This window comes from Parabacteroides sp. PF5-6, assembly GCF_029504695.1.
GTDB lineage: Bacteria > Bacteroidota > Bacteroidia > Bacteroidales > Tannerellaceae > QVMG01.
Genome location: NZ_JAQFIN010000001.1, coordinates 230,685 through 346,027, shown reverse-complemented (window position 1 = coordinate 346,027; position 115,343 = coordinate 230,685). Strand labels below are relative to the sequence as shown.

The following is a 115,343-nucleotide window of genomic DNA, read 5'->3' as shown; positions in this document are numbered from 1 at the left end:
GGTTCATACTTGATATCATCTAATTTAGCAGGATCCAACACGACGGGAATCGGTCCGTACATATCATAGAAGCAGAACATCAACCAGGCTCTAAGACACTTTGTCTCCGCCATCAAATTATTTTTTGTATCCTCATCAATATCGGTGATTTTACTGAGAACATCCAATATATAGGTGGCGCGGGTTATATTACGGCTAACGGTATAGGTGAGATAGGTATCGTAAGCACTACCCCAGTTGAATTTGATCTCTTGCCGTTCAATATTAAAAATCTCGTCGGTTGTCATTTCGCAAAGACCGAGCCAACCTCCTGCACCTGTAGTGAAAAGAGGCCAGCACCAGGTACCATTACTATTATCATTTACTGCACCCGAGTTACATTTGAAATAAGCATACAGTCCGGTCAGCATAGCGCGTGCGTCTTCCTCTGTTTTCGGGAAGTTGGTCTCTGCAAACGAGGAGTACACTTTTGAATCGAGGTCACATGCATTGAAAGTTACAATCATGGACAATACCAGTAATGTATATTTTATTTTTGTCTTCATAATATATTCCTGTTTAGTTTAAAAAGTTATGTCTACACCCAGTACTACTGTGAAGGGGATAGGGAAAGGAGCGGCATTTTGTTCCATTTCCGGATCCAGACCTTGATAGTTTGTTAACAGTAATGTGTTTTGCAAATCTACATAGACGGCGGCATTCGAGGCGATCTTATTATCTTTCAGCCAGTTTTGAGGTAGCAGATAGGTTACTTTGATGTCTTTGAACCGCCAGTAGTTTGTATTCTGCAAGGAGAAGTCATCATTTCCCGCTTTGTTGTTATTTGCTGTAGGATTAGGAGCAATGCCGGGCCACCATCCGGATGTATTGAAAGAAGTCCAGACATCTTTGTAGCGATAGCTCGTATTAATCTTGCTGTCTGCCAATCCGCGATATTGCCATTGATCGTAGGTCTTTCTTCCTAAAACACCATAGGTATCAATATCGATCATCACATTCTTAATACGGAAGTTGGTTCCCAAACCAAAATAGAGATTCGGTTCGGCATTACCCAGTTTTACAATATCCTCATCATCGAGAACACCATCTCCATTGATGTCAACATACTTCTTGTTACCGGCATAGGAGTCGGGTTGGAGCACCTTTCCGTTGGAGGTGTATTGTTGTACTTCTTCGGGCGATTGGAAAATGCCATTGGTCTTCCAGCCATAGATGGGAGCCAGATCATCATTTTCTTTGACCCATTCAGGCAAGTCCACTTCCGGATTCCGTTCCACCCAATAAGAGCGGTTGTGGCTGATATTCAGATAGGCGTTCCAATCAAAGTTTTTTTTCTCCATAATAACACCTTTCAAACCGAGCTCAAAACCTTTACTACGAGTAGATCCGACGTTTTTCGCCAGTGTAGCAACCATATCAGTAGCAGGCAAAGAGGTGAAGTCGAGCAGGTCTTTTGCCGTACGTACATAATAGTCGAAACTACCAGTTAACCTGTCATTGAAGAGAGAGAAATCAAGACCTGCATTGAGAGTTACGTCAGTTTCCCACTTCAGTTCCTTATTTCCTTTTTGCTTTTGAATAATTCCTTTGTGGAAGCTTCCATTATAATAATAGAAAGCACCGGTAGCCATACCGTAGGTAGTCAGACTGTAGTTACCACCGGTCAGAATACTTTCATTACCGGATGTACCTACACCAAATCGAACCTTCAAGAAGTTGAGAACGTCCTGCTTTTTCATGAAGTTCTCTTCCGAGATTGTCCAGGCAGCCGACACACCGGGAAACCATCCCCATTTGTGGTTGGCAGCAAACACAGAAGAGCCGTCATTACGTAATGTACCTCCTATCGTGTATCGATCTTTGAATGTGTAATTGAAACGTCCGAAGTAAGAGAGTTTATTTCGTTCCCATCTGCCTGAATTGTAAGTTGTTTCCTCCACATCGGAAGAGAGTTCAAGGTAGTTATTTTCCAATGCATCAGAGGGAAAGTTGAATACGGTGACCGAGTAGTTGTTACCGGATGTTACATAATAACCGGTACCAGCTACCACATTCAGACGGTGATCGTTGCCGAACAGCTTATCATAGGTCAGGTATTCTTCTATTCCGTAGTTATTGTTGTAAGCATTCGAATAACCCCCAAAGTTTTGCTGTGTTTGTTGCACCATTCTGGATTTGGTCGGTGAGAATACATCGCGATTCTCATCCGTTTTATCAATAGATAACTGTACATTGGCTTTCAAACCAGGCAGTATATTGAGTTCCAGATTAGGAGCAAACATAATACGTTTTGTCGTTGTCTTATCTTTCATATAACTCCAGGCCAACGGATTTGCAGTTTGCGCATTTTCGGCTAACGTGAGATTATTATATTCATCCTGTAAGGGAAGACGGGGAGAGAAATACAAGGCTGCATTGGTCTGATTCGCTTCATTAGCATTACCACGCCACATACCCGAAGAAGGGTTGTTAGCATTGAGTAACGTGTACATACTGGCAATATTCAATTTTAGTCGTTTGCTGAAAATAGCTTCCATATTAATACGTCCACTGAAACGTTCCATATCTGTGGTTTTCATGATCGATGCCTGGTTAAAGTAGTTGAAGGAGGCATAGATTTTGAAATTTTCACTACCCGCATTAAACGACACATTGTGGTTGTGAATCAAACCGGTACGGGTAATCTCGTCAAAGTGTTTATAGGATTCTGTCTGTTTCAATTGCTCCTCATCATATAAGATACTCCATCCCGATGAAGGTGCCGATGTCGGACCATAAGGGGCATACCGATTGATATACAGCCATTGCTCTTTCATTCCCAGATTGGCTAAGTTCATAAAATCCTGTGCATTCAGCATATCATAATATTTATTAATCCCCTGCACGGAGAAGGAACCGCTGTAAGTCACTTTGGGCTTTCCGCTTTGTCCCTTTTTGGTGGTGATAAGGATCACACCATTAGCTGCCGACGAACCGTAGATGGCTGTGGCACTGGCGTCTTTCAGAACATCGATAGAAGCAATATCGTTCGGGTTCAGCGTAGCCAGTGGGCTCCGGTCAGAACCATCTCTTAGACTATAACCCAACAAGCCGGAAGGTCCGACTTTTGCTGCCTTGTTAGCTTCGGAACTAATAATAACTCCATCAATTACATAAAGCGGACTGTTGGAACCATTCGGAGAAAGCGCTCCACGAATATTTACCGACATACCCGAGCCCGGCTGCGCCGAGTTTTGGGTTATATTTAATCCGGCTACTTTCCCTTGCAAAAGGTTATCAGCACTCACGGCATTTGGAGCTTCGATATCTTTCGACTTGACAGAAGAGATTGCACCAGTGACTGTCTTTTTAAGTTGCGAACCGTAACCTACTACTACAACTTCATCTAGTACTTCTGTATCTTCCCGAAGAGTTATGGATAGAGGACCTCGGTTATCCGCTCTAACTTCCACGATTTGGTAACCGATATAAGATATCTGTAATGTTGCTTTATCAGATACCGTCAACGAAAACTCCCCATCCAAATTCGTAATTACTCCATTGGTCGTTCCCTTCTCTACCACATTGGCACCAATAACCGGTTCACCGCGTTCATCCAGAACCGTTCCGGTGATTTTCCGTTTAGATTGGGATTGAGTTTGTGAATTGGGAGTTGCTGGGATATCCAGATTCGTTAATACCACCTGTTTATCTTCTTTTACCGTGTAGGTGATATCGGTGTCTTTTAATAAACTGTTTAAGACGCTCTCGATGGAGCTGTTGGATAGTTGGATAGATACTTTTTTGTCCAAGCCGGGCATGGCATTGTTGAAGAAAAAATTGTAATCGCTGCCTTTTTCGATCTTATGGATGATCTCCCGGATTGTTTTGTTTTTTTCCGATAGGTTGATTTGCGCCACTATGTTTTCGCTGATACAGCACACAAACAGGCACAAGACAGCCTTTATAATTATATTTTTTATAAGTCTCATTATTTTGATTGTTAGGTTATACAAAGTTTTTTATAACTTTACCCACTTAAAATAGAACCTTTTGCAATGCTTGATACCCGGCCCGGTATCGGCGATAGATTGCAAGGCGGAACTATTGTAAGCAATTTTGTGCGGGACAGGCCCCTGGGGTCTGTTCCGTTTTGTTTTTATCTGGTTTCTATCTCATGGGCTACTTCTTTTTATGGTTAGTATTCTTACTGATTATCACCGAACTATCGCTTATCGCATAGGTAATCGGAACGGTCAGGCTCATAATCTCGAATACATTCGAAAGGCTGTTGTTCTTTATCGTTCCCAGGAAAGTATAGTTCTTTATATCCTCCGTCTCAAAAATAATCCGGAGATTATAGATGCGTTCGAGCATCACGGCGGCTTCGCCCAGTGTTTCCCCATTAAATACAATACGTCCGTTTCGCCAGGCGGAGATCAGATCGGTATTGTAAAGCGTCGTTTTAACCGATTGATGGGTCGAACGATGATAGGATAGGTTTTCATTCGGACTTAAAAGGATACGGTCGTTGTCGGAGGTAACAGCGATACTCCCTTCCATCAAGGTGGCCGAAATATCTTCATCCGCCGAATAGGCTTTGACATTGAAGGCGGTACCTAATGCTTCGATCTCCATATCATTGACCTGTACGATAAACGGTTTATCGCGGTCTTTGGCGACTTCGAAATAGGCTTCCCCGTCCAGGCGGATGATCCGGTCTTTATGGTTGTACGCATTGTTGTATTTCATTTTGGTGTCCGAGTTCAACCATACCAATGTCCCGTCGGGCAGTTCCATACTGGCTTTCTGTCCGCGGTCGACTTTGACGATCAACTCCTCGGAGGAGACCGATCGACTTTCTTGCAGGAAATAGAGACCGAGTCCGCCAAACAACAGAATACAGGCAGCGGCAATCTGCGTCATCCGGTAACGCAAGGATAGTTTACGTATCTGCCGGGCCTGTTCCGCCTCTTTGATTTTTAAGCCGATATGGTTCAACATGCGTTGTTGCACGTCATGATCTAATTCATCGGAAGCATTATCCAGCCGCTCCTGATAGGAAGAGAAGAGTTCATCCTTCGCATCAGGTGTGCGAAACCATTCGAAGAGTTGTTTTTCTTCCTGACCGGAGACCTGCCCTTGCAGGAAGCGGTCAAGCGTTTTTATGTCGTTGTTTTTTTCCATGTTGTATAAGTTATATACATGAAGCATTGATTTTCCTTACAAGAGAATGTAAGAATATGTGTTTTTAACTTTTATTAAAGACTTGTCGCCAGATAAAGTAATGCCAACAGAACGAAATAATCCTTGAAGTGTTTTTTCAGGAATTGGATGGAACGATACACTTGTGTCTCTACGGTTTTCTCTGAGATCGATAGTTTTTCAGCGATTTCTTTATTAGTCAATCCTTGCAGGCGGCTCATGATAAATACTTCTTTCCGGGCAGGAGGCAGTTTTTCAATCAGTTCATTGATATGTTCCTCCAACAAACGGGCATCGATCGTTTCCTGTGTCGAATTATCCGTTCCTTGTTCTCTTTCCCGCAGAACGGTTAGAAACCGGTTTTTCAACAGCTCCCTTTCCGTTTCCCTATAGACCAGGTTCTTAGCGATCGTATGCAGATAAGACGAAAATCCTTTTTCTTCATCTATAGTCGCGCGGTTCTCCCATATTTTCAGGAAGCAGGTTTGGGTTATATCTTCAGCCAATGATTTGTCGAACAATACAGACAACACAAAGTTATACAACCGCCGGTTATATATCCAATACAGTTCTTCGAACGCGGCGTAATCGCCCTTCTTCAAACGAATCAGAACCTCTTTGTCTACTTGTTTACTCTTTTCCACAATAGTATTTCCTTTCGGAAGAAAAACTTCAAACCACGAATTAATACCTTTTTTTTGAATTATGGAAATAAAGAGTAGAGACTTTATTCTTATTAAAAGGAATAAACAGGTATAGACCTCAAACAAATGTTCACTTTTTTGTGAATAAAAGAAATAATCACTACCTTTGTTTGCATAACTGAAACGGTATGATTGTAGCTTTCGAAAAAAAGTACTTACGTGACTTGTATGAGGAAGGGAAAACCGATGATAAGAAACATCGCTATCAGCCGGAAATCATACGCAAATACAAACGTTGCATTGATATTCTTCTGGATGCAAACAATATAGAAGCGTTGTTTAGACTCAACTCTTTGAATTACGAAGTCCTGAAAGGTAACAAGCAAGGTATTTCATCAATCAGAGTAGATAAGCAATACCGAATAGAGTTTACTGTAACAAATGATGGTGCCGAGCCTGTTGTTACTTTATGTAATATTTTGGAATTATCAAATCATTATAAATAAGTCAATATGATTGAAATAAAGGGAATAGACCCACAAATGATTGCAAACAATCTCACGCCGTATGAACCCACCCACCCGGGAGAAGTTCTTAAGGAGGAAATTGAATATCGTGGCCTTTCACAGCGGAAATTGGCTGCACAAATGGGCATATCCTACACCCTCTTAAATGAGGTATTGAATAAAAAGCGCCAGGTAAATACGGAATTCTCCATGCTAATTGAAGCGGCTTTAGGTATAGATGCAGATATGCTTATGCGTATGCAAGCCCGCTATAACAGACAAATGGCCAGCAAAGATCAAACATTCGCGGCACGCCTTGAAAAAGTCCGCCAAGCAGTAGCTCTTTTATAACTGTCAATAAACATTTACAAAATATTTTCAACTCCGGAGAATTAGAACGAGAAGCAATTATCCGGAAAATCCGGATAGTTCTAAAAGAAGGAACCAGAGACGTTTCCCGTGAATTGGATTTTTGGTTTCACTTGGCGGTTTGAATCACGAAGCTTTCTATGTTAATTTCCAAGTAAAGAGAGCCTGCGGCACGCGCTACGCGCGCAGTTTACGAACAAAAACCCCAAAATACCCTCCGAACAGAGTTTTTCGTTTTTTTACTTACATCATACAGGATTTTCTTTCACACCTGTATATCAATCATATAGCCATTTCGAATAGCCGGAAAAACACTAAAATTCCTGTAAGTAACTTTCCGAAACCTGTTGGCGAGCCTCGGCAATGATCGGTTTAACATTGTTGCCTGTCCCGACTGTATGATGCAAGTAAAAAAATGAAAAACTATGTGCGGAATGATAGGTTTACCACTATTTGGTGTTTTGCATTTGTTAACATCCGACTTCGACTACAAAAAATAGCCTCTTCCACTGAAAAGGCCGGCAGGGTTTTCTAAAAGGCCGGCGGCCTTTTTCAAAGGGCTGCCGGCTTTTTTCACGATCTGAAAGAGATTCCCAAATCGTTCCAGCCCCCCCTTTTTCAAACTACCGGTACTTTGCGCGCAAACTACTAATATTTTGTCGCCAAACTACCGGTAGTTGGTGCACAAACTACCGGTAGTTTCTGAAGGAAAATATTAACGCTTCATTTTCAATGGTTTATAAATCCGTAAAGTCCATTTGCATCGAAGAGAACTTGAAGATTTCTGAACTCTGATTCTACTGATTAAATGATGAACTATGAGTCAGGATTTGTGTATGATCGTCCTGAAAGGACAATGAGCGCTGAAAGCGCGTAATACATCAGCCCGGGGTCAGAACCTTGAAGAGGTTCGCCACCCCGGGTTAAGGATACATATAAAAACGGAGCGCTGAAGGCGCGAAAGCAAATCTTTCGCGCTTTCAGCGCTCCGTTGTGTGTGGGTGTGTTCCCGACCCAGGGTTGCGCAGACCTAACGGCCTGCTGACCCTGGGCTGGGCTCTAACGCGCTTTCAGCGCTCACTGTCCTTATAGGACACAGGCCACAAACAAAATAAAAATCCGTGTGGTCCGCGGCTAAAAATCTTCACTTCTCACAAGATTTGAACCCCGCCAGTTCCTCCTTTCCAAAACATTGCACTTTGGTGAACAAAACATTGCGCTTTGGTCGGCCAAAGTGCGATGTTTATTTGGAGGGGGTAAAACGGAAAGAAGCTTTAGCGATAAGTATCAATGAAAAAGGCTATTTCTTTCGAAATAGCCTCTTTTGTTCTCAATGTCTGTTGTAGAGATTTTATCCTAAATACGATTTCAGGAGCTTGCTACGGGTACCTTGTCTTAATCTTCTGATTGCCTTTTCTTTGATCTGGCGGACGCGCTCTCTGGTGAGGCCAAATTTGTCGCCAATCTCTTCCAATGTCATTTCTTGACAGCCAATACCGAAAAACATTTTGATTATCTCGCATTCTCTTTCGGTCAGTGTAGCAAGCGCTCTATCAATTTCTTTTGCTAAAGATTCGTTCATCAACGATCGGTCGGCGATCGGAGCATCATCGTTCACAAGCACATCCAGAAGACTGTTGTCTTCGCCTTCTACGAACGGTGCATCCACTGAGATATGACGTCCGGATACCTTCAGGGTATCGGAGATCTTATCCACCGGGATATCCAGTTCTTCTGCCAGTTCTTCGGGAGAAGGACGCCGTTCGTTTTCCTGTTCGAACTTCGAGAAGGCTTTACTGATCTTATTCAGTGAGCCCACCTGGTTCAACGGAAGACGAACAATACGTGACTGCTCGGCCAAAGCTTGCAGAATGGATTGGCGAATCCACCATACGGCATAGGAAATAAACTTGAACCCTCGCGTTTCATCGAACTTCTCTGCTGCCTTGATTAAACCAAGGTTTCCTTCATTAATTAAGTCCGGCAGACTTAACCCCTGGTTTTGGTATTGCTTTGCAACAGAAACGACGAAACGTAAGTTGGCCCGAGTCAATTTCTCCAGCGCCTTACGGTCTCCTCTTTTAATAGCCTGTGCCAATTCTACTTCTTCTTCTACCGTGATAAGATCTTCACGACCAATCTCCTGGAGATACTTATCAAGAGAAGCGCTTTCGCGATTGGTAATGGACTTTGTAATTTTAAGTTGTCTCATCCAATTGTTTAATTGAGAATAACGGGGTGCAAAGATAACATTTTTATTGGAATAATCAGCCGAACGCACCCCCGCCTCCGGCTAATTAGAATCCTTTAACAATCAGTCGGCCAAATTGATCGCGTAGTAGACCGTCCTGAATCCGGTATTGTTCCGGTTCGGATAGATCCCTTTGATAAATAAAGCCTGATCGCTGCCGCTGGTTTTCAATACCCGTTCGACAATCTTCTCTACATCGTCCAACGAAGAAACGCGTTGATCGTTTATCGATTGAATGATATAGCCTTTCGAGATCCCCACTTCTTTCATCTTCCCGTCGGTCACGCCCGTCACTTCGATACCGTAGCTTATGCCCAGCTCTTTCTTCTGCTTGTCTGATAACTCACCGAAAGCAGCCCCCAGGACTTCGGCTACATCGCCTTTGCCTTTCACTATTTCTGTATTTCCCTGCGCATTACGCAGTTCGATCGAGAAGTTCATTTCTTTCCCGTAGCGATCGACCGTTACTTTCACCTTATCGCCCGGACGGTATTTGCTGATCTGTTCCTGCAGGGCACTACTGGAGCGCACCTTGGTTCCATTGACGGCTACGATAACGTCGCCTACCTCGAGTCCGGCTTCTTTGGCCGAGCTATAAGCGGCAAACTCGGCGATATAAGCGCCTTCGGTGACCTTGAGTTTCGCTTTTTCTTCCGCTTTGATATCTTCAAAAGAAGGACTCATCATCACACCTAAGACAGCCCGTTGCACAACGCCATACTGTTTGAGGTCGCTGGCCACTTTGCCGGCAATACTGATAGGCACAGCAAAGGAATAACCGGCGAAGTTGCCTGTTTCCGAGTAGATGGCCGTATTGATTCCCACCAGTTCGCCTTTGGTATTCACCAGTGCGCCACCGCTATTTCCCGGATTCACCGCGGCATCGGTCTGGATAAACGATTCGATGCCCGCATTGCTACGGGAGATGCCTCCGCGCCCTTTGGCACTGACGATACCCGCCGTAACGGTAGACGTCAGGTTAAACGGATTCCCAATTGCCAATACCCACTCTCCGACTTTCAATTGTTCGGAGTCACCAAAAGGAATGGTTGGCAGGTCTTGCGCATCGATTTTGATCAGAGCGACATCGGTCTGCACATCGGCTCCGATGACCTTCGCCGGGAATTTCCGGTTGTCGTTCAACGTCACTTCCAGTTCATCTGCTCCGGTGATCACATGATTATTGGTAATGATATAGCCATCGACGGAAATGATCACGCCCGAGCCGGCACCCACACGGGGTTGGGGTGTACCCTGTCCGCGTCCGCCGAAACCAAAGAAGTATTCGAACGGATCGAAATACTGCCGTCCGCCGCGTTGAGAAGCATTTGTTGTTGCTTTGATATGCACCACGGCATGCACGGAGTTCTCCGCGGCTACCGTGAAATCAATATTCTCCGCTGCTACCAGATTGTAATTCGCATAATGAAAAGGCTGTTGCCGAAAGCCATACTCGCTCTCCACAGCATGAACGGATAAGCCGGCGGATAGATTCTTGTTCGTCAAATAGAAACTTGTACCCACCGCTGCACCCACACTCACAGCTACAATAGCCATCACTCCCAGTACATTCTTCCACATTTTCTTCATAAGGATCATTCTTTTAATTAAACACTTAAATTTAACAGTTTCTTTTGTAACAAAGTAAACTCAAAAATCGTGCAGATCGTTTACTTATTCCCCATTTTTTATCACTTTTAACGCCCTTTGCCCGTTCCTTAACTGGGCTTAACAGTACTTTGCGATACAAAGTACCCAGATGGAGATCAATCGACTGTCAAATAGACATGTTTCCTATCTATATAACAGTAAATAAGTCCGAATGTTTAAACCGAAAGGACAGTTTAGCTGTTTTTATCGGGAAGAGAAGTCAAATTAGATTATCTTTGCGCCTTAGCAGTTTGCCGGTCTGTCGCTCGTCCTTCGGGATGAGAGGAAAGTCCGGGCAACACAGAGCACCATACTTCCTAACGGGAAGCTGTTCGCGAGGGCAGAGTAGTGTAACAGAAAAGAACCGCCCGGCTTCGGCCGGGTAAGGGTGAAAAGGTGAGGTAAGAGCTCACCGGGTCCCGCAGCAATGCGGGATGCCGTACGCCTTATGGGTTGTAAGGTCATGTATACCGGCGCATGTAGGGTTGCTCGCCCGATGCCGGGGGGTAGACCGCTCAAGCTTACCGGTGACGGTAAGCGTAGATAAATGACAGACGCTTTCCTTTCGGGGAGAGTACAGGACCCGGCTTACAGGCAAACTGCTTTTTAAAAGAAGATAGAAGTAAGAAGCATTTATGAAAAAGAGAAAGACAAAAAAGGCGTTGAAGAAAGAGGAGAGCCCACAGGAAGGGGTTTCTTTCGTTGAGCGTATTGTCAATTTCATCACATTCATTATCCGCTTCGTTACCTACGATATGTGGCGGATCACCGGCAATGAGGTGACCGGGTTCAAACACCTGGGCATCAACACGGTCAAAAGCCTTTCTTTAGCCATCCGAAGCTTCGTCAACGAGAACCTGCAGAGCCGTGCCTCTGCCCTCACCTACAGTACACTGCTTGCTATTGTTCCTTTCCTGGCTGTATTACTTGCCATTGCGAAAGGATTTGGTTTCCAGGATATCGTGCGCCAGACCTTAGTCGATTACTTTCCCGGGCACGAACAGCAATGGGATCAGGCGTTCGAGTTTGTGGAGAGCTACCTGGCGCAAGCACAGAGCGGCATCATCGTCGGTATCGGCGTGGTGATCTTATTATATACGGTGATCAGTTTGATTTCCAACATTGAAGGGACATTCAACGACATTTGGCAAATCAACAAATCCCGTCCGTTCGCCCGGAAGATCACCGACTACCTCGCACTCTTATTAATCCTTCCGATCCTGATGGTGGCTTCGAGTGGGATGTCGATCTTTATGTCGACGCTTCAGAATTCGATCCTCAACGAGTATGTGTTCCTTACGCCCGTGGTCGATCTGTTGTTCAATGTCATTCCGTTTGTGATTGCCGCGATTGTCTTTACCGGCATCTATATCTTCCTGCCGAATACGAAAGTAAACTTCCTGCCCGGACTGATTGCCGGCTGCGTGGCGGGTGTGGCTTTCCAGTGTTTCCAGTTGTTCTATATCAGCGGACAGATCTGGGTAGGGAAATACAATGCGATCTACGGGACATTCGCCGCTATCCCTCTTTTGCTTCTGTTCGTACAGCTCTCGTGGGTGATCTGCCTCTTTGGCGGTGCGTTGGCGTATGGTATTCAGAACGTCAAGCGGTTTAACTTCGAGAACGACAGCCATAACATCAGCCGCCGCTACCGCGACTTCGTGGTGGTGACGATTACGTCGCTGATCATCAAACGTTTTATCAAAGGGGAAAAGCCTTATACCGCCGATGAGTTGTCCGAGAAGTACCATATCCCCATCCGCCTGGCCACAGGCATACTCTATCAACTCACCGAACTGCATATCCTGACCGAAGTAAAAGACGCCGACGACGAATGGGTGATCTACTACCAACCCGCCATCGATATCAACCAGATTACCGTCTCCGAGCTCTTGAAACGCTTAGACGAACAAGGCTCCGAAAGCTTTAAGATCGACCACCGTCACCGCTTCAACAAAGAATGGGAAGCGATCCTCAAAACACGGAAAGAGATATTTGAGGCGAATGGGGAAGTCTTACTGAAAGATTTCTGAACTTTGATTCTACTGATTAAATGATTTACTATGAACCTGGATGTGTTATGTTTTCAAGTTCATAGTAAATCATTTAATCAGTAGAATCAAAGTTCAGAAAACTGCATCATCTTACTCAGGTACTTCCCGACGATATCAAATTCAAGATTGACAACGGTGCCTTTCTCGATCTGGTGGAAGTTCGTGAAGTCGTGTGTATAGGGGATGATGGCTACTTCGAAGGTGTTCTGTCCGGAGTTGCAGACGGTCAGGCTGACGCCGTTGACACAGACCGAGCCTTTCTCTACCGTCATATAGCCCTGGCGCGCCATCTCTTTGTTGAACGTATATTCAAAAGAGTAATACCAACTGCCATCGGCTTCGCGCACATCGGTACAGACAGCCGTCTGATCGACATGCCCCTGCACAATATGTCCGTCCAGGCGGCCGTTCATCAACATGCTGCGTTCGAGGTTTACCTTATCCCCCACTTTCAACAGGCCCAGGTTCGAACGTTCCAACGTTTCTTTGATCGCCGTGACGGTGTACGTCTCTTTCGTCATACTGACCACCGTCAGGCATACGCCATTGTGTGCCACGCTCTGATCGATCTTCAATTCATCGACAAACGAGCATTGCATAGTCAGATGCACATTGCCCTTATCCTGCCTTACGGCGACTACCGTAGCCGCTTCTTCGATTATTCCTGAAAACATATTCTTATCGTTTAGTATTGGCTTGCAAAGATAGTGATAAATAAAAGAGATTACCCCGGTTGGGATAATCTCTTTTCCTATTAATCAAATAAAGAAACGTTCTTATTTGGCTTGTTCCAGCTCCAGGGTTTTCGTCGGCGCGTCGCAGACTTCGGTCGGGCCGAAGTATTGGATCGGACCGGCGTAGACATAACTGGTCGACAAAGCCCAGGCATCGCGTTTTTGGGCAAACGTTTTGAACGGTGCGCCGTCGAGCTTCACCAGGGCTTTCTGGATCACCGGTTTCATTTCGCCGTGACGACGTTCCATGTTCATCATCATGGTCACCGGGATACCTCCTGCGATCCATTTATCGGCCGAAGCTGTCGTGTTGCGTACGGAAGACATATATCCGGTCTTTCCGGCGGCAATCAGACAAGAAGCGGTGTAACCCAAGGAATAACAATAGTCGGCATCGTAGTTCGACGGAGCAGCGCAACGCCCTTCATAACCGAAGAAGTGGTGCAATGCCGAGAACTTACCGGTGTATTTGCCAGCTGCCTTCCATTCGGCCAGTTTCTTACCGACCATTTCAGAGAGCAGCTTTTCGGTCTCGATCAGCGATACCTGAACATTTCCGTGCGGGTCGCGATCGAGTGTCAACTGACGGGCAACGCCTTCGGGAAGGCTGGCGTAGAGCTCAGCGTTTTCTTTCGTCAATTTGCTGATGATATAGGTACGCTGTTCGCTTTTCTTGATCATCTTGAACTCGGCATCGTGCTTGGCCAGATAGTCATTCAGTTCGGCGATCAGGCGTTTCATGGCCGGGATAAACTCAACCAGTCCTTCGGGGATCAGTACCGTTCCGAAGTTATCGCCTTGTTCGGCACGTTTGGCAACGATCGAAGCGATATAGGTTACGATATCATCCAATGAAAGGTCTTTGGCTTCCACCTCTTCGGAAATGATACATACGTTGGGTTGGGTCTGCAACGCACATTCCAGAGCGATATGCGAAGCCGAGCGGCCCATGAGTTTGATGAAGTGCCAGTATTTCTGCGCGGAGTTACAATCGCGTTCGATATTGCCGATCACTTCGGAATAGACCTTACAAGCGGTGTCGAAACCGAAAGAAGTCTCGATCTGCTCGTTCTTCAGGTCACCGTCGATGGTCTTGGGGCAACCGATCACCTGCACACCGGCTCCGATCGCTTTGTAGTATTCGGCCAACACACAGGCGTTGGTATTCGAATCGTCCCCACCGATAATCACCAGTGCTTTGATATCCAATTCTTTCAGAATCTCTAATCCTTTGTCGAACTGGGCTTTCTCTTCCAGTTTCGTACGGCCCGAACCAATCATGTCGAATCCGCCGGTATTGCGGTATTCGTCGATGATATCCACCGTCAGTTCTTTATATTTATGGTCGACCAGGCCACCGGGTCCCAGGATAAAGCCATACAGACGTGAGTCTTTGTTGATCGCTTTGATGCCATCAAACAATCCGGCGATCACATTGTGCCCGCCCGGAGCCTGTCCGCCGGAAAGGATCACCCCGACATTCACTGCCGGCTGTGCCTTGGCCGCGTTATCCTTTTCAAAGGTTACGATCGGCATCCCGTAGGTGTTGGGAAACAGTTTCTTGATTTCTTCCTGGTCGGCTACCGATTGGGTGTACTCACCGTCGACGGCTTTCACCGCACCTCTCAAAGCAGCCGGCACTTTCGGCTGATAGCTTGCCCTTGCAATTTGTAATGCACTTTTTGTCATGTTATTTGAATTTGTTAGTTATAAACTACCTTTTGTTCGTTAGAAAGCATTCGATCTATTAAAAACGATGCAAAGATCGGGATTTTTTTTCAATCTGAGAAGAAGAAGTGCTACATAATCAGAAGAAAAGATGTACACACCCGGCAAACAGAAGCACTTCGGTTGATCGTTGCCCAAATCACGGAGGGGAAACCGGAAAATAAACCTTTTTTTGCTTTACGACCGGGGTGGTAAAGGTTTACTACCCCGGTCGTAAAGGTTTACCACCCCGGTCGTAAAGCTTTACTACCCCGGTGGTAAAGAAAGATATGTACGGATTCCGAATAGGCTGCCTACGTCTTTTTTTTATACCTTTGCCGGGCAAACAAGTATGACGCAGTATGGTATCAGTTGAAAAGTTAAATGTGGAGTTCGGAGGGTTTACCCTTTTTGATGAGGTTTCGTTTGTGGTCAACAAGAAAGACCGGATCGCCTTGGTGGGCAAAAACGGCGCCGGGAAATCCACGATGTTGAAGATCTTCGCCGGACAGCAATCGCCCACTTCGGGAACCGTCAGTATCCCCCGCGAACTGACCATCGGCTACCTGCCGCAACAGATGAAACTGACCGATAACCATACCGTGCGCGAGGAAGCCGAACTGGCATTCGCCCATATCCATGAGATCGAAAACGAGATGGATCGATTGAACCGGCAACTGGCCGAGCGCACCGACTACGAATCGGAAGAATATCAAAAGATCATCGATCGGGTGACGCATCAGACCGAACACTTCCAGATCATCGGCGGCAGCAATTACCAGGCGGAGCTCGAACGCACGCTGATGGGACTGGGTTTCCGGCGGGAAGACTTCGAACGGCCCACGGCAGAGTTCAGCGGCGGCTGGCGTATGCGTATCGAGCTGGCTAAACTCTTGTTGCAACGCCCCGATATTCTATTGCTCGACGAACCGACCAACCACCTCGACATCGAATCGATCCAATGGCTCGAAACCTTTATCGCCACCCGCGCCAATGCCGTGATCCTCGTCTCGCACGACCGGGCATTTATCGATAACACCACCTTCCGAACCGTCGAGATCGAACTGGGAAAGATCTACGATTACAAAGTGAAATACTCCGAATACGTGCATCTGCGCGCCGAACGCCGCGAACAGCAGCTGCGCGCCTACGAAAACCAGCAGAAGAAACTCGCCGATACGGAAGCGTTTATCGAACGGTTCCGCTACAAAGCCACCAAAGCGGTACAGGTGCAGTCACGCATCAAACAACTGGATAAGATCGACCGCATCGAGGTGGATGATATCGATCGAACCGCCCTCAGCCTGAAGTTCCCTCCCGCGCCCCGCTCGGGTTCCTATCCGGTGATAACCGAAGAGGTGGCCAAAAGCTACGGCGATCACCTGATATTCGATCACGTCACCTTTACGATCAACCGCGGCGATAAGGTGGCTTTCGTCGGCAGGAACGGCGAAGGGAAATCGACACTGGTCAAATGCATCATGAACGAGATCGATTTCACCGGTAAATTGCAGTTGGGGCATAACGTAAAAATCGGTTACTTCGCCCAGAACCAGGCCCAGCTGCTGAACGAAAACCTGACCGTATTCGAAACCATCGACTACGTCGCACAAGGCGATATCCGCACAAAGATCCGCGATATCCTCGGTGCTTTTATGTTCGGTGGCGAAGCGTCGGACAAGAAAGTCAAGGTGTTGTCGGGAGGTGAACGGAGTCGTCTGGCAATGATCCGCCTGTTGCTCGAGCCGGTCAACCTGTTGATCCTCGACGAGCCGACCAACCACCTGGATATGCGCTCGAAAGACGTATTAAAAGAAGCCTTGAAAGAGTTCGACGGCACGGTGATCGTCGTGTCGCACGACCGCGAATTCCTCGACGGGCTGGTCGACAAGGTCTACGAGTTCGGCAACCAACGCGTCGTTGAACACCTGGGCGGCATCTACAACTTCCTCGAACGCAAGAAGATGGAAAGCCTGCGCGAGCTCGAACGCAACACCGCCGCCGCACAAAACGCCAACGACACCAACGAAATCCAGCCCTCACAAAACAAGCTTTCCTACGAAGCCCGTAAAGAACTGAGCCGCGCCATCAAGAAAGCGGAAAAAGCCATCGAAGCCTCCGAAAAGCAAATCGCCGAACTGGAAACCGCCATCGCCGCCATAGAAACCCAACTGGCCACCCCCCAAGGCGCCGCCAACCCCACCCTCTACACCGAATACTCCACCCTAAAAACCCAACTCTCCCAAGTCATGGATCAGTGGACCGAACAAACAATGGAATTGGAGGAACTGGGAAAGGAATAGTATGGTTTTAACGGATTAGATTTGGTCACTCCTAAACAAATAGTTATATTTGTATATGTATAGAAGGAATCAAAGATGAAGAACCTTATTAACAACCAGCTCAAAGAGATCGATCCCTTGTGCCGACAGCATAAGGTCAAGCAGCTGTTTGTTTTCGGCTCCGTACTTACCGATCAGTTCAATGAGAATAGCGACATCGACCTGATCGTGAGCTTTGACAAAGAGGAAATCGACGATTACTTTGACAATTACTTTGATTTCAAATATTCACTGGAGAATATCTTCAAACGGAAAGTTGACCTACTGGAAGAGCAAACCATCAAGAACCCCTACCTAAAGCAAAATATCGACGAGACTAAAACCCTGATCTATGGATAAGACCGTCAAAAAGCATCTCAATGATATCCTGATGGCGATTGACGAAGTTGAAAGCTACTTCGAAGGGGGGCAGAAGTTGTATGTAAACTTCTCCACAGACCTCAAATTGCGACGTGCCGTAGAACGTGATATCGAAATCATTGGCGAGGCTACAAACAGAATACTCAAAACAGACAAAGAAATATCCATCACTAATGCGCGAAAGATCGTAGACGCGCGAAACTGGATCATTCATGGATACGACAGCTTGTCGGTAGATATACTTTGGAGTATTGTTGTCAATCATTTGCCGAGACTAAGAGAAGAAGTGGTTGATTTGTTAGCGCAATGATTATTTGTTACGCAGGCTTTTCTTATCTTTGTAGCTTAACTAAGATACTAAATAAAAAAAACATGAGAACAAACCTTAGTTCGCAGATTACTCTCACGCGAATACCCACAAGGTATTATCATCCGGAGAATGCGTTTGAGCATTCCGTGTTGACCCGGTTGGAGAAAATCCCTACCGATATTTATGAGTCCTCCGACAAAGGCTCTTTGGCGATTGCGCAGGAAGTGGCCACCCAGATCCGTAAGAAACAGGAAACGGGAGAATACTTCGTCTTAGCATTGCCCGGCGGACGCTCGCCGGAAACCGTTTACAAAGAGCTGATTCGTATGCACAAAGAGGAACAACTGAGCTTCCGCAAGGTGATCATCTTTGTGGAGTATGAGTTCTATCCCTTGCAAAATGCCTCGGCAGGAAATGTGCAGCGCCTGAAAACGGAATTACTGGATCATATCGATATCGATCCGGCAAATATCTACGCACCCGACGGCATGATGCCCAAAGACGAGATCATCAAATTCTGTGAAGCGTACGATGCGAAGATCAACGAAGTGGGCGGTATCGACTATATGCTGATGGGCGTTGGTCATACGAGCAATATCATGTTCAACGCCGCCGGCACATCGACCAGCACGCGTACACGCCTGGTCTATCTCGAAGGGGCTGCCCGCAAAGAGGCGTCGCGCACCTTCGCTTCCATCGAAAGTGTGCCGGCCGGTGTGATCACCATGGGTATCTCGACAATGATGAATGCCAAACACGTGATCCTCATGGCCTGGGGCGAAGACAAAGCGGGTATCATCGCCAAGACGGTAGAAGACAAAGTGTCCGATCAGGTACCTTCTTCTTATCTGCAAAACCATCCGGCCGCCAAAGCGGTGATCGACCTTTCCGCGGCGTACGACCTGACGCGCATCAGCCATCCCTGGCTGGTGACGAGCTGCGAATGGGACAATAAACTGATCCGCCGCGCCATCGCCTGGCTGTGTCAGTTGACCGGTAAGCCGATCCTCAAATTGACAAACAAAGACTATAGCGAACACGGACTGGGTGAGCTCTTGGCTGTGTTCGGTTCGGCCTACAATGTGAACATTAAGATATTCAATGATATCCAACATACCATCACCGGATGGCCGGGAGGCAAGCCGAACGCCGACGATTCCAACCGTCCGGAACGCGCCAATCCCTATCCGAAGAAGGTGATTATCTTCAGCCCGCATCCCGATGATGATGTGATCTCGATGGGCGGTACCTTCCGCCGGTTGTGCGATCAGAAGCACGATGTGTATGTGGCGTATGAGACCTCCGGCAATATTGCCGTAGGCGATGAAGAGGTGATCCGCTACTGCGAGTACCTGCGCGACGTATGCGATAAGTATTCGCCCAACGACACGGCAGTGAAAGACAAAGCAGAAGAGATCATCCAATACCTGCGGTACGATAAAAAGATCGATAACGACCAGCCCGAACGTGCGGATGTGCTCTTTATGAAAGGGACGATCCGTCGGGAAGAGGCACGTCACGGCGCCCGCTATTCGGGCATTACCAACGACGATCATATCCGCTTCCTCGACCTGCCGTTCTACGAAACCGGCCTGGTGAAGAAGAAACCGCTCTCGGAAGCCGATATCCGGATTATCCTCGACCTATTGGAAGAGGTGAAACCCGATCAGATGTTTGTCGCCGGCGACCTGGCCGACCCGCATGGCACACATAAGGTTTGTCTGGACGCCATCCTGGCCGCCATCGATATCGTCAAAGACGAAGAATGGATGAAGAACTGCCGCGTCTGGATGTATCGCGGCGCCTGGGCCGAATGGGAAATGGACCATATCGAGATGGCCGTACCGATCAGCCCCGAAGAACTGCGGTTGAAACGTAACGCGGTCCTCAAGCACCAGTCACAAATGGAGAGCGCTCCGTTCCTGGGCGACGACGAACGTTTGTTCTGGCAACGCGCCGAAGACCGCAACCGGGCAACGGCCGAACTGTATAAAAACCTGGGACTGGCTGCCTACGAAGCCATCGAAGCGTTCGTGCAGTACATCCCCATCCGGTAAATCAGTTGAAAGTTGAAAGTGAAAAGTTGAAAGTGATCACTCTCAACTCTTCGCTTTCAACTTTCAACTTTTAACTTTCAACTTTTATGAGAACCACTACAAGTCGCATCGAAGCCCTGGACATATTCCGGGCACTCACCATGTTTTTTATGTTATTCGTGAACGATATCCCGGGATTGAAGAATATCCCGCACTGGCTACTTCATGCCCAACGGAATGAAGATATGCTGGGCTTCTCGGACACGATCTTCCCCGGATTCCTCTTCGCCATGGGCATGGCTATCCCTTTTGCTATTGAAAACCGGATCAGGAAAGGGGATACACTTCCTCGGATTGCCTGGCATGTTCTTTCACGAACAATCGCCCTACTTATTATGGGGCTTTTTACCGTCAATCTGGAATCGTTGGATCCATCAGCAACAGGAATATCCTGGATCCTCTTTTCATCTATCATGGTAATTGCATTCTTCCTGGTCTGGAGCGTATATCCGAAAGCGACGGACGGGAAGAAGTATCTTTTTACAGGAATGAAAATAGTAGGCGTTTTATTGCTCGTTTACCTGTTCTCCATCTACGAAGGTCAAGACGGCAGTGCGTTCTCTCCGAAATGGTGGGGCATTCTGGGGCTTATCGGATGGACTTATCTGGTTTGTACTTTTATCTATTTGTTTACACGAAACAGTATTGTTTACAATTCAATAGCCTGGGGGATATTAATACTTTGCTCGGTTCTCTCAGCTTCGGGAGTTTTTGATGGCTGGGCTTTTGTCGGTTATATACCCAGTGAAGCCACCTTACATGGATTTGGTATGGCAGGAGTTTGCGCATCGCTTATCATGCAGAAATATGCAAATAAACAAAGTCCGAAACCTTTTATGATAATTATGTCTTGTATTGGAGCAGTTCTGTTAGTGGCTGCGATTATTGCGCATCAGTATTGGATTATCTCTAAGTTACAAGGGACGCCAACCTGGTTATTCTATTGTTGTGCCATATTCTTCCCCTTATTTGCTTGTATCTATTGGCTGACAGACGTGAAGGGGAAAAGCCATTGGTTCACGATTATTAAGCCTGCGGGAACCATCACGCTTACCTGTTACATCATACCTTATGTGTGGAGCATACGGGCAATCGCAGGTCCTCATCATCCGGCTCTATTGAATAGCGGCATCCCCGGACTAATCACTTCGCTGATATACTCTCTGATCGTCATCGCCCTGGCCTGGCTATTGATGAAGATGAAGATAAGATTGAAGATATAGTATTGCATATTCTTCAATTAATCGTAACTTTGTGTAGTACTAGTATATTACGCGAATGAAGCATACAAATTTAAATCCTGTCCAACAGCATTTGCTAACGATGTTTGCTTTTGATGGTTCGGAAGAAAGACTGGAGGAGGTAAAAGAAGTATTGACTCAATATTTTTCAGATAAACTAAACCAGTCTTTAGATCAGCTGTGGGACTCGGGGGTGCTGAACCAGGAGAAGTTGGACGAGCTGCGTGGAAAACACCTCCGAACGGAAATCGGAATGGGATCAAGATGAGTCGGATTGTTTTAGACACAAACAGCTTAATCCAAAGTCTTCCACCCAGAAGCAAATATCACAGAATATGGGAAAGCTTTTTGGATGGGACGAATCAGTTATGTATCTCCGTCGAAATCCTCAATGAGTATGAAGAGATACTGGAACGTTTAGCCGGCATACAAGTAGCCAAACTAACCATCGAATTGATTATCAACAATCCCCATACTTTATTCTTCAGTCCACATTTTCATTTCGAACTGATCGAAGCCGATCCGGATGACAATAAGTTTGTCGATTGTGCTATTGTTGCCAATGCCAAGTTTATAGTGACGGAGGATAAACACTTTAATATACTGAAACAATACTCTTTCCCCAAAGTCGACATCATCGGATTAGATGACTTTCTAAGCTTTTTGTTATGCTGAAATTTCTGAAGGACTGGATGCTTCCGTTGGCGATGGTTGCGGGCACGCTTACTTATCCGTGGATAAGCCGGTTGATCTTTCTGACGCCTTACCTGATCTTCGCCATGCTACTACTGACCTTCTGCAAACTGTCTCCACGGGATATACATATTCATAAGGCACATGTTTGGCTACTGTTGATTCAGTTGGTCGGATCAGTTGTGGTGTATGGCATGCTTTACTCTATTCATCCGGTCGTTGCCCAGGGGGCTTTGATCTGTGTACTGGCTCCAACGGCTACGGCTGCAGCGGTCATCACCGGGATGTTGGGGGGAAGTGTTCCGTTCCTAACCAGTTACCTATTGTTATGTAATATCGGCGTGGCGATTGTCGCCCCGGCTCTCTTTCCTTTGATCGAGCCCCATTCGGGCGTCACGTTTCTTTCGGCTTTTATCTATATCTGCAAACAGGTCGGACCGATACTGATCCTGCCGCTTTTATTGGCTTGGATCATCCGGCGGTATACTCCCGTGATCCATCAAAAGCTATTGAGTCTGAATGGTGCTACCTTTTATATCTGGGCTTTTTCCTTGACACTGGTCACGGGCACAACCGTCAACTTCCTGGTCGAACAGGAAGATCCGAACTACGTCGTGGAGATCAGTATGGCTGTTGTCGCCCTGGTGATCTGCGTCATTCAGTTTCTACTGGGCAGACGGATCGGCAGGACATACGGCGATCCGATCTCTTCCGGCCAGGGATTGGGACAAAAAAATACCATCCTGGCGATATGGATGGCACAGACCTACCTCAACCCCATTTCATCGGTTGCCCCGGCGGCCTATGTACTCTGGCAAAACATTATCAACTCCTACCAGTTATGGCTGAAGGGGAAACGAGACAGAAAAACATTAAATACTACAATATGAGACTAAGCAACGTCTGGTTCACTGCCTTATCGGAAGATGAACAGGGAAATATGATTACCGTATACGGTCGGGATGAATTGAATGAATTTGTTCAATCGGGAAAGTTTAAAGAACGCGTGGAGATCACCTGGAAATACGAAGCCGACGACAAAGGAATGCCTTCGGATGAAGTGGCGGAATTGATGGAGAAAGTAGAGGAAACGCTCCGCAAAGCGATGGAAAAAGATAAGTTATCGATCCTTTCCAGCGTCTATACCGGCGGAGGCGAGAAGATCTGGGTGTATTACACCCGTACCACCCGCGTCTTCGGCGAACGGCTGAACGATACTTTAGCCTCCTTCGACCTTCTTCCGATCTCGATCTATACCGAGGTAGACCCCGAATGGGAAGAATACCTCGATATGTACGAGATGAAGGAATGGGCGGTGGATTGACTACGACAGTCTCTTCAAGCGATAAAGCAACTGTTGCATGGCTTCCTGCAGGTCGTCCATCAAACCGGCGGAGAAATCTTCCGTAAAGAGATGGCGGCGATCCTGTACGTGATCGTAGAAGCCTTCGATATGTTTAATGATATGCTGAGGCGATTTGGTTTGCGGAACAAGAATATCCATATCACCCACCAACGCATACGACGTTTCCGCTACCGCATCCAATGTTTCAGTCAACGATTCAACTGCCTGGTCCAAAGCCATGTGTTGGGCGTAGCTTGCCGGTCCGGTCACATGCCAGTGGAACAACTTCAAACTTACATTGAACGAGAAGATCTCACCGATAAACTGGGCTAACTCTTTGTTCTGATTACTCACTTGACTTACACTCTGTTTTTTTACTTTTGTTTCCATAATTCTCTTTTTGTTTTTAATTGTTTTGTTGTAACTACTCTATAAACAGCTCCACTTGCGGAAAGGTTTAAAGAAAAAGAGAATCAGGAGATAGACAGAATCTATCAGTATTTCATACTGAAGCCTTTGAATTCCGCCGGCTCATCGAACGCACCGATATGGATAAGTCCCGGACGGGCCACCCGGTCCCAACGCACCAGGTAACTGTAATCGGTCGCTTCCTGCAGCCCGATCCATTCCTTTCCGTCAAGGCTATAAAAAAATGAACAGTAACAACCTTTCGTTACTTCGATTCGCAGATAAGGACTTGCTTCCGGAAGTTCTTTTTCAGAAACTATCGCTTCCTTTCCATCACGTATTGCTTTCACGATCAATTGGTTTCCCATAACACCCAAAGCCACCAGGTTCTTATCATCACCATACATCGTCAACCCCTTGAAGCTCGCATTGGTGTTATCGACTTTCGTCTCATAGGTATAATTCGGTTTCAAAGGACGAATACAACATACTGTGCCGAAGTCATTCCCTTCTTTCGGCTGTCCACTCAATTGCAGGATACCGTTCCCACTCTTCACGGCGATATCCGAATACACAAAGTTCCAACTCCAGGCAAGAGAGAGTCCCGTACGCTTGAAATCCTCGATAAAGTCGGCAACCGGCTGTTGTTCGGTTTGTGCGAAAGGAACAGTCTGACGGATACTGGCGACATTACCTGTGGTAAACTGGATCCAATCCGCTTCATCAAAAACCATTTCCTGCAAAATACCCTGGCGTCCGTTGTAGAAACCTTCACCCGCCAGGTAACCATGACAGAGGTAGAACATCCGATCATCAGGACTGTTCACCACCGTTCCGTGACCACAGGAGATAAAGTCCGTACCGTCGCCATAAAGGATCGGATTCCCTTCGTACTTCTCATAAGGACCTTTCAAGTCTTTCGAACGGGCGACATACACCTGATAGTCGCTGCGCGGTCCGCAACAACTTTTGACCGAGTAGATCATATAGTAGTAATCCCCATGTTTCATCCAATGTTGTCCTTCCATACCGATCCGTTCCTCATCGCGCATCAACGAGAAAGGTTCGCCTTCCATGCGCAGACCATCCGCCGAAAGCTTCGAAGCAATCAGTTCGATCGGACGATCATCCAGGCCATACGCTTTCCAACTGATATACAACTCGCCATTATCTTCAAGGATAAACGCATCGATCGCTTCTGTCCCCCACTCCACGGTCAAGCCATGATCGGTATACGGTCCTTCCGGACGATCGGCCGTAGCCACACCGATATAAGAAACACCCGCTTGGTTGCGTGCCGTGTAATAGACATATACCTTATTCTTATGGAAATACAGTTCCGGCGCCCAGAACGAACCGGTTGTCCATTCGGGATGCTGGGCGAAGACATGGCTGGTCTGCTCCCAGTTCACCAGGTCTTTCGAAACATAGATCGGATAATGCGGCGCCCATTCAGAGGAAGTGCCCGTCGCATAATAGGTATCCCCCAGGCGGATCACGGTCGGATCAGCAAAGTCTCCCGGAATAACCGGGTTGTTGAATTCCTTCTTCGGTGCTTCTGTCGAAGCACACGCAAACAAGAAAGGAATACAAAGAAGCAAAAACAGATTCTTCATATACAGTAGAGTTTTAATGGCCGCGTTATCCGTGGCTCTAATTATTTCGTCAGCAAATATAGTTTAAAAGATTGAAAATCTTTATCTAAGCTTAAACTTTGCTTCTCTCCTTTCATAAAGGCTTGTAGCTTGCCGGGGATCTCGATATCAGCGCCTAAGATCTGATCGACCGTATCTTTGAACTTTGCCGGATGGGCAGTTTCCAGGAACACGCCAACCTCCCCTTCCTGCAGGCTATTCTCAAGGGCTTGGTATCCGCAAGCGCCATGTGGATCCAATAGGTAGTTTTCTTTCTCATAGACCCGTTTGATCGTCGCGGCAATCTCTTCATCGGTAAAACGATAGCCGGAGATCAATGCAGTGATGCGTTGATGCGTCTCCTGATCCGCTCCGTACAGATCCAGGATCCGGGCAAAGTTACTCGGATCGCCCACATCCATGGCGTTGGCAATCGTTGCCACAGAAGGACGCGGCGTATAGACACCCGTACTCAGGTACTCCAGGAATACATCGTTGCGGTTGTTCGCCGCGATAAAACGTTTGATCGGCAGTCCCATGCGATGGGCAAACAATCCGGCGGTGATATTGCCGAAGTTACCACTCGGCACACAAACGACCAAGTCCTGTGCCTTCCCGATCCGGTCCAATTGCGCGTAGGCATTGAAATAGTAGAACGACTGCGGAAGGAAACGCGCCACATTGATCGAGTTGGCCGAAGTCAACATCATGTGCCGGTTCAGTTCTTCATCCATAAAAGCTGCTTTCACCAGACGCTGGCAATCATCAAAGGTGCCGTCGATCTCCAATGCGGTGATATTCTGTCCCAGGGTGGTAAACTGACATTCCTGGATCGGGCTCACCTTCCCTTTCGGATAGAGCACATACACATGGATACCTTCCACACCCAGAAAACCATTCGCCACCGCACTGCCCGTATCGCCGGAGGTGGCTACCAACACATTGACCTGCTTCAGGCCTTGCTTCCGGATAAAGTAGCCCAACAGACGCGCCATAAAACGGCCGCCGACATCCTTAAACGCCAAAGTCGGCCCATGGAAAAGCTCCAGGCTATAGATCTTCTCCGTCACAGAAACCACCGGTGTTTCAAACGAAAGCGTATCCTTTACGATCTGATCCAAGGTATCCGGTTCGATATCTTCGCCAAAGAATGCACGTGCCACGATGCAGGCAATCTCATGGAAAGACCGGTTCTTCAGGTCGGCAATCACCTCCGGAGCAATCGGCACGATGCGTTCGGGCATATAAAGCCCTTTATCTCCGGCTAAGCCTTTCACAACCGCCTCTTCCAGGGAGGCTGGGGCGGTTTGTTTGTTTGTGCTGTAATATTTCATATTTGTATATTAGTTCTTATCTAAAAGCAACCGAATAAACGAATCCCCTTCCAACACCCCATATTTTCCTTCTTTGACCGCGTCTTCATCGTAATGGGAAACTGCGTCCGGTATGATTCCCGGTCGATAGATCAGGAAAGGAACGGGTTGATTGGTATGCGTTCGGATGGCACAGGGCGTCGGGTGGTCCGGCAGTACTGCGATGGTTACCGGTTCGTCCCATTGTTTTACTTCTTCGTAAATAATCCGGATAGCCCGGTGGTCTAAGGCCTCGATGGTTTTCACCTTCAGTTTCACATCGCCTTCATGGCCGGCTTCGTCGCTGGCTTCGATATGCAGGTAAACGAAGTTGTTCGTCTTCAAGGCTTCTATCGCAGCACGCGCTTTCCCTTCATAATTCGTATCATACAGGCCTGTTGCCCCTTCGACCGGAATATTCTGCAGTCCGGCATATACCCCAATGCCCCGGATCAAGTCGACCGCCGAGATCACACTTCCCCTTTCAAAACCATACAATTCCTGCATCGTCTGCATCGCCGGACGATAACCCGGCGACCAGGGCCAGATGCTATTCGCCGGATCTTTGCCTTCCGCCAACCGTCGGCGGTTGATCGGATGATCTTTCAGAAGTTCCTGGGATTGAAGAATCAAGGTATTCAACAGATCGGCCGTTTCTTCGGCTTCCGCTGTCTTCGCCTTGACCAATAAGGGGCGAAACGGATGGAGCGGCACATCGTGAGGCGGTGTACAGTCTACGTCTTTGTTTCCGTTCCGGATCACCAACAGATGCCGATAAGACACGCCGGTATGGAACCGGACCCGGTCGGAACCCAACTTTTCCTCCAGAAAGCGGATCAGTTCGTCCGCCTCTTCCGTGGAGATATGCCCGGCGGAATGGTTCTTCAGGATACTGCCTTTCACACAAATCAGATTGCAACGCATTGCCATCTCATCCGGCGCCAGGTCGACACCGATACTGGCAGCTTCCAGGACTCCTCGTCCTTCGTACACCTGAGATAAGTCGTAACCTAATACAGCAAGGTTGGCGACTTCACTTCCCGGATGAAACCCATCCGGTACGGTTTTCATTCGCCCGGTCACCCCCATAGACGCAAGTTTGTCCATATAAGGTGTGTTGGCGAATTGCAGGGGAGTCTTATAACCCAAAGCCTCGATGGGCTCGTCGGCCATACCGTCCCCAAGAATTATAATTGTTTTCATATCATGTATCTATTGACATGCCCGGATTCCTACAAACAAATCTTTCTTTGTCAATTCATTGGTAAATACCATTAAGATGGTTCAATCGCTAACGAATGTTAGCGATTGAGATTATGTCGGAAAAGACCCCTGCCGCCGTTACGTCTGCCCCGGCGCCATAGCCTTTGATCATCATGGGGTATTCGTAGTAGCGTTCGGTGGAGATCATAATGATGTTGTTGCTGCCTTCCAGTTCGTAGAACGGGTGATGGCTGTCGACTTCCTGCAGACCCAGGTGGCAACTGCCGCGGTCCATGGTGGCAACAAAACGTAAATGCTTATGTTCCTTCTCCAGTTTCTGCCGGCGCGTTTCGAAGACGGCATCCATCTCCGTTATAGTCGCCCAGAAGTCGTCCAATGACCCTTCGAAATACTTCTCCGGCAGGATACATTCGAGCTTCACGTCTTTCTGTTCGATCTTATAACCGGCTTCACGGGCGAGGATCACCAGTTTACGGATCACATCTTTCCCACTCAGGTCGATCCGCGGGTCCGGCTCGGCATAGCCTGCCTCTTTCGCCATCCGGATGGCCTGGCTGAAAGGGATCTCCGCGCTGATCGTATTGAAGATATAATTCAACGTACCCGAAAGCACCGCTTCAAGCTTCAGTATATGATCGCCACTGTTCTGAAGATCATTCATCGTATTGATAATCGGAAGCCCGGCGCCTACATTTGTTTCGAACAGGAACTTCACATCCCGCCGACGCGCCATATCCTTCAGTTTCTGATAGGTCTCAAAGCCGGCAGATGCCGCTTCTTTGTTGGCTGCAACCACCGAAACGTTATTATTCATCAACTCTTCGTACAGGGCAGCCACTTCCCGGCTGGCCGTACAGTCCACAAAGACCGAGTTGAAGATGTTCATTTTCAAGATCTCATCACAAAGTGTCTTCGGAGTACTCGGTTCCCCTTTCTCCTTTAAGACCTCTCTGTAGTTCTCCAGGTTAATCCCTTCCCGGCACAGATAGGCCTTTTTGGAATTAGATATGCCGACGATCTTCAGTTTCAATCCGTTTTGTTCCATTAACTTTGGCTGTTGGATACGGATTTGCTCCAACAGGTTTCCTCCTACCGTCCCGACCCCCGCTATAAAAAGGTTTAACACCTTGTATTCCGAAAGGAAAAAAGAGTCGTGGATCGAGTTCAGGGCTTTGCGCAGGTATTTGTGTTTGATCACAAACGAGATGTTTGTCTCCGACGCTCCTTGTGCACAGGCGATCACACTGATACCGGCACGTCCGAGTGTACCGAACAGCTTCCCGGCAATACCCGGCGTACGTTTCATATTCTCGCCTACGATAGCTACGGTAGCCAGGTCTTTCTCGGCCACCATATCACTGATCTCGCCCAGGGAACGTTCCAGTGCAAACTCTTCGTTCAACACCTCCACCGCCAGGTCGGCGTCCGCATTACGTACGGCAAAGGTCGTATTGTTCTCCGAGCTGGCCTGCGACACCATAAAGACGCTGATGCCATTCTTCGCCAGGGTCTTAAAGATACGGTAGTTCACCCCGATCACCCCGACCATACCCAGTCCGTGTACCGTGATCAGGCAGGTGTCATTGATCGATGAAATCCCTTTGATAATCGCTTTGCCTTCTTCTTTGGTCCGTTCTTTGGAGATATACGTCCCCGGCGCTTCCGGGTTGAAGGTATTCAGGATGCGGATCGGTATATTCTTATGGTAAACCGGATAGATCGTTGGCGGATAAATCACCTTAGCGCCGAAGTTACAAAGCTCCATCGCTTCGGTAAAGCTCAACCGTTCGATCACATAAGCCGAACTGATCACCCGGGGATCGGCCGTCATAAAGCCGTCCACATCGGTCCAGATCTCCAACATCGAAGCATCCAGCGCGGTGGCCAGGATAGAGGCCGTATAGTCCGACCCTCCCCGTCCCAGGTTGGTCACTTCGCCGTTCTCCATGCTCGTAGAGATGAAACCGGGCACCAAAGCCACCTTGGGCAGCGGATCGAACGTCTCTTTGATCAGTTTGTTGGTCAGATCAAAGTCGACAATATGTTTATTGAATTGTGGAGTAGTCTTGATAAACTTACGCGAGTCGTAGAGTTTGGCATCGCGGATCACGTTCGAAACGATCACCGACGACAACCGCTCGCCATAGCTCACGATCGTGTCCGAAGTCTTTGCCGACAGGTCATTGATCAGGTAAACGCCCCGGAAGATATTGCTCAATTCATCCAACAGACGCATCACCTTTTCCTGTACTTCCTTGCGCACCGTGGTATCGGGAATCACTCCTTCGATCACATCCAGGTGACGGGTGATGATCTCCGAAAGTTCTTTTTCATAAGCCACATCTCCTTTGGCAGCCATCTGTGACGTGGCGATCAGTTTGTCAGTGATGCCACCCAATGCAGAGACGACTACGACTACAGGTTCTTCTACGGCCTCCACAATCTTTTTTACATTCAAAATACTATTTACGGAACCTACGGACGTTCCGCCAAATTTTAATACTTTCATTTGTATTCAAAACTTTATGTTAAGTGATAAAGAACCGGCTATAACCGGAATGATAAAAAAGACGCAATACTTGATGATTGCAACAACCAGAGGCCTGGCCTCCGCATTGTTATTTGTAGATGCTTACCCCCCAGGGGGTCATTAATGCCCACGTATAATAGGCTAAATTGGCATGGGAGATGCCAGATCCGCGGTTCATTATGTGTAGTGTCGTATTCATTATTACGCGACAAACTTACGAATTAATCTGAAAGCGTCCAAACAAATGGACATTTTATTATCAATTATCAATCATCGACTGTCAATTCTCTTTCCACATCTGCCCGGCTCTTACTTTGTGTCACCAAATAGACGCCCACAAAAACAAACACAGCAGAAACGACTACCGGGAAGTTCAACGTATCCTGCCCGATCAGAATGGCGATCAACGAAGCCACGATCGGTTGCACGTAATTATACATGCTGACGGTCGTCGGCCGAATGCGTTTCTGTGCCGGCGGAAGGAAGAGGTAAGGCAGGAAAGTCGCCCCGAACAGGACAAAGAAGATAGCTGTAAGCTCTTTGTAATCCAACACCTCCCGATTGAACGCCGGCGCATCGATCACATCCTGGAAAGTAAACGGCACCAAAGCCAAAGTGGCAAAAAGGAACATCCATTTCATGATCGTGACCGATGAATAACGGGCAACCAACGGTCGCGACAGGACCAGGTAAAGCGAATACGACAAACTGCTGCTCACGATCATCAGGTTACCGCCCAGGCTACTCGCCTGCTCCGCTTCCACGTTTGCCGAATGCAACACAAGCAACAACGCACCGCATAATCCGAGCAATACCCCGAACGCTTTCATGCGCGTGATCGGTTCTTTCAGAATCAAAGCCGCCAGGATCATCACAAAAACCGGCCCGCCCGTCGTGATAATCGACGCATCCAAAGGCGACGTCAGGCTCAAGCCATTGATAAAAAGCCCCTGATTGACAGCAATCCCGAACATACCACAGACAAACAACAGCCCGATATCCTTCAACGGCACATGCTCTTTGGCCGTAAACAACGAAGTGATCCAGAACATCACACACCCAAACGCCATACGCATGATGGTCAACGCCTCAGGCGTGACGTGCGTAGGAAGCAAATACTTGGAAATCGGAATATTAACGGCAAAAAGGATATAAGCCGCAAAGACAAACAAGTGTCCTTTGAGTTTTTCGTTCATCATACTGGGTCGTTTGCTTAAATGACTGTGCAAATGTAAGGGTTTTATTGATTAGAACCCGTCATTTCTTCCCCGGTTTTAGCGACACGCATAAACACCTATATATAAGCGTATTCCAAGGAGTAGTTATTTGTTGATAATTATCAACAAGTTTGTTGACAATTGTCAACAGATCTGTTGATAGTTATCAACAAATGTGTTGACGGTTATCAACAAACAAATACTCCTATCAGAAAGAAATAGAAATCCCGCCAAAATGGGTTATCTTTGGCGGAAGAAAAAAACGATAGATACATACGAATGAAACGAACGATCGAGATCTGTACCAACTCGGCACAAAGTTGTGTGGAAGCGGAAGCCGGGGGAGCCCGCCGGGTGGAACTATGCGCTGCGATCCCCGAAGGTGGGACGACGCCGAGTTACGGCGAAATAAAAACAGCGCAGGCATTGACCAAAGAGATAGATATCAACGTGATTATCCGTCCGCGGGGCGGAGATTTCCTGTATACGGAGGCGGAAGTAGAAGCGATGTTGCTGGATATTGCGTTGTGTAAAGAATTAGGCGTGCACGGGGTGGTGTTTGGCTGCCTGACGCGGGAGGGAGATATCGATACCGTATTATTAAAACGGTTGATGGAGGCGGCGCGACCGTTGTCGGTCACTTTCCACCGCGCGTTCGATGTCTGCCGCGACCCTTTCCTGGCCCTGGAGCAACTTATCGAAGCGGGATGCGACCGGATCCTTACCTCAGGCCAGCAGGCAACGGCCGAACAGGGCATTCCCCTGATCGCCGAACTGGTTCGCCGGGCTGCCGGACGCATCATCATCATGCCCGGCTGCGGTGTGCGTGAGAACAATATCGCCCGGATTGAAAAGGAGACCGGCGCGACGGAATTTCATACCTCCGCCCGCAGTACCGTCTATAGTCAAATGACCTACCGCAAAGAGAATGTACCGATGGGCAATAGCGCGATCGGCTCTGAATTTGAGACGGTGCAGACGGATAGGGAGAAGGTGAGGGCATTTAAGGGATAAGGGGTTTAAGGGGTTTAAGGGGATTAAGGGAGCCAATTCCTTAAACCCTTTAAACCCCTTAAACCCTTTAAGCCCCTTATCCTTATTTATACTCTTTCCTATAAGTAATCCCCTCTTCCTTCGGAAAATCCTTCGGAACCTTTTGTTTTACTTTGCCGGTGGCAGCCCATTCGGCGCCGCGAAGGAAAGTTACCTGGAAGCCGGTGCACTGCATTGCCGGACTATCCGTTACCGTTTCGCCGGCATGGCCCAACATCGTGTGGAAGATGCGGCCTTTGCCGTAATGCACGGTGAAAAGCAAGGGTTCTTCCCTACCCGATCCGCCGGTTTCTTTATCCGAATAGGCGGTGTACAATAGATTAGTGATATCGCCGGGACCACGCATCCGGTCGTAGAGCTCATCCTTGGCGTGCAGCCATTTCGCAGGCAGGCCTTTGGTGATCGGATGATTCATATCCCGGCCGTTCAATACGTAAGTATGCTGCCGGCCGTGGGAACCGCCGTGACCGGGCGAACTGTCTTTCACCAGACGTCCGTCTTGCCAGTAGACATAGGGACCCGACTTCTCGTTGCGTCCTTCCCAACCGCCCAGGGCAATCATCTCGTTGTAGGCTTTCCAGTCCGGGAAAGCGTTGTCGGCGGCATGATAAACCACCACTCCACCGCCATTCTCCACAAACGCGAGGAAGCGCCGGTTGGTTTCTTCCGGCCAGGCATCGCCATTGTAGTCGAGCACGACCAACTCATAAGCCGAAAAGTCGAGTACAAACCCCGACATATCCTGTCCCTTCTCGGGAGATACGGCCAAATCGACCGTGAACAAACCGGAGTTCTCCATTAATTGTTTGAATACAACGTGGCTCACCTTCCAGTTATGGTTGTTCTGTCCGGTAACGACCAACGTTTTAATGGGTTTCTTTGCCGAAAGAGCAAAGACAAAAAGTAAAGAAAAGGCCACTGCGGCCAGCTTGCGAAAAGAAAAGTGCTGTTTCATGATCGTATTATCTATGGATTAAGATTCGTTTTACCCGAGCAAATGTAATAAAATCAACTGAAATATATACTTTTGCTGCATAAAGAAAGACAGACAGATGAAATTCACTTACAAAGTACTGCTATTATTTAGCCTAATATTCCTATGCCCCCCCGTTATCTCGGCAAGCGATTACCACGAGCAGATGAAACTGCTGATCTATTCGCCCCGTTACTTCGGGCCGAATGCTTTTCCGATACCGATCCTTCGCTCGGGCAAGGTGAGCGAACGCTACGAGGCAGAGGTCAGAGGGGAATATCATTACTTTAGCGGCGACAAAACGACGAACCTATACACCCGGGCGCTTCTTCCTTTCTTCCGCGGGAAAGCCGGGATTGAAGTCAGCATGAATCTCTTCGAAGAGTACGAAATGACGCAGGAGATTGTGGACGAACGATACGCCGTCGGACGGGAAAGCCCGATCACCTTCCATGGAGACGTTATCGTGACGGCTTTCTTTCAGGTCTTGAAAAGTGAGAAGTGGCTGGACGCGATGGTGAATATGACCCTGAAGACAGCCAGCGGAGGCCGGGTATGCGATGCCCGATATACGGATGCAGCCAGCTACTGGTTTGATGTCACCGCCGGGAAAGACCTGATCAAAGCCCGGGGTAGCGACAACCTGTCGTTGCGCCTGCAGGCGATGGTCGGCTTCTACTGCTGGATGACCAATGAGATCATCCACCGCCAGAACGATGCGATCCTGTTCGGCGCCGGCCTGACTGCCCACTACCGTAGCTTCACCCTGACGACCGACTTCTCCGGAATCAGCGGATACAAAGCAAACGGCGACAACTCCATGGTCTGGCGCAACAACCTGCGATACGAACTGAAGAAGAACATCCTCTCCTTCCGCTACAATCACGGGATAAAAGATAATCTGTACGACACCTTGTCTTTGGGTTATATCCGTTGCTTTTAAACGAATAAATCCTTTTCTTTGTATCAAATTGATTGTTAATCTTTAAATACTTCAAAATCATGAGAACAGCTTTCATCCTACTCTCTCTGTGTTTCTGCCTGACAGCCTGCAACACCAAACAACAAACAACCGAAAAAGAAGAATGGGTATCCCTCTTCAACGGTGAAGACCTCGACGACTGGACCATGAAGATCACCGGCTATCCAGCTGGCGAGAACTTCGGCAATACCTTCCGCGTAGAAGACGGCCTGATGAAAGTGCGCTACGATGCCTACGACAGCTTCAACCAGCGCTTCGGTCATATCTTCTACAACAAAAAGAAATTCTCGCACTACAAACTGCGGGTCGAATACCGCTTCGTAGGCGAACAGGCCAATGAAGGTCCGGGTTGGGCCTACCGCAACAGCGGCGCGATGCTGCATTGCCAGTCGCCCGAGAGCATGCATATCGATCAGGACTTCCCCGTATCCATCGAAGCCCAATTCCTGGGTGGCGACGGCACAGGCGACCGCCCCACCGGCAGTGTCTGTACCCCCGGCACCGAAGTCTATCTCGAAGGTGTGCCCTATAGCGGCCATTGCGCCTCTTCCACGTCTGAGACCTACCATGGCGACCAGTGGGTAACGATCGAACTGATCGTCCTGGGCGACAGCATCGCCCACCATGTCATTGCCGGCGATACGATCATGACCTACACGAACATCAGCGTGGGCGGCGGCAACGTCAGCCCCAAACCCAACATCCCCGACGGCCCCCTGAAAGAAGGTTATATCTCCTTGCAATCCGAAAGCCACCCCGTCGATTTCCGCAAAGTGGAGATCTTAGATTTGAGTGGGCAATACAAATAAGATAGCTACCGAAGGTTCGCGCTGACATCTTCATTCAACCCCTGTCAATTCGCTGCACATGAGAAAGTATTTAGTAAGAGCCATGATTATCCTCAGTTGCGTTTGTGCCCAACTGAGCGAGGCACAACACACGCTGACACACGAGCGGGTGATGGAGCAGATGGAAACGCAATTATCGGTCTATCCATTGGAAAAGCTTCATCTGCATCTGGACCGCACTTCTTTCTTTCAGGGAGAAAAGATCTGGTTCAAGGCCTATCTGACAGATGCTTTTCTTCTGCCTTCCCAGTCAGGAAGTCGTTATGTGTATGTCGAATTGATCAATCCGGCAGGTTTGGTCGCCGAGCGGGTTATGGTACGTTCGGAAAACGAACTGTTTCAAGGGAATCTTCCCCTGCCGGAAGATTTAATCGAAGGCAATTACACCTTGCGCGCCTATACCCGCTACATGAAAAATATGGGTGAGGACCATTATTTCCGGAAAACGATACAGGTAAACAGTGTCATGGGGGCACAGATACGCCCGCATTATGTCTTGGACTATAAACCGGAGAGGAGAAAGGCGGAGGTTGAACTGTATTATACGGTCGGGCATTCGGCAGAGAAGATCAAACCGGACCGTTTACAGTTCCTGACCTGGAAAGAACAGTTGCAATCCATACGTATGGATAAAGACACCATTGCCCGGTTCACTTACGACTTGTCGCCCGACGAAGACGCACCCGCCGTCATTCATCTGGAAGCCGATAATTTCCGGCATTATATTCCGCTGACCACCACACAGGAAGATTATGAAGTGATTTTTTATCCGGAAGGTGGCTATATGATTAACGGCGCCCTGACGCGGATGACGTTCAAAGCCATGAACTCCGCGGGTTTGGCGGAAGAAATAACCGGCACAGTGTACAACCAGAAAGGAGAACGAACTGCCGAAATAAAGACCACCCATGCCGGTATGGGGCTTCTGGCAATCGTAGCCAAAGCGGATGAATCGTATTACGTGGAATGTACGAACAAGAATAATGTAAAGAAACGGTTCGATCTGCCCAAAGGCGTTTCCGGAACCTTTGGCATACGCACGAATACGAATAAGAATCATCTGATCGTAGGCCTGACCCATGCCAGCGATACGCCGGTGCCGGATGATCTGACGATCCTTATCCACAAAAACGGGGAAGTTTACTTCTTCGATCGCTTCCCTTCGGCGCAAAAAGAAATGGTCTTACCCTGGGATATGTTGTCGCACGGCGTATTGCAGGTCATGTTGTTAAATAAAGACCTGAACCCGCTGAGCGAACGCCTGGTCTTTTCTCCGTTAAAGGAGAAAACCATCGTTCGGATAACTCCGGATAAAGCCATTTACCATACGCGCGAAAAGATATCGATCGATCTGGATCTGGAGAATGAAAACGAGATGCCGTTGTACGGAAACTTATCCGTTGCCATTACGGACCGCAAGGATGTGGACGTCGATCATCAGCTGACGATCGCCTCTACCCTGTTGTTGACTTCGGAACTGAAAGGGCATATTGAGAATCCGGCGTACTACCTTCGGCAGGATGATCCGAAAGCGGCGTATGCGTTGGATCTGTTGTTGATGACCCAGGGCTGGCGACGCTATGATATACCGCAGGCGATACAAGGGCATTTCATTTATCCCGAAGTCGTGCCGGAAAGCACGCAGGAATTGACGGGCACCATCACCCGCATACAATCGACTAAACCCATTGCCAATGGAGAAGTCGCGCTGATGCTGAAATACAAAGACCGCGAAGAGTTTTTCGATCAGGCCACCACGAATGAGAAAGGAGAGTTTGCCTTTGCCCATATCGAGTATTCGGACAGCACCAAGTTGTTTATTCAGGCATTGAACGAAAAAGGGAAAGAACAGGTACAGGTCAATCTGGATAAAATAACCTATCCGCCCGTTGAGAAATCCGACCGGCCTTATATGTTGACTGCAGAGAAAGAAGAAGAATCCCTTCCAGCCGAAGAGGATCTGAATCTTATACTCAAGAAAGCGGAAGAAAGAGCGAAGTATGATGAGAATATGCAGATCATCAACCTGAAAGAAGTCGTAGTGACCGCGGGAAGAATAGAGAGAACATCCGGAGCGGAACGTTCGCATTATGCTTCGGAGAATACGACGGTAATCGATTTCGCCAAGGAGTTGGAAACAAAATACTATTCCTCGCTCACAGAGCTTTTCTATGAAGTACCCGGTGTGCGTATTGCGCTGGATGCTGACGGAAACAAAAGAATACTTATAAGGGAATCGGTTAGCCTTGACATTGAAAGTCAGGGCGGCTATTCATTTGCCAGGGTATTTATCGAAGGAATGCCTACGGAGGATGCGGGCATACTGGATCGAATCAATATCTATGAAGTCGCTTCGGTCGAAGTGTATAAAGGAACCGAAGCCGCCGTATTCGGCATGTTGGGAGGAACAGGCGTAGTGAATATCATTTATAAGAAAGAGACGAAAGTCGCCGAACGACCCACCTTCAACAAACTGACCACAGCGCTTCCGGGCTACCAAAGAGCGGTTGAGTTTTACGCGCCTAAATACGAAACGCCGGAGCAGAGAAGCAGTTTCCTGCCGGATTTGCGCACAACCATCTACTGGAAACCGGATCTGTTCACGAATGAAGACGGCAAAGCGCGCTTTGAATTCTATTCCGCCGATACCCCTACGGTCTACGATATCGTGTTCGAAGGGCTAACAAACGACGGACTTCCGGTCCGGAAGGTAGAGAGTATCCGGATTGAATAAAGATTACGGTTCATATTCTTTGGGCAAGGTGTCCCCTATCCTTTTGTGGGCCATACTTCCTGAGACCAGGACATCCCGCGCATCTTCCAGGTTTCCGTACGTGTCGGCTTTAAATGTCAATTTCAGGAAACGGATATTGGAGACTTCCGATGGCACGCGCTCGTTCTGAACGATGATTTCTGCTTTCGGCGATTTACGGGTCGCATAATGAGGATCGAGATACGCCAATAAATCCGTATGCAGGGTTACTTTTTTCTGCCAATCATTCAGGGGAATACTTTCGACCACGAACATTTCCTCCGGCCGGTTCAGCGGTTGCATATAATAACGGCTATCATTCAATTGCTGCCGCACCAGGTAACGGAAAAACTCTGTCGAGGAACCCAGGTAGGTGTTTCTTCTCTTCTTTTTGATGGAAGCATTGCCTTTACTTGTATCATGGAAGGACATATAACCCAAATACAAAACACTTTCAATATCGCTACTCAACAGAGTGACAGCCTGGTATTGGGCTTTGAACTCATTCAATTCGACAGTCACCAGATAGCCTAACGTTTTATTATTGACAACAATCGGCTTATGGCAAAACGCATGTAAAGTTTTCTTTTCTTTGTTGTAATAGAAATAGATATCCTCTTCGTTTTGTATCACACAAGCTCTGCCTGCATTGGTCGTACCCAGAAATTCTCTTTTGAATGCCTGCATCATCTGTTTGCGGGAGAAAGGGCTGTCGGTATCCACAACCACTTCATCAAACCGGTTTTCTTTCTCTTTCATAACCATCGTTTCCGGCAACTGATCGAAAGGATTGGCAAAGATCAGCGTTTCATATACCACATGGCTAATGATCAGTTTAGTGTTCAGCCGTTGCTTTACCGGCAGTTCGAAGCGCCCGTCGGCATCCGTAATCGTATGATAAGCCGTCCCTTCCAGATAGACATTGGCATTGATCACCGACTCTTTCGTGGCGCTATCGATAACAACGCCCTTCAATACCTGTGCATAAACCGCTTGCAGAGGGAGTGAAAGGAGTATCAGGTATAGGAGTCGCTTTTTCATCTGTTGATTTCTTTAATTAAACGCAGCTATTGAGAAGAAATAAAGCGGACAAGCTTATAGATATGTTCGGGCTTCTGCATATCGATTTTCTCGGCAGTAACGAATTCGCGAATACTCGCTTCTTTGTCTTGGGGGAAAAACTTACAGAAGGCTTTCAGCGTATTGAACTTTTTCATTTTCTCTCCGTCGACGGAAAGATAATATGTGTTTTGCGGAATGACTTCGTAGACATTGGTATCTTTGAAATCAGGCGCTTCGTGTCGCATCAGGCTAACATCGGCCTGCGTGATCGTTCCGCCGTGAGTGACCTGTCCCATCGCTCCCTTTTTCCCTCTATTGGCTATCTTGGTTTTCCAATCGATATATAAGGTATAATCCGAGAAAGCTATCACTTCCAGAAAATGGTTGGCATGGGGAATAAACCGGCGGTCGCCGACCGTCACCGACTCGATCCGATCCAGATTATCGAGGATCAACTGCTCTCCGCCCTGGATAAAGTGCATTTCCTGATTGATACAATCGTAGTTGAGCGGCACTTTAGTAACCATGCGATTCTTTTGCACAACACTCCCTTGCGTAAAATCGCCAAAAAGTACCGGAGATTGTTTCATTGCTTCAACCTGTGCATTCCCTTCTATCTGCGATAAGAAAAGGAAAAAGAGTAAACATAAAGAGAAGTGTTTCATAACAAAAAGATATTATCTCCGACAAAAGCGGCCTCATCACGAGGCCGCTTTCCTTTAGAGTGTGTTTATAAATAATAACCGTCGGTTAATTGACGCCGGTTCTTTTATCCCAGATCAGCTGTTTGCCCCAGCAATGGTCTACAATACCTTGCCGAGTAACCGCTTCATTTACATATTCCGTATTGTACAGATACTGATTGTTCGGATAAGGCAAGCGCATCGGTTGTACGTTGTGAATACCTTTCCATGCAGATTCGATAGGAATATAGTTTGTCGTCGGAACACCTGTACGGCGATACAACGCCCAGGCTTCGTAGTTGTTCTTAAACAATCCAACCCACATATCCCACCAGATCCGTTCTTTCGTATTGTCCCACTTGCCTTTGCCGGCCAGGTAAGCCTCTACGTCAGCTTCTTCAATACCATTGTCTTCCATAGAAAGACGAACGGCTTTTTCGTAAGCTTCCTGTGCGCTCATGCCTACGTTCCATCCCATCATAGCCGCTTCGGCCAGGATGAAGTAGGTTTCGCAAGCCTGGAAATAAGGCGTAAAGCCAGCGGGTTCCTCGCGATACATCGGACCGATACGGGAAGTCGTATTCAGTGCCGGCATATTAGCTGCAGCCAGACCGTTCACGATACCGCGGTATTCCCCGTCGGAAGCAGCCGGTTTAGCAATGGTGTGCAAACGCGGGTCATTCATCTCTTTCAGGTAATTGATAAAGATATCCGACAGACCGAAGTCGTCACGGGTACGCATATTGTCATACCAGGGTTCAAAGTAGCTACCCGATCCCTGCCACCAGAAATAAGCGGCATTGTCGTTGCTGTCGATCACCGGGAACTTCGAAGGGTTGCCACAGATCTCTTCGATGGTACTTTTCGCCACATCCGGCATCACAGCCGACAGACGCATAGCCGTACGCAAGCGAATGGAGTTCAAGAAACGTTGCCATTTCTTCATATCCCCATTGAACAGGAAGTCGCCTTCACCCAATGCGTCCGTACCCAAACCGTTACCCAGTTCGTTGGCGATAGAGGCCATTTCAGTCATTACTGCCCGATATACATCTTCTTGCGGATCGTATTTGGATTGCAGGATACTACCCTCTTCCACCGAACCTTTCAAAGCTTCCGAATACGGGATATCACCCCAGCCATCCAATGCGTACAACCAGTTGTAGTTTTGCCAGATCCGGCAAACAGCACGCATATTCTTGTTTCCTTCCGCTTCCTCTTCCGTCAGCGCCAGGATCGTTTTAAACTGTGAATTGACATGATAAATAGCATACCAACGGTTACCATAGGTATTATCCGAAGGAATGATACCTCCCTGAAAATCCGGATACTGTATCTTATTGATATAACCAGCCCAGGTTCCATATCCGCCCAGGTCGCCCCCCATCGTGGAGCTAATATAGCGGATACCATATCCCAACACATTGGTATGAGGAACCGAATTGTACGCATCCGGGTCCGTATTGATTTCATCAAAGCTTCCGGTACAAGCCGTCATCAGTAACGCTGTAGTAAAGAGCGCTACACCTTTTTTCCATATATTTTTCATATTCATATCTCCTTTCAATTAAAATGTAAGACCTAACTTCAAACCAATGCTACGGGAAGACGGCACAGCAGATTGTTCGAAACCAACCCCGCGGCTATCACTGGATACCCCACCGGTTTCCGGATCCAAACGCATGGTATTTGATTTATGTACCCAAAGAAGAGCCAGGTTAGAACCGATCACAGATACGGTTGCTTTGCTGAAGTACTTTGTCTTGGCCAGGATCGAGCGCGGCACATTATAAGAGACATAAGCTTCACGCAGTTTCAGGTAAGAACCGTCGAACACATACGCTTCAGACGCGCTGTATTGCCAGCCAAACCAGTCCTGAGCGGTGGTTTCCATCGTGTTTTCCACCCAGTTACCACTGGCATCCTGCATCACAAAACGTTCGTCGGTCATCATATCTTTACCGGCAACGATTGCGTGTTCACGGATACCGTTCTCTGCGGTTGTTTTTGCCGTACCGGCAGCATAACCGTGAGACATGGTTTGCGACCAGATATCTCCGCCAATACGCATATCAAGGAAGAATCCGAATGCCCAGTCCTTGATGCGGAAGTCATTCCGCCATCCGGCCAGGAAGTCCGGAGAGACATTACCGATGGGTTGTCCGGATTTGGTCATCGCCTGTCCGGTAGTGCTTAACTTGATCGCACCATCCTCTGTACGGTCGAAAGCAGTAGCCGTCAGCGTACCCCAAGGCTCACCTACCTTCGCGAAGTTAGAAATACCCCAGGTCCAACCCATGGAATAAGTATCCAATCCCGGATAGAGAGATACGATCTTACTCTTATCCTTGGAGAAGTTCAATGTGCTGGTCCAGTTCAATCCGCTCTTATTCTGAAGGATTTCACCGCGCAGTTGTACTTCAATCCCTCTATTTTCGATTTCACCGGCATTGATCAACATCGAACCGAAGCCGACTACGTTTGAAGTCGAAACCGACATGATCTGATCTTGCGTTGATTTATAATAGTAAGCCACGTCCGCGTGCAAACGGTCGTTGAAGAAACCGACATCCAAACCGACCTCCCAAGTCTTGATACTTTCGGGTTTCAGGTTGGAGTTCGGATAAGTCGCACTCTTATACATCTGGGATACCCCATTATAAGAAGTAGATACCGCATAATAGTAGGCACTGTTCCGATAAGCTGAAGTAGCCGAACCGATTTCAGCCCAACCGCCACGCAGTTTCAGGAAGCTAAGCACATCCCCTTTGATGGATGGGAATGATTCGGTAGCAATCCAGCTTAAACTTACTGAAGGATAGAAGAAATTATCTTTGATCGTGGAAGACCAGTCGTTACGCGCGCTTAAGTCCAGATACAACTGATTGCGCCATCCAACCGATCCCGAAGCATAAACGGAATTGGAACGGATATGACTGTGGTCCATCGTAGCAGTGGCATCACCCGACTTATTGGTTAAGGTGTACACGCCTAATACGGTAAGAGCCGACGCTCCCAGGTCGTTGGTTTCCCATTGCAGGTCACGGTAGTTGGCACCTGCCATGGCAGAGATATTGAAATCGCCGAAAGTCTTGTTGAACGTAGCGATAAAGTCGGCGTTAAGCTCCGAATTCTTTATTGTCCGTTGCAGGAAACCACCGTCAGGCCAGTCGGAACGGTCGACATAATGCCGCTCAAAAGATTGCGCGTTATAGTGGTCGAACCCTAAACGTCCTTCGAATTTCAGGAATTCAAACGGTTGATAATACAAAGAAGCTTTTCCAAAGAAACGGTCACGCTTCAAGCTGTTGGTATTTTCATGTACCGTGAAATAAGGATTCATGTGATAGTTGTTATTCCAGTTGTAGTAGGTATAATTACCTGCTGCATCCCGTTGGTCCCAATTTTCCTTCAAGGTCTTCATATTGATCTGACGGGCAGACCAGGCGAAAAGACTATTGATCGGGTTGTTACCTCCATAACCCTGTCCAAGCAGGTTACCACTTTCCGTACGGGTATAGTTCATATTCCCATCGAAACTCACATAGTCGTTCAATTTGATATTCGTATTGAGCTGACCGCCATAACGTTTCTGATCGGTATTAGGCACCGTACCTCTCTGATCACGATAAGAAAGAGATGCACGTGTACTTGCCTTTTCCGAATTCGCCTGTACCGATATGGTATGATTCATAGAATAACCGGTCTGGAAGAAGTCCTTGATATTATTCGGACGAGAGATCCAGTCGGTCGCTACGCCATTGCTATCGTATTGTTTCAATTTCAAACCGACATCCAAACGCGGACCCCACGACTCATCGTAATAGTCGTTTACCCCATTGGCACCGTCCAACCAGTTGAAACCATAGGTTTCGGCATACTGCTGATACGTCAGATCCGGACCATGCATCTGCCAATGATGCTCATCACCGGCGGAACCTTGTCCGTAGCTGTTTTGCAGCTTGGGAACGGTAGAGATACGGTCGACGGTAAAGTTTCCGTCGTAAGAGATGGTTACCCCACTGCCCTTTTTACCGGACTTCGTGGTGATCAGGATTACCCCGTTACCGGCACGCATACCGTACAACGCAGCAGATCCCCCTTTCAATACGGTCATCGACTCGATATCTTCCGGGTTAAGGTCGTTCAAACCCGAACCGTAGTCTACCCCATTGTAATAGTTATCCCCCGTACGCTGAGAAGCATTCGAGAAAGGCACCCCATCGACAATGATCAACGGTTGCTGATCGGCTGCCAATGAAGAGTTACCACGAATAGAAATACGGGAAGAGGCTCCTACCGTACCACTAAACTGGTTTACCTGTACCCCGGCTACCTTACCGGTTAAAGATCCTGTTAAAGACAATTGCCCTGCCTGAGTCAGTTCTTCCGATTTGACCTCCTGCACGGCATAACCCAGAGATTTTTTCTCGCGGGAAATACCCATAGCGGTAACTACTACCTCGTCCAGCGCTTGCGTGTCTGTTTGCAACATAACATTTACAACAGAACGAACAGCCACTTCCTGAGATGCCATCCCCACATAAGAAACAACCAGTACTTTCGCATCCGCCGGCACATCCAGAGAGAACGCACCGTTAAAATCGGTTACTGTACCAATCGCTGCTCCTTTCACCATAATTGACGCTCCGATAACCGGCTCATTATCCTCCGCAGAGGTAATCGTACCGGTCACTCGTGTGGTCTGAGCCGTCATAACTCCTATGCTTATACATAAGCATAATAACAAATAAGTCAACCTTTTCATAGACACACTGTTTACATTAATTATAAATAAATGATTCAAAAAATTTCTTCCCAAACGAACAGATGAGACAAAAGAAGAGTAGGCCTGCCGAATGTGACTTCTGCAAACGCTAAACAAGCATAAGTAGATGCTGATAATTTAAACCTCCGTTTTTTTTATCCGATTTAGCACACTCCGTTGGCCTTACTTCACTCATACAATTCCGTCATAATAGTCTATTAACAAGAGCTTAGCTCAAGAGCTCTACGTCAATCTGTGTTTTTTATTCATTTTAAATAAAACCGACATTTTACATACACCCATAAAACGCCATTCTATCAAGGTTCTCAAGTGTATTCGGTGCACTCTTTCTCAAGAGAAAAACACTCTGTCAACCTTGTTTCTCATGGCAAATATAACAAATTATTTAATTTGAAAACATTTTTTCTATGTTTTATCAAATAAAATGTAATAAAAACATTAAACAGCCACAAAAAGAGTAGCTGTATACAAACATTTGGAACAAACAAGACAAAGAGCAAAAGAATAGTTTACCCCGTCCTTTCCCCAACTATTATCAGTAAAAGCATGCGTAATAAAGCCTTTTATCAACGCCCAAAAGAATGCTTTTTGGAAAATTCCGACAGCGGATATGCGCATTCTGGAGAAGAATGGATATATTTGAGCGTTTTATGAACCTACTTTATATACCGATAGCATGAGATATATTATATGTATAGTCGCATCCCTACTTCTTTCGTCTGCCGCCAACGCGCAGGAAAACAAATGGATCCCGCTGTTTGGCGAAGACCTCACGGATGCCACCTTTGATCCGGAGGCCTGGAAGATGACCGGCCAGGTACTCACCGCCACCCTGGATGCCCCGATCTGGACGAATACGGAATACGAAGACTTCGAATTGGATCTGGATTTCAAGAACGACAGCGGAACCAATAGCGGTATTATTATATATTGTACGCACCGCGGAGAATGGATCCCCAATTCGGTGGAGATCCAGATTGCCGACGACTACTACACGAAATGGGCGGATGCCAAATCGTACGAACGTTGCGGCGCCATCTACGGACACCTGGGTCCGACCCGGGATAAGGTCGTAAAGAAAAATGGCGAATGGAATCACATGCGCGTACGCTGCGTGGGGCAACGGATCACCGTGATCCTCAACGGAAAGAAAGTGACGGAAATGGATATGGCCTTATGGACCTCGGGAACGGAAAACCCCGACGGCACGGAAATCCCCGCCTGGCTACCCAACCCGCTGGCCGAACTGCCCACCAAAGGCTTTATCGGTCTGCAAGGAAAACACGGCGAAGCCGGCATCTCCTTTAAAAACGTAAAAATCAGAAGCGCGCACAAGACAGGATTCCCGCAGGAAGCCACTGACGAAGAACCGATCGAAGAGCCCAACGAATAAAGGAACGCCGATCAATCAACAACGATCCTCGTTCCTTTCCCCTTATGAATATCTGAAGCTTGAGTAATAACGACCGCTGCCACGCCGGCATCGATGGCTTGAAAGGCGTTTTCCAGTTTGGGGATCATACCGCCCTGAATAACGCCTGTTTCGACATAACGCCGGAAATCCTGCCGGTTGATCTCGGGGATCACACTCTCATCGTCGTTCTCATCCAATAAAACCCCTTTCTTTTCAAAGCAAAACATAAGCGTCACCTCAAAATGTTTCGCCAACGCCTTAGCGGCCTCTCCGGCAATCGTATCGGCATTGGTATTCAATAAGGACCCTTGTTTATCATGTGTCAACGGTGCCAGTACCGGCACCACACCCTGGCTGATCAAAGAAGCCAACAGATCGGCATTCACCTCTTTCACATCACCCACAAAGCCATAATCGACTGTCGTCACCGGGCGTTTCTCCGAACGCATCAGGTTCATATCCGCACCCGTCAAGCCCAACGCATTCACATGCAAGGCCTGTAGTCCGGCAACTATCGCTTTATTCACCAACCCGCCATACACCATCGTAACCACTTTCAGCATTTCCGCATCCGTAATCCGGCGACCATCCACCATCCGGCTCTCAATGCCCAACTGCGCCGCCAATTTCGTTGCCGAACGCCCTCCGCCATGCACCAAAACCTTATGCCCCTCAATCAGAGAGAAATCCTTCAATAGCTGACGTAATGTATCGTCTTCCTCCACAATCTTGCCGCCAACCTTCACCAGGGTAAGTTTTTCTTTCATTTATCTATCTTTTTTTATTTAAACGCAAAGGTATTAAAAAAGAAATATTTTCGTACTTTTGCCCCCATCCAATGCGGTAGTAGCTCAGTTGGTAGAGCATCAGCTTCCCAAGCTGAGGGTCACGAGTTCGAATCTCGCCTACCGCTCCGCAAAGAGAAACACTATAATCAGGGCGCTTACACGGCTGTGTAGGCGCTTTTTCTTTGCCCTAAATAGTTTATTTCTCCACCCTGAACATTTCATTTCTTCCGGGAGTATTTGTTTGTTGATAACCGTCAACACATTTGTTGATAATTGTCAACAGATCTGTTGATAACTATCAACAAACTTGTTGATAATTATCAACAAATGAATAGTCCCGGCAATACGTTCATATACTGGCGGTTGCAAGCGGTGCGATCTGTGCCTTTTTTTTGGGACAGCCACAGAACAAAAAAGGTCTTAAATTGTTTTACATCCGAGAAATCAATATCTTTGCACAGTTTTAACCGTTCACTAAAATTAAGACAAGTAAATATGAGACGATTCGAAGGTAAAAAGATGGTTTTCCTTTTAGCAGCCTTGCTCCTGTTCGCATCCTGCGAGGAAAAAGATGTGTATCAGCCCAAAGAAAATGAGAAAGAAGAAGAGGTCGAAACCGGTTTTTCGGAGTTGGACTTTTCGACAACAAACGATGTGCAATTGAACATCAGCTACCCTGTGCCGAGCGGTTATGCTTCGGCTTTTAAATTGTATAAAGAAAACCCGATGACTACCGACGAGAACGGTGCGTGGGTACTCGATACGGAGAAGAAATCGATCAGTGCGGGTATCGTGATTTCGGGCGCGTATAATTTGAAGAAAACATTACCGGCTTATATCCAGGAACTGTATGTTTATTCGTCCGACCTGTTTGCGCCCCGGCTGATGTATGCCAAGATCGTGAATGGGGTGGCCGATTTTTCGATTGTCAACCTGAGCGCCAGCGCCGAAGGGGTTGAGACCAAAGCCAATCCGCTCACTCCCAAATATAAATATTTCAATCCGGATGCTTACCTCCTGTATGCCGGTGGTGCCACCTTTATCGCGGAGTATCCCAACCCAACGGATGCCCCGATGGAGATACCCGGCGGAATCGGTCCGGATCATATGCCCTGTGTGGCTTATCATAAAGACATACCGACGGACGTATTATTGCGTATCGCCAGCGCATTCCCGGAAAAACAAGAAGTGAATCCGGACTTTCTGTCCGACAACGCGCTTTACCTGACGGAAGAAGCGGAAGTATGGATGGCTATCCTGACTACCTCCGGCACTTCTTTCAATAATTCATTGGGCTACTTCTATTATAACGGCACGAAAGAGGAATTGATGGCTATTGATCGCTCGAAGGTGAATAAGACCGATGTGATTGCCGTTCCTTTCGCACACCTGGCGAATGCGAACAGTAACTCCAAACTACAGAGCGGTGATTACGTGCAGTTGTATTATTACGATGAAGCAACCGAAGAGTGGACAACCCAATTCCCGGCCCATACGACGATCGGTTTCAATCTGCGTGCCAAGGCGTATGATGTGGTCGACTCCCGCCTGACCAATTCCTGGCAGTTTGCGCTTTTCTCCCTGAATACCCTGAATGAAGGCAAACGGCATTATGCCTCGCTGGTGAATGCGGGCACTCAGGAAGACCCGTTTATCTGCTTTGGATTTGAAGATCATGAGAACCTCACCTATAGCGACAGAGACTATAATGATGTGATGTTCCATATCGAAGTATCGCCCAGTTCGGCCATAACGGAGCCTCTGCCTACCCTTCCTTCCGAAGAACCGGAGATTATCGTGGGCACTGAACGTACAGGTATCCTTGCTTATGAAGACCTATGGCCGACACGTGGGGATTACGATATGAACGACGTCGTGATCCGCTATTATTCGAATGCTACGCTTAGCTATAACAGCCAGGCGCAACAGACCTATCTGACCCGGCTCGAAGATACATTCTCTGTCCTGCATTCCGGGGCCAGCTATAAGAATCAGTTCGGATATAAGATCAACGTCAATCCGGCGCTGGTGGAAAGTATCACGATCAACGACGAGCCTTATACTCCGGAAACAGATACGTATAAAGGAGAAACCGGCATTATCATAGATCTTTGCGACGATATCCATAGCGTGATTACGCCGTATGCCGAAAGTGCGCCATACGACTATACGATTGTTGTGACTTTCAAAGATGGAATTACGGAAGAAGATTTCGAAAAGATGGGTGCGCCCTACAATCCGTTTATCACCACGCCTAAACCGGGAGCGGAAGTACACCTCCCGCGTTATTTCCCGACATCGCGAGCCGATCTGGGGCTTTTTGGAACCAATGATGATAAATCGAATGTCGATCTGGGCATTTTCTATGTGAGTGGCCATTCGAATAAATATCCTTTTGCCTTGCATCTCTCCGGCGCTGAGTCTTTCCATATTCCGACGGAAAAAGAAACGATCGACACAACCTATCCGCGCTTTATCGATTGGGTGGAAAGCGGATGTACGGAATATACGGATTGGTACCTGGATTATTGATCCATTCTCCCGGAGATACCTCAAAATAGATTACAATAAAAAACCTGTTTCCCCTTCGATCGAGGAAACAGGTTTTTTATGGCAGGATTTTTATCTATTTGCTATTCATCTCTTCAAGCAAATATTTGCCGGGTTTGAACTTCACCGTTGTACGAGGTTTAATCATTACCGGTGTACCCGTCTTAGGATTGCGAGCCAGACGACTCGATTGTGGCCGTGGTATCAATGTTCCAAAACCAACCAAAACAATCTCTTCCCTCTTAGTCATACATTCCGTCACAATGGCCATATAGCCTTCCAATGCTTTTTTAGCATCTACTTTTGACAAATTCGCTTTCTCTGCTAAAGCTTCAATAAACTGCGCCTTGTTCATATAGTTAACCGTTTGATTATTAATACTTCTCAAATATATAACTTTCAGGAATCCTATCCGGGTCTTTTTTTGGATATCTTGAATTTGAAGAAATCATACTACAAAACGAAACGGCACAGTTGTTGCGATTATCGAAACAAAATCAGGACAGAATCATTCACGGTTACAAATATCAGAAAAAAACCTTCAGATAGCCCAGCTTAGTATATTGGGTATTATGAAACTCTACGTGTTTAAGGATCTTGGCCGATTCTATGGTTATTTTTTCTCCCACGCGATAGGCATGCGTGCCCGGCGAGAGGGTGCGGGACATCAAACTGCGGTCGGTTGCTTTTGAAGTAAACAAATAAAAGTTACCTTGCACATCCATACCGGTAAGCAGTTGATCGACATAAAAATAGGCTGTTCCGCCTGTTATATGCGTTTTATACGAATCATCTTCTATGCGAACACGCGTGATCTGCAGATTTAGGTTTTTGATCTTATCTCCCGGCTTGCCCACAAAGCGGCTGGCGGAGGTTTTATATTTTCGGGGCGTATTCAGGTCCTGGTACACTTTACTATACGAAACGGCTAATTCTTTAAACCGGAATTCACTCTTAACCTTAGGTTCATATTTATCGGCGATCCAGGCGACATAGCGAGGATCGATTACACAAATATCCTGCAAATGTTTACCCCGGTATTTTCCAAACGGAATAATATCATCCCCATTTTCCACAAAAGGCTGGATGGAATTCGTCAGGTGTAAAGGCAAAAAAGAATTCTGGATCAGGCGTATAGCTTTTTCGATGGAGCTTAAAATATGCAATTCCAGATCAGAAAGTAAAAGATAGGGATAATGAATCGCGGCTTTATCCTGGAACCAAAGGGTATAATAAGGCGTCTTGGTGGTGGGCAATAAAACAAAATAAATCCCCCCGTCCAAAGCTCTTCCTTCATTAAACATTCTCAGTCTATCCTGAACGAGCTGATATACTTCTATTGTTATATCCGGTGCGTTAAACTCCATACAAATCCGATAGGGTGTAAATATAAGCAAAGAATATCAAAGAACAAACCCCGGAAAAGTTTGTTTTTTATTTCGAAATGTGATACTTTTGAGAAATAATAGTGAACTTTTTATTGAAAAATGGGTTAATACTTAAAACCGAAAAGCACATATATGAGTTATCTTAAATTTGATAAAACAGTAATGACCAATCTGGAAGAGTCTTTAAGCCGGGAAGTACTCCGGACAAACAGAAAAGGGGCTTACCATTGCACTACTGTTGTCGACTGTAACACCCGGAAATACCACGGTTTATTAGTCATGCCTGTTCCTGATCTGAATGATGAGAATCATGTTCTTTTATCATCCCTTGATGAAACGGTCATCCAACATAAAGCGGAGTTCAACCTGGGCTTGCATAAATATCCAGGAAACCATTTCAGCCCGAACGGTCACAAATACATCCGGGAATACACATCCGACACCATGCCCCGCACGCTTTATCGCGTCGGAGGTGTCATTCTTTCCAAAGAAAAGGTTTTCTCTTCTTTCGAAAACCGGATCATGATCAAGTACACGCTGGAAGATGCCCATTCGGCTACCACCTTGCGTTTTCGCCCTTTCCTGGCTTTTCGCTCTGTCAAAACGTTGACCAAAGAGAACAGCAATTACAACAGAGACTACCAGGAAATAACCAACGGCATAAAAACCTGTATGTATCCCGGCTACCCGGAATTGTATATGCAATTCAATAAGAAAGCGACCTTCGTTTACGATCCGCACTGGTATAAAGACATTGAATATCCGAAAGAACAGGAAAGAGGTTATCCGTATCAGGAAGACCTGTATGTGCCGGGGTATTTTGAAGTGGCGATCAAGAAAGGGGAGTCGGTTTACTTCTGCGCCGGCGACGAACAGGTGGCCACGACACAATTAAAAACGTTATACGAAAAGGAAGTCGACTCACGTACGCCGCGTAACAACTTCTATAACAGCCTAAAGAACTCAGCCCAGCAGTTTTATTTCCGTCCAAACGAAACGGATGCCTACCTTTTGGCCGGTTATCCCTGGTTTAAAGTACGGGCGCGCGACCTGTTTATCGCCTTGCCCGGATGTACCCTGGCCATTGATGATCCGGTTCGTTTTGAGAAGATCATGCATACGGCGATGCCTGCCGTACGGGCATTTATGCAAAACAATGAACCGGACAAGGTAATCAAAGAAATCAACCAACCCGATGTCATGCTTTGGGCCATTTGGGCCATTCAGCAATACGCGCAGAAAGAGGGAATCAAAAAGACCCATGAATGCTACGCCGAATTCATCAAAGAGATCTTGGATTATTTCCTTATGCAAAAACATCCGGATATGAAGGTCATGGACAACGGACTACTTTATGCCGATGGGAAAGAGCATGCGATCACCTGGATGAACTCAACGATCAACGGGAAACCGGTGGTCACCCGCTCCGGTTATATCGTCGAGTTCAATGCTTTATGGTATAATGCCTTATGCTTTTACACGGAACTAACCGGTGGAGTTCCCCTGGAGAATTATGATCCGACGATTAAAGCGATTGAGAAATCATTTTCCGAAACATTTGTCAACGGTTATAATTATTTATTCGACTCGGTAAGCGGCACGCGCGTAGATTGGAGCGTACGCCCCAATATGATTTTTGCCGTATCCCTAATCTACTCCCCGTTGACCCGCGCACAGAAAAGATCGGTACTGGATATTGTCACCAAAGAACTGCTTATCCCCAAAGGGTTACGCTCATTGAGCCCCAAAAGCGAAGGCTATCATCCGCATTACGCCGGACCGCAATACGACCGCGACCTGGCATACCATCAAGGTGCGGCATGGCCCTGGCTGTTGGGACCTTACCTGGAAGCTTACCTGCGTGTATTCGGCAAAGGCGGCGTTTCTTTTGCCGAACGGATGCTGATCAGCATGGAAGAGGAAATCACATTGCATTGCATCGGAACCATCTCCGAACTGTTCGACGGCAATCCGCCGTTCATCGGACGCGGGGCGATCTCTTACGCGATGAGTGTGGCGGCGATCCTGCAGACCCTGGAGTTGTTGAAGAAATATAATATGGATTAAATTAAGACACGATAATGAAAGCATTAATGTTCGGATGGGAATTCCCTCCCCATATTCTCGGAGGCTTAGGTACGGCCAGCTACGGTTTGACCCGCGGCATGGCGATGCAACCGGATATGGATATTACTTTCTGTATACCAAAACCCTGGGGTGATGAAGATCAGAGTTTTCTAAAGATTATAGGCGTCAACCATGTGCCCGTTGTCTGGAAAGATGTGCAATGGGAACACGTGAAAGAGCGATTGGCGAAAGTGAATCTGGACCCACAGGACTATTTCGATTTCCGCGATCATATCTATGCCGACTTCGGCTACCGTTATGTCAACGACCTGGGGTGTTTTGAATTCTCCGGACGCTATCCCGATAATCTATTGGAAGAGATCAACAATTACTCGATTGTGGCCGGCGTGATTGCCCGCTCCCAATCGTTCGATGTGATCCATGCGCACGACTGGCTGACCTATCCTGCCGGAATTCATACGAAGAATGTGACCGGAAAACCGTTAGTGATCCATGTGCATGCCACCGATTACGACAGAAGTCGCGGCAACGTCAACCCCGACGTTTACGGCATTGAGAAAAACGGGATGGACAATGCCGATCATATCATCACCGTCAGTAACCTGACCCGCCAGACGGTGATCGACAAATACCACCAGGACCCGGCCAAAGTAACGACGGTACATAATGCCGTAGAGCCGATGAGCCCTGAGATCCTGGCCATACAAGACAAGAAAGGCGTGAAAGACAAAGTCATCACCTTCCTCGGACGTATCACCATGCAGAAAGGACCGGAATATTTCGTTGAAGCCGCCGCCAAGGTATTGGCCAAAGCGCCTCATGCCCGGTTCGTGATGGCCGGAAGTGGCGATATGATGGATAAGATGATCCGCTTGGTCGCCAAACGGAATATTGCCGACCGCTTCCACTTTACCGGCTTTATGAAAGGCAAACAAGTCTATGAGATCCTTAAAGCGAGCGATGTCTATGTGATGCCTTCGGTGTCGGAGCCTTTCGGGATCTCTCCGCTGGAAGCGATGCAGTGTGGCGTGCCCTCGATCATATCCAAACAATCGGGATGTGCCGAGATCCTGGACTATGCCGTGAAGGTTGATTACTGGGATATCGAAGCCATGGCCGACGCGATGTATTCCATCATCACCTACCCTGCCATGCATGAGTTCCTCAAGGTAGAAGGGAAAAAAGAAGTAGACAATATCAAATGGGAATATGCCGGACAGAAAGTGCGCCGGATCTACGACCAGGTGATCTATAAATAATGTGCGACAAAAATAAATACAAATAATATGAAGACAATTTGCTTTTACTTTCAGATACATCAACCTTTTCGCCTGAAGAGGTATCGCTTTTTTGATATCGGGAACGATCATTACTACTACGACGACTTCCAGAACGAAGAGATCATACACCGCATCGCCGAGCGCTGTTACCTGCCGGCCAACAAAGCGGTACTGGAGATGATCAAAAGCAGTGGCGGAAAGTTTAAGGTATCCTACTCCATCTCGGGCACGGCATTGGAGCAGATGGAGATCTACGCGCCCGAAGTGATCGACAGCTTCAAGGAGCTGGCGGCCACCGGCAATGTGGAATTCCTGACCGAGACTTACGCCCACTCCCTCTCCTCGCTGGGCGATCCGGAAGAGTTTAAGGCACAGGTCAAACAGCATAGCGACAAGATCTACTCCATGTTCGGACAGAAACCCAAGGTTTTCCGCAATACCGAACTGATCTATTCGGATGATATAGCCGATCAGGTCTATCAGTTAGGATTCAAAGGCATGCTGACCGAAGGAGCCAAACATATATTGGGATGGAAAAGCCCGAACTACGTCTACGCCTCCTGCATCGAACCGCAATTGAAGTTATTATTGAAGAACGACCGTTTCAGTGAAGACCTGTCGAACCGCTTCAATGACTTCACCTGGAACGAATACCCGCTGACGGCGGATAAATATATGTCGTGGATCGCCGAAACGCCGGAATCCGAGCAGATCATCAACCTGTTTATGAATTACGAAGTCCTGGGTTCGCTGCATCCGGCCGAGTCGGGCATCTTCGATTTCTTCAAGGCATTGCCCCGCTTCGCAGCCGAAAAAGGAATCTCCTTCTCTACGCCATCCGAAGTGTTCAACCTGTTGAAACCGGTCGATTGCCTGGGCGTTCCCTACCCCATGTCGTGGGCCGACGAAGAGAAAGATGCCGGTTCATGGCTGGGTAATATCCTGCAGAAAGAAGCCTTCCGCAAGATCAATGAGATCGGCGAGCGTGTGCGTCTGGGTGAAGACCGCCGTATCCGTCAGGATTGGTATTACCTGCAAAGCAGCGACCACTTCTATTATATGAATACCCGACACCCCGAAGGAGGGTTCAGCCCTTATGATAATCCGTACGACGCGTTCAACAACTATATGAACGTACTGTCCGACTTTATCACCCGGGTGAACGCTCAATTCCCCGAGACCATCGAGAATGAAGAGCTGAATGCCCTTTTGACAACCATAAAGAACCAGGGCATAGAAATAGAAGGCTTACAAAAAGAAGTCGACAAGCTGAAAAAGAAACTGACGAAGACGAAAGAGGTTGCATCAAAAGCCTAAGCGCTCTTTGAGTCAACAGGCATACCCCAAAAATAGCCTCCGAACAGAGTTTTTCGTTTTTTTACTTGCATCATACAGGATTTTCTATATAGCTACAAATCAATCCTATAGCAAAATCGAAAATCCAAAAAACATTCAAATTCCTGTATGATGCAAGTAAAAAAACGAAAAACTGTTTTGGGTGATAGGTTTACCACTGTTTGCCGTTTGCATTTGTTAACACTCACCGTTTGGCTACAAAAGCGACCTCTTTCCCTGAAAAGGCTGCCGGAGTTTTTCAAAAGGCCGTCGGAGTTTTTCAAAAGGCCGGCAGCCTTTTCCAAAGGGCCGCCGGCCTTTTCCAAAGGGCTACCGGCTTCCCAACTTCCCGGGGTGATTCTTTTTGTATTCTACTGCGTTTCTAAAAAAATAATTACCTTTGCAGCTTGGTAAAATAACAGATTACAAATAAAGACAATACAATATGTTTGAGAATTTAAGCGAACGGTTAGACAGGTCGTTTAAGCTGTTGAAAGGGGAAGGTAAGATCACCGAGATCAATGTAGCGGAAACACTGAAGGATGTACGCCGCGCCTTATTGGATGCCGACGTCAACTATAAGGTAGCCAAACAATTCACCGATACGGTAAAAGAGAAAGCACTGGGACAAAACGTGTTGACTTCGGTCAAACCCAGCCAGTTGATGGTCAAGATTGTGCACGACGAGCTGGCCACGTTGATGGGTGGCGAAACGGCCGAGATCAATCTTCAGGGCAATCCTTCCATTATATTAATGTCGGGGCTGCAAGGTTCGGGTAAAACCACCTTCACCGGCAAGCTGGCCAATATGCTGAAGACCAAAAAAGGAAAGAAGCCTTTACTGGTGGCTGCCGACGTCTATCGTCCTGCCGCTATTCAGCAGTTGCACGTACTGGGCGAACAGATCGGTGTGCCGGTCTACTCCGAACCGGAGAATAAGAACCCGGTCGACATCGCGTTGAACGCGATCAAAGAAGCCAAAACGAAAGGCAACGACCTGGTGATTGTCGATACCGCCGGTCGCCTGGCCATCGACGAACAGATGATGCAGGAGATTGCCGCCATCAAGAAAGCGATCCAGCCGGATGAAACCCTGTTTGTGGTGGATGCCATGACCGGACAGGACGCTGTCAACACCGCTAAAGAATTCAACGACCGCCTGGACTTCAACGGCGTGATCCTGACCAAGCTCGACGGGGATACCCGCGGGGGGGCCGCCTTGTCGATCCGCACCGTAGTGGACAAACCGATCAAGTTTGTCGGTACCGGTGAGAAGATGGATGCAATCGATGTGTTTCATCCCTCCCGTATGGCCGACCGTATCCTGGGCATGGGTGATATCGTTTCATTGGTGGAACGCGCGCAGGAACAATACGACGAAGAAGAAGCCAAACGTCTGCAGAAAAAAATCGCCAAGAACCAATTCGATTTCAACGACTTTATCGGACAAATCCAGCAAATCAAGAAGATGGGTAACCTCAAAGAGTTAGCCTCCATGATCCCGGGTGTCGGCAAAGCGATGAAAGATATCGATATCGACGACAACGCGTTCAAAAACATTGAAGCGATCATCTACTCCATGACCCAGGCCGAACGCACCAATCCGGAGATCCTCAACGGCTCGCGCCGCCAGCGCATCGCCAAAGGAAGCGGCACGACGGTTCAGGAAGTAAACAAGCTGATCAAACAGTTCGACGAGACCCGCAAGATGATGCGCATGATGACCGCCGCTAAGCCGGGTATGAAGAAACTTCCCAATATGAAAAGAAGATAATTATGGACTACAAACTTTTAGACGGAAAAGCCGTAGCGGCCCAAATGAAAAAGGAGATGGCCGACGAAGTGGCGCAGATCAAAGCCGCCGGTGGCAAAACCCCTCACCTGGCCGCCATCCTGGTGGGACACGACGGTGGCAGTGAAACCTACGTAGCCAGCAAAGTACGTACCTGCGAAGAGATCGGTTTCAAATCGTCTCTGATCCGCTACGAAGACGATGTGACGGAAGAGGAACTCTTGCGTAAGGTTGATGAACTGAACAACGATGCCGACGTGGACGGTTTTATCGTGCAGTTGCCGTTGCCCCGTCATATCTCCGAACAGAAAGTGATCGAGGCAATCGACTACCGCAAAGACGTCGATGGCTTCCATCCGATCAATGTCGGGCGTATGTCCATCGGGCTGCCTTGCTTCGTTTCCGCCACACCGGCCGGCATACTCGAATTATTGAAACGTTACGAGATAGAGACCCGGGGGAAACACTGTGTCGTACTCGGACGCAGCAATATCGTCGGCAAACCGATGGCTACGTTGATGATGCAGAAAAGCTATCCGGGTGATTGCACAGTCACCGTATGCCATAGCCGCTCGACCAACCTGAAAGAGATGTGCCAAAAGGCCGATATCATCATTGCCGCCCTGGGAGTTCCCGAATTTGTGACGGCGGATATGGTGAAAGAAGGCGCAGTGATTGTGGATGTAGGGACTACCCGCGTACCGAACGCCAACACCAAGAGCGGGTTCAAATTGACCGGCGATGTGAAGTTCGACGAAGTAGCGCCCAAATGTGCCTTTATCACACCCGTTCCGGGTGGTGTCGGTCCGATGACTATCATCTCACTGATGCGCAACACATTGCTGGCGGGCAAGAAAGAAATCTACAAATAATCCGGAAAAACTCTTGCCTTTTCGGAAATTACCCCTATCTTTGCACCGTCTAAAAAAGAAAAGTCTTTTTTGAGGACAACATGGTGAGCATAGTTCAGTTGGTTAGAACATCAGATTGTGGTTCTGAGGGTCGTGGGTTCGAGTCCCATTGTTCACCCCACAAGAAAAAAGCTATTCCTTTCGGGGAGTAGCTTTTTTCTTTTGTCCGAATTATAACGTTCCGACAACTTCCCGCTGCCGGTCGAAAAACAGTTTCCGTTGCCTCTCTCCACTAACGGAGATCATGGTTGAGGTGCGCAATAAAGAAGAAATTCTTGTGCTCAATATACTGTAAGACTGCTCGTCCAGGGAGATGAAGTTATTCAAAACAAACGCTTTGATCATCGCGATGTGGAGATCATTGATATCAACACTCCAATAACTCAAATTGAAATTGACACTACCGACATACATGGATAATTTGTTTCCGGTATCCCGGTCAACACCACTTGCGGCTAATAATTCCAGGTCTTTCACAACCTCTATCAATTCTTCCTTCAACAGCCGTTTATCCTCCTCGTCAATCATATCGATACTGGCAAAATAGTTTATATCATTCACAATATACTGAAAGACAAAAGGATCGAAGATATAATACGATGATTTGAAGTGTTTGGTCAGCCAGATATTCTCCCGGATCATTTTGTCCATTCGCTCATTGAATTTCACTTCTTTCAGGCAGTAGATCGTATTGGTGTTTCCCGACTGATACATACTCTTAAAAAGGTGAAACCGTTCGATCGTTTTATATCCGTTGTAAAGGATCGGAGGCAAGACATTCGTGCAATCCATAAGCCTCGAATGCGGATCGTCTTTACCTGCTCTCAAAATATCCAGGTACTGTTGCATCATCGTAAAATCCATCTCAACCGGATCATAATAATTGATCAGTTTCAGTTGGAAAGGCTTACTCTGCGTGGAGAGCGTAGAAGAGACTATATTATCCAATGATATGCCTAACGCGTTTGAGATCAAAGCGATTTCCGAAAATGAGAAAGAAACTTCTCCCCGTAATCGTCTGTAGACGGCTTCTTTTTCAATGCAAAGCAGATCAACTAAGCGGGCGGCTAAAGCTGTTTTATTGGGTTCTTTTGCCTTGATCGCTTCCAATACCTTATGATGTACCAATTCTTTGTTCATACCTAAAGATTTTGTTCCTCTTACAAAGATAGTTCTAAATCACGTACTTACCTCTTTTTTGTACAAATTATTCTTAAAACAGACGAATGACTATCCCTTTTTTCGTTTAATCCGTTTTACGCGTACCAACCGGTACATCTTCCGAGCCTTTATGCCGATGAGGAGTTGTAAGAAACTCCGTCGGGCATAACCGCTTTCTCAAAAAATGGGACTATCTTTGTTAGCGTTTTTTTTCAACAAAGTATAGACATAATAAAAAGTAACGAATATGCACAATTGGTTTGAATGTAAAGTATCTTACGAGAAGATGATGGAGAATGGGATGCAGAAAAAGGTGACCGAACCCTATCTGGTCGACGCCTTATCGTTCACCGAAGCGGAAGCCCGCATCATCGAAGAGATACGTCCTTTTATCACCGGGGAGTTTGTCGTGACGGATATCAAACGCGCGCGTCTTTCCGAATTATTCTTCAACGAATCAGGCGATCGCTTCTATCGCATCAAAGTACAGTTTATCACGTTAGACGAGAAGAGCGGTGCGGAAAAGAAAACGTCTGCGCAGATGCTTGCCCAGGCCAGCACGCTCAAAGAGGCCATCAATGTATTGGACGAAGGCATGAAAGGAACGATGGCTGACTACGTCATCGCCTCGGTAGCCGAAACGGCCATCATGGATGTGTTTCCTTTCAGTGCCGAAAAAATTCCGACCGTTAAATCAGAAGAAGAACTGATCGCCGAAGAGAAAGCATAATGAATATAACGCGAAATATCCAGACACTCAAAGCGTCGCTTCCCCAAGGAGTGACGCTTATTGCAGTATCCAAGTTTCATCCTTCCTCCGCTATCCGGGAAGCCTACGAAGCCGGCCATCGGGTGTTTGGAGAAAGCCGGGCACAAGAGCTGAAAGTCAAACAAAAGGAATTGCCCGAAGATATCGAATGGCATTTTATCGGCACCCTGCAAAGCAATAAAGTGAAAGATATTGCCGCCTATATTCATACGATCCATAGTATCGACTCCCTGAAGCTCCTGCAGGAAGTGGAGAAACAGGCGGCGAAACACCAGCGGGTGATCCGTGTATTGCTTGAAATACATCTCGCACAGGAAGAGACAAAACAAGGGATGACTCCCGCCGAATGCAAAGCGCTATTGACCGATCTCCGCTGGGAAGCCTATCCGCACGTACAGATAGCCGGATTGATGTGTATGGCTACGGATACAGACGACACGACATTGATCCGGAAAGAATTCCAAACGCTTCAGCAACTTTTCGGGGAATTACGATCAACCTTTTTCCCTGCCGACTGTTCTTTTAATGAGCTATCCATGGGCATGAGTCATGACTATCCGATAGCGATTGAAGAAGGAAGCACGATGATCCGTGTGGGTACCCGTATTTTCGGGATACGTGAATACTAAAAAGGAGTTGGCTGATGTCAACTTTTTACATACCTTTGTTTTACAAACAAAATCGAGACAAAACATGACAAACATTCAAACGCAATACGCAGGTTTAAAGCTCCGTAACCCTATCATTGTAGGCAGCTCAGGACTTACAATAAAACCGGAGAGAAACAAAGAATTCGAGAAAGCCGGCGCCGGCGCTATCGTACTGAAATCACTTTTTGAAGAGCAGATCGAGATGCAAGGCCAATCCCTCCTTCAGGAAACAGACTATCCCGAAGCCGTCGATTATCTTTTCCAGTATGTCAAAGCCAATCAGATCAATCAATACCTGGATCTGATCAAAGCGACCAAAGACCGCTGCTCCATCCCGGTGATCGCCAGCATCAACTGCTACAAAGCAGACGCGTGGATTGATTTTGCCCGCCAGATCGAGATAGCAGGCGCGGATGCGTTGGAGTTGAATATCTTTCAGTTGGAGACGGCATTGAATGAAACGGGTGAGCGCACGCGCGATCTCTATGTAGACATCATCCGCCAGGTCAAAGAAACCGTTCATATCCCGGTAATAGTTAAGATGGGTAAGTTCTTCAACAATATCCCGGCGATGGCAAATACCCTGAAAGTGAATGGTGCGGATGCTATCGTCCTGTTCAACCGCTTCTACCAGCCGGATATTGATATTAACTCCCGTCAGATTGTGTCGGGCAATGTGTTCAGCAACCATTCGGATATCAGCGATACGTTGCGCTGGACAGCTATCGTTTCAGGCATGATCCCCGGTATCTGCCTGGCTTCATCCACCGGCGTACAGGAATGGGAAGATGTAGTGAAATGTATTCTGGCCGGAGCTTCCGCCGTACAGCTATGCAGTGCTTTATACACACATGGTCCCGAGATCATTCCGCAATTACTGACCGGACTGGAAGAATGGATGCAGCATGCGAACTTCCAATCCATTGCCCAGTTCAAAGGCACATTGAACTACGCCAACATAAAAGACCCGTCCACTTATGAACGGGCCCAGTTTATGAAATACTTATCGAGCAGAGACTAGGAGAATTATAATTCCTCCAAATTAAGTTCAGGCCGTACACCTAACGGTCGGCGGGTAAAGAGACTTTTATATTCCGTATAGTCATTGAAGAAACCTCCATTCTTCAGGAAGAAAGCGCCGGCGTCGGCTTCAACGCCTCCGGCATAGTCCATGCGCACGCCGGCACGGGCGGTCGCGTCGTGCGTAAATACCCCTTCGATCAGTTCCACCCAATCTCCTTTGGCAGTGCGTGCCCATTGGTTCTTAAATAATACCTTGCGTTCCAGGTATCCTTGTGCCGGAATAAAATTCTCGAGGAAAGAATGTGCCCGGGTGTACCAGGTATCCGTTTGTGGACGAAGGAAGCCGGCAATCAGTCGCCATTGGTTCTCTTCGGCGGCGTAGAACCAGGCATAATAGGCCGTATTGCCTTTCCCGTCCGGACGCACCTGCGTGATCACCTTATACGTCTCTCCCGCTTTCCAGGGATAGATCAGGTAGCTCTGTCCGCCCGATCCTTCATTACCGAACTCTCCGATATGTACGCCTTCGCCCTGCGCCAGGGTTTTGATACGTTGGTCTTCCGGTATCTCTTTCGGGTTGTCCGTTGAGAAAGGGCTCCAGACGGAAAAGAGGATCCGCCGTTCTTTCTCGCTATTGACCTGCAGACCGCAATAGCCTTCCCCGAAGCCATTCGTCATAAAATAGCTACCGATATGGTCTTCCCCTTCGGGCACCACGATCTCGTTATAGAAATATTCCACATCCGTCTCGGGCAAAGCATAACCCATGTGCACCGATGGTCCGCGCAACCCCCAATAGGTCTCGAAGTCGCGCACGAAATATAAAGGTTCCGTAGCCGCCTCTCCGGCAATCAGGTATTCGGTGACCAAAGGGAAGTTGACAGTTTCCTTTTTTACTCCTTTCAAGTCGATACGGATATATCCCGGCTCGGTGATTTGCACGGTCGCAACCGGATAGATCGGCTGATCCGCGGGTTTCACGTTGACAGTATAAACCTTCCCCTGCACGGTAGCTTCCAATACAGCAGCTGTCTCTACCGGCTCCGTCTTCATAAACAGCTTCAGTTCTCCCGGCTGGCTCACCTTAAACCAGGTCGACACCACCGCCTCGGCTTGTGTCCAGGAGTCGATATTCCCCCGGCGGGAGATCTTCGCGCCCTCTTTGCCCGCGGTCACATACGTATTTCCTTCGACAGGGATCACCGTAGCATCCGCCGGCAGTTCCATCTGCCCCTGGCAGCTCCCCAACAGGAAGGCCAAAACGAAGACAAGGCCTAATTTGTATATTACATTCATGCGTATTTATTTGATCAGATCAAATCCGGTATAAGGCACGAGCGCTTTCGGTATACGGATGCCTTCGGGTGTCTGATTGTTTTCCAACAAGGCAGCCACGATGCGGGGCAGGGCCAACGCGCTGCCATTCAACGTATGACAAAGCTGCGTCTTCTTATTTTCATCGCGATAGCGGCATTTCAGACGGTTCGCCTGGTAGCTCTCAAAATTAGAGACCGAGCTCACTTCCAACCAGCGTTCCTGGGCAACGGAATAGACTTCGAAGTCGAACGTCAATGCCGAGGTAAAACTGATATCCCCGCCACAAAGCCGAAGGATACGCCAGGGCAGCTCCAACTTTTCGACCAGGGACTGCACATAGTCCACCATCTCGCGGAGTGACTCATAGGAATGTTCCGGTTTGTCGATCCGCACAATCTCTACCTTATCAAACTGATGCAAGCGATTCAGCCCGCGCACATCTTTCCCGTATGAACCGGCTTCGCGGCGGAAACAGGCGGAATAAGCCGTATTCTTCACCGGCAGATCTGCCTCGTTCAAGATCACATCGCGGTAGATATTCGTCACCGGCACCTCTGCCGTCGGGATCAGATACAGATTATCCGCCGTAGCATGATACATCTGTCCTTCCTTATCGGGCAACTGACCCGTTCCGTATCCAGAATCTTCATTGACAACATAAGGCGGTTGTACTTCCAGATATCCCGCTTCGCGCGCATTGTCCAGGAAGAAATTGATCAACGCCCGTTGCAAGCGCGCGCCCATTCCTTTGTAGACCGGGAAACCGGCACCGGTGATCTTCACACCCAGTTCAAAATCAATCAGATCATATTTCTTTGCCAGATCCCAATGCGGCAGCGCATCCGGTCCTAATTCAGGAACGACACCTCCGGTTTTCTCGATCACATTATCTTCCGCTACCCGGCCTTCGGGCACCGAGTCGTGCGGCAGGTTAGGAATCTGAAACAAGAGGTTTTGCACGACACTTTCTGCTGACGTCTTCGTATCATCCAGTGCCTTATTGGTCTCCTTCATGATAGCCACCTGGTTGCGCGCCGCTTCCGCCTCTTCCTTACGGCCTTCTTTCATCAGTTGGCCAATAGATTTCGACAGCCGGTTCAGCTCCGCCTGATTCGCATCCAGCTCTGTCTGGGCACTGCGTCTGACCTTATCCAATTCAATAACTTTAGCTATTACTTCTCTTGCGTCAAAATGCTTTTTTGCCAATCGACGAATAACTTCTTCGGGATTATCTGTGATAACTTTGAGTGTCAACATATCGCTCTCTATGTTTAATAATTTCGGGGAGCAAAGGTAGAGAAAAAGTTGGCATACACCAAGTTTTTCGAATTCCCGTAACGGCTGTCTCAGGAATTCTTCCGTTATTTGTTCTACCAAATAATAATACAATAAACAATGGAAACAACTTTACTACTTCGCTTATTCTCTAAATCCCTTGTAATCTTAGTTCTAACCATCACCTCCTCTACCCTTTCGGCACAACAGACAGCCCAGGAGAAGCGTGATTCCCTGCATCAGGTCATCCCCACACTCGAAGGAGAGGAAAAACTCAATGCCTATCTGACGATGACCAATATCGACTTTACCACGGTTAGCACTCCCGAAGAGATCAATGCCTTGATAGAGTTGTACGACGCATTCGAAATGGAAGCCAAACGACAGCAGAACATACGCTTCCAGACCCTGGTGAAAGGGAACATACTGATCTTATTCCGTAACAGGGCGATGTTCGATGAAGTCATACAAAGGGCACCGGAATATATCGACTTCGCCTATAAAAATGAACAATGGACCTTGCTCTACCGGATGTACGAAAGCTACATCACCGCCAAGAAAGGTAGCGGCAAGGTCGATGAAGCCCTCGCGATCGCGCAGGAACTGTATGAGCAAGCCAAAGAGGCCAATCAATCCGATGGCATGGGTATCGCCATAGCCACCATCGGCGATATCTATTCCGAGATGGAAAGGTATGAGGAATCAATCGATCATTACCGGCAAGCCATCGGGCTGTTGGAGAAGATCGAACCGGTACATTTGAATCTGCCGACGATCTACTTCTTTCTATGCCAGGACCTTCTATCGCTTAACCGGTTCGATGAGGCGCAAAAAGAACTGCTGGGGTACGAAAAAGCCAATAAACGCGCGTTGGAATATAAACAGATGCCTGCCAATAACCCGAATGCCATCAACCTGTTGATCACCTACGCCAGATACTATGTGCTTACCGAGCAATACGATAAAGCGGAACTCTATTGTGATTCCTTAGAAAACATCGGAGACATACCGCATATCGAGAACAATGTCTGTCAGTTTCGCCTGCATATCTATGAGGCGCGCGGTCAATACGACAAAGCCCTTGAGATGTCGGAAAGAATGGATCAATATGCCGATGGGGAAATAAACGCATACCATACCTTCCGGATGACGGATAGGGCCCGCCTCCTTTCCCGAATGAATCGCGGCGAAGAGTCTTTCGATCTGATGCGTGAGGTACTCCACCAGAGTGACTCCCTCCGTAATATGGATTTCAACAAACAGCTCGACGAGGTACGTACCCGGTACGAGGTCGACCGGCATATCCTCGAGAAAGAGCGCACCCGTTCTTACTTCTACTTTGCCCTGGTGGGCTGCGCTTTATTACTGATCGCCCTGACGATCTGGATCCTTTATTCCCGCCGCCTGCGGGCGAAGAACCGCGCGCTCTACCAGCAGATCCAGGCACGCAACCAATGCCGTATCGTCAACGAGAACACATTGATCGCCCGGCCGAAGGAAGAACTCACCCGCGAGATGAATCTCTACCGCGAGTTGAGCCTGTTGATGAAACGCGAGAAACTCTTCACCGACCCGAATCTCGACCGCCGCGTCCTGGCCGAACGCCTGGGCACGAACGAGAAATATATCGCCGACGCCATCCATTCCGGCAGTCAGGAGACCCTCTCGGCCTATATCACCCGACTGCGTCTGCAATACGCCACCGAGCTGCTCGACAGCCAACCCGACCTCACCCTCGAAGCCATTGCTCTCGATGCCGGCTTCTCCTCTTACCGCACCTTCTTCCGTGCCTTTAGCCAAAGCTTCGGCATGACCCCGCGTGATTATCGCCTTTTCGCGCAGCGGTAAATCGAAGAAAATCGGAAGATTTTCTTCAGTAGTTAGTAGTTAGTAGTTAGTAGTTAGTAGTTAGTAGGCGCAAGGCGGTGAATAGAAGGAAATCTGAAGGTGCAGGATTATAGCAAGTGGACTATCTCGGCTCCCCTCCTTTGAAAAGGAGGGGGTGGACCGCTGCTTGCAGCGGTGGGGTGGTTAGATCTTTTAAGCACCTATTAATTAGCAATATAAGAATCTAACCACCTCCCGGCTCGTACCTCGCCGTACTCCTCCTTTTCAAAGGAGGAGAGCCCGGAATGTCCATCTGCTATCACCGGAAAATCTTCACATTTCAAAATATTTGAAACCTATCACACCCCCCTTTTTTAAACTACCGGTACTTTGTGTGCAAACTACTAATAGTTTGTCGACAAACTACCGGTACTTTGCGCGCAAACTACCGGTAGTTTCTGAAGGAAATATTAACGCTTCATTTTCAATGGTTTACAAATCCGTAAAATCCATTCGCATCGAAGCAAATTTGAAGGTCTTCTTAGTGGTGAGAGGTGACAGAAAACGCACGCAAAGGAGCCAGGATAGACCCTTGCGTATCATCGCTATAGTCCACCCTGGCTCCTACTCCCAATTAAAAATTAAAAATTAAAAATTAATCATTAATCATTAATCATTAACCATTACCTTCCACCGCTGCTCCCCTGCCCGAACAATATAAATACCGGCAGGGAGCGTAATTGTTTTTGAACCCCGAAGTTCACGAAGTTGCACAAAGGTTTTCCCCGTGAGGGTATATACCGTCACGTCCACCGCGTTAGCCGTTTCGTTTTCAACTTTCAACTTTCCACTTTCAACTACCACTCGAATGCCATGCGTCAGCGAGGCGTTCGCCGTGGTTGTGCCTTCGAGGGTGACGGTGATCGGGCCGGTGACGGCGTCGATGATATAAGAAAGAGAAGAGGTCCCCTCCCGGGCTTCGCTTCGAAGAGCCTCCCCTTCGGGGCTGTTGCTTGGGCTGATCTCCTGGCCGTTGGCATAGACATGAAGCTGATCGGGGGCAAAATCGCCGGTGATGGTGAACGCGAAGCGCTCGCCATAAGCTACGGTATGCGTTCCGGCCCCCACATTATAGGTGATACCTTCCGTTGCCGGCAGGGTAACGGTATATTCCCGCTGGGCGATCAGAACCGTATGTTCACCGGTGATAGGCAGGATATAGCTGTAGTACATCCCGGCGGCAGGCACATTGAAAGGCGTGTCGACGCCATCGATCAGCAGCATCACGTCGTCGGCTGTCAGCGTGGCGTCTTCCGGCAGGAACTGCAGGAAGAGGTGATCGCCTTCGGCGATGGAGTGCGTGCCGGCGGTCAGGTTGTAGAGGCGGATACTCGGGCCGACCTCGAGGGTGTAGCTGTAGTAGACCGTTGCCGGTGCATCTGCCGATTGATACTCATAGGCGCCAATATCAATTGCCGAGCCGCGCAGGCGAGGGTTACCGGCAGCGTCAAGGTCGGTAGCCAGATTGAAGCCCTTATCACTACCCGGGTAAAGCGCATTATTGCCCTTATCGATCAAGGGGCTGGTGGCCGTTAGGCGGTAGTCGCCAGCAGAGGTAGGCTTCCAGTTGGCAGTTTTCGCCGGATTGATCGGAGCGACAAAGCCGGGGTCGGAGATCACGATACCATCCAGGTTGCCGGTGTTGTTTTGGTCATCCTCAATCTTTATGCCTTGCACCAGGCAATAGGCGTAGGTGGGGGTACTGCCAATGGTCTGGACATTAGCGCCCATCGGTGCCGTATTACCCCATACGACGCTATTTTGCAGCGTGAAGATGCAGTTAATACTAGCGATCCCGCCGGCATTGTCTCTTGCCTTATTCCCGGCAACGGTGACTTGGGTAAGCGTGGGGGAGCCACCTTTGTTATAGATCCCGCCGCCTTCACCTGCCTGATTCCCGGAGATTACCACTGAAGTCAGTTCTGTGTCGCTGTCGTAGTTATAGATCCCGCCACCGCTAGCTGCCTGATTGGCCGTGATCACCACCTGGTGCAAATGGGTATTGGCAAAGAGATTATATAAGCCGCCGCCAGAGGTCCTCCAAATCGGGGAATCGCTTACTTTTGTAGAACCATTACCATTCGCATACCCTCCGGTAATCGTTAATCCCTCGAGGGTAGGGGCGATACGCTCTGTATTGGATGTCCCTACCGCCAATACCACATGGTAGGCGTCGTCATCGGAAAGCCCTCCGCTTTTATCCAGGTCCCCACTCAGAATCGTCGGATAGGCTGCCGGATCCCATTTGCCGGAACCGTCAGCCTTGTATCCACCGCGGATGGTGACATCGGCCGTGATCAGGAAGGTACGGTCGCGGAGGCCGGGTTCAGTATCACCGATATATCCCCCTTTCATTATCCCCTCTGTACTCTCCGGATAATACGTCCCTTGAGCGACAAGGATCGTATATTCTGTATCATCATCGGCCTTTGCCCGGGCATTGGTAAAGATCAAGGCATCGCTAAGCGATTTCAGGGGGCTGCTCCAGGAGGAGCCATTGCCGCCGGGCGTTACCGCAGGGTTTACATAGAGCGCATTATCATCGGAAGGTACGGGCGTTACCCGTTCGTAGGCGCCGATATCGATGGTCGTGCCGTCGAGGCGGGGGTTACCGGCCAGGTCGAGGTCGGTAGCCAGATTGAAGCCCTTATCGCTACCGGGGTAAAGCGCATTACTCCCCATACCAATCAACGGGCTGGTAGATCTCAGGCGGTAGTCGCCAGCAGAGGTAGGCCATGTAGCGGTGGTCGGATCGATCGGAGCGACAAAGCCGGGGTCGGTAGTTTCACTATCCAGATTGCCGTTGGCATCCGCCGTCGTTATGCCTTGCACCAGGCTATAGGCGAAGGTGGGGGTATCACCATCGTTACGGACATTATCACTATTACTTTCTTGCACTGTCGTATTGCCCCATACGACGCTATTCTTCAACGTTAAGTCGCCGTAGTTATAGATCCCGCCGCCAATTACACCGGCCTTATTCCCCGCAACGGTAACCTGGGTAAGCGAGAGGGAGCCGCCATCGTTAGCGATCCCGCCGCCAGAGACGCCTGCCTGATTCCCCGTGATCACCACTGAAGTCAGCGTTAGGGAGCTGCCAACGTAATAGATCCCGCCGCCAGAGGCGCCTGCCTGATTCCCCGCAACGGTAACCTGGGTAAGCGTGGCGGAGCCACCTTCGTTATAGATCCCGCCGCCAGAGTTGTCTGCCTGATTGGCGGTGATCTCCACCGAGGTAAGCGTTAGGTCGCTGTAGTAGTTATAGATCCCGCCGCCAGCTTGATCGACCAGATTCCCCGTGATCACCACCTGGTGCAAATGGGTGTTGGCATAGAGATTATATAAGCCGCCGCCAGAGGTCCTCCAAATCGGAGAATCGCTTACTTTTGTAGAACCATTACCATTCGCATACCCTCCGGTAATCGTTAATCCCTCGAGGGTAGGGGCGATATGTTTTGCTTCTGTCCCTACCGCCAATACCACATGGAAGGCGTCGTCATCGGAAAGTCCTTCGTTTTTATCCAGGTCTCCACTGAGGATCGTCGGGTAAGCTGCCGGATCCCAATCGCCGGAACCGTCAGCTTTGTATCCGCCGCGGATGGTGACGTTGGATGTGATCAGGAAGGTACGGTCGCGGAGGTTAGTCGTTGGAGTTGTTCCGTCTGTTGTTATATTCTCATCCAGCTCCGGATAATAAGTCCCTTCAGCGACAAGGATCGTCAGGCCTTCCTCGTAATTGGCATTGGCATATTCCAATGCCTCTGTCAGCGAAGCGGTCGCATGGGTCCAGGAGGAGCCATCGCCACTGGTCTTTACCGCGGCGTTGACATAGATTATATTATCTTTATCCGGCACGATAGTAGCAGCCCCGGCCGAAAGGGGCGAAAGCATTAAGCCCAGTAGGACGATAGCGATTAGGTGTAGTTTTTTTGCCATGGGTGTTGTTGTTTTTTTATTGTTGTATCTCTTGATTTTCTTGCGGTTGTATGCGTAACAAAAAAAGAGGGAAAATGTTCGCGCGCAACGTTCGCTTCGCAGGGTATAGGAGATAGGAGGCTTCTGCACGCTGATTGTACGGATTAAAAGATTTACTATGAGTCAGGTTTTGTGTACGATCGTCCTGAAAGGACAATGAGCGCTGAAAGCGCGTAATACATCAGCCCGGGGTCAGAACCTTGAAGAGGTTCGCCACCCCGGGTTAAGGATACATATAAAAACGGAGCGCTGAAAGCGCGAAAGCAAATCTTTCGCGCTTTCAGCGCTCCGTTGTGTGTGAGTGTGTTCCCGACCCAGGGTTGCGCAGACCTAACGGCCTGCTGACCCTGGGCTGAACGCTGTCGTGCTTTCAGTACTCCACAAAATCTTCACCTCTCAAAATATCCGAAAGCCACAAAAAGTCCGAAAGGACTTTGAATGCCGCAACGCAAAAAAACATCTCAATGTTCTTCTCAAAACTCTTAGATGTTCTTCCAAAAACTCCTAAATGATTTGGGGAAAACATCTAAGAGTTTTGAGAGATACATTTAGATGTTTTTCTAAAAACCCCCATTTCATCGAGTATTTCCAATGATTTTTTCCTGATTTGGCAAGTTGTTTTCCTGCAATGGCAACTCCAACCGGAGCTTTGTCCGTAGCTTTGCCCCTGTTCAATCGCAAAAAAAAAGAAGATGGAAGCGAGCTTTATATCTTTACAATCGACCCCTTGCTGGGTATATATAGCGGAGAAGGAAAAATCTGCCGAAGGGTTACAGGTTGGTTTTTGTCGGTCCCTTCCGGTGATGCTGGAACGCACGGGGCACGACAAATTACTCTACTACCGCCAGTTCTCCACCCCCACGGACGCGCTGGGACATAAACTGCTTCTCGAAGAGCTCTCGGGTGAATCACTCCAGCTCACCATCTCGTCGATAAACCCCGAGATGCGCGACCTGCATAACGACTTTATCATAAGCCGCTCCATAGCGGACTAAAACAAATTATTCACAAAAAAACACAAATGTATTATGAAACGATTTTTACGACTTACAATGTTGCTATTTGCCATAGTCGCAGGCAAGACAATGGCCGCCGAGCCGGATTTAGTGATCAACAACCTGGAAGAGCTGAAAGCATTCCGGGATGCGGTAAACCAAGGGAACACCTATTTCGAAGAAACCATCAGCTTGAATGCGAATATTGACCTGGAAGGAGAGAATTGGATACCGATAGGAGAGACGTGGGCGAGCTTCAGTGGCACCTTTAAGGGGCAAGGATATACTATTAAAGGATTACATATCAATAAGCCGTACAGCGAAGAGCTTGGTCTCTTTGGCCATATAGAAAGTGATGGTCGCATAGAGAACCTGCATATTGAGTTACACGAAAACGGTATAATCGGGAAAAGCGCTATGGGTGGTTTAACCGGTTATAATAAAGGAACAATCACCGGATGTTCGGTCACTACTGCTGCAGGCGGTTCAATCACAGGTTCAAATCATATTGGCGGTTTGGCGGGCTCCAATAACGGCAATATATCCAATAGCTATGCAGCGGTACCGGTAAAATTATCAGGGACGGACATGAGGGCTCAAACTATTGGTGGTTTAACAAGTCTCAATGGCCCTAACGCCAGTATATCTGACTGTTATGCCACAGGAGAAGTAACGATTGATTCATCAGACGAGCTTATTCAAGCGGGTGGTTTAGTCGGCTATAACGGTGGAACAATCGAAAACGCATTTACCACAAGCCGGATTACAGTCGTATCCACAGGCATTAATCCTTTTGTAGGAGCATTTATTGGGATGATAGATAAAGAAACAGAATCAAAGATTACCGACTGCGGCTTCCTGCACAGTGGGAATATAGATGAAGAGCCGTTGGGCGTTGCTGGATGTTATGACAATAGAAATATTCTTTACACCTCTGACACCTACCCGGAAACATTATCGACAAATATCAAGGCACGGATAAATGTAGCCCCCACAGCTAAAGACCCCGTCCCAACTCAGGAGATTATCGGCACAGGAACAATCTCTTTTACTGCCGCGGATATTGCGGATGATGATGATTGGGATAAATTGAAAATAGTAAGCTTCCCTGTTCAAGAGAAGGCGAAATGTATAAATATGGTATTCAATAAAAAGGATGGCGTTGTTACCCTGACCGGCATTGCCCCGGGAGAAGGATTTTTAACAGTTATAGTAACCGATCTGGTAGGCAAATCAGTATATGTTAGAGTCCCTATAAAAGTGCTACCGGAAGAAACTTCCTCCATCTATCACACGATCTCCCTGGTCGTTGGCGAAGGGATCGATTGTAACTACGCGACAGGCTCTCTGACCGTCGCCGAAGGGGATCATCTCTTCCTGCAGTTCTCCGTCCAAGAATACGGGCTGACTGCCGATGATATGCTTTTCTTGATCGATGGCGTAGAGACGGCCTTCAATGTGACCATCGATGGTAAAGGCGGAAACTATATCCTCAACCCGATCGAGAAAGACCAGTCGATCGAGATCCGCCTGCGCGACAACACAACAGATCCGGACCCCAATCCCGATACCACCGCCAATGCCGATCTGGCCGCCGGCACGATCAGCATAGCCGTTAGCAATTATCAATTATCCATTATTAATTCCGGAGATGCCGTAAACGTGTCAATCTATACGATCACGGGTAAAAATGTGGTTTCTCTTCGTGCACTTCGTGGTTCAAAGACATTCCCCTTGCCCGCCGGTATCTATATCGTACGCGCAGGAAACCAAACAATAAAAGTCAGGATAAACAATTAATAATTAATAATTAACAATTAACAATTAACAATCATCCACTACCCTCCCTTTTATATCCCCCACCGGCAGCCCCGTTCGCGGCGGCTGCCGGTTTTTTTTATCGGCGGGCTTTTACTTCACTCGTCCCCCGGTAATAAACGAGCGCGTAAAATAAGGTTCACTCAGCGAAGAGACCATCACCCCGCGGGAGGTGCTGGTATGGATAAAACGGCCATTCTTCAGATAAATACCGACATGGTTGGGCGTTTTCTTGCGGCTACCGTCCGTGCGGAAGAACACCAGGTCGCCTTCCTGAAGACGGGAGCGTCCGACTTTCTTTACATTATGTTTCAGCATATCGGCTGAGGAGCGTGCCAGTTGTTTACCGTACACTTCGCGGTAGATGATCGCCACAAAGCCGGAGCAGTCGACTCCTTTCTTCGTATTTCCCCCCAGGCGATGAGGCACGCCCAGCCACCGGCTGCCTTCATTATATAGATAGATATTGTCATTGGGCGTAATCTTCACGCCATACAAGCGGGAAAGCTCTTTCGGTCCCTTGAAATCCGCCGGCAAAACAACAGCCTGCTTTTTGCTGCCGCAAGAAGCGAATAGAAAGAACATCAGGCAAAGCCATAAAGTAATAATGAAGCGATTGTTTGTCATGTGGTAAAGATAGCTGTTTTTTAGGCTTCTTTGATGATAATAGAATACCATAAAAAAAGGCATCCCATCCGGGACACCTTCTTTTTTACCTCTTATATGAAAAGCTTATTAAGCTTCCATTTCTTTGATCGATACGTAAGATCTGTTTTCTTTTCCTTTAGAGAAAACAACCACACCGTCAACCAATGCATGCAACGTATGGTCTTTACCCATACCTACGTTCTTGCCCGGATGATGAGATGTTCCACGCTGACGAACCAAGATATTACCTGCTTTCGCCACTTCACCACCAAATAACTTAACACCTAATCGTTTACTTTCCGATTCGCGGCCGTTCTTCGAACTACCGACTCCTTTTTTATGTGCCATTTTCTTTTACTTCTTTTTGATTGTTAAGCAACAACTTCTTTAATACTCAATTCCGTGAACTGCTGACGGTGTCCGTTCAGCTTACGGTATCCTTTTCTTCTTTTCTTGTGGAAAATCAATACCTTGTCACCTTTTACCAGCGGAGAAAGCACTTCGCATACTACTTTGGCGCCTTCTACGGTAGGAAGTCCTACGGTTACTTCACCATTGTTGTCTACTAACAACACTTTGTCGAACTCAACAACAGCACCACTTTCTACGTTCTGGATGTGGTGTACGAACAATTTCTTTCCTTGTTCGGCTTTGAACTGTTGTCCGTTAATTTCTACAACTACGTACATCTGTTTTTTTTACTTTAACAGGTTAGGTCCCGGGGGTGGGCTTCGTCTCCGACGCCTCTTTGTTTACCCTCTGCGGAAAATCAGTGTGCAAAATTAGTGTATCCGAATGAAACAACCAAACATTCTTTGCACTTTTATTCAGAAAAAAGAGAAAGAATCAAAATCCAAACGGCCCGTAATCAGGCGTTTCCTCTTCTTTTTCCGTTCCACGGATGTAAAGGAAGGTCTCTCCTTCATTTACCATATCGGCGGCAGGGATCTTTTCTTTCAATTTGTCCTTCTCCGCCGTACCGGCAAAAAGGATATAGGCGTCGTAGGTATCTCCGCCTTTCTCTGCTTTGAACCAAACGCCTTTATAGGGGATCTCTTGCAACAGATCGGAAAGGCTTTTGCTGGCGGCGGAGACCGAGAGCGGTCCTCTAAGATACTTCACCACAGCGGAATAAGGCGGCTTATCGATTAATGCCTTCGGAATAGCCGGCTTCGTTTCTCCTTTCATCGGTTGATACTGGCGCAAGACTTCGTCGGCCAGCTGTTTGGCCGCGTTCGAACCGGAAGGGAAAACAACAGAAATAAACTTATTGCCGTCTACCGCCTGCAACTGATAAGGCGACAGGCAATCGATGCAATCCAAGGTATCCGCCCGTTCGCAGCGAAAGACATTCATCGAATAGATGCCATACGCATCCTCCGGCGTCGGCAGCTCATAGATATCGACCGTATACTTCTCACCTTTATATTCAATATCCCGATTAGTCAACCGATACACCTCGTACTCCAGATACAGATCGGCGCCACCGTTCATAAAACCATACAGACCCGCGCCCGTAAACACGCGTTCGCGTGTAATTGACAATTGACAATTGACAATTGACAATTGGGCGCAAGCGAGAACTAAAAAGAGAATACAAATAAGCTTTTTCATTGTATATCTTAATATATCATCTTATATACCATCCAAAAACATTTAATTGTCAATTGTCAATTGTCAATTGGCGAAGATCTATCTTCGCCCGGTCTGCCACCCCAAGTTTCAGTTCCTGCGCCAGATCCATAAACAGGGTTGAGTTCGGACGATCTTCTTTCTGCACCCCTTCGGCAATGCGCTTGCCGATGATGATATCGTGACAGATCCGGTCGACAGCCACCGCGTCGGAACCAACCAACAGGGTGTTATACTGACAGATAAACTGCGGATTGGCCGCCGGTCCACCCTCGAAGCAGCCGATCATGCCGTCGGCGATATTCAACACCACCTTATCACGTATCGGCGGGAAAGCACAGACATACGCACTCGTCTCGTGCCAGAACTGCTGGTGCAGACGCCCCGTATTGGTGATCGCGCCAAAGCCCAGGTTCTTCATGCATACGGTAATGGACGCTCCGGCGTTTTTCAGGATAGGCACATTGATGATCTTGGTCACTTTCTCCGTACAGATCTTACTGAAATACGAATACTTACCGCCGTTCACCATAAAAGGCAAGGTGTACGCGTCGTATTCCCCTTCGACATCAACATACAGATACTGCTCTTTATCGATCCAGTCCTCGCTATAGAAACGTCCATCGGGACCGATATAGTTTTTATCTTTATCGTAACATTCGGTCGACATAAACCGCACGCCCGGATAGTTCGCCTCCGTAAAGCCGGCATCGTCCAAGCCTTCCTGGCGCCGGTCCCAGATCACGATCTTCGCACGGGAGATGCCCGCCTCTTCCAACTGGCGCACGATCGACTGGGTCAAGGCATGGGAAGTCGACAATAACGTGCCGCCGATCGGGTTCACCTTCAGACCGATCACATCCTCCGGGCCGACAAACTGCAACCAGGCTTTCTTCAGATCCGTTTCGCCCGTCAGGTTCAACATGCTGGTCTTCAGCATCTCATAAGCCGCCGATTCCACCGGCTTGCCGTCGACCACACAACGCGGATGATCTACCCGCACCACTCGACCCGGATATTTGCCCGGCATAGACGCGGCCGTGCGCGGAATGGCTTTCGCCGTGGCAATATTCGTTTCCGGCTTCGCATTGGCCGGATTAAACAAAGGATTCTCTGAAGCTTTGATCACCGGAGCAGCAGCTGCCCCTACTCCACTGGCTACCAGTGTCCGGAAGAAATGACGTCTTTTCATAAAACTGTTCATTAACGTGATATAATCCACAAATCTATATGCTACAAACATACGCAAAAAAACACAATTTACCCGCCGGATACGAGAAGTTACTCCATAGATTATTTTATTTTTCTCCAACCACTATCCGTTTGTTGATAACCGTCAACACATTTGTTGATAATTATCAACAAATAACTACTCCCTCCGATGCGCTCACATACAGGGTATTATAAATGTCGCGAAAAGAGCGGTGAATTTCGGCTGCCGGAAAGGCTATTTTTGGAAATACGCAAACATTTTCTCTCGGATATTTGTTCCATTGGAAAATAACATCTATCTTTGTATCGTTGAAAAGAAATTTCAATATAAAAGAAGTCAATATGGAAAAGGTAATTACACAGATTAAAGAGAACGGGCTGATGTTGATCGGCTTGATCGTGGGTGCTGTCGGGGGATTTCTGTACTGGAGATTCGTGGGATGCAGCAGTGGCAGTTGTCCGATCACCTCGTCGCCTTTGATGAGTTCCCTTTGGGGAGCGGTAATGGGCGGTTTGGTATTCAGCGGGTTTAAAAAGAAAGAAAAAATATAAATATAAAATAATGAAGAAAACAGTTATCGCACTACTACTGGTAGGCCTTGGGTTTACGGTGTGCAACGTACAAGCGAGTGAGAATAAAAAGAATACAAATCAGAAAAAAGAAGATACAATGAAGACAATTCAGTTGACAAAAGCAGATTTTTTGAGTAAGGTTGCCAATTACGAGAGCAATCCTACCGAGTGGAAATACTTAGGCGACAAGCCTGCAGTGATTGACTTTTACGCCTCCTGGTGTGGACCCTGTAAGATGATCGCGCCGATCCTGGAAGAATTGGCTGCCGAATACGGCGACGATATCTACATCTATAAGATCGACACGGAGAAGGAACAGGAATTGGCTGCCGCCTTTGGTATCCGGTCCATCCCCACCCTTTTGTTCGTACCGATGGAAGGCACGCCGCAGATGGCACAGGGTGCCATGCCGAAGAGTTCGCTCAAAGAAGCTATCGACAAGGTATTATTAAATAAGTAAGGATGAAATACCTGATCATCGGAGGTGTAGCCGGAGGCGCGACAGCGGCAGCGCGCCTGCGGCGGAATGACGAATCGGCCGGGATTATATTGTTCGAGAAAGGCCAGTATGTGTCTTACGCCAACTGCGGATTGCCCTATTATATCGGTGGCACGATCCCGGAGCGGGACAGTCTTTTCCTGCAAACACCCGAGTCGTTCGCCGAGCGCTTTAATATAGATGTACGCGTAGAGAATGAAGTGACGGCGATCGACGGACACGGCAAGACGGTAACCGTCCGTCGCGCAGACGGCAGCCAATACGTGGAAAGCTACGACAAACTCCTGCTTTCGCCGGGGGCTACTCCCGTGCGTCCGCCACTGCCAGGCATTGATTCCGAAGGGATCTTCACATTGCGCGACGTGCCGGATACGGATCGGATCAAAAACTACCTCACCCACCACAGGGTTCGCCGGGCAGTCGTGGTAGGCGCCGGCTTTATCGGGCTGGAGATGGCCGAGAACCTGCACGAGGCAGGTGCCAAGGTGTCGATCGTCGAGATGGCGAACCAAGTAATGGCGCCGATCGATTATTCGATGGCCACCCTGGTGCATCAACACCTCCGGCGCAAAGGCGTAAGCCTGCACCTGGAGCAGAGCGTCGAGAAATTCACGAAACGGGGGAGTGTGATCGATGTGCATTTCAAGAGCGGCCAGACGATCGAAGCCGATCTGGTGATCCTTTCGATCGGGGTGCGTCCGGCAACGGCATTGGCCCAGGCGGCAGGACTGAAGATCGGCGAAGCGGGTGGTATCTGGGTGGACGACTATCTGCAGACTTCGGTGGCGGATATCTATGCCGTAGGCGATGCCATTGAGTTTCCGCATCCGCTGACAGGCAAACCCTGGCTGAACTACCTCGCCAATCCCGCCAACCGCCAGGGACGTATCGTGGCCGATAATATGGTGTGGGGCAATCAGACAAAATACGAAGGGGCGATCGGCACCTCCATCGCCAAAGTGTTCGATCTGACGGTTGCCTCGACGGGCCTTGCCGCCAAGCGGTTGAAACAGTTCGGCATCCCTTACCGCAGTTCCTGGACACATTCCGGTTCGCATGCCGGCTATTACCCCGGCGCCCTGCCGTTGAGCCTGAAGATCACGTTCGATCCGGAGAGCGGCAAGCTCTATGGCGCGCAAAGCGTCGGTTACGATGGGGTAGACAAGCGCATCGACCAGCTCGCCCTGTTGATCAAAAACGGCGGAACGGTACACGACCTCACCCGCCTCGAGCACGCCTACGCCCCACCTTTCTCGTCGGCCAAAGACCCGATAGCGATCGCGGGCTACGTAGCAGCCAATATAATCAACGGAGCAATGCCTGCGATGACCTGGCGCGAGATGCAAGAGGCCGATCCGGCAACGGCAACGATCCTCGATGTGCGCACCGCCGAAGAGTGTATCAGAGGCATGATCCCCGGTGCCATAAACATCCCGATTGAAGAGCTTCGCGACCGCCTGGCGGAGATCCCTGCCGACAAAGCGGTTTACATCTATTGCGCCGTCGGACTGCGCGGCTACCTGGCCACAAATATCCTGCGGGCAAACGGATACACACAGGTCAGGAACCTGTCGGGCGGCTACAAGACCTATTCGGCAGCAGTCGCTCCGGCGATGAGCGATGCGAATTTGTTTACGAAATGCGTATAAAACACTATCTTTGCCCGAAAACAAAAGAGAATGATTATCCGCAAGAAATTCAGATATGAGGGAAGCCATGTGGTACGCAACTGCGCTTCCCGCCGCTGCAGCCATTCGATTCACGGGCATTCGGCGGTTGTAGAGATTATGTTCTACGCCTCCGAACTCGATAACGCGGGCATGGTGATGGACTTTGGCCTGATGGGTGCCCTGCGCCAGATTGTCGACAGCTTCGACCATGCCCACGATATGTGGGACAAGGAATCCCCGAAGATACTCGATTTCTTCACGAAAGAGAACGAACGCTGGGTGATCCTGCCGTTCAACCCCACGGCGGAGATGCTCGCATTGATGTTTTTCGCTTATGCCAAGCATATCATCGAACATACGGAATTCAACAACGGGGAAGGCACGATCGAGATCCGCGCCGTGCGCTATCACGAGACGGAGACCGGTTATGCCGAAGCCGATCCGAACGATTTCGAGCACATCTGGCAACCGCGTTATGCCTTGAACGATATTCGCTTCAGCGAAGGGATCCGTGCCGAGTGGCCTCAGCCTTTCGAAGAGATGCTGCTGCAGAATAAAAAGATCATCAACCCCCATATCCCGCTTCAAATCGAACGATGAAAACGATCTGCGAGATATATCCATGCTTGCAGGGAGAAGGTGCGCGCGCCGGCACCCCGAGCATCCTCGTGCGCACGCTGGGCTGTAACCTGCGCTGCGGATGGTGCGATACTCCTTATACTTCATGGCAGCTGGAGAAAGGACAATACACGGTCGACGATGTGCGCGCCGCACTGGAAGCCAACCCGCAGATCGAGGAGGTGATCCTGACCGGAGGAGAGCCTACCCTCAGTCCCGAGCTGGGCGACCTTATCCGGCTCTGCCGGGCGAAAGATAAAAAAATCACGCTGGAGACAAACGGCACCCGACTGATCGCCGAAGAATGGATGCGATCCGTCGACCTGGTTTCACTCTCTCCCAAGCTTTCCAATTCATTGCCTGCCGACAAAGCCATTGCCCGTCGTCACGAGGCGGACCGTATCCATCTGCCGGTCATCCGCCAATGGATCGAATCGGCCGCCGACTATCAACTCAAATTCGTCGTATCCACCCCTGAAGACATCCAGGAAATCAACACCTTAATAAACGCGTTATCCCTCGGCAAAAACAAAATCTATCTGATGCCCGAAGGACGCACACAAGAGGAATTACAGCAAAAGCGCCTCTGGCTGGCCGAAATATGCATCCGCGAAGGATTCCATTACTGCGAGCGATTGCATATCATCATTTACGGAGACAAAAGAGGCGTTTAAATAAAAAATTACGATATTTGCATCGTTCACTACAAGTCTATTTAATCTTATGGAAATACCCATCAGTAGATACCTTATTCTATTGCTACTCCCCCTGTTTCTCATCTCCTGTAACGAAGAGAACGATGGCGAACCGGTTGTTTTCGTCGGCGACTCCCTGGTCGAAGGCTGGAAAACAAACAAATGCTTCCCCACCTATCAGACAGAAAAGAAAGGGATATCGGGCGCCAGACTGGAAGAAGCGCTGACCTGGGAGATCGATGCGGCAAACAAGACGGTTGTTTTTCTGATCGGGACAAACAACCTGGGCTCCGTTTCTTTCCTTCCGGCAAATTTTTATCTGGATTTTACCGATTGCTACCTCCGATTGATCGATTCACTGGGAGGCAAAAAAAATATCGTCATCTCTCTCCTGCCCCGCACCCTGACCGGAGAGCGCCCGACGATCAACCAGGAAATCAAACAGTTAAACGCCAAACTCAAAGAAGCATTCGCCCCCTACGACAACATCCTTTTCCTGGATGTCTACGATCATTTCACGGATGAAGAAGGCAATGCGAATCCCCATTACTTCTACGACGGCTTACATCTGAGCGATCAAGGATACAATCTATTATCATCCCTGCTCAATGTTATACTTTAATACCGGGAAGAACAGAAACCCCAAAAATACCCTCCGAACAGAGTTTTTCGTTTTTTTACTTACATCATACAGGATTTTCTTTCGCATCTGTATATCAATCATATAGCCATTTCGAATAGCCGGAAAAACACTAAAATTCCTGTAAGTAACTTTCTGGTACCTGTTGGCGAGCCTCGGCAGTGATCCATTTAACATTGTTGCCTGTCCCGGCTGTATGATGTAAGTAAAAAAATGAAAAACTATGTTCGGGATGATCGGTTTACCGCTGTTTGCCATTTGCATTTGTTAACATATGCCATTTGACAGCCCAAGCCGCCTCCTTTACCGAAAAGGCCGGCAGGGTTTTCTAAAAGGCCGCCGGCCTTTTTCAAAGGGCTGCCGGCGTTTTTTCACGATCTGGAAGAGATTCCCAAATCGTTTCAGCCCTCTATTTTTCAAACTACCGGTACTTTGCGCGCAAACTACTAATAGTTTGTCGCCAAACTACCGGTAGTTGGTGCGCAAACTACCGGTAGTTTCTGAAGAGAATATTAACATCTCATTTTCAATGCCTTATAAGGGATCACTCCAGAAAGTTGTGGATTCGAAATTCGAGTGGGTATTATGGCGGTGATCCGGGGTGATCCAGAAAATCAAGCCGGTGCGGCAGTAAAAACAAACGGCCGGAAACAAAAAAAGCTGTCGATTGACAGCTTTTCAGCGGAAGCGGCGAGATTCGAACTCGCGGATACCTTGCGATATCGTCAGTTTAGCAAACTGGTGGTTTCAGCCACTCACCCACACTTCCAACAAATCCCATGTAGCAGGAATTGCGCTGCAAAGATAGGTCTATTTTTTAATAAACAAAGACTTTGCGGGCTATTTTTAAAGAAAAAGATACTACTTTTGTGACTCATTCTGATAGTCAAAGGATTATAATTCTATGGGTAAAACAGAGCGTTCCAAAAGACAGAAAAGAGATATCGGCGTATTAATCATTGTACTGCTGATCGTAGCCAGCATAGTCGTTTCCGTCGTCCGGGCTTTCCAGGCTTCCCGGTTCCATCCGGAAGAAACGACCTATATATATATTGAGAAAGAGACCGAATTTGAGGAGTTCGTCAACTTCCTCAAAGATTCCGTTGCGGCCAATGAAGTGGGATTGTTTGCCGCTATGGCAATGGCCCTGGATTATCCGGAGAATATGAAGACCGGGCGATATGCCGTGACACCCGGCATGAGTAGCTGGGAACTGGTGAACATACTGCGCAAAGGGCAGCAGACTCCGACGCGTATTACCTTTAATAATGTACGCTTCCTGGACGACCTGGCGCGCCGGCTCGACGAGCAACTGATGCTTACGGCCGACGATATCCTCACGCGCCTGAGCGATCCGGCTTATTGCGATTCGTTGGGCTTTACCACCGAAACGATCCGCGCGATGTTTATCCCCAACACCTATGAAATCTATTGGAATATCTCGCCCGACCGCCTGATTGAACGGATGAAAAAGGAATACGATACGTTCTGGAACGAGAACCGCCGCGCCAAGGCCAAAGCCATCGGACTGAGCCCGGTCGAAGTGGCCGTGCTCGCTTCGATCGTCGAAGAAGAGACAGCCGTAGCCGAGGAGTTCCCGATCGTCGCCGGATTATATATCAACCGCCTGCACCGGGGTATGCTGCTTCAGGCCGATCCGACGGTCAAATACGCCGTGGGTGATTTCGCCCTGCAACGCATCCTGTACGCGCACCTGGAGATCGATTCGCCTTACAACACCTATATCTACGCCGGATTGCCGCCGGGACCACTTCGCATCCCCAGCATACAGGGATTGAACGCCGTACTGAATTACACGAAACACAACTACCTCTATATGGTAGCCAAAGAGGATTTCTCGGGACGGCACAACTTCGCCACTACCCTGACGGAGCACAACCGGAACGCCAACCGCTACCGCACCGAACTCAATCGCCGAAATATTAGGTAGAATTGTCGATAAAAAGCTATCTTTGCCGAAATACCAAATTAAATAAACACTATAGACATCAATTAATGGAGAAACATCTTTTCTTAGGGGATGAAGCGATTGCCCAGGCGGCGATCGACGCCGGACTTTCCGGAGTATATGCTTACCCGGGAACCCCTTCAACCGAAATTACGGAATACATCCAAGCCTCTCCGATCGCGAAGGAAAGAGGCATACACAGCAAATGGAGTGTCAATGAGAAGACAGCAATGGAGACGGCCCTGGGCATGAGCTATGCCGGCAAACGTACACTCTGTTGCATGAAACATGTGGGGCTCAATGTAGCCGCCGACTGCTTTATGAACGCCGCCATGAGCGGTATCAACGGTGGGATGATTATCATCACGGCCGACGACCCTTCCATGCACTCGTCGCAGAACGAGCAGGACAACCGCGTATATGGCAACTTCGCGATGATCCCGATGTTGGAACCTTCCAATCAGCAGGAGGCATACGATATGGTATACGACGGCTTCGAACTGTCTGAGAAACTGGGTTATCCCATTCTGTTGCGCATCACCACCCGCATGGCACATTCCCGCGCCGGCGTAGTGACCCGCCCACAGAAAGCAGAGAATACATTGCATACGCCGGAAGACGGACGCCAGCGCTTTATCCTGTTGCCCGCTTTGGCGCGCAAACGGTATAAGACATTATTGGAAGCCCAAAAGACATTCACCGATGTTTCCGAAACAGCGGGTTACAACCAATACTTCGATGCACCCAACAAAGAACGGGGTATCATCACCACCGGTATCGCTTTCAATTACCTCTCGGAGAACTATCCCGAAGGCTTTGAATATCCGGTATTGAAGATCACACAGTATCCATTGCCCCGGAAGATGATCGAAAAGATCACCACCGAGTGCAAAGAGATATTGGTACTGGAAGAAGGTTTCCCCATCGTTGAAGAGCAGCTCAAAGGCTATCTGGGCAAAGGCATTACGGTGCACGGCCGCCTCGACGGCACATTGCAACGCGACGGCGAGCTCAATCCGGATACCGTTGGCCGGGCTTTAGGCAAAGAAATCCAAAGCTACTACCCCATACCGGAAGTCGTCGAACAGCGTCCTCCTGCTTTGTGTCAGGGCTGCGGACACCGGGATGTGTACGAAGCGTTGAACGAAGTATTACTCGAATACAACGGGGCGGCGAAGGTATTCAGCGATATCGGCTGTTACACCCTGGGCGCTCTGCCTCCTTTCCGCGCGATCGACAGTTGCATCGATATGGGCGCGTCCATCACCATGGCTAAAGGAGCGACAGATGCCGGCCTTTTCCCGGCGGTGTCCGTGATCGGCGACTCTACGTTCACCCATTCGGGCATGACCGGCCTGTTGGATTGTGTCAATGAAAAAACACATATCACCATTATCATCTCCGACAACGAAACCACGGCAATGACCGGCGGACAAGACTCCGCGGGCACCGGCCGCCTGGAAGCGATCTGTGCCGGCATCGGTGTTGAGCCGGAACATATCCGGGTAATGATCCCATTGAAGAAGAACTACGAAGAGATGAAATCTATTATCCGCGAAGAGATCGAATACAAAGGGGTATCCGTGATCATCCCGCGTCGTGAGTGTATCCAGACATTAACCCGTAAGAAAAAAGCAATAAAGAAATGAAGATCGATATTATTTTAGCCGGAGTCGGAGGACAAGGGATCCTCTCCATTGCCGCCGTGATTGGCGAAGCGGCCTTAGAAGACGGTTTATATATGAAACAAGCCGAAGTGCACGGCATGAGTCAGCGCGGCGGAGACGTACAGTCGAATCTGCGTATCTCCGACCGTCCGATCGCATCCGACCTGATCGCGTTGGGACAAGCCGACCTGATCGTTTCGTTGGAGCCGATGGAAAGTCTGCGTTACCTGCCTTACCTCAAAAAGGACGGCTGGCTGGTGACCAATTCCGAACCGTTCATCAATATCCCGAATTACCCGGAGATCGAAAAGGTTCGCGCCGAACTGGATAAATTACCCCATAAAGTGGTGCTCGACGTGGAATCGGTTGCCAAAGAGGCCGGATCAGCCCGTTCGGCAAACATCGTGATGCTGGGCGCCGCCGCTCCTTTCATCCCCATCGAATACAGTAAACTCGAAGACGGTATCCGCCGCATCTTCGGACGCAAAGGCGAAGAGATCGTCGACATGAACCTCAAAGCCCTCAAAGCCGGATACGACCTGAGCAAAGCCGGAAGCTAAAAGCGAAAGGCATAAGACAGCGAAAGAGGTTATCGAAATATTCGATAACCTCTTTCGTTTCCAAAACATTGCGCTTTCGTTTGCAAAAGCGCAATGTTTTGGAAACGAAAGTGCAATGTTTTGCGAACAAAACACCGATGTTTTATAGGCATTGAAATGACGGTAAGGGCGGTTAGGAATGGTTGAATAGTTGTAAGAATTATTATATTTGCAGAAAAAATCACAGAACATGAAAATCAATCACTTTTTAGCTGCTTTATGCTTGATCGCGATAGTTACGGGATGCCAATCCAAGTATGAATTTCCGTTCCGGAATCCGGATCTGCCGCAGGAAGAGCGGATCGAAGATCTGTTGGCAAGGCTGACGACAGAGGAGAAAATACAGCAGATGATGAATCAGACGCCGGCGATCGAGCGATTGGGTATTCCGGCTTACGACTGGTGGAACGAAGCGCTTCATGGGGTAGCGCGGGCGGGGAAAGCGACTGTCTTTCCGCAATCGATCGCCATGGCGGCAACTTTCGACGAGGAGGCTTTACTGGAAACCTTTACGATGATCAGCGACGAAGCGCGGGCGAAATACCACCAGTATCAACGCGACGGCGAGTACGACCGGTATAAAGGATTGACTTTCTGGACGCCTAACATCAATATCTTCCGCGATCCCCGCTGGGGACGAGGCATGGAGACCTATGGTGAAGATCCTTACCTGACGGAACGCATGGGACTGGCGGTGGTGCGCGGCCTGCAAGGCGACGATCCGAACTATTTCAAGACCCACGCCTGCGCCAAGCATTATGCCGTACATAGCGGTCCGGAATGGAACCGCCATGAATATAACGCCGAGTCTTCGCCCCGCGACCTGTGGACCACCTACCTTCCGGCTTTCGAAGCGCTGGTGAAAGAAGGCGACGTGCAGGAGGTGATGTGCGCCTATAACCGCTTCGAGGGTACGCCCTGCTGCAGCAGCGACCGCCTGTTGGTGGATATCCTGCGTAACGACTGGGGCTATGAAGATATCATCCTTTCCGACTGTGGTGCGATCGATGATTTCTGGCGCAAAGACCCACGCACCCCTCGCCACGAGACGCATCCGGACGCGGCAACCGCTTCGGCCGATGCCGTACTGACGGGTACCGATCTGGAATGCGGCAGCAGCTACCGCGCCCTGAAGGAAGGACTGGAAAAGGGGTTGATCACCGAAGAGCAACTGAACGTTTCCCTGCGCCGCCTGTTGAAAGGCCGCTTCGAACTGGGTATGTTCGATCCCGACGACCGGGTGCCCTACGCACAAATCCCGTATAGCGTGGTGGAAAGTCCGAAGCACGTGGCCCAGGCTTTGGAGATGGCACGCAAGAGTATCGTCCTCTTAAAAAATGAAAAGCAGCTCTTACCTTTAAATAAAGAGATCCGGAAGATCGCGGTGGTCGGTCCGAACGCGGCAGACTCGACCATGCTGTGGGCCAACTACAATGGCTTCCCGACAAAGACCGTTACGATCCTGGAAGGTATACAAAACAAAGTACCGAACGCCGAAGTCATCTATGAGTTGGGCTGCAACCATACGGATGACTTTGTGATGATCGACCTGGGCAATCATATCTCTTCTCCGGCCGGACAAGGATTTGTTTCCACATTCTATAATAATACGGAACTCGAAGGGACTCCGGTATATGAAGGGCTGGCTAAGGAGTTACACTATACGACCGGCGGAAACACCCAGTTCGCGCCGCTTGTGAACCTCACCGATTTCACCGCCCGCTTCACCGGCGAATTCACCGCTCCTTTGTCCGGGGATATCCAGATGAAGATTTCAGGCAATGACGGTTTCCGCTTATTTATCGGCGAAGAAAAGGTGGCCGAAGTATGGTCGAACGAATACGGTGGCGAGTGTACCTACACGCTCCAGGCAAAAGAAGGGGAGAAATATCCGATCCGGATCGAATATATCCAGAAGAGAGGCGAGGCCAACCTCAATTTCTTCGTGGGCGTGAAAGAGCCGGTTAACTATCGGGCGACAGCCGCCAAAGCCAAAGAGGCGGATGTGATCGTCTTCGTGGGCGGTATCTCTCCGCGCCTCGAGGGGGAAGAGATGCCGGTCGATGCGGATGGGTTCCGCAAAGGCGACCGAACCAATATCGAGATTCCCAAGGTGCAAAGAGAGATGATCCAGGCATTGAAAGCAACCGGCAAGCCTGTCGTTTATATAGTATGTACCGGCAGCGCGCTGGCGCTTAACTGGGAAGAGTCGAACCTCGATGCGATCCTCAACGCCTGGTATGGCGGACAGGAAGCGGGAACGGCTGTTGCCGACGTATTGTTCGGCGATTATAACCCCGCCGGACGTTTGCCCGTCACCTTCTATCAGTCGGCAGATCAGTTGCCCGACTTTGAAAACTATCAGATGAAAGGACGTACCTACCGCTACATGACGCAAACGCCGCTCTATCCGTTTGGCTACGGCTTAAGCTATACGACTTTCGCGTATCAGAACGGAAAGCTATCGCAGGATAAAATCAAGAAAGACCAATCGGTTACTTTCAGCGTAGACCTGTCGAATACCGGAAAAACAGATGGCGACGAGGTGGTTCAATTGTATGTGAGATACCCCGATCATCCCGAAGAACCGCTCAAAGCCTTGAAGGCCTTCAAACGGGTACAGGTGAAAGCCGGTCAGACGGAAACGATCAAGATCTCTCTGGAACCGAAGGTATTCCAGACTTTTGACGATCAAACACAAACGATGGCCGTACGTCCGGGTAATTATCAGGTGCTCTTCGGAAGCTCTTCTGCCGACAAAGATCTACAGATACTGCCACTGATTATCGAGTGATTGGAAAGGAAGAAATAAGGAAATGGCACAAAAAAAATGCATTTTGGAACATTTAACGTTAAAATAAAGGGTTCTTCTTTCTTTATCTACAGGAAAACATTACTTTTATTGCCGATTTACAATCTGGTACGAATTGATTTAGAATTGAATACACACTGAGCAAATGGTAAGTAAAAAGTTTTCCAGGCGAAATTCATCTGATAGAAAAAAAAGCTTCTTTAAGAAGAAACCATTTATATTCCTTGTCGGTTTAGTTTTGGGCATGGGCGTAGTGGCGGCAGCCTACCTGACTTCGGTCTATTTCTCGACCGACGAATCGTGCATGATGTGCCACGTGCATCCCCATGTCGAAGACAGCTGGAAGATCTCTACTCACGTCAATAACGGCAGCGGGGTGAAAGTGCACTGCGTGGACTGTCACCTGCCGCCCAAGAACGATACCTGGGATCATTATACGGCGAAACTGCAACTCGGGCTGAAGGATGCCTGGGGGTATTTCACCAAGGACAGTGCCGACTTCGACTGGGACCTCAAGTCCGAATTGGAGCACGCCGTCAAATACATTCCCAACCAATCGTGTAAGGAGTGCCATCAGAACCTGTTCCCCGAAGGCATCACGCCCGACGGGATCACGGCGCATCTTTATTACGACGAAAACGAGAAGAAACTCGATCTGCAATGTATCAGTTGCCATCTCGACGTGGGACATCACAATCCGAACTACACACACGGCAAATTGACCGGTATCCCCGGGCAGGACGGCGGTGCGGTAGTCGATCCGAGTATGTATTTCAAGGAAGCCACCGTAGTGACCAGCTTCGAAAACTATACCGAAGAGGTGCCGGGAACGGCCGTATCGTTTAATATGATCGCCGTGCCGGGAGGCAGCTTCCGGATGGGTAGCCCCGCGAAAGAAGCGTTCCACAAAGCAGACGAAGCACCGGTACGTAATGTAACCGTTAGCCCGTTCTTTATGGCTGAAGTGGAAGTGACCTGGGATCAGTTCTGGGCATTCTACGGACAAACGATGAGCGAAGGACGAACCCTTCCCGCCGATGTCTATGCTAACAATAGCGACCCCGACGTGGATGCGATCTCCGGACCGACACCACCGTTCGGATTCCCCGACCAGGGTTGGGGATCGGGCGATCGTCCGGCCATCACGATGACGCACTACGCCGCCGAGACGTTCTGTCAGTGGTTGTCGATGCAGACGGGCAAGAAGTATCGCCTGCCGACCGAAGCCGAATGGGAATATGCGGCAAGAGGTGGCACGGAAACTCCGTATTTCTTCGAAGGCAATCCGAAAGATTTCTCCGGCGAAGGCTTTATGCGTAAGTTTATAGCCGCCAAGACGGAACCGATCTCCGAATATGTGATCTACGGCGCCAACAGCAAAAACCGCACGCAGGAACCGTCGGCCGTCAAGGCCAATCCGTTCGGCTTGAAGAACATGCTGGGTAACGTCATGGAGTATTGTGCCGACAAATACAGTCCGGAAGCCTACGCCAAGACGGCGGAAAGCGTTACGGATCCATTGGCTACCGAAGGCGAAGAGTGGGTCGTGCGCGGAGGTAACTATACTTCTGATGCCGCCGACGTACGGGTAGCCGCTCGCGACTTCACGAAGCACGACCAGTGGTTGAAGACCGACCCGCAACAGCCCAAGAGCATCTGGTGGTACTCCGATATCCGGGGCATTGGTTTCCGGGTGGTTTGCGAACCGGGATCAGTAGGACTTTAAGAATTAAGAATTAATAATTCATCATTTATAATCTTTTTAATATAGTGTTATCATGAAAAAAGTAAGTAGAAGAACCTTTTTGAAAAGCTCGGCAGCAGCCGGTGCTTTAGGCGTGATCGGAACCGGTGGCGCAGCATCTGTGTTAACCTCTTGTGACGGAGGATCAAAAGAACCGGCTATGAAGCCTATAAGAGAAGCGGGTACGTATTACATCCCCGAATTGCCTGACCTGGCAACAGACGGTAAAGAACTGAAAGCCGGTGTGATCGGTTGCGGTGGCCGTGGTTCAGGTGCAGCGTTCGACTTCCTGAATGCAGCGAATGGTGTGACTATCATTGCCATTGGCGACACATTCAAAGAGCAGGTAGACAAATTGGCAGACAAACTGAAAGCTGACAAAGGCGTTGATGTTCCTGAAACGCATCGTTTTGTGGGATTAGATGCCTATAAGAAAGTAATCGACAGTGGGATTGATGTGGTATTGATCGCAACGCCTCCCAACTTCCGTCCGATCCATTTCCAATATGCTACTGAAAAAGGAGTACATTCATTCCTGGAAAAACCGGTATGTGTTGACCCCGTTGGTTATCGCACGATCGTGGCTACCGCTAAACAGGCTGCCGCTAAGAATCTGCGTGTAATCACTGGTACGCAACGTCACCACCAACGTTCTTACGTGGAAGGTTTCAAGAAAGTGATGGAAGGTATGATCGGTGAAATCACCGGTGGTGTAGTATGGTGGAACGGTGGTAAGCTGTGGCATCGTGACCGTCAGCCGGCTTGGTCAGACTGCGAATGGATGATCAAAGACTGGGTGAACTGGAAATGGCTGTCGGGCGACCATATCGTAGAACAGCACGTACACAATATCGACGTATTTACCTGGTTCAGCAACTTGAAAGCGGTATCTGCCGTAGGTTTCGGTTCGCGTCAACGCCGTGTGACCGGTGACCAGTACGACAACTTCAGCATCGACTTCAAGATGGAAAACGGTATCCACCTGCACAGTATGTGTCGTCAGATCGACGGTTGTGTGAATAACGTGAGCGAATTCATCCAGGGAACCAAAGGTTCATGGGCAAGCGCAGGCCACGAGATCAAAGACCTGGCAGGCAATGTACTTTGGAAATACGACCACGAAGCAGAAAAAGCCACTTACAAACAAACCAATCCGTATGTATTGGAACATGTAAACTGGATCAACGCTATCCGTCAGAACAAAGCATTGGAACAAGCTTCTGAAATCGCTATTCCGAACATGATGGCGATCATGGGACGTGAATCGGCTTATACCGGTAAAGAAACAACTTGGGATCAGATGACTGCGTCTACATTAGATTATATGCCGTCAGACCTGAACCTGGGCAAGATGGACATGAGTGGATTCACCGTGGCTATCCCGGGGAATGCATATGTTCCTAAAAAATAAAACATATGGCTCTTGACAGAAGAAACTTTTTAAGAGCAAGTCTTTCCACAGCTGCATTAGCGGCTGTGGGAGGCACAGCTTTGGCATCGAACGCCCACCCGCAGGAGAAAACCTGTTGCGGAGGCGATTGCTGCAGTAAAGCCGAACTGAAAATATCTTTCCAGGAAGGAACAGCTCCGGGAAAAGACCTGAATGAGAAGTTCGACTATATGGAAAAGCTGGGTGTTGTCGGTTTCGAACCGGGAGGTCGCGGATTGGCCGGCCGGGTGAAAGAGATCAAAGACGCGCTGAACGGACGTAACATCAAGCTGAGTGCGATCTGCGCCGGCTTCCAGGGATTCATCCTTTCTACCGATCCTGCCATTCGTAAGCAATGCATGGATACGATGAAAGAGATCATGGCCGCCGCCGGTGAGCTGGGTTCTACCGGTGTGATCATCGTTCCGGCTTTCAATCGCCAGGAACCGGTTATGCCTCACACCCAGGAGACACGCGATTTCCTTTGTGAACAGTTCAACGAAATGGGTACGTTCGCCGTTGAACACGGTACGACCGTGATCTTTGAACCGCTGAACCGGAAAGAAGCGTTCTATATGCGTCAGGTAGCTGATGCCGCATCGATCTGCCGGGATATCAACAATCCGGGTGTGAAATGTATGGGCGACTTCTGGCACATGACCTGGGAAGAGACCTGTGATATGGGCGCTTTCCTTTCAGCCGGCAAAGAATACCTGCAACACGTACATATCGCCAGCCGTAAACGCCGCAGTATGCCGGGCGAAGACGGGGAAGCCGATAACTATGTGAACGGATTCAAAGGCTTGAAGATGCTTGGTTACAACAAATACGTCAGCTTTGAATGTGGCTGTCAGGGAGATCGCAACATTGTGCTTCCTGCCGCTGTCGAGCTGATACGTAAACAATGGGAAGAAGCTTGATCAAATGCCATTAGTATATCCTAATATACAGATGAGTGAGGTGGTGGAAGAATACCCCTCACTCATTCCTGTTCTTAACCGGTTCGGCATCCGCCTGGGTTTGGGCGACCGAACGGTCAGAACGATTTGTGATGCCCATGCGCTGGATACGGACTTCGTATTGACGGTGATTAATACCTTCCTCAACGAAGAGTATTTTCCGGAGAAGAAGTTGCAGACTTTCCACACTTCGCAGATCATCGATTACCTGACCCAGACCAATCAGTATTACCTCCGTTCGCAACTGCCCAATATCGAACGCCACCTGGGTCTGTTTATTTCCAAAAGCACACCCGGCAATCATAGCCTCAGCCTGATCGGGAAGTTTTTCTCTTCGTTCAAAGAAGAACTGACCGCCCGTATCCGGAAGGATGAAGAAAGTGGGTTTCCCTATTGCCTGGCATTGAGTGAGAAACTGGACTCCTACCCAACCACCGAAAAAGAATTAAATCTGAAAAACGAAGAGAACGAAGAAGACACGATCGAAGCTTTGTTGTCCGACCTGAAAGGCATTATGATCAAACACCTGTCGGGAGAGTACGACGAGAACTTATGTTATGCCGTAATCTTCGCGATCAGCAGTCTGGAGAAAGATATCCGCCAACACAACCGGATCCGTTACCGGATCTTGCTTCCTATGGTTGCCGCGATGGAAAAATTAAACCGATAAGATGCCGCATCCCCGCCGAATAGTCATTATCTTATCCGACACGTTGCAAAGTTTCGGATTGCAGCATATCCTGACGGACTACTTCCCCCCGGTGGAGATCACGCTTTGTGATTGCTTTGCCCGCCTGAACAAAGAAAATACCGACACCTTTGATTATTACTTCACCTCAGCGGATAACTTTGTCTTGTACGCCGACTTCTTTCTGCCGCGTAAAAACAAAACGATCGTGCTCACCCCTACCCCCAACCCCTCCTGCCCGGCGAATAACGGCCTTTATCTGTATCCGGATGCTTCGCCGGAAACGATTATCGAACAATTGCAGTTGCTTTTCGCCCAGGAGAACACGTTCAATCTGCCCGGCGAGAACAACAAAGAGCTCTCCCAGCGTGAAACGGACGTCTTGCAACTGATCGTGAAAGGAATAACCAATAAAGAAATCGCCGACAGACTCAATATCAGCCTCAACACCGTACTCACCCACCGGAAGAATATCACCGCCAAACTGGCAATCAAAACCGTCTCGGGCCTGACTTTCTACGCCATCATGAACGGCATCATCTCCGGCGATGAGATAAAACTATAAGCTTTTCCCTTGTCAGTCTCCCCAAAAACGACTTTCTTTGCATAACTCCTAATACAAATTCCTATGGAAGAGAGAATGGTTGAGATCGCACGGTTTTCCAAAGTTGATCAAGCGCGCATGCTTGTCTCTTTACTGCAATCGGAAGAAATAGACTGCTATATAAACAACGAATACACCACGCAGGTATTCGCCGGACTGGCGGATATGGGCGGGGCACGTGTCGAAGTATTGGAAAGCGACGTGAAACGGGCCATGGAAGTGATGGAAGCAAACGGCTATGAGATCCCCGGTGAAGACGAACTGCCCGATCAGGTGCAAACCGTTTCCAACTGGACCCGGCATATCCCTTTCTTACGGAATCTTCCGTTGGAGAAACAAATCTTATTCTTCTTTATCCTGATTGCCGTATGCCTGACTGTATTGGTGTACGCCTCCAAACTCTTCGAATAAAACTGACAAAAAGAAACTATGGCACGCAGAAAAATATCAAATAGTCAAGCCGTATGCATTATCCTCCTCTGGGGAACATTGTGCTACATGCTGCTTGCATACAGTGAAATCACCTTTTATACATTATTCGTCCTGGTAGCCTCCGCTGTCATTGTGTTCGTTCCGCTCTACAAGAACAGAAGAAACCAAGACTAACTCCTTTTGCTATTTTTCGCCTCTTTTTATAACTAAATGATATTTATTTTTCATTTTTGCTTACATTTCTTTGGAAGAACCGAAAGAATACTTACCTTTGCATCGTCTTTCCAGACCGAAGTATTAGGTATAACATTCTAAATTACAATCATGAAGGCAAAAGAAGTTTTAGAGAACCTGAAAAGAAGGTTTCCCAATGAACCTGAGTATCATCAGGCGGTAGCAGAAGTATTAGAATCTATCGAAGAAGTTTACAACGAGCACCCCGAATTTGAGAAAAACAACCTGATCGAACGCCTTTGTATTCCAGACCGTATCTTTTCGTTCCGCGTATCCTGGACCGACGACAAAGGCAATGTGCATACCAACATGGCTTATCGCATCCAGCACAATAACGCGATCGGGCCGTACAAAGGGGGAATGCGTTTCCATGCTTCCGTAAACCAATCCATTCTGAAATTCCTTGCTTTCGAGCAAACCTTCAAGAACTCTCTGACCACCTTGCCGATGGGTGGAGGCAAAGGCGGTTCCGATTTCAATCCGAAAGGGAAATCAAATGCAGAGATCATGCGTTTCTGCCAGGCATTGATGATGGAATTGTGGCACCATATCGGGCCCGACACGGATGTTCCGGCCGGAGATATCGGCGTGGGTGGCCGTGAAGTCGCTTATATGTATGGTATGTACAAGAAGATGGCGCGTGAGAATACCGGCACCTTCACGGGTAAAGGCATTGAATTCGGTGGTTCGCTGATTCGTCCGGAAGCAACGGGCTATGGCAATGTGTACTTCCTGCAGGAAATGCTGAAAACACGCGATATCGATATCAAAGGCAAAACGGTTACGGTCTCCGGCTCGGGTAACGTAGCCCAATATACGGTAGAGAAACTGATCGAACTGGGAGCCAAAGTAGTGACTCTCTCCGACTCCGACGGCTACATCTACGATCCGGAGGGTATCGACAGTGAGAAATTGGCGTATGTGATGGAGTTGAAGAACCTGTACCGCGGCCGTATCCGGGAATACGCCGAGCAGTACGGATGCAAGTACGTACAAGGCGCCCGCCCCTGGGCAGAGAAATGTGATATCGCCCTGCCAAGCGCCACGCAGAACGAGCTGACAGGCGAAGACGCCCGCACGCTGTTGGCCAACGGCTGTATCGCTGTTTCCGAAGGAGCCAATATGCCTTCTACTCCGGAAGCCATCGATGCATTCCTGGAAGCAAAGATCCTGTACGCGCCGGGTAAAGCGGCAAACGCGGGAGGCGTAGCCACTTCCGGCCTGGAGATGACACAGAATGCGATGAAGCTCAACTGGACACGCGAAGAAGTGGATGAGAAGTTGCATAGCATCATGAAGTCTATCCACACGCAATGCACCAAATACGGGACACAACCCGACGGCTTCGTCAACTATGTGAAAGGCGCCAACATCGCCGGATTCATGAAAGTATCCAAAGCCATGATGGCTCAGGGTATTCTCTAAGCCCGCACAAGATAAACATCACGACGCGGAAGCGCGGAGTTCCTTTATGATTGATAATAAAGACTCTGCGCTTTCGCGTCGCTGCGTTTAAGTTAATTTGGGTACAGCTTCCTTTTTCTTTGTAAAGAAAAGCCTTATCTTAGTAGCCTTAAAGCACAAAAACAAATGGTCACTGAAGAACTGCATAGACTATACTCTCAGCTATTCGGATCTTCCGCTACAGATATTACAGAACTGCCTTCTTCGGGTTCAAACCGGCGCTACTTCAGGCTGTCCGGTTCGCCCCATGTCGTTGGCGTCAGCGGAACATCACAGGAAGAGAACAAAGCATTCCTGTATATGGCATCTCATTTCGGGCAGAAAGGCATTCCTGTCCCCAAAGTGTACGGATGGTCCGAGGACTTTCTCTACTACATCCAGGAAGATCTGGGAGATCTGCTCTTATTCGACGCCATAGAGAAAGGACGCAAGAGCTGTGTGTTCGATGAAAACGAGCGTTCCCTGTTGCATAAGACCATATCCTTATTACCCACAATCCAATTCAAAGGTGCCGAAGGGCTCGACTTCAATCAATGTTACCCCCAGCCGTCGTTCAACGAGCGTTCGATCCTCTGGGATCTGAACTATTTCAAGTATTGCTTCCTGAAAGCCACCGGTATGGAGTTTCAGGAAGACCGGTTGGAAGATGATTTCCGGAAGATGTGCGAGGTATTGCTGCGCGACAAGACGCATACCTTCATGTATCGCGACTTCCAGTCGCGCAACGTCATGATCCGCGACAACGCGCCCTGGTTTATTGATTTCCAAGGCGGAAGGAAGGGACCGGTGTACTACGATATCGCCTCTTTCCTGTGGCAGGCAAAAGCCAATTACCCCGAAGGGCTGCGCAACGAGCTCTTGAATGTCTACATGGACTCGCTTTCGCAATATACGACTGTCGACCGGGATGACTTCACCGGGCAACTGCGCCATTTCGTCCTCTTCCGCACCCTCCAGGTATTGGGAGCTTACGGCTTCCGGGGGTATTTCGAGAAGAAGCCGCACTTTATCCAGAGTGTTCCTTTTGCGATTGACAACCTGCGCCAACTGTTGCGCGAGGACTACCCGGAATATCCCTATTTGTACCGGGTACTGCGCGAACTGGTCGGGCTGAAACAATTCTCCGACGACATCAAGAAACGTACACTGGAGGTGAAAGTCATGAGCTTCGCCTATAAGAAAGGCATCCCCAACGATCCCAGCGGCAATGGCGGTGGCTTTGTCTTCGATTGCCGGGCGATCAACAACCCGGGTAAGTACGAACGGTATAACCATTTCACCGGACTGGACGAACCGGTCATCCATTTCCTCGAAGAAGACGGAGAGATCACCGAGTTTCTGAATCATATTTATACGATCGTCGACTCTTCGGTCAGACGCTATATCGACCGGGGCTTTTCGAACCTTATGGTTTGCTTCGGATGCACCGGCGGACAACATCGGTCCGTCTACTCCGCACAACGCCTGGCCGAACACCTGAACCAGAAGTTCGGTATTAAAATAGATTTAGTCCACCGCGAACAGAATATAGAACAACAATTCGATTCATCTCTATGAAAGCAATGATTTTCGCAGCGGGCATGGGAACACGACTCAAGCCCCTAACCGACAACACCCCAAAAGCTTTGATCCCCATTGGCGGAAGACCGATGCTGGAACATATCATCCTGAAACTGAAAGATGCGGGTTTCGATCAGCTGGTTATCAATATTCATCACGAAGGCCAGCAGATTATTGATTTCCTGGCGGCAAACAACAACTTCGGCGTACATATCGATATCTCCGACGAACGGGATTACCTGCTCGATACGGGGGGAGGCATAAAGAAAGCGATTCAGTTTCTCGACGGGAAAGAACCGTTCCTGGTCCACAATGTGGATATCTTTTCGAATGTGGATCTGAGACAACTCTACAATCAGCACAAGGAAAGCAATCCGCTGGCCACCCTACTGGTGAGCAAACGGAACACTTCCCGCTACCTGCTTTTCAACGAAAAGAATCTGTTGTGCGGCTGGCGAAACCATGAGACGGGCGAGGTGAAATCGTATTACCCCGACTTCGATCCGTTGCAATACAACGAATATGCTTTCGGAGGCATCCATGTGATCTCGCCCAAAGTCTTTGAATGGATGGACGAATGGACGGGCAAGTTCCCGATCATCAATTTCTATCTCTCCATCTGCGCCCATACGCAGATACAGGCCTACCCCGCGGAGAACCTACGCTTATTGGATATCGGCAAGCCCGAAGCGCTGGCCCGGGCTGAGGAGTGGATTGCCGGGGGCAATTAAGAATTAAGAATTAAAAATTAAAGATTAAGAATTAAAAATTAAGAATTAAGAACCATAAAAATTAAGCCGCGATGCTATAACTGTACTGCATCGCGGCTTAATTTTTAATTCGTAATTCGTAATTTACGATGTTATTCTTTCAGAATAACATCGTGTGCCCCACCTTCCACAATGCTCGTGGAGGAAACGAGGGTGATCTTGGAGAAGCGTTGCAACTCTTGTATCGTAATCGATCCGCAACTGCACATGGTGGCTTTGATCTTGCCCAGCGTCAGATCCAGATTGTCTTTCATCTTACCGGCATAGGGCACATAGCTGTCGACGCCTTCTTCGAACTTCAGCGATTCACTGCCACCCATATCGTAGCGTTGCCAGTTCTTCGCCCGGTTGGATCCTTCGCCCCAATATTCTTTCACGAAGTTATTACCGATCTTCAGTTTCTTCGTCGGCGACTCATCGAAGCGGGCAAAGTAGCGTCCCATCATCAGGAAGTCGGCGCCCATGGCCAAGGCCAATACCATATGATAATCGTGCACCAGACCACCATCACTGCAGATCGGGATATACACGCCTTTCTTGCGTTGATAGTTATCGCGGGCACGTGCCACATCGATCAATGCCGTTGCCTGTCCCCGTCCGATACCTTTCTGTTCACGGGTGATACAGATCGATCCGCCGCCGATACCTACCTTGATAAAGTCGGCCCCGGCATCCGCCAGATAGACAAATCCTTCTTCATCGACCACATTACCGGCACCGACAAAGACTTTATCGCCATACGTTTCTTTGATCCAACGCAACGTTTCGTATTGCCATTCGGAATAGCCGTCCGATGAGTCGATACACAACACATCTACCCCGGCTTCTACCAATGCAGGTACGCGTTCGCGGTAGTCCCGGGTATTGATGCCCGCGCCGACCAGCAATTTCTTGTCCGCGCCGGAGAGTTCATAGGGATTGTCTTTATGGCTATCGTAGTCTTTGCGGAAAACGAAGTATTGCAAACATTGTTCGTCGTCGATAATCGGAAGCGTATTGAGTTTATTGTCCCAGATGATCTGATTGGCTTCCGACAAGGTCATCCCCAACCGGCCGACAATCAGTTCGGAGAACGGCGTCATGAAATCTTTCACCGGCCGGTCCATCGAGTCTTTCTCCAACCGGTAGTCGCGGCTGGCCACGATACCGAGCAGTTTACCGTTGGGTGTGCCATCGTGGGTCACCCCGATCGTATTATGTCCGGTTGTTTCCACCAACCGTAAGACATCACGCAGCGTATGATCCGGTGTCAGATTGGAGTCGCTGATCACGAATCCTGCTTTGAATTTCTTTACCTTACGTACCATCTCTACCTGGTTCTCTATCGTCTGCGAGCCGAAGATAAAAGAAAGCCCGCCGTTTCGCGCCAGTTCAATCGCCAGCTCGGGGCCGGATACCGATTGCATAATTGCAGAAACAACGGGGATATTCAGGTGGATCGCTGATTGTTCGTCACTGCGAAACTTCACCAGCGGCGTGCGCAAAGAAACATTCGAGGGGATACACTGTTTGGTTGTCAAACCGGGAATCAGCAAATATTCGCCAAAAGTCCTTGATACATCGTTTAAGTAGATTGCCATAACGCTTCCTTTCTTTTTAGCGTACAAAGGTAACTATTTTCCTACAAACAACTACCATATTTCCCCGCAACGTCCCCTTTTTTTCCGGTAGTCTACGCTCGTTTCAGACAAACCCTACCGAAAAAAATCGGTAAGAGGTACCTCAAAACGGATTATGAGGTACGTCATAATCATTTTTGAGGTACGTCATAATTCATTTTGAGGTACCTCTTAGCAATTTTTGAGGTAGCTCTTACTGATTTTTCCCGGTAGGGTTCCGGGAAAAAGAGCGTTATCGGGCGGAAAAGCGATCTAAAACAAATAAGTTGCCGTCAGCCAGGAGACGCGGGCATCCCGGTTGCGTTCCTGGCGCATCTGCAGGGCTTCGGTATCGATCAGCGTTGTTTCTTTCAGGGTATCGAAGAGATTATTGACGCTCAGGTTCAGGCGCAGCTTCCGATCCATCAGGTATTGGGAGAGGCCGGCATTCAAGGTGGCATGACTTTTTATCTTTCCCTGGGGCGTCAGTTGGTCGGAGATATGATAGCCGTCGATCTGCAATTCGGTATCCGGTGTGAAATGGATATTCAATGCCCCTTTCACATCCCAGCACGTCATGGATTTCTTCTCGTTGTAACCGATCGTTCGGCCGTCGATCTCGTCGCGGAAGAGATGGCCCGACAGGCTGAGGGTCAGGAAACGAACGGGTGTCCAGGCGGTAGAAAGTTCGGCGCCGAATTGACTATTCGAGCCTACGTTCTGTTTCTGCCAGACCGTCTCCTCCCCTATGGTTTGCAACACATCCATGATGCGGTTGTCCTTGTAGCGATAGTACAGGGCGGGCGACAAGCGGAAACCTGCCCCATCCAGCTGGTACGCCAGTTCGACGGAATGAATAATCTCGTTCATCAGGTCCGGATTTCCTTGCTTCACGAACGTGGCATCCGCCCGGTCGATAAACGGATTCAGTTCGACGCCCAGCGGACGGATCACCCGTTGCTGATAGGCCAGCGTGTAGCGGTTCATCCGGTCGGGTTGAAACGTAAAACGCAGGCGGGGATAGAGCTGGAAATAGTTGTTCTCCACATCGGCGGCTTTCTGTCGACTCTGTTCGGCTTGCAGCCCGACTTCTCCGCTAATGTTATCCCATTGTTTTTCAACCGAAGCATACACCAGGTTTGTCAGGCGGTTGAAGTCGTAATCGTCGGTCTTCTGCGGGTTTGCCACCCAACTGCCCTCCTTCAGGTTAGCCGCATCTGCCGTATAGTTTTCTTTTTTGTATCGGCCAAGGTATCCGGCCTTGAGAATAAAGCCATGATCCATGGCTTTGCGGTAGTTCACCGCCCAGTAATAATTATCTTTCTGCTGCCGGATAAAGAGATTATCCTGGGCGACGATGGCATTCGTCTGCGGGTTCTCGTTCTGATAGTCATTGTCTTCGTCGTAAACGAAGTTGTTATAATTAAAGGTAAACTCCAGCCAGTCGCCCGGTTGGGCAAAAAGATGTTTCCAGCGCATTTCGGCGGCGTAAGCTTCCTGCTGTTGATTATTATGTCGGTGACGCAACATCCGGTTCATCACCTCGCCCTGCGGATTGAGGCGGGTATTGTTGATTCCGCCGTAGCGGTAGTAGTCCATCAGGTAATACAGGCCGTAGAGGGTCAAGCGGTCTTTCGCGGTCAGGTCATACCCCAGTTCAAGGTCCGCCAGATGGGTATCGGGACGAGCCGAAGCGTTATTGTTCATGGCCGTTGTGCCGGTCGGCGTGGTCGTTGTCTTATTAAAGCTTCGCTCGCGAAACTCGCGGCGGTAGTTGTAGCGGGCTAACAGGTGGAACTTTCCCGGATGCAGGTTCAATACCGCTCCGGCGTTATACCGTTCGTTCCATCCCCCGCCCAGGGTCAGTTGCAAAGGCGAATCTTGCGCCGAATAGGTGGACGTAAGATTCAACAGTCCGGCATCTCCGTCGGGAATCCATTCGATCGGTGGCGCAGCTAACACCTCCATCTGATTGAAGAAGAGCGCCGGCAGCTGAATCAACATATCGCCACTATACTCTTCCAACAGCCCGTAAGGGACACGATTCAAGAGTGCGCTCGTTTCGTTCGAACCGCGGAAAGTGATTCCGCCTTCGATATCCGTACTCAGGGAAGGGATCTGCCGTAAGGCATCGGCTGCCGTTGTGGGCAGGCTCGTTAGGTTTCCATCGACTTGCAGGCGTTTGACTTCGCCGCCACTCAAACCGCTAAAGCGCGAACCTTTGATTTCTATATTCTGAAGTTGAACAAGCGTATCGACTGGCGTTTGGCTGAATAAAAAATAAGGCACTGCCCAAAGGAGGGAAGTGAATAAAGACTTTTTCATTGTGTTTGTTGTTTAGTTGTTTTTAGGAATTTAGGAGTTTAGGTCTTTTAAGTCTTTGAGCTCATTTAGGACTTAAAAGACCTAAAAGACCTAAATTCCTAAAAGACTTAAATGACCTAAAAGACCTAACCTCCTAATAATTTGTATACAAATATCTTTTAATGCTCTTCTTCGGCGTTTTTTCGAATTCGGTCGGGTAAAGTTGCAAGGTAGAGACGGTCTCGTAAGGAGCCAATAGCTTATTCAATTCGACACGGTTCTGCTCCATCACCACAGAGATGTCGTCATGTGAAAGACCCGTATTATCAACTGCTTCATAATCGGGATAAACCAGCCCGACCAATTTGCCGTTCTTCTCAACCACCACACTTTCCATCACAAAAGGCAGGTTATTGAGTTTCGACTCGATCTCTTCGGGGTAAATGTTTTGGCCGCTTGCTCCGAGGATCATCGTCTTGCTTCTTCCGCGGATGTAAATGCGGTTGTTCTCGTCGATCGTGCCCAGGTCGCCGGTTTTCAACCAGCCGTCTTTGGTAAAGACATTGCGCGTGGCTTCGTCGTTCTTATAATAACCGGTCATCACATTCTCGCCTTTGACCTGGATCTCGCCCACCTGGTGATACGGATTCTTCGAATCGATCCGCACCTGCATAATGCCTTTCAACACCTGGCCACAAGAGCCCGGGATGAATTCTTTATTGCTGTCGTAACTGATCAACGGACCGCACTCGGTCATACCGTAGCCGATCGTGAAAGGAAACTTGATCTTATACAGGAAATCCGTCACCTCCTGGTTCATCGCCGCACCGCCAACGATCACTTCCCGGAAGCGTCCGCCCATGGCATCGACCAGGCTCTTGCGGATCTTGGTGTAGATCCGCGCGTCGAGCAACGGGATATTCAACGCCAGTTTCAAGGTACGCTTGTTGAGTTGCGGAAGGATCATCTTTTTGTAGATCTTTTCCAGGATCAACGGCACGGTAATGATCAGATTGGGTTTGATTTCTTCGAAAGCTTTCAACAGGATCTTGGGCGAAGGCACCTTACCTAATATATAGACATGCGCACCGAAAGCCATCGGCACCAGGAAGTTGAACGCGCAGCTATAAGCATGCGCCAAAGGCAGGAAGCACAACATCCGTTCGCCCCGGAAGATCACATCCAACGTCCGGGCGTAGGTTACATTGCCCGCCAGATTGTTTCCGGTAAGCATCACACCTTTACTGAATCCGGTCGTACCCGAAGTGTAGTTCAACAGTACCACCTTCTCGTTGCCCAGTTCGGCATATTGAATATCTTCTTTCTGGAATCCTTTCGGATACTTCGCTTCCATCTTCTCGTCCAACGCCAACATCAGCTTCTGGATGCTTTCGCCGTCGCGCTGGTGCAGGCAACGGTAGTCGGACAGGGAGAACACGCCACGCAGGTTATCGATCTTATCTTCTTCCAACGAATCCCAGATCTTGTCGCTGACAAAAAGGAAGACCGAACCGGAATGGTTGATGATATGATGAATATCGTTTGCACTGAAGTCCTGTAAGATCGGCACGATTATCGCGCCATAAGTCACCGCCGCCATATAAACAACACACCAATGCGCGCAATCTTTCCCGACCAAAGCAATCTTATCGCCCCGGCGGATCTGACACTCATTAAATATAATATGGATCTTTGCGATATCCGTAGCTACATCCTTAAAGGTATAGGTTTTGTTCTTACTGTAATCAGTCAAAGCGGGTAATTCCCAGTTCTCTTTGAAGCTGTCTTCATAAAGCTTGATAAAATTCTCTTTAATCATAGCACATATTTGTGAATATTGTGCAAAAGTATGGACAATAATGCAGATATCCAACAAAAAAGCCCCGGAACATAGTGGCTTTTCATTAACTTTGCACTCGAAAAAAATCGGAAATGGAGAATCCCGGATAGGGAGTTCTTGATTTTTAAATCTCCATACTCCGTTCCTATGTTCAATTCGCAGATTATGATCGATCAAAGTATTTTTCAAAATAAAACCGCGGCCTATTATACCTTGGGTTGCAAACTCAATTTCGCCGAAACATCCACCATTGGGAAAAGCCTGGCCGAACATGGCGTGCGCAAGACCAGACCGGGCGAGAAAGCGGATATCTGTGTGATCAACACCTGTTCGGTGACCGAACTGGCGGACAAGAAATGCCGGCAGGTCATTCGCCGGATCAGTAAACAACATCCCGGCGCCTTTATGATCGTCACCGGTTGTTATGCCCAGTTGAAACCCGAAGAGGTGGCGCATATCGAAGGGGTCGACCTGGTCTTGGGTACCGAACAGAAACTGGATATCTTCCAATACCTGGACGACCTGACCAAAAAAGAAAAAGGAACAGTCATCTCTTCTTCCTCCAAAGACATACGCGCCTTCTCGCCGTCGTGCTCGGCCGACGACCGAACCCGCCATTTCCTCAAAGTGCAGGATGGCTGCGATTATTACTGTTCGTATTGCACCATTCCTTTCGCCCGGGGCAGAAGCCGCAACGGCAATATTGCCAGCCTGGTAGAACAGGCGAAAGAGGTGGCCGCGAAAGGTGGGAAAGAGATCGTCTTGACCGGCGTCAATATCGGCGATTTCGGCAAAAGCACCGGCGAGAGCTTTATCGACCTCTTGAAAGCCCTGGATGAAGTCGAAGGCATCGCGCGCTACCGGATCTCTTCCATCGAGCCCAACCTGATCACCGACGAGGCGATCGATTTCGTCGCCAAAAGTAAGCGATTCGCTCCCCATTTCCATATCCCACTGCAGAGCGGAAGCGACAGCGTATTGAAACTGATGCGCCGCCGCTACGATACCGCCTTGTTTCGCCACAAGATCGAAAAGATCAAAGAGGTGATCCCGCACGCCTTTATCGGCGTCGATGTGATTGTCGGCACGCGAGGGGAGACCGACGAACTGTTCGAGGAAACATTACGTTTTATCGAGAGTATAGACATCAGCCAATTGCACGTCTTCAGCTATTCGGAACGCCCCGGCACCCAGGCGTTGAACATCGAGTATAAGGTTGACCCCAAAGTCAAACACCGGCGCAGCCAGGCCTTATTGGATCTTTCCGAAAAGAAACGTATCGCGTTCTACGAAGCGCATCAGGGCGAGAAAGCCATCGTGCTTTTCGAGCATACGCGCAAAGGAGAGATGATGCAGGGCTTTACGGAGAACTATATCCGCGTGGAAGCACCCTACGACAAGGCGTTGATCAACGAGACACAAGAGGTGGTTCTCGGTATATGGAATGAAAGTCAAAGCGCGTTAGTAACAAAAGCCAGATAAGCCATGGGAGAAAAGATCGGATACGCTATGGTGTACGCCTGGATCAAAGTCCATGCCTTACTTCCTCTGCCGGTGCTTTATGTGGTGTCGGATATCCTTTATTTTATCATTTACCGGGTGGTGCGCTACCGGGTAAAGGTCGTTCGCCGGAACATGAAGAATGCTTTTCCGGAACAGTCCGAGAAGGAACGGCGAGGGATGGAAAAGGAATTCTTCCGCCACTTCGCCGACTATATCATAGAGACCATCAAACTGGCGCATATCTCCGAAAAAGAAGTGCGCCGGCGGGCATTATTGGTCAATCCGGAACTGATCGACCGGCTGATTGCCGAAGGGCATACCTGCCTGGTCCTTTTGATGGGACATTACGGGAACTGGGAATGGTACACCCACTCCTCCTCCACCTTCGCCGAAGCGCGCCTCTACCAGATCTATCGCCCGTTGAACAGTAAGATATTCGATAAACTCTTTATCCGACTGCGTACCCGCTTTGGCGCGCAGGGCATCAAGAAGAACAATACGATCCGCGACATGATCAACCTCAAGAACAACCGAACGCCCGCGGTGGTGATCTTCCTTGCCGACCAGACGCCCAGCAAAGGCAATATCCATTACTGGACGGAGTTCCTAAACCAGGAGACTCCGATGTTCTCGGGACCCGAACGCATCGCCCGCAAGCTCGATCTGCCGGTGATCTATTCGGATATCAAAAAGATCAAACGGGGATACTACAGTGTTGAGTTCGAAGTACTGACCACTACACCCAAAGAAACACCCGAATTTTGGATCACCGAACAATACGCCCGTAAGATGGAAAAGAGTATCTTGCGCGCGCCGGCCTACTGGCTTTGGAGCCACAAGCGGTGGAAACACAAAAGAAGCGATATAGAAAAGAAATGAAAAAGGTATCGATCGTTATCCTCAACTGGAACGGGAGCGAATTGCTCCGGCAGTTTCTTCCTTCCGTCCTGGCGCATAGTCCGGCAGATCGCGCCGAGGTCGTGGTGGCAGATAACGGTTCCTCCGACGATTCGATCGCCTATCTGAAATCGACCTTTCCGGAAGTACGCCTCATCACGCTGGACCGCAACTATGGTTTTGCCGAAGGCTACAACCGGGCGCTTGAAGAGATCGACACGGAATATACGGTGCTCTTGAATAGCGATGTGGTAGTGACGCCCAACTGGCTGGACGCGCCATTGGCGGTCTTGGCGAACGAGCCGACGGTGGCCGCCGTGCAACCCAAGATCCGCGCGGAGCGGAAAAGGGATCATTTCGAATATGCCGGAGCGGCCGGCGGATACCTCGACCGATACGGTTACCCTTTCTGCCGGGGACGAATCCTGCACTGCGTGGAAAAAGACGAAGGACAATACGACCAAACTACAGATGTGTTGTGGGCCAGCGGCGCCTGCCTGTTTATCCGGACGGCAGTCTACAAAGAAGCCGGCGGACTGGATGCCACCTTCTTTGCCCATCAGGAAGAGATCGACCTGTGCTGGCGGTTGCGCTGCCGGGGCTATCGACTGGTCTGTACGCCTCAGTCCCTGGTCTACCATGTCGGCGGTGCCACCCTCGAGATGGAGAGTCCGCGAAAGACCTTCCTCAATTTCCGAAATAACCTCTTGATGATCTATAAGAACCTGCCGGAGAAAGAAATGAAAGCCGTGATGCGCTTCCGCTTCTGGGCCGATTACCTGGCAGCGGCGAAGTTCCTCTTCACCGGACACCCCCGGAATGCTCGTGCCGTCTACGAGGCACGCAAAGCCTTCTACCAATTAAAGCCTACCTACGAAGCTATCCGCCGGGAGAATCGGCAAAAGACAACGAATCATTCCCTGCCGGAGATTTACCGGGGAAGCCTTTTGATTGCTTTTTACCTAAAGGGGAAGAAGGGGTTTAAGGGGCTTAAAGGGTTTAAGGGGTCTAAGGGGTCTAAGGGGCTTAAAGGATGACCTTAAACCCCTTAGACCCCTTAGACCCCTTAAGTCCCTTCAACCCCCAGCTCTTGAAACATTCCCCGGTAGATCGCCGCCTTTTCTTCTAAAGGCTTAGGATAAGCGCGGGATGAGGAGGGCATCCGAAAGACTTTAAGCGGCCGCCCCTGATAATTACAGGGCACAAATGTTCCTACCGCCGGTTCCGCCACCCCGGGCATCACCGAGAGCAAGGTATCCATTGCCTTCTGCCCCGTCACGACTATCGCTTCGCAATGCGGGATCTGCTGCAAGACCGCTGCCAGGTCGATCGGCGTGACAATCTCCAGAAACTTATCGGAAGCATTGGCTTTCAAGCGCACCACCTCCACTGCCGTATCGCCCAAGCCGATGCCTTTCTCCCGGCAAAAACGTTCGGCTTTCTCTTTACTGAACGCTTTCTTCGTCAGCAGGAAATAGTCTTTATCGCCATAAAAGACAAGGCCCAGAATGCGCCACATATCGTTGATGATATTCGGATAATAGAACTCCATCGACCAGCGCTGCCGCGGCGGAGGGAAACTGCCGAGCATCAACAAGCGGGTATTCTCCGGAAGGAAAAAACCCAACGGATGCGTTTCAACCGGATGATTCATCGTACGTCGAGGGGATTATTTATTCTTCTTCGCATCGCGCTTGGCATCGTCGCGCGCCAGAAGAACTATATGATAAACAAAATCAGTCACCCATTGCTCCGAATAGCCCAGATACTCCGTGTATTTGCGGATGCTCCAGGCGGCTTTCTGGTCGCTGACCTCTTTCCATTCCGAGCGGGTCATGATCTCATGCACCGTCTTCTCTGTCTGGCTGTACAAAGCTTTCTTCACCAGCATGGCGAAGCGGAACTTCCACTTCATCAGGCCATCGAGCATCTGAAACAGGTCGGTGCAGAAACCCTGGAACTTATAGAAATAAGGCTGGATCTGCTGGGCGTTGCGGCAGTTCTTCTTGACCGAACCGTCGATCTCTTTGAAGAAATAGTCCTGGATATCGTAGTCCTGCATCAGGACTTTCTTTACGCGCGACTTCTCGGCCAGTCCCGGTTTGTTGTTCTGCGTCGGAATCTTAAGCATACGCTTGAACAGGGCCAGGTCGGGCAACATATTCAGATTGGTAATGCCCAGATTCACGGCGATCACCCCTTGATAATACACCCTCACCAGGGTCATAAACTCTTCTACCGAACGTTCATTGAGGTCGACACCCTCTGCCGTTTCTTCTTTCTTCTTCCCGAAAAGTTTGGAAAATATACTCATTTGTTTCTTGCTTTTTTGTTTGGAGTTGCAAACATACAAAAAAATTATTGATTCAGGCGCCATTGGCGGTGGTAGGAGGCGAGGGCCTCCGAAACGGAGCCGTGCAAGAGCAGAACCTGCCGGGCTTGTTCGTAGTCGAGGTGCAGTTCTTCCATCAGCATCCGGCTGCCCCGTTCGATCAGTTTCTGGTTGGTCAGTTGCATGTGGATCATGCGGTTGTTCTTCACGCGTCCCAGGCGGATCATGGCGGCCGTAGAGATCATGTTCAATACCATCTTCTGGGCTGTCCCGGCTTTCATGCGGGTGCTGCCGGTCACAAACTCGGGTCCGACGATAGGCTCGATGGCAATTTCCGCCTCGCGGGCAATCGGAGAGTCCGGATTACAAGAGATCGAAGCGGTCAATATACCATGCGCACGCGCCGCACGCAAGGCACCCACGACATAAGGCGTAGTGCCCGAAGCGGCAATACCGACAAGGCTGTCTTTGGCATCGATCCGGAAGGCAGACAAGTCTTTCCACCCCTGCTGCTGATCGTCTTCCGCCGATTCGATGGGATGGCGCAGGGCCCGGTCGCCTCCGGCAATCAGTCCGATCACCCAACTATCGGGGGCGCCAAAGGTTGGCGGCACTTCCGAAGCATCCAATACGCCCAGGCGACCGCTCGTGCCCGCACCGATATAAAAAAGCCGGCCGCCCGCTTTCATGCGTTCGACTAAAAGCGTGACAAACCGTTCGATCTGCGGGATTTCTTTCTCAACGGCCAGCGCCACTTTCTGGTCTTCCCGGTTGATATCAACCAGCAATTCCGCTACACTCTTCTCTTCCAGATGATGATAGAGCGATTCCTCTTCGGTGATGCGTTCGAAAGCCATTATTCCTGGGGTAAGCTATGGTAACGGATCAATCCTTCCATCGGCGACTGGGTAATGATGCCCGGATGAAGCCCCACGGCAAGGACGGCCTCGCGCAAGACCGACTGAAAGAAATAGGCGATGGAGCCGGTGAAATGGATAGGGTATTGATCGGATCCTTGATAGGGTTTGACGTTGCGCACCAGAAACTCTTTGAAACCCTCCAACACCAGGTCGTGTATGGGTTCTTCCGTCAGGTGATCGAGTAAGAAGCGGGAAAGATTAGCCAGGAAGCGGTTGGGAAACGGTTGGCGATAGACCCGATCCAGGATCTCTTCCGCATCCAGCTCGTACGTCGAAAGGAACTGCTCGCGCAACGACGCGGGCAATTGGTTTTTCAGACAACTGTTCACCAGGCGTTTGCCCAATGCGGCCCCACTGCCTTCATCACCCAGGATAAAACCCAATGGGGGCGTATGTTGAATGATCTCGACGCCATCGTAACGACAGGAGTTCGATCCGGTGCCCAGGATACAAGCGATGCCCGCCATGTGCCCGCAGAGTCCGCGGGCCGCACCCATCAGGTCGCTATACACCTCGACCGGGGCATTTACCCCTTCGCCAATGGCTTCGGCCAACAAGACTTTCTCTTTCGGAAAAGCACATCCCGCGCCATAGAAAAAGACGGCCTGTATCGGATACTCTTTGATTTCGGGAAACAACGACAGGCGCAATTCTTCGGCTATCTCTTCCTGCTCCTGCAGAAAAGGATTCATGCCGGTGGTCTTCACTTGCTTCACCGTCTCACCAAGCTCCGCCACCCGCCAGTCCGTTTTGGTGGAGCCGCTGTCTGCGATCAATATCATACGTATGCTGTTTTAGAAAACACCCAACACGATACGTTGTAAGATATAGAAGAAGGCACCGGCCACATAACCGATGGCTGCCATCCAGGTGATATTCTTGAGGTACCAGCCGAAAGGTATGCGCTCCAAGCCCATCACCACCACGCCGGCGGCCGAGCCGATAATCAGCATGCTACCTCCTACTCCGGCACAATAGGCCAGGAACTGCCAGAACACACCGTCGACCATGAACTGCGCCATATACGCCGGATCGGCAGCGGCAGCGACCATCGCTTCGTTAGCCACCGGATACATACCGATAGCCCCGGCTACCAACGGCACGTTATCGACAATAGACGACAAGGCACCGATAATCATATTCACCGCATAGACATTCCCGACCGCGCCATCCAGCCAGACGGAGAACTCACCCAGGATACCGGCCGCGCGCAAGGCATCGACCGCCATCAGGATCCCGAGGAAGAACAATAAAGTCGTACCGTCGATCCGGTGTACCACCTTATTCAGGCTCAGGCGCAGATCGTCTTCGATCCGGTTCCAACGGTACATGATATCGGTAAACACCCACAAAAGCCCTACGCCGAACAGGATACCCATGAAAGGCGGCAGGTGGGTGATCGTTTTGAAGATCGGCACAAAGATCAGACAGGCAACCCCCAGAATCAGGATCGAGAGCTTCTCGCGCTTTTTCAATGCTTTCAACAACTCGCTATTGCTGTCTTCCTTGAAATGGATCGGTGGCGTCACCTGCCCGCGCATGCGGCTGCAAGCGATCATCACCGGTATAGCCGCGGAGATCAAACTGGGCAGGAACAGGTTGGGAATGGTTTCTCCCGTGGAGACATTCCCGCGCACCCAAAGCATAATGGTTGTTACGTCACCAATAGGCGACCAGGCTCCCCCGCTATTGGCCGCGATAATGATGATACTGCCGAACACCCAGCGTTCCTTCACGTCGCCAATCAGTTTGCGCACAAGCATAATCATCACGATCGAAGTCGTCAGGTTGTCCAATACGGCTGAGAAGAAGAACGTCAGGATAGAGATCAGGATCAGGAGTTTTTTGCGGTCGCGCGTCGTGATCCGGTTGGTGACAAACATAAACCCGCCGTGGGTATCGATCAGTTCCACCGTGATCATCGCACCAATAAGGAATATCAATGTCTCAGCAATCTCTCCGACAGACTCCAATACCTGATGATCGACTACGAACCGGGAGCATTGCTCGGCAAAAGGAACAGACAATAAAGCGGGATGTCCCTCGAGGAACTCCTTGAATGCTTCACTCGAGACTAAGGGAATCAGGTCCTGCGCCGAGAAAGTATAAAGCACCCATAAGACCGTTCCTGTTAATAACGCTGTTCCGGCTTTGTTGATCCGCAAAGGATGTTCCAAAGCAATCATCAGATAACCTACCAGAAAAATAATAACCATTGCTGTCCACATAAATACACGTTTTTAGGATAAAAAGTATTTCAAATTAGGTAAAACGGTGTAAAAATAAGAAAAAATCCACTTTCCCCCTACCTTTCGGCACAACAACTTGCCTATCTTTGTGTGCGCAAATAAACACATATATAATATATACACTCCATGGTCAGCTACATGCAGGTTGAACTCACCAAAAGCTTCGGTGACTTAGTTTTATTCGAGAACATCAATTTCGGGATCGCTCAGGGACAAAAGATCGGTCTGATCGCCAAGAACGGAGCAGGCAAAACAACATTACTCAATATCATCGCAGGCAAAGAAGGATACGATAGCGGTTCGGTGGTGTTTCGTAACGGGCTGCGCGTAGGCTACCTCGAACAGTCGCCTACGTATCCCGCGGGACTGACCGTCCTGCAGGCTTGCTTCCACTCGGCCAACGAAACAGTCCGCCTGATTGCCGAATACGAGGATGCCCTGTCGAAAGACGATCAGGAAAAACTCGAAGATATCCTGTTGCGTATGGACAATGCCAAGGCGTGGGACTACGAACAGAAAGCAAAACAGATCCTGGGACAACTCAAAATCACCGACTTCGATCAGCCGGTAGAAACCTTATCCGGCGGTCAGCTCAAGCGGGTCGCCTTGGCCAATGTGTTGATCGATGAACCCGAATTATTGCTGCTCGACGAGCCGACCAACCACCTCGACCTGGAGATGACCGAATGGCTGGAAGACTACCTGAGCCGCTCGCGTGTCAGCCTGTTGATGGTCACACACGACCGCTATTTCCTCGACCGCGTATGCAATGAGATTATGGAGATCGACCGGCAGCAGGTGTATCAGTACAAAGGAAACTACAGCTATTACCTCGAGAAAAGGGAAGAACGCGTCGAAGCCATCAATGCCGATATCGAACGGGCGAACAACCTGTTGCGCACCGAACTGGAATGGATGCGCCGCCAGCCCCAGGCACGCGGCACCAAAGCCAAATACCGGATCGATGCCTTTTACGAACTGGAGAAACGGGCAAAGCAACAACGGGACAATTCGCAGGTGAACCTTGATGTGAAAGCCTCCTATATCGGTTCGAAAATCTTCGAAGCCGAACAGGTGAGTAAACGTTTCGGCGAGATCCGGATCGTTGAAGATTTCAATTACACCTTTGCCCGCTACGAAAAGATGGGTATCGTCGGCAATAACGGAACGGGCAAAAGCACGTTTATCAAGATGCTGATCGGCGAAGTGGCTCCCGATAGCGGCCGGTTCGATATCGGCGAGACCGTGCGTTTCGGCTATTACAGCCAGGAAGGCCTGCAGTTCGACGAACAGATGAAGGTGATCGATGTCGTTCAGGATATTGCCGAATTCGTCGACCTGGGCGACGGGAAGAAACTCGGCGTTTCCCAGTTCCTCAACTACTTCCTCTTCACGCCCGACCGCCAGCACAGCTATGTCTACAAACTGAGCGGTGGCGAGAAGCGCCGCCTTTACCTCTGCACCGTTTTGATGCGCAACCCCAACTTCCTGATTCTCGATGAGCCGACCAACGACCTGGATATTGTCACCTTGAATGTATTGGAGGAATACCTGCGAAACTTCAAAGGATGTGCCATTGTGGTATCGCACGACCGTTACTTTATGGATAAGGTTGTCGACCACCTGCTCGTCTTCCGCGGCAATGCCGATATCAAAGACTTCCCGGGCAACTACAGCCAGTATCGCGACTGGAAAGAAGAGCAGGACCGGATCGAGAAAGAGGCCGAAGCCGCACGCTTGGCCCAGCAAAAACAAGCCATCGACAAACCCCAGTCCAAACCCGCCGAAGCGAAAAAGAAACTGACCTACAAAGAGCAGAAAGAGTTTGAAGCCCTCGAAGCCGAAATCCCCCAGCTCGAAGCCGAAAAAGAAACACTGGAAACCGCCATGAGCAGCGGCACCTTATCCAACGACGAACTACTCGAAAAATCCGCCCGCATCGCCGAAGTAATTGATCTGATCGACGAAAAAACAATGCGTTGGCTCGAACTGAGCGAATGGGTTTAAACCGGCTTTTCCTCTCCCTCTCCCTCTCCCTCTCCCTCTCCCTCTCCCTCTCCCTCTCCCTCTCCCTCTCCCTCTCCCTCTCCCTCTCCCACCTACTCTCTATACAATCTCCAGCGTATACAAGTAGTCGCGACCACTGTCCTTTCAGGAGGGGCAAATATTTTGAGAAGTGAAGATGCGCGACTCATAGGTTTTTGACGTCTTTTAGGTCTTTAAAGTCTTTTAGGTCTTTAAAGTCTTTTAGGTCAGTGAAAAACCTAAAAGACCTTAATGACTTTAAAGACCTAAAAGACCTTCCCATTTCCTTCCATGCGAATATCAGTGTTTTGTTTTGTCTACCAAAGTGCAATGTTTTTTCACCCTTGATTGAAGAAGCCTATAAGGAAAAGCAAATCAATCTCTTACAAGGAGCAATCATTTGTTGACAATTGTCAACAAATGTGTTGACGGTTATCAACAAACGAATACTCCCTCGAAAAAGAGAAAATAATTCTGCCAAAAGAAGAAAATACACGTCCTAATCCGGACAGTCATCAGAATCCAATATGAAAAATGGAGTGAAATCATCATTTTTCACTATGTTTGCAAGGACAACAACCTATATACACGATATAAATCAGTATCAACATGAATTATCAGGCACTTAGTTTCACCTATATATCTCCGCTCGATTTGGAAATCATCAACGATGTATTGGCTGCCGAACTGGGAGAGATCGGATTTGAGAGTTTTGTAACGCACGAAAACGGGCTGACAGCCTATATTTCCGAAAACAATTACGATCCGGCCATCCTCGATGAGCGGCTGACGGTTTTCCCGTTGGAAGGGGTCGAGATCCGGTACGAAAGCGAACTCATCGTTGGGCAGGACTGGAACGAAGAATGGGAAAAGAATTATTTCAAGCCCATCCGGATCGGGAAAGACTGCATCATACGCGCGTCGTTTCATCCCGAAGAGGAAGGTTTCACCTACCCCATCCTGATCGATCCCAAGATGGCATTCGGCACCGGCAACCATGAGACGACTTTCCTGATGATCAGCGAGATACTAAAAATCGACATGGAAGGCAAAGAGGTATTAGATATGGGATGCGGCACGGCTGTCCTGGCGATCCTGTCGGCCATGAAAGGGGCGAAACGGATTGTAGCCATCGATATCGATGAATG

At 48.8% G+C, this 115,343-nt stretch carries 92 protein-coding genes, 3 tRNA genes, 1 other RNA gene and 1 pseudogene (2 of these 97 cut by a window edge); 57 read left to right on the top strand and 40 right to left on the bottom strand.

What is annotated here, in order from left to right; genetic code table 11:
* From M2133_RS01380 to M2133_RS01365, 4 genes are all read right to left on the bottom strand, one after another.
* Positions 1-545, bottom strand: the 5' end (the start) of a protein-coding gene (locus M2133_RS01380; protein WP_277464163.1) for a RagB/SusD family nutrient uptake outer membrane protein. The gene continues 937 nt to the left of window position 1, outside the view; only the first 545 of its 1,482 coding nucleotides appear in the window; the start codon lies at positions 543-545; the stop codon falls past the left edge of the window.
* Between the two features lie 18 nt (positions 546-563).
* Entirely contained in the window at positions 564-3,971 is a 3,408-nt protein-coding gene (locus M2133_RS01375) for a SusC/RagA family TonB-linked outer membrane protein (RefSeq protein WP_277464162.1), read from the bottom strand.
* Between the two features lie 190 nt (positions 3,972-4,161).
* Positions 4,162-5,166: a FecR family protein gene (locus M2133_RS01370; protein ID WP_277464161.1), complete on the bottom strand. Its 1,005-nt coding sequence runs from the start codon at positions 5,164-5,166 to the stop codon at positions 4,162-4,164.
* Positions 5,167-5,240: 74 nt separating this feature from the next.
* Positions 5,241-5,828, bottom strand: a complete 588-nt coding sequence (locus M2133_RS01365; RefSeq protein ID WP_277464160.1) for an RNA polymerase sigma-70 factor — start codon at positions 5,826-5,828, stop codon at positions 5,241-5,243.
* 188 nt (positions 5,829-6,016) lie between these two features.
* Between M2133_RS01365 and M2133_RS01360 the strand changes: the two genes are divergently transcribed.
* Positions 6,017-6,334, top strand: coding sequence for a type II toxin-antitoxin system RelE/ParE family toxin (locus M2133_RS01360; protein ID WP_277464159.1), 318 nt, complete (start codon positions 6,017-6,019; stop codon positions 6,332-6,334).
* 6 nt (positions 6,335-6,340) lie between these two features.
* A complete protein-coding gene (locus M2133_RS01355) occupies positions 6,341-6,685 on the top strand; it encodes a HigA family addiction module antitoxin (RefSeq protein WP_277464158.1) in 345 nt (114 codons plus the stop codon).
* 1,369 nt (positions 6,686-8,054) lie between these two features.
* On the opposite strand, the gene M2133_RS01350 is transcribed toward M2133_RS01355, so the two are convergent.
* Both M2133_RS01350 and M2133_RS01345 read right to left on the bottom strand, forming a co-directional pair.
* The gene (locus M2133_RS01350) at positions 8,055-8,915 is read right to left on the bottom strand and encodes an RNA polymerase sigma factor RpoD/SigA (RefSeq protein WP_277464157.1); all 861 of its coding nucleotides are present in this window, start codon (positions 8,913-8,915) and stop codon (positions 8,055-8,057) included.
* 102 nt (positions 8,916-9,017) lie between these two features.
* Positions 9,018-10,544, bottom strand: a complete 1,527-nt coding sequence (locus M2133_RS01345) for a Do family serine endopeptidase (RefSeq protein ID WP_277464156.1) — start codon at positions 10,542-10,544, stop codon at positions 9,018-9,020.
* Between the two features lie 306 nt (positions 10,545-10,850).
* On the opposite strand from M2133_RS01345, the gene rnpB reads away from it, so the two are divergent.
* An RNA gene (gene rnpB, locus M2133_RS01340) (RNase P RNA component class A) lies at positions 10,851-11,211 on the top strand.
* A gap of 103 nt (positions 11,212-11,314) precedes the next feature.
* Positions 11,315-12,637, top strand: a complete 1,323-nt coding sequence (locus tag M2133_RS01335) for a YihY/virulence factor BrkB family protein (protein WP_277464311.1) — start codon at positions 11,315-11,317, stop codon at positions 12,635-12,637.
* A gap of 86 nt (positions 12,638-12,723) precedes the next feature.
* Here the strand turns inward: M2133_RS01335 and M2133_RS01330 are convergent, their stop codons facing one another.
* Positions 12,724-13,332 carry a riboflavin synthase gene (locus tag M2133_RS01330; RefSeq protein ID WP_277464155.1) on the bottom strand — a complete coding sequence of 203 codons (609 nt, stop codon included), beginning with the start codon at positions 13,330-13,332 and terminating at the stop codon, positions 12,724-12,726.
* Between the two features lie 102 nt (positions 13,333-13,434).
* A complete protein-coding gene (locus tag M2133_RS01325) occupies positions 13,435-15,081 on the bottom strand; it encodes a diphosphate--fructose-6-phosphate 1-phosphotransferase (RefSeq protein ID WP_277464154.1) in 1,647 nt (548 codons plus the stop codon).
* 380 nt (positions 15,082-15,461) lie between these two features.
* Between M2133_RS01325 and M2133_RS01320 the strand changes: the two genes are divergently transcribed.
* The 9 genes from M2133_RS01320 (at position 15,462) to M2133_RS01280 (ending at position 23,465) form a co-directional block, all read left to right on the top strand.
* The gene (locus M2133_RS01320; RefSeq protein WP_277464153.1) at positions 15,462-17,402 is read left to right on the top strand and encodes an ABC-F family ATP-binding cassette domain-containing protein; all 1,941 of its coding nucleotides are present in this window, start codon (positions 15,462-15,464) and stop codon (positions 17,400-17,402) included.
* Between the two features lie 75 nt (positions 17,403-17,477).
* Positions 17,478-17,780: a nucleotidyltransferase domain-containing protein gene (locus tag M2133_RS01315; RefSeq protein WP_277464152.1), complete on the top strand. Its 303-nt coding sequence runs from the start codon at positions 17,478-17,480 to the stop codon at positions 17,778-17,780.
* Entirely contained in the window at positions 17,773-18,111 is a 339-nt protein-coding gene (locus M2133_RS01310) for a HepT-like ribonuclease domain-containing protein (RefSeq protein ID WP_277464151.1), read from the top strand. The genes M2133_RS01315 and M2133_RS01310 overlap by 8 nt, the downstream gene beginning before the upstream one ends.
* 62 nt (positions 18,112-18,173) lie before the next feature.
* A complete protein-coding gene (locus M2133_RS01305) occupies positions 18,174-20,168 on the top strand; it encodes a glucosamine-6-phosphate deaminase (protein ID WP_277464150.1) in 1,995 nt (664 codons plus the stop codon).
* 86 nt (positions 20,169-20,254) lie between these two features.
* Positions 20,255-21,430: a DUF5009 domain-containing protein gene (locus M2133_RS01300; protein WP_277464149.1), complete on the top strand. Its 1,176-nt coding sequence runs from the start codon at positions 20,255-20,257 to the stop codon at positions 21,428-21,430.
* A 55-nt stretch (positions 21,431-21,485) separates the two neighbouring features.
* The gene (locus M2133_RS01295; protein ID WP_277464148.1) at positions 21,486-21,716 is read left to right on the top strand and encodes a hypothetical protein; all 231 of its coding nucleotides are present in this window, start codon (positions 21,486-21,488) and stop codon (positions 21,714-21,716) included.
* Complete coding sequence (locus M2133_RS01290; RefSeq protein ID WP_277464147.1) at positions 21,713-22,123, top strand: putative toxin-antitoxin system toxin component, PIN family; 411 nt, start codon at positions 21,713-21,715, stop codon at positions 22,121-22,123. Before M2133_RS01295 ends, M2133_RS01290 begins: the two co-directional genes overlap by 4 nt.
* Positions 22,117-23,031 carry a transporter gene (locus M2133_RS01285; RefSeq protein WP_277464146.1) on the top strand — a complete coding sequence of 305 codons (915 nt, stop codon included), beginning with the start codon at positions 22,117-22,119 and terminating at the stop codon, positions 23,029-23,031. Before M2133_RS01290 ends, M2133_RS01285 begins: the two co-directional genes overlap by 7 nt.
* The gene (locus M2133_RS01280; RefSeq protein WP_277464145.1) at positions 23,028-23,465 is read left to right on the top strand and encodes a DUF695 domain-containing protein; all 438 of its coding nucleotides are present in this window, start codon (positions 23,028-23,030) and stop codon (positions 23,463-23,465) included. Before M2133_RS01285 ends, M2133_RS01280 begins: the two co-directional genes overlap by 4 nt.
* Here M2133_RS01280 and M2133_RS01275 read toward each other — a convergent pair whose 3' ends face one another.
* The 6 genes from M2133_RS01275 to M2133_RS01250 all read right to left on the bottom strand — a co-directional run bounded on the left by M2133_RS01275 (position 23,466) and on the right by M2133_RS01250 (position 31,833).
* Entirely contained in the window at positions 23,466-23,876 is a 411-nt protein-coding gene (locus tag M2133_RS01275) for a DUF5856 family protein (protein ID WP_277464144.1), read from the bottom strand.
* Positions 23,877-23,980: 104 nt separating this feature from the next.
* Complete coding sequence (locus M2133_RS01270; RefSeq protein ID WP_277464143.1) at positions 23,981-25,510, bottom strand: family 43 glycosylhydrolase; 1,530 nt, start codon at positions 25,508-25,510, stop codon at positions 23,981-23,983.
* Positions 25,511-25,551: 41 nt separating this feature from the next.
* A complete protein-coding gene (gene thrC / locus M2133_RS01265) occupies positions 25,552-26,862 on the bottom strand; it encodes a threonine synthase (RefSeq protein ID WP_277464142.1) in 1,311 nt (436 codons plus the stop codon).
* Positions 26,863-26,871: 9 nt separating this feature from the next.
* Entirely contained in the window at positions 26,872-28,083 is a 1,212-nt protein-coding gene (locus M2133_RS01260) for a cofactor-independent phosphoglycerate mutase (RefSeq protein ID WP_277464141.1), read from the bottom strand.
* An 88-nt stretch (positions 28,084-28,171) separates the two neighbouring features.
* Positions 28,172-30,613 carry a bifunctional aspartate kinase/homoserine dehydrogenase I gene (gene thrA, locus M2133_RS01255; RefSeq protein WP_277464140.1) on the bottom strand — a complete coding sequence of 814 codons (2,442 nt, stop codon included), beginning with the start codon at positions 30,611-30,613 and terminating at the stop codon, positions 28,172-28,174.
* 287 nt (positions 30,614-30,900) lie between these two features.
* Complete coding sequence (locus tag M2133_RS01250) at positions 30,901-31,833, bottom strand: DMT family transporter (protein WP_277464139.1); 933 nt, start codon at positions 31,831-31,833, stop codon at positions 30,901-30,903.
* 297 nt (positions 31,834-32,130) lie between these two features.
* Between M2133_RS01250 and M2133_RS01245 the strand changes: the two genes are divergently transcribed.
* Positions 32,131-32,865 carry a copper homeostasis protein CutC gene (locus M2133_RS01245; protein ID WP_277464138.1) on the top strand — a complete coding sequence of 245 codons (735 nt, stop codon included), beginning with the start codon at positions 32,131-32,133 and terminating at the stop codon, positions 32,863-32,865.
* A gap of 82 nt (positions 32,866-32,947) precedes the next feature.
* Here the strand turns inward: M2133_RS01245 and M2133_RS01240 are convergent, their stop codons facing one another.
* Positions 32,948-33,859, bottom strand: coding sequence for a ThuA domain-containing protein (locus M2133_RS01240; protein WP_277464137.1), 912 nt, complete (start codon positions 33,857-33,859; stop codon positions 32,948-32,950).
* 184 nt (positions 33,860-34,043) lie between these two features.
* On the opposite strand from M2133_RS01240, the gene M2133_RS01235 reads away from it, so the two are divergent.
* From M2133_RS01235 to M2133_RS01225, 3 genes are read left to right on the top strand one after another with little or no spacing between them, the layout of a single operon-like run.
* Positions 34,044-34,820 carry a hypothetical protein gene (locus M2133_RS01235; RefSeq protein WP_277464136.1) on the top strand — a complete coding sequence of 259 codons (777 nt, stop codon included), beginning with the start codon at positions 34,044-34,046 and terminating at the stop codon, positions 34,818-34,820.
* Between the two features lie 59 nt (positions 34,821-34,879).
* Positions 34,880-35,668 carry a DUF1080 domain-containing protein gene (locus tag M2133_RS01230; protein WP_277464135.1) on the top strand — a complete coding sequence of 263 codons (789 nt, stop codon included), beginning with the start codon at positions 34,880-34,882 and terminating at the stop codon, positions 35,666-35,668.
* A 58-nt stretch (positions 35,669-35,726) separates the two neighbouring features.
* Positions 35,727-38,441, top strand: a complete 2,715-nt coding sequence (locus tag M2133_RS01225; protein ID WP_277464134.1) for a TonB-dependent receptor plug domain-containing protein — start codon at positions 35,727-35,729, stop codon at positions 38,439-38,441.
* 3 nt (positions 38,442-38,444) lie between these two features.
* Here M2133_RS01225 and M2133_RS01220 read toward each other — a convergent pair whose 3' ends face one another.
* The 4 genes from M2133_RS01220 to M2133_RS01205 form a co-directional block, all read right to left on the bottom strand.
* Positions 38,445-39,500 (bottom strand): carboxypeptidase-like regulatory domain-containing protein, encoded by a 1,056-nt coding sequence (locus tag M2133_RS01220; protein WP_277464133.1) that lies wholly within the window; start codon positions 39,498-39,500, stop codon positions 38,445-38,447.
* Positions 39,501-39,526: 26 nt separating this feature from the next.
* The gene (locus tag M2133_RS01215; protein ID WP_277464132.1) at positions 39,527-40,048 is read right to left on the bottom strand and encodes a hypothetical protein; all 522 of its coding nucleotides are present in this window, start codon (positions 40,046-40,048) and stop codon (positions 39,527-39,529) included.
* A 223-nt stretch (positions 40,049-40,271) separates the two neighbouring features.
* On the bottom strand, positions 40,272-41,753 hold the full coding sequence (locus tag M2133_RS01210; protein WP_277464131.1) for a SusD/RagB family nutrient-binding outer membrane lipoprotein: 1,482 nt from the start codon (positions 41,751-41,753) through the stop codon (positions 40,272-40,274).
* A gap of 18 nt (positions 41,754-41,771) precedes the next feature.
* Positions 41,772-44,921, bottom strand: coding sequence for a SusC/RagA family TonB-linked outer membrane protein (locus tag M2133_RS01205; protein WP_277464130.1), 3,150 nt, complete (start codon positions 44,919-44,921; stop codon positions 41,772-41,774).
* A 748-nt stretch (positions 44,922-45,669) separates the two neighbouring features.
* Between M2133_RS01205 and M2133_RS01200 the strand changes: the two genes are divergently transcribed.
* Entirely contained in the window at positions 45,670-46,386 is a 717-nt protein-coding gene (locus M2133_RS01200) for a DUF1080 domain-containing protein (RefSeq protein WP_277464129.1), read from the top strand.
* An 11-nt stretch (positions 46,387-46,397) separates the two neighbouring features.
* Here M2133_RS01200 and argB read toward each other — a convergent pair whose 3' ends face one another.
* Positions 46,398-47,174, bottom strand: a complete 777-nt coding sequence (gene argB / locus M2133_RS01195; protein ID WP_277464128.1) for an acetylglutamate kinase — start codon at positions 47,172-47,174, stop codon at positions 46,398-46,400.
* A 73-nt stretch (positions 47,175-47,247) separates the two neighbouring features.
* On the opposite strand from argB, the gene M2133_RS01190 reads away from it, so the two are divergent.
* A tRNA-Gly gene (locus M2133_RS01190) sits at positions 47,248-47,320 on the top strand.
* A 370-nt stretch (positions 47,321-47,690) separates the two neighbouring features.
* Positions 47,691-49,727 (top strand): LruC domain-containing protein, encoded by a 2,037-nt coding sequence (locus tag M2133_RS01185; RefSeq protein ID WP_277464127.1) that lies wholly within the window; start codon positions 47,691-47,693, stop codon positions 49,725-49,727.
* A gap of 94 nt (positions 49,728-49,821) precedes the next feature.
* On the opposite strand, the gene M2133_RS01180 is transcribed toward M2133_RS01185, so the two are convergent.
* Together M2133_RS01180 and M2133_RS01175 are read right to left on the bottom strand one after the other, a co-directional pair.
* A complete protein-coding gene (locus tag M2133_RS01180; protein WP_277464126.1) occupies positions 49,822-50,100 on the bottom strand; it encodes an HU family DNA-binding protein in 279 nt (92 codons plus the stop codon).
* Positions 50,101-50,272: 172 nt separating this feature from the next.
* Positions 50,273-51,112 (bottom strand): hypothetical protein, encoded by an 840-nt coding sequence (locus M2133_RS01175; protein ID WP_277464125.1) that lies wholly within the window; start codon positions 51,110-51,112, stop codon positions 50,273-50,275.
* Between the two features lie 153 nt (positions 51,113-51,265).
* Here M2133_RS01175 and M2133_RS01170 point away from each other — a divergent pair, with 153 nt between their 5' ends.
* From M2133_RS01170 to M2133_RS01140, 7 genes are all read left to right on the top strand, one after another.
* Positions 51,266-53,200, top strand: coding sequence for a glycogen debranching enzyme N-terminal domain-containing protein (locus M2133_RS01170; protein WP_277464124.1), 1,935 nt, complete (start codon positions 51,266-51,268; stop codon positions 53,198-53,200).
* Positions 53,201-53,214: 14 nt separating this feature from the next.
* A complete protein-coding gene (locus tag M2133_RS01165; protein ID WP_277464123.1) occupies positions 53,215-54,480 on the top strand; it encodes a glycosyltransferase family 4 protein in 1,266 nt (421 codons plus the stop codon).
* A 27-nt stretch (positions 54,481-54,507) separates the two neighbouring features.
* Positions 54,508-55,818 (top strand): glycoside hydrolase family 57 protein, encoded by a 1,311-nt coding sequence (locus M2133_RS01160; RefSeq protein ID WP_277464122.1) that lies wholly within the window; start codon positions 54,508-54,510, stop codon positions 55,816-55,818.
* Positions 55,819-55,965: 147 nt separating this feature from the next.
* A complete protein-coding gene (locus M2133_RS01155; protein ID WP_277464121.1) occupies positions 55,966-56,250 on the top strand; it encodes a hypothetical protein in 285 nt (94 codons plus the stop codon).
* Positions 56,251-56,281: 31 nt separating this feature from the next.
* Complete coding sequence (gene ffh / locus M2133_RS01150) at positions 56,282-57,610, top strand: signal recognition particle protein (RefSeq protein ID WP_277464120.1); 1,329 nt, start codon at positions 56,282-56,284, stop codon at positions 57,608-57,610.
* A 2-nt stretch (positions 57,611-57,612) separates the two neighbouring features.
* Complete coding sequence (gene folD / locus M2133_RS01145) at positions 57,613-58,500, top strand: bifunctional methylenetetrahydrofolate dehydrogenase/methenyltetrahydrofolate cyclohydrolase FolD (RefSeq protein ID WP_277464119.1); 888 nt, start codon at positions 57,613-57,615, stop codon at positions 58,498-58,500.
* Positions 58,501-58,583: 83 nt separating this feature from the next.
* A tRNA-His gene (locus M2133_RS01140) sits at positions 58,584-58,660 on the top strand.
* Between the two features lie 50 nt (positions 58,661-58,710).
* Here the strand turns inward: M2133_RS01140 and M2133_RS01135 are convergent.
* Positions 58,711-59,679, bottom strand: coding sequence for a hypothetical protein (locus M2133_RS01135; protein ID WP_277464118.1), 969 nt, complete (start codon positions 59,677-59,679; stop codon positions 58,711-58,713).
* A gap of 268 nt (positions 59,680-59,947) precedes the next feature.
* Here M2133_RS01135 and M2133_RS01130 point away from each other — a divergent pair, with 268 nt between their 5' ends.
* From M2133_RS01130 to M2133_RS01120, 3 genes are all read left to right on the top strand, one after another.
* On the top strand, positions 59,948-60,430 hold the full coding sequence (locus tag M2133_RS01130) for a DUF4494 domain-containing protein (protein ID WP_277464117.1): 483 nt from the start codon (positions 59,948-59,950) through the stop codon (positions 60,428-60,430).
* Positions 60,430-61,098 (top strand): YggS family pyridoxal phosphate-dependent enzyme, encoded by a 669-nt coding sequence (locus M2133_RS01125; RefSeq protein ID WP_277464116.1) that lies wholly within the window; start codon positions 60,430-60,432, stop codon positions 61,096-61,098. The genes M2133_RS01130 and M2133_RS01125 overlap by 1 nt, the downstream gene beginning before the upstream one ends.
* A 64-nt stretch (positions 61,099-61,162) precedes the next feature.
* Positions 61,163-62,140, top strand: a complete 978-nt coding sequence (locus M2133_RS01120) for a dihydroorotate dehydrogenase-like protein (protein ID WP_277464115.1) — start codon at positions 61,163-61,165, stop codon at positions 62,138-62,140.
* Positions 62,141-62,145: 5 nt separating this feature from the next.
* Here M2133_RS01120 and M2133_RS01115 read toward each other — a convergent pair whose 3' ends face one another.
* Positions 62,146-63,438 (bottom strand): DUF3472 domain-containing protein, encoded by a 1,293-nt coding sequence (locus M2133_RS01115; RefSeq protein ID WP_277464114.1) that lies wholly within the window; start codon positions 63,436-63,438, stop codon positions 62,146-62,148.
* 6 nt (positions 63,439-63,444) lie between these two features.
* Complete coding sequence (gene serS, locus M2133_RS01110; protein ID WP_277464113.1) at positions 63,445-64,716, bottom strand: serine--tRNA ligase; 1,272 nt, start codon at positions 64,714-64,716, stop codon at positions 63,445-63,447.
* A 138-nt stretch (positions 64,717-64,854) separates the two neighbouring features.
* Between serS and M2133_RS01105 the strand changes: the two genes are divergently transcribed.
* Positions 64,855-66,582 (top strand): AraC family transcriptional regulator, encoded by a 1,728-nt coding sequence (locus M2133_RS01105; RefSeq protein WP_277464112.1) that lies wholly within the window; start codon positions 64,855-64,857, stop codon positions 66,580-66,582.
* A 648-nt stretch (positions 66,583-67,230) separates the two neighbouring features.
* Here the strand turns inward: M2133_RS01105 and M2133_RS01100 are convergent.
* Positions 67,231-70,557 (bottom strand): right-handed parallel beta-helix repeat-containing protein, encoded by a 3,327-nt coding sequence (locus M2133_RS01100; protein WP_277464111.1) that lies wholly within the window; start codon positions 70,555-70,557, stop codon positions 67,231-67,233.
* A 731-nt stretch (positions 70,558-71,288) separates the two neighbouring features.
* On the opposite strand from M2133_RS01100, the gene M2133_RS01095 reads away from it, so the two are divergent.
* Both M2133_RS01095 and M2133_RS01090 read left to right on the top strand, forming a co-directional pair.
* Positions 71,289-71,591: a hypothetical protein gene (locus M2133_RS01095; RefSeq protein ID WP_277464110.1), complete on the top strand. Its 303-nt coding sequence runs from the start codon at positions 71,289-71,291 to the stop codon at positions 71,589-71,591.
* Between the two features lie 33 nt (positions 71,592-71,624).
* Positions 71,625-73,391 (top strand): T9SS type A sorting domain-containing protein, encoded by a 1,767-nt coding sequence (locus M2133_RS01090; RefSeq protein ID WP_277464109.1) that lies wholly within the window; start codon positions 71,625-71,627, stop codon positions 73,389-73,391.
* 111 nt (positions 73,392-73,502) lie between these two features.
* Here the strand turns inward: M2133_RS01090 and M2133_RS01085 are convergent, their stop codons facing one another.
* The 5 genes from M2133_RS01085 to M2133_RS01065 form a co-directional block, all read right to left on the bottom strand.
* Positions 73,503-74,036 (bottom strand): NlpC/P60 family protein, encoded by a 534-nt coding sequence (locus M2133_RS01085; RefSeq protein ID WP_277464108.1) that lies wholly within the window; start codon positions 74,034-74,036, stop codon positions 73,503-73,505.
* A 108-nt stretch (positions 74,037-74,144) separates the two neighbouring features.
* Entirely contained in the window at positions 74,145-74,405 is a 261-nt protein-coding gene (gene rpmA, locus M2133_RS01080) for a 50S ribosomal protein L27 (RefSeq protein ID WP_277464107.1), read from the bottom strand.
* A gap of 23 nt (positions 74,406-74,428) precedes the next feature.
* A complete protein-coding gene (gene rplU / locus M2133_RS01075) occupies positions 74,429-74,746 on the bottom strand; it encodes a 50S ribosomal protein L21 (protein ID WP_277464106.1) in 318 nt (105 codons plus the stop codon).
* Positions 74,747-74,903: 157 nt separating this feature from the next.
* Complete coding sequence (locus M2133_RS01070) at positions 74,904-75,671, bottom strand: DUF6599 family protein (RefSeq protein ID WP_277464105.1); 768 nt, start codon at positions 75,669-75,671, stop codon at positions 74,904-74,906.
* 49 nt (positions 75,672-75,720) lie between these two features.
* Entirely contained in the window at positions 75,721-76,881 is a 1,161-nt protein-coding gene (locus M2133_RS01065) for a DUF362 domain-containing protein (protein ID WP_277464104.1), read from the bottom strand.
* Between the two features lie 362 nt (positions 76,882-77,243).
* Here M2133_RS01065 and M2133_RS01060 point away from each other — a divergent pair, with 362 nt between their 5' ends.
* From M2133_RS01060 to M2133_RS01035, 6 genes and pseudogenes are all read left to right on the top strand, one after another.
* Entirely contained in the window at positions 77,244-77,453 is a 210-nt protein-coding gene (locus M2133_RS01060; RefSeq protein ID WP_277464103.1) for a DUF6132 family protein, read from the top strand.
* A gap of 10 nt (positions 77,454-77,463) precedes the next feature.
* Positions 77,464-77,934 carry a thioredoxin gene (gene trxA / locus M2133_RS01055; protein ID WP_277464102.1) on the top strand — a complete coding sequence of 157 codons (471 nt, stop codon included), beginning with the start codon at positions 77,464-77,466 and terminating at the stop codon, positions 77,932-77,934.
* A gap of 2 nt (positions 77,935-77,936) precedes the next feature.
* Positions 77,937-79,583, top strand: a pseudogene (locus tag M2133_RS01050) (FAD-dependent oxidoreductase); the annotation flags it as partial.
* 69 nt (positions 79,584-79,652) lie between these two features.
* Positions 79,653-80,243: a 6-carboxytetrahydropterin synthase gene (locus tag M2133_RS01045; RefSeq protein ID WP_277464101.1), complete on the top strand. Its 591-nt coding sequence runs from the start codon at positions 79,653-79,655 to the stop codon at positions 80,241-80,243.
* Entirely contained in the window at positions 80,240-80,935 is a 696-nt protein-coding gene (locus M2133_RS01040; RefSeq protein WP_277464100.1) for a 7-carboxy-7-deazaguanine synthase QueE, read from the top strand. The genes M2133_RS01045 and M2133_RS01040 overlap by 4 nt, the downstream gene beginning before the upstream one ends.
* Positions 80,936-80,984: 49 nt before the next feature.
* Complete coding sequence (locus tag M2133_RS01035) at positions 80,985-81,578, top strand: GDSL-type esterase/lipase family protein (protein WP_277464099.1); 594 nt, start codon at positions 80,985-80,987, stop codon at positions 81,576-81,578.
* Between the two features lie 700 nt (positions 81,579-82,278).
* Here the strand turns inward: M2133_RS01035 and M2133_RS01030 are convergent.
* Positions 82,279-82,365, bottom strand: a tRNA-Ser gene (locus M2133_RS01030).
* Positions 82,366-82,500: 135 nt separating this feature from the next.
* Between M2133_RS01030 and mltG the strand changes: the two genes are divergently transcribed.
* From mltG to M2133_RS00965, 13 genes are all read left to right on the top strand, one after another.
* Entirely contained in the window at positions 82,501-83,547 is a 1,047-nt protein-coding gene (gene mltG / locus M2133_RS01025) for an endolytic transglycosylase MltG (RefSeq protein WP_277464098.1), read from the top strand.
* Positions 83,548-83,612: 65 nt separating this feature from the next.
* Positions 83,613-85,214 carry a thiamine pyrophosphate-dependent enzyme gene (locus tag M2133_RS01020; RefSeq protein WP_277464097.1) on the top strand — a complete coding sequence of 534 codons (1,602 nt, stop codon included), beginning with the start codon at positions 83,613-83,615 and terminating at the stop codon, positions 85,212-85,214.
* The gene (locus M2133_RS01015) at positions 85,211-85,792 is read left to right on the top strand and encodes an indolepyruvate oxidoreductase subunit beta (protein WP_277464096.1); all 582 of its coding nucleotides are present in this window, start codon (positions 85,211-85,213) and stop codon (positions 85,790-85,792) included. The genes M2133_RS01020 and M2133_RS01015 overlap by 4 nt, the downstream gene beginning before the upstream one ends.
* 229 nt (positions 85,793-86,021) lie before the next feature.
* Positions 86,022-88,625, top strand: a complete 2,604-nt coding sequence (xyl3A, locus tag M2133_RS01010; RefSeq protein WP_277464095.1) for a xylan 1,4-beta-xylosidase — start codon at positions 86,022-86,024, stop codon at positions 88,623-88,625.
* Positions 88,626-88,788: 163 nt separating this feature from the next.
* Complete coding sequence (locus M2133_RS01005) at positions 88,789-90,369, top strand: SUMF1/EgtB/PvdO family nonheme iron enzyme (protein ID WP_277464094.1); 1,581 nt, start codon at positions 88,789-88,791, stop codon at positions 90,367-90,369.
* Between the two features lie 52 nt (positions 90,370-90,421).
* On the top strand, positions 90,422-91,798 hold the full coding sequence (locus tag M2133_RS01000; protein ID WP_277464093.1) for a Gfo/Idh/MocA family oxidoreductase: 1,377 nt from the start codon (positions 90,422-90,424) through the stop codon (positions 91,796-91,798).
* Between the two features lie 5 nt (positions 91,799-91,803).
* Positions 91,804-92,736, top strand: coding sequence for a sugar phosphate isomerase/epimerase (locus tag M2133_RS00995; RefSeq protein WP_277464092.1), 933 nt, complete (start codon positions 91,804-91,806; stop codon positions 92,734-92,736).
* Between the two features lie 4 nt (positions 92,737-92,740).
* Complete coding sequence (locus M2133_RS00990; protein ID WP_277464091.1) at positions 92,741-93,445, top strand: helix-turn-helix transcriptional regulator; 705 nt, start codon at positions 92,741-92,743, stop codon at positions 93,443-93,445.
* Between the two features lies 1 nt (position 93,446).
* On the top strand, positions 93,447-94,028 hold the full coding sequence (locus M2133_RS00985) for a response regulator transcription factor (RefSeq protein WP_277464090.1): 582 nt from the start codon (positions 93,447-93,449) through the stop codon (positions 94,026-94,028).
* Positions 94,029-94,091: 63 nt separating this feature from the next.
* A complete protein-coding gene (locus M2133_RS00980; protein ID WP_277464089.1) occupies positions 94,092-94,478 on the top strand; it encodes a DUF2007 domain-containing protein in 387 nt (128 codons plus the stop codon).
* A gap of 345 nt (positions 94,479-94,823) precedes the next feature.
* A complete protein-coding gene (locus tag M2133_RS00975; RefSeq protein WP_277464088.1) occupies positions 94,824-96,158 on the top strand; it encodes an NADP-specific glutamate dehydrogenase in 1,335 nt (444 codons plus the stop codon).
* A gap of 165 nt (positions 96,159-96,323) precedes the next feature.
* A complete protein-coding gene (locus tag M2133_RS00970; protein WP_277464087.1) occupies positions 96,324-97,754 on the top strand; it encodes an RNase adapter RapZ in 1,431 nt (476 codons plus the stop codon).
* Positions 97,751-98,488 (top strand): nucleotidyltransferase family protein, encoded by a 738-nt coding sequence (locus M2133_RS00965; RefSeq protein ID WP_277464086.1) that lies wholly within the window; start codon positions 97,751-97,753, stop codon positions 98,486-98,488. Before M2133_RS00970 ends, M2133_RS00965 begins: the two co-directional genes overlap by 4 nt.
* Before the next feature lie 131 nt (positions 98,489-98,619).
* On the opposite strand, the gene M2133_RS00960 is transcribed toward M2133_RS00965, so the two are convergent.
* From M2133_RS00960 to M2133_RS00950, 3 genes are all read right to left on the bottom strand, one after another.
* A complete protein-coding gene (locus M2133_RS00960) occupies positions 98,620-100,107 on the bottom strand; it encodes an IMP dehydrogenase (protein WP_277464085.1) in 1,488 nt (495 codons plus the stop codon).
* Positions 100,108-100,398: 291 nt separating this feature from the next.
* The gene (locus M2133_RS00955; RefSeq protein WP_277464084.1) at positions 100,399-102,450 is read right to left on the bottom strand and encodes an outer membrane beta-barrel family protein; all 2,052 of its coding nucleotides are present in this window, start codon (positions 102,448-102,450) and stop codon (positions 100,399-100,401) included.
* Between the two features lie 133 nt (positions 102,451-102,583).
* Positions 102,584-104,248, bottom strand: a complete 1,665-nt coding sequence (locus tag M2133_RS00950) for an AMP-binding protein (protein ID WP_277464083.1) — start codon at positions 104,246-104,248, stop codon at positions 102,584-102,586.
* A 186-nt stretch (positions 104,249-104,434) separates the two neighbouring features.
* Between M2133_RS00950 and mtaB the strand changes: the two genes are divergently transcribed.
* The 3 genes from mtaB to M2133_RS00935 are packed head-to-tail and all read left to right on the top strand — an operon-like array spanning position 104,435 to position 107,706.
* A complete protein-coding gene (mtaB, locus tag M2133_RS00945; RefSeq protein WP_277464082.1) occupies positions 104,435-105,751 on the top strand; it encodes a tRNA (N(6)-L-threonylcarbamoyladenosine(37)-C(2))-methylthiotransferase MtaB in 1,317 nt (438 codons plus the stop codon).
* A gap of 3 nt (positions 105,752-105,754) precedes the next feature.
* Positions 105,755-106,651: a lysophospholipid acyltransferase family protein gene (locus tag M2133_RS00940; RefSeq protein ID WP_277464081.1), complete on the top strand. Its 897-nt coding sequence runs from the start codon at positions 105,755-105,757 to the stop codon at positions 106,649-106,651.
* Positions 106,648-107,706: a glycosyltransferase family 2 protein gene (locus M2133_RS00935; RefSeq protein WP_277464080.1), complete on the top strand. Its 1,059-nt coding sequence runs from the start codon at positions 106,648-106,650 to the stop codon at positions 107,704-107,706. Before M2133_RS00940 ends, M2133_RS00935 begins: the two co-directional genes overlap by 4 nt.
* Before the next feature lie 29 nt (positions 107,707-107,735).
* Here the strand turns inward: M2133_RS00935 and M2133_RS00930 are convergent, their stop codons facing one another.
* From M2133_RS00930 to nhaD, 5 genes are read right to left on the bottom strand one after another with little or no spacing between them, the layout of a single operon-like run.
* On the bottom strand, positions 107,736-108,323 hold the full coding sequence (locus M2133_RS00930; RefSeq protein WP_277464079.1) for a uracil-DNA glycosylase family protein: 588 nt from the start codon (positions 108,321-108,323) through the stop codon (positions 107,736-107,738).
* A gap of 15 nt (positions 108,324-108,338) precedes the next feature.
* Positions 108,339-108,983 (bottom strand): hypothetical protein, encoded by a 645-nt coding sequence (locus M2133_RS00925; RefSeq protein WP_277464078.1) that lies wholly within the window; start codon positions 108,981-108,983, stop codon positions 108,339-108,341.
* A gap of 44 nt (positions 108,984-109,027) precedes the next feature.
* A complete protein-coding gene (murQ, locus tag M2133_RS00920) occupies positions 109,028-109,858 on the bottom strand; it encodes an N-acetylmuramic acid 6-phosphate etherase (RefSeq protein WP_277464077.1) in 831 nt (276 codons plus the stop codon).
* Positions 109,858-110,703, bottom strand: coding sequence for an ATPase (locus M2133_RS00915; protein WP_277464076.1), 846 nt, complete (start codon positions 110,701-110,703; stop codon positions 109,858-109,860). Before M2133_RS00915 ends, murQ begins: the two co-directional genes overlap by 1 nt.
* Positions 110,704-110,715: 12 nt before the next feature.
* Complete coding sequence (gene nhaD, locus M2133_RS00910) at positions 110,716-112,149, bottom strand: sodium:proton antiporter NhaD (protein WP_277464075.1); 1,434 nt, start codon at positions 112,147-112,149, stop codon at positions 110,716-110,718.
* Between the two features lie 147 nt (positions 112,150-112,296).
* On the opposite strand from nhaD, the gene M2133_RS00905 reads away from it, so the two are divergent.
* Positions 112,297-114,177 (top strand): ATP-binding cassette domain-containing protein, encoded by a 1,881-nt coding sequence (locus tag M2133_RS00905; RefSeq protein WP_277464074.1) that lies wholly within the window; start codon positions 112,297-112,299, stop codon positions 114,175-114,177.
* A gap of 627 nt (positions 114,178-114,804) precedes the next feature.
* Positions 114,805-115,343 carry the 5' portion of a 50S ribosomal protein L11 methyltransferase gene (gene prmA / locus M2133_RS00900; RefSeq protein ID WP_277464073.1) on the top strand. Its footprint extends 310 nt past the window's final position, so 539 of the gene's 849 nt are visible here — the first part of the coding sequence; its start codon is at positions 114,805-114,807; the stop codon falls past the right edge of the window.

Coding starts and splice junctions, on each gene's coding strand:
- M2133_RS01375 (WP_277464162.1), bottom strand. CDS start 3,971: ATGAGACTTATAAAAAATATAATTATAAAGGCTGTCTTGTGCCTGTTT.
- M2133_RS01370 (WP_277464161.1), bottom strand. CDS start 5,166: ATGGAAAAAAACAACGACATAAAAACGCTTGACCGCTTCCTGCAAGGG.
- M2133_RS01360 (WP_277464159.1), top strand. CDS start 6,017: ATGATTGTAGCTTTCGAAAAAAAGTACTTACGTGACTTGTATGAGGAA.
- M2133_RS01355 (WP_277464158.1), top strand. CDS start 6,341: ATGATTGAAATAAAGGGAATAGACCCACAAATGATTGCAAACAATCTC.
- M2133_RS01350 (WP_277464157.1), bottom strand. CDS start 8,915: ATGAGACAACTTAAAATTACAAAGTCCATTACCAATCGCGAAAGCGCT.
- M2133_RS01345 (WP_277464156.1), bottom strand. CDS start 10,544: ATGAAGAAAATGTGGAAGAATGTACTGGGAGTGATGGCTATTGTAGCT.
- M2133_RS01330 (WP_277464155.1), bottom strand. CDS start 13,332: ATGTTTTCAGGAATAATCGAAGAAGCGGCTACGGTAGTCGCCGTAAGG.
- M2133_RS01325 (WP_277464154.1), bottom strand. CDS start 15,081: ATGACAAAAAGTGCATTACAAATTGCAAGGGCAAGCTATCAGCCGAAA.
- M2133_RS01320 (WP_277464153.1), top strand. CDS start 15,462: ATGGTATCAGTTGAAAAGTTAAATGTGGAGTTCGGAGGGTTTACCCTT.
- M2133_RS01315 (WP_277464152.1), top strand. CDS start 17,478: ATGAAGAACCTTATTAACAACCAGCTCAAAGAGATCGATCCCTTGTGC.
- M2133_RS01310 (WP_277464151.1), top strand. CDS start 17,773: ATGGATAAGACCGTCAAAAAGCATCTCAATGATATCCTGATGGCGATT.
- M2133_RS01305 (WP_277464150.1), top strand. CDS start 18,174: ATGAGAACAAACCTTAGTTCGCAGATTACTCTCACGCGAATACCCACA.
- M2133_RS01300 (WP_277464149.1), top strand. CDS start 20,255: ATGAGAACCACTACAAGTCGCATCGAAGCCCTGGACATATTCCGGGCA.
- M2133_RS01295 (WP_277464148.1), top strand. CDS start 21,486: ATGAAGCATACAAATTTAAATCCTGTCCAACAGCATTTGCTAACGATG.
- M2133_RS01290 (WP_277464147.1), top strand. CDS start 21,713: ATGAGTCGGATTGTTTTAGACACAAACAGCTTAATCCAAAGTCTTCCA.
- M2133_RS01285 (WP_277464146.1), top strand. CDS start 22,117: ATGCTGAAATTTCTGAAGGACTGGATGCTTCCGTTGGCGATGGTTGCG.
- M2133_RS01280 (WP_277464145.1), top strand. CDS start 23,028: ATGAGACTAAGCAACGTCTGGTTCACTGCCTTATCGGAAGATGAACAG.
- M2133_RS01275 (WP_277464144.1), bottom strand. CDS start 23,876: ATGGAAACAAAAGTAAAAAAACAGAGTGTAAGTCAAGTGAGTAATCAG.
- M2133_RS01270 (WP_277464143.1), bottom strand. CDS start 25,510: ATGAAGAATCTGTTTTTGCTTCTTTGTATTCCTTTCTTGTTTGCGTGT.
- thrC (WP_277464142.1), bottom strand. CDS start 26,862: ATGAAATATTACAGCACAAACAAACAAACCGCCCCAGCCTCCCTGGAA.
- M2133_RS01260 (WP_277464141.1), bottom strand. CDS start 28,083: ATGAAAACAATTATAATTCTTGGGGACGGTATGGCCGACGAGCCCATC.
- thrA (WP_277464140.1), bottom strand. CDS start 30,613: ATGAAAGTATTAAAATTTGGCGGAACGTCCGTAGGTTCCGTAAATAGT.
- M2133_RS01250 (WP_277464139.1), bottom strand. CDS start 31,833: ATGATGAACGAAAAACTCAAAGGACACTTGTTTGTCTTTGCGGCTTAT.
- M2133_RS01245 (WP_277464138.1), top strand. CDS start 32,131: ATGAAACGAACGATCGAGATCTGTACCAACTCGGCACAAAGTTGTGTG.
- M2133_RS01240 (WP_277464137.1), bottom strand. CDS start 33,859: ATGAAACAGCACTTTTCTTTTCGCAAGCTGGCCGCAGTGGCCTTTTCT.
- M2133_RS01235 (WP_277464136.1), top strand. CDS start 34,044: ATGAAACTGCTGATCTATTCGCCCCGTTACTTCGGGCCGAATGCTTTT.
- M2133_RS01230 (WP_277464135.1), top strand. CDS start 34,880: ATGAGAACAGCTTTCATCCTACTCTCTCTGTGTTTCTGCCTGACAGCC.
- M2133_RS01225 (WP_277464134.1), top strand. CDS start 35,727: ATGAGAAAGTATTTAGTAAGAGCCATGATTATCCTCAGTTGCGTTTGT.
- M2133_RS01220 (WP_277464133.1), bottom strand. CDS start 39,500: ATGAAAAAGCGACTCCTATACCTGATACTCCTTTCACTCCCTCTGCAA.
- M2133_RS01215 (WP_277464132.1), bottom strand. CDS start 40,048: ATGGTTACTAAAGTGCCGCTCAACTACGATTGTATCAATCAGGAAATG.
- M2133_RS01210 (WP_277464131.1), bottom strand. CDS start 41,753: ATGAAAAATATATGGAAAAAAGGTGTAGCGCTCTTTACTACAGCGTTA.
- M2133_RS01205 (WP_277464130.1), bottom strand. CDS start 44,921: ATGACGGCTCAGACCACACGAGTGACCGGTACGATTACCTCTGCGGAG.
- M2133_RS01200 (WP_277464129.1), top strand. CDS start 45,670: ATGAGATATATTATATGTATAGTCGCATCCCTACTTCTTTCGTCTGCC.
- argB (WP_277464128.1), bottom strand. CDS start 47,174: ATGAAAGAAAAACTTACCCTGGTGAAGGTTGGCGGCAAGATTGTGGAG.
- M2133_RS01185 (WP_277464127.1), top strand. CDS start 47,691: ATGAGACGATTCGAAGGTAAAAAGATGGTTTTCCTTTTAGCAGCCTTG.
- M2133_RS01180 (WP_277464126.1), bottom strand. CDS start 50,100: ATGAACAAGGCGCAGTTTATTGAAGCTTTAGCAGAGAAAGCGAATTTG.
- M2133_RS01175 (WP_277464125.1), bottom strand. CDS start 51,112: ATGGAGTTTAACGCACCGGATATAACAATAGAAGTATATCAGCTCGTT.
- M2133_RS01170 (WP_277464124.1), top strand. CDS start 51,266: ATGAGTTATCTTAAATTTGATAAAACAGTAATGACCAATCTGGAAGAG.
- M2133_RS01165 (WP_277464123.1), top strand. CDS start 53,215: ATGAAAGCATTAATGTTCGGATGGGAATTCCCTCCCCATATTCTCGGA.
- M2133_RS01160 (WP_277464122.1), top strand. CDS start 54,508: ATGAAGACAATTTGCTTTTACTTTCAGATACATCAACCTTTTCGCCTG.
- M2133_RS01155 (WP_277464121.1), top strand. CDS start 55,966: ATGATGCAAGTAAAAAAACGAAAAACTGTTTTGGGTGATAGGTTTACC.
- ffh (WP_277464120.1), top strand. CDS start 56,282: ATGTTTGAGAATTTAAGCGAACGGTTAGACAGGTCGTTTAAGCTGTTG.
- folD (WP_277464119.1), top strand. CDS start 57,613: ATGGACTACAAACTTTTAGACGGAAAAGCCGTAGCGGCCCAAATGAAA.
- M2133_RS01135 (WP_277464118.1), bottom strand. CDS start 59,679: ATGAACAAAGAATTGGTACATCATAAGGTATTGGAAGCGATCAAGGCA.
- M2133_RS01130 (WP_277464117.1), top strand. CDS start 59,948: ATGCACAATTGGTTTGAATGTAAAGTATCTTACGAGAAGATGATGGAG.
- M2133_RS01125 (WP_277464116.1), top strand. CDS start 60,430: ATGAATATAACGCGAAATATCCAGACACTCAAAGCGTCGCTTCCCCAA.
- M2133_RS01120 (WP_277464115.1), top strand. CDS start 61,163: ATGACAAACATTCAAACGCAATACGCAGGTTTAAAGCTCCGTAACCCT.
- M2133_RS01115 (WP_277464114.1), bottom strand. CDS start 63,438: ATGAATGTAATATACAAATTAGGCCTTGTCTTCGTTTTGGCCTTCCTG.
- serS (WP_277464113.1), bottom strand. CDS start 64,716: ATGTTGACACTCAAAGTTATCACAGATAATCCCGAAGAAGTTATTCGT.
- M2133_RS01105 (WP_277464112.1), top strand. CDS start 64,855: ATGGAAACAACTTTACTACTTCGCTTATTCTCTAAATCCCTTGTAATC.
- M2133_RS01100 (WP_277464111.1), bottom strand. CDS start 70,557: ATGGCAAAAAAACTACACCTAATCGCTATCGTCCTACTGGGCTTAATG.
- M2133_RS01095 (WP_277464110.1), top strand. CDS start 71,289: ATGGAAGCGAGCTTTATATCTTTACAATCGACCCCTTGCTGGGTATAT.
- M2133_RS01090 (WP_277464109.1), top strand. CDS start 71,625: ATGAAACGATTTTTACGACTTACAATGTTGCTATTTGCCATAGTCGCA.
- M2133_RS01085 (WP_277464108.1), bottom strand. CDS start 74,036: ATGACAAACAATCGCTTCATTATTACTTTATGGCTTTGCCTGATGTTC.
- rpmA (WP_277464107.1), bottom strand. CDS start 74,405: ATGGCACATAAAAAAGGAGTCGGTAGTTCGAAGAACGGCCGCGAATCG.
- rplU (WP_277464106.1), bottom strand. CDS start 74,746: ATGTACGTAGTTGTAGAAATTAACGGACAACAGTTCAAAGCCGAACAA.
- M2133_RS01070 (WP_277464105.1), bottom strand. CDS start 75,671: ATGAAAAAGCTTATTTGTATTCTCTTTTTAGTTCTCGCTTGCGCCCAA.
- M2133_RS01065 (WP_277464104.1), bottom strand. CDS start 76,881: ATGAAAAGACGTCATTTCTTCCGGACACTGGTAGCCAGTGGAGTAGGG.
- M2133_RS01060 (WP_277464103.1), top strand. CDS start 77,244: ATGGAAAAGGTAATTACACAGATTAAAGAGAACGGGCTGATGTTGATC.
- trxA (WP_277464102.1), top strand. CDS start 77,464: ATGAAGAAAACAGTTATCGCACTACTACTGGTAGGCCTTGGGTTTACG.
- M2133_RS01045 (WP_277464101.1), top strand. CDS start 79,653: ATGATTATCCGCAAGAAATTCAGATATGAGGGAAGCCATGTGGTACGC.
- M2133_RS01040 (WP_277464100.1), top strand. CDS start 80,240: ATGAAAACGATCTGCGAGATATATCCATGCTTGCAGGGAGAAGGTGCG.
- M2133_RS01035 (WP_277464099.1), top strand. CDS start 80,985: ATGGAAATACCCATCAGTAGATACCTTATTCTATTGCTACTCCCCCTG.
- mltG (WP_277464098.1), top strand. CDS start 82,501: ATGGGTAAAACAGAGCGTTCCAAAAGACAGAAAAGAGATATCGGCGTA.
- M2133_RS01020 (WP_277464097.1), top strand. CDS start 83,613: ATGGAGAAACATCTTTTCTTAGGGGATGAAGCGATTGCCCAGGCGGCG.
- M2133_RS01015 (WP_277464096.1), top strand. CDS start 85,211: ATGAAGATCGATATTATTTTAGCCGGAGTCGGAGGACAAGGGATCCTC.
- xyl3A (WP_277464095.1), top strand. CDS start 86,022: ATGAAAATCAATCACTTTTTAGCTGCTTTATGCTTGATCGCGATAGTT.
- M2133_RS01005 (WP_277464094.1), top strand. CDS start 88,789: ATGGTAAGTAAAAAGTTTTCCAGGCGAAATTCATCTGATAGAAAAAAA.
- M2133_RS01000 (WP_277464093.1), top strand. CDS start 90,422: ATGAAAAAAGTAAGTAGAAGAACCTTTTTGAAAAGCTCGGCAGCAGCC.
- M2133_RS00995 (WP_277464092.1), top strand. CDS start 91,804: ATGGCTCTTGACAGAAGAAACTTTTTAAGAGCAAGTCTTTCCACAGCT.
- M2133_RS00990 (WP_277464091.1), top strand. CDS start 92,741: ATGCCATTAGTATATCCTAATATACAGATGAGTGAGGTGGTGGAAGAA.
- M2133_RS00985 (WP_277464090.1), top strand. CDS start 93,447: ATGCCGCATCCCCGCCGAATAGTCATTATCTTATCCGACACGTTGCAA.
- M2133_RS00980 (WP_277464089.1), top strand. CDS start 94,092: ATGGAAGAGAGAATGGTTGAGATCGCACGGTTTTCCAAAGTTGATCAA.
- M2133_RS00975 (WP_277464088.1), top strand. CDS start 94,824: ATGAAGGCAAAAGAAGTTTTAGAGAACCTGAAAAGAAGGTTTCCCAAT.
- M2133_RS00970 (WP_277464087.1), top strand. CDS start 96,324: ATGGTCACTGAAGAACTGCATAGACTATACTCTCAGCTATTCGGATCT.
- M2133_RS00965 (WP_277464086.1), top strand. CDS start 97,751: ATGAAAGCAATGATTTTCGCAGCGGGCATGGGAACACGACTCAAGCCC.
- M2133_RS00960 (WP_277464085.1), bottom strand. CDS start 100,107: ATGGCAATCTACTTAAACGATGTATCAAGGACTTTTGGCGAATATTTG.
- M2133_RS00955 (WP_277464084.1), bottom strand. CDS start 102,450: ATGAAAAAGTCTTTATTCACTTCCCTCCTTTGGGCAGTGCCTTATTTT.
- M2133_RS00950 (WP_277464083.1), bottom strand. CDS start 104,248: ATGATTAAAGAGAATTTTATCAAGCTTTATGAAGACAGCTTCAAAGAG.
- mtaB (WP_277464082.1), top strand. CDS start 104,435: ATGATCGATCAAAGTATTTTTCAAAATAAAACCGCGGCCTATTATACC.
- M2133_RS00940 (WP_277464081.1), top strand. CDS start 105,755: ATGGGAGAAAAGATCGGATACGCTATGGTGTACGCCTGGATCAAAGTC.
- M2133_RS00935 (WP_277464080.1), top strand. CDS start 106,648: ATGAAAAAGGTATCGATCGTTATCCTCAACTGGAACGGGAGCGAATTG.
- M2133_RS00930 (WP_277464079.1), bottom strand. CDS start 108,323: ATGAATCATCCGGTTGAAACGCATCCGTTGGGTTTTTTCCTTCCGGAG.
- M2133_RS00925 (WP_277464078.1), bottom strand. CDS start 108,983: ATGAGTATATTTTCCAAACTTTTCGGGAAGAAGAAAGAAGAAACGGCA.
- murQ (WP_277464077.1), bottom strand. CDS start 109,858: ATGGCTTTCGAACGCATCACCGAAGAGGAATCGCTCTATCATCATCTG.
- M2133_RS00915 (WP_277464076.1), bottom strand. CDS start 110,703: ATGATATTGATCGCAGACAGCGGCTCCACCAAAACGGACTGGCGGGTG.
- nhaD (WP_277464075.1), bottom strand. CDS start 112,149: ATGTGGACAGCAATGGTTATTATTTTTCTGGTAGGTTATCTGATGATT.
- M2133_RS00905 (WP_277464074.1), top strand. CDS start 112,297: ATGGTCAGCTACATGCAGGTTGAACTCACCAAAAGCTTCGGTGACTTA.